The organism is Ciceribacter sp. L1K23 (assembly GCF_018122705.1).
Classification (GTDB): Bacteria; Pseudomonadota; Alphaproteobacteria; order Rhizobiales; family Rhizobiaceae; genus Allorhizobium.
This window is the reverse complement of the sequence record NZ_JAGRRC010000001.1, coordinates 57,672-173,014: the sequence shown is the minus strand read 5'-3', so window position 1 is coordinate 173,014 and position 115,343 is coordinate 57,672. Positions and strand designations below refer to the sequence as shown.

The 115,343-nt window shown below is 57.6% G+C and carries 104 protein-coding genes (2 of these 104 cut by a window edge); 36 read left to right on the top strand and 68 right to left on the bottom strand.

What is annotated here, in order from left to right; all coding sequences use genetic code 11:
- From J5J10_RS00740 to J5J10_RS00695, 10 genes are all read right to left on the bottom strand, one after another.
- Nucleotides 1–1,857, bottom strand: the 5' portion of a protein-coding gene (locus J5J10_RS00740) for a cache domain-containing protein (RefSeq protein ID WP_211928408.1). Its footprint begins 162 nt before the window's first position; 1,857 of the gene's 2,019 nt are visible here — the first part of the coding sequence; it begins with the start codon at nt 1,855–1,857; the stop codon falls past the left edge of the window.
- Nucleotides 1,850–3,238 (bottom strand): sigma-54 dependent transcriptional regulator, encoded by a 1,389-nt coding sequence (locus J5J10_RS00735; protein WP_349252027.1) that lies wholly within the window; start codon nt 3,236–3,238, stop codon nt 1,850–1,852. Before J5J10_RS00735 ends, J5J10_RS00740 begins: the two co-directional genes overlap by 8 nt.
- 80 nt (nt 3,239–3,318) lie before the next feature.
- The gene (locus tag J5J10_RS00730; protein WP_208554361.1) at nt 3,319–3,552 is read right to left on the bottom strand and encodes a formate dehydrogenase subunit delta; all 234 of its coding nucleotides are present in this window, start codon (nt 3,550–3,552) and stop codon (nt 3,319–3,321) included.
- Complete coding sequence (gene fdhD, locus J5J10_RS00725) at nt 3,542–4,369, bottom strand: formate dehydrogenase accessory sulfurtransferase FdhD (RefSeq protein ID WP_211931098.1); 828 nt, start codon at nt 4,367–4,369, stop codon at nt 3,542–3,544. Before fdhD ends, J5J10_RS00730 begins: the two co-directional genes overlap by 11 nt.
- A 73-nt stretch (nt 4,370–4,442) precedes the next feature.
- A complete protein-coding gene (gene fdhF, locus J5J10_RS00720) occupies nt 4,443–7,325 on the bottom strand; it encodes a formate dehydrogenase subunit alpha (protein WP_211928406.1) in 2,883 nt (960 codons plus the stop codon).
- 4 nt (nt 7,326–7,329) lie between these two features.
- On the bottom strand, nt 7,330–8,886 hold the full coding sequence (locus J5J10_RS00715; protein ID WP_211928405.1) for an NADH-quinone oxidoreductase subunit NuoF: 1,557 nt from the start codon (nt 8,884–8,886) through the stop codon (nt 7,330–7,332).
- Complete coding sequence (locus tag J5J10_RS00710) at nt 8,883–9,362, bottom strand: formate dehydrogenase subunit gamma (protein ID WP_211928404.1); 480 nt, start codon at nt 9,360–9,362, stop codon at nt 8,883–8,885. The genes J5J10_RS00715 and J5J10_RS00710 overlap by 4 nt, the downstream gene beginning before the upstream one ends.
- A gap of 104 nt (nt 9,363–9,466) precedes the next feature.
- Nucleotides 9,467–10,360: a LysR family transcriptional regulator gene (locus J5J10_RS00705; protein ID WP_211928403.1), complete on the bottom strand. Its 894-nt coding sequence runs from the start codon at nt 10,358–10,360 to the stop codon at nt 9,467–9,469.
- Between the two features lie 77 nt (nt 10,361–10,437).
- Nucleotides 10,438–10,791, bottom strand: a complete 354-nt coding sequence (locus J5J10_RS00700; RefSeq protein WP_208554366.1) for a metalloregulator ArsR/SmtB family transcription factor — start codon at nt 10,789–10,791, stop codon at nt 10,438–10,440.
- Nucleotides 10,792–10,910: 119 nt separating this feature from the next.
- Nucleotides 10,911–11,870 (bottom strand): L-lactate dehydrogenase, encoded by a 960-nt coding sequence (locus tag J5J10_RS00695; protein WP_349252084.1) that lies wholly within the window; start codon nt 11,868–11,870, stop codon nt 10,911–10,913.
- Nucleotides 11,871–12,043: 173 nt separating this feature from the next.
- On the opposite strand from J5J10_RS00695, the gene J5J10_RS00690 reads away from it, so the two are divergent.
- From J5J10_RS00690 to J5J10_RS00680, 3 genes are all read left to right on the top strand, one after another.
- Nucleotides 12,044–12,943: a LysR substrate-binding domain-containing protein gene (locus tag J5J10_RS00690; protein WP_211928402.1), complete on the top strand. Its 900-nt coding sequence runs from the start codon at nt 12,044–12,046 to the stop codon at nt 12,941–12,943.
- A gap of 128 nt (nt 12,944–13,071) precedes the next feature.
- A complete protein-coding gene (locus J5J10_RS00685) occupies nt 13,072–14,289 on the top strand; it encodes a mandelate racemase/muconate lactonizing enzyme family protein (protein ID WP_211928401.1) in 1,218 nt (405 codons plus the stop codon).
- Between the two features lie 12 nt (nt 14,290–14,301).
- Entirely contained in the window at nt 14,302–15,915 is a 1,614-nt protein-coding gene (locus J5J10_RS00680) for a GMC family oxidoreductase N-terminal domain-containing protein (protein ID WP_211928400.1), read from the top strand.
- A 55-nt stretch (nt 15,916–15,970) separates the two neighbouring features.
- On the opposite strand, the gene J5J10_RS00675 is transcribed toward J5J10_RS00680, so the two are convergent.
- The 8 genes from J5J10_RS00675 to J5J10_RS00640 form a co-directional block, all read right to left on the bottom strand.
- The gene (locus tag J5J10_RS00675) at nt 15,971–16,378 is read right to left on the bottom strand and encodes a F0F1 ATP synthase subunit epsilon (RefSeq protein WP_211928399.1); all 408 of its coding nucleotides are present in this window, start codon (nt 16,376–16,378) and stop codon (nt 15,971–15,973) included.
- Nucleotides 16,379–16,440: 62 nt separating this feature from the next.
- Entirely contained in the window at nt 16,441–17,904 is a 1,464-nt protein-coding gene (gene atpD / locus J5J10_RS00670; protein ID WP_211928398.1) for a F0F1 ATP synthase subunit beta, read from the bottom strand.
- 25 nt (nt 17,905–17,929) lie between these two features.
- The gene (locus J5J10_RS00665; RefSeq protein WP_208554373.1) at nt 17,930–18,814 is read right to left on the bottom strand and encodes a F0F1 ATP synthase subunit gamma; all 885 of its coding nucleotides are present in this window, start codon (nt 18,812–18,814) and stop codon (nt 17,930–17,932) included.
- Between the two features lie 29 nt (nt 18,815–18,843).
- Nucleotides 18,844–20,373, bottom strand: coding sequence for a F0F1 ATP synthase subunit alpha (gene atpA, locus J5J10_RS00660; RefSeq protein ID WP_208554374.1), 1,530 nt, complete (start codon nt 20,371–20,373; stop codon nt 18,844–18,846).
- Nucleotides 20,373–20,939 carry a F0F1 ATP synthase subunit delta gene (locus tag J5J10_RS00655; protein ID WP_211928397.1) on the bottom strand — a complete coding sequence of 189 codons (567 nt, stop codon included), beginning with the start codon at nt 20,937–20,939 and terminating at the stop codon, nt 20,373–20,375. The genes atpA and J5J10_RS00655 overlap by 1 nt, the downstream gene beginning before the upstream one ends.
- 261 nt (nt 20,940–21,200) lie before the next feature.
- Complete coding sequence (locus J5J10_RS00650) at nt 21,201–21,584, bottom strand: DUF4345 family protein (RefSeq protein ID WP_211928396.1); 384 nt, start codon at nt 21,582–21,584, stop codon at nt 21,201–21,203.
- A 98-nt stretch (nt 21,585–21,682) separates the two neighbouring features.
- Nucleotides 21,683–23,887, bottom strand: a complete 2,205-nt coding sequence (locus J5J10_RS00645; RefSeq protein ID WP_211928395.1) for a primosomal protein N' — start codon at nt 23,885–23,887, stop codon at nt 21,683–21,685.
- Between the two features lie 72 nt (nt 23,888–23,959).
- Complete coding sequence (locus J5J10_RS00640) at nt 23,960–24,871, bottom strand: 1-acyl-sn-glycerol-3-phosphate acyltransferase (protein ID WP_211928394.1); 912 nt, start codon at nt 24,869–24,871, stop codon at nt 23,960–23,962.
- Nucleotides 24,872–25,012: 141 nt separating this feature from the next.
- On the opposite strand from J5J10_RS00640, the gene J5J10_RS00635 reads away from it, so the two are divergent.
- Both J5J10_RS00635 and J5J10_RS00630 read left to right on the top strand, forming a co-directional pair.
- Nucleotides 25,013–25,948, top strand: a complete 936-nt coding sequence (locus tag J5J10_RS00635; RefSeq protein ID WP_211928393.1) for a tyrosine recombinase XerC — start codon at nt 25,013–25,015, stop codon at nt 25,946–25,948.
- 75 nt (nt 25,949–26,023) lie between these two features.
- Nucleotides 26,024–27,106: a TraB/GumN family protein gene (locus J5J10_RS00630; protein WP_211928392.1), complete on the top strand. Its 1,083-nt coding sequence runs from the start codon at nt 26,024–26,026 to the stop codon at nt 27,104–27,106.
- Between the two features lie 18 nt (nt 27,107–27,124).
- On the opposite strand, the gene J5J10_RS00625 is transcribed toward J5J10_RS00630, so the two are convergent.
- The 13 genes from J5J10_RS00625 to J5J10_RS00565 form a co-directional block, all read right to left on the bottom strand.
- A complete protein-coding gene (locus tag J5J10_RS00625) occupies nt 27,125–27,625 on the bottom strand; it encodes a cytochrome b/b6 domain-containing protein (RefSeq protein ID WP_211928391.1) in 501 nt (166 codons plus the stop codon).
- Nucleotides 27,626–27,734: 109 nt separating this feature from the next.
- The gene (gene lpdA / locus J5J10_RS00620) at nt 27,735–29,141 is read right to left on the bottom strand and encodes a dihydrolipoyl dehydrogenase (protein ID WP_211928390.1); all 1,407 of its coding nucleotides are present in this window, start codon (nt 29,139–29,141) and stop codon (nt 27,735–27,737) included.
- 38 nt (nt 29,142–29,179) lie between these two features.
- A complete protein-coding gene (locus J5J10_RS00615) occupies nt 29,180–29,674 on the bottom strand; it encodes a hypothetical protein (protein WP_208554382.1) in 495 nt (164 codons plus the stop codon).
- An 8-nt stretch (nt 29,675–29,682) separates the two neighbouring features.
- Nucleotides 29,683–30,096, bottom strand: coding sequence for an MAPEG family protein (locus J5J10_RS00610; RefSeq protein ID WP_208554383.1), 414 nt, complete (start codon nt 30,094–30,096; stop codon nt 29,683–29,685).
- Between the two features lie 13 nt (nt 30,097–30,109).
- Nucleotides 30,110–31,330, bottom strand: coding sequence for a 2-oxoglutarate dehydrogenase complex dihydrolipoyllysine-residue succinyltransferase (gene odhB / locus J5J10_RS00605; RefSeq protein WP_211928389.1), 1,221 nt, complete (start codon nt 31,328–31,330; stop codon nt 30,110–30,112).
- A gap of 55 nt (nt 31,331–31,385) precedes the next feature.
- Complete coding sequence (locus J5J10_RS00600; RefSeq protein ID WP_211928388.1) at nt 31,386–34,370, bottom strand: 2-oxoglutarate dehydrogenase E1 component; 2,985 nt, start codon at nt 34,368–34,370, stop codon at nt 31,386–31,388.
- A 158-nt stretch (nt 34,371–34,528) separates the two neighbouring features.
- Nucleotides 34,529–35,431, bottom strand: coding sequence for a succinate--CoA ligase subunit alpha (gene sucD / locus J5J10_RS00595; RefSeq protein WP_113461512.1), 903 nt, complete (start codon nt 35,429–35,431; stop codon nt 34,529–34,531).
- 18 nt (nt 35,432–35,449) lie between these two features.
- Entirely contained in the window at nt 35,450–36,643 is a 1,194-nt protein-coding gene (sucC, locus tag J5J10_RS00590) for an ADP-forming succinate--CoA ligase subunit beta (protein WP_211928387.1), read from the bottom strand.
- A 30-nt stretch (nt 36,644–36,673) separates the two neighbouring features.
- Complete coding sequence (mdh, locus tag J5J10_RS00585) at nt 36,674–37,636, bottom strand: malate dehydrogenase (protein ID WP_211928386.1); 963 nt, start codon at nt 37,634–37,636, stop codon at nt 36,674–36,676.
- Nucleotides 37,637–37,807: 171 nt separating this feature from the next.
- Entirely contained in the window at nt 37,808–38,965 is a 1,158-nt protein-coding gene (gene zapE / locus J5J10_RS00580; RefSeq protein ID WP_211928385.1) for a cell division protein ZapE, read from the bottom strand.
- Between the two features lie 38 nt (nt 38,966–39,003).
- Complete coding sequence (locus J5J10_RS00575; protein WP_211928384.1) at nt 39,004–39,525, bottom strand: protease inhibitor Inh/omp19 family protein; 522 nt, start codon at nt 39,523–39,525, stop codon at nt 39,004–39,006.
- Between the two features lie 177 nt (nt 39,526–39,702).
- Nucleotides 39,703–40,482 carry a succinate dehydrogenase iron-sulfur subunit gene (locus J5J10_RS00570; RefSeq protein ID WP_211928383.1) on the bottom strand — a complete coding sequence of 260 codons (780 nt, stop codon included), beginning with the start codon at nt 40,480–40,482 and terminating at the stop codon, nt 39,703–39,705.
- Nucleotides 40,483–40,565: 83 nt separating this feature from the next.
- A complete protein-coding gene (locus tag J5J10_RS00565; RefSeq protein WP_211928382.1) occupies nt 40,566–41,735 on the bottom strand; it encodes a polysaccharide pyruvyl transferase family protein in 1,170 nt (389 codons plus the stop codon).
- 53 nt (nt 41,736–41,788) lie between these two features.
- Between J5J10_RS00565 and J5J10_RS00560 the strand changes: the two genes are divergently transcribed.
- Complete coding sequence (locus J5J10_RS00560) at nt 41,789–42,874, top strand: ELM1/GtrOC1 family putative glycosyltransferase (RefSeq protein WP_211928381.1); 1,086 nt, start codon at nt 41,789–41,791, stop codon at nt 42,872–42,874.
- A 66-nt stretch (nt 42,875–42,940) separates the two neighbouring features.
- On the opposite strand, the gene sdhA is transcribed toward J5J10_RS00560, so the two are convergent.
- From sdhA to tsaD, 8 genes are all read right to left on the bottom strand, one after another.
- On the bottom strand, nt 42,941–44,782 hold the full coding sequence (sdhA, locus tag J5J10_RS00555) for a succinate dehydrogenase flavoprotein subunit (protein WP_211928380.1): 1,842 nt from the start codon (nt 44,780–44,782) through the stop codon (nt 42,941–42,943).
- 6 nt (nt 44,783–44,788) lie between these two features.
- On the bottom strand, nt 44,789–45,169 hold the full coding sequence (gene sdhD, locus J5J10_RS00550) for a succinate dehydrogenase, hydrophobic membrane anchor protein (protein ID WP_208554395.1): 381 nt from the start codon (nt 45,167–45,169) through the stop codon (nt 44,789–44,791).
- Nucleotides 45,170–45,184: 15 nt separating this feature from the next.
- The gene (sdhC, locus tag J5J10_RS00545; protein ID WP_208554396.1) at nt 45,185–45,577 is read right to left on the bottom strand and encodes a succinate dehydrogenase, cytochrome b556 subunit; all 393 of its coding nucleotides are present in this window, start codon (nt 45,575–45,577) and stop codon (nt 45,185–45,187) included.
- A 650-nt stretch (nt 45,578–46,227) separates the two neighbouring features.
- Complete coding sequence (locus J5J10_RS00540; protein ID WP_211928379.1) at nt 46,228–46,872, bottom strand: methyltransferase; 645 nt, start codon at nt 46,870–46,872, stop codon at nt 46,228–46,230.
- A 7-nt stretch (nt 46,873–46,879) separates the two neighbouring features.
- On the bottom strand, nt 46,880–47,311 hold the full coding sequence (locus J5J10_RS00535) for an EVE domain-containing protein (RefSeq protein ID WP_211928378.1): 432 nt from the start codon (nt 47,309–47,311) through the stop codon (nt 46,880–46,882).
- 3 nt (nt 47,312–47,314) lie between these two features.
- Nucleotides 47,315–47,608, bottom strand: a complete 294-nt coding sequence (locus J5J10_RS00530) for a YciI-like protein (RefSeq protein ID WP_211928377.1) — start codon at nt 47,606–47,608, stop codon at nt 47,315–47,317.
- A gap of 20 nt (nt 47,609–47,628) precedes the next feature.
- A complete protein-coding gene (locus tag J5J10_RS00525) occupies nt 47,629–48,618 on the bottom strand; it encodes an NAD(P)H-dependent glycerol-3-phosphate dehydrogenase (RefSeq protein WP_211928376.1) in 990 nt (329 codons plus the stop codon).
- Entirely contained in the window at nt 48,615–49,712 is a 1,098-nt protein-coding gene (gene tsaD, locus J5J10_RS00520) for a tRNA (adenosine(37)-N6)-threonylcarbamoyltransferase complex transferase subunit TsaD (protein WP_211928375.1), read from the bottom strand. The genes J5J10_RS00525 and tsaD overlap by 4 nt, the downstream gene beginning before the upstream one ends.
- A gap of 73 nt (nt 49,713–49,785) precedes the next feature.
- On the opposite strand from tsaD, the gene hemC reads away from it, so the two are divergent.
- The 6 genes from hemC (at nt 49,786) to J5J10_RS00490 (ending at nt 55,598) form a co-directional block, all read left to right on the top strand.
- The gene (hemC, locus tag J5J10_RS00515; RefSeq protein WP_211928374.1) at nt 49,786–50,715 is read left to right on the top strand and encodes a hydroxymethylbilane synthase; all 930 of its coding nucleotides are present in this window, start codon (nt 49,786–49,788) and stop codon (nt 50,713–50,715) included.
- Nucleotides 50,706–51,482 (top strand): uroporphyrinogen-III synthase, encoded by a 777-nt coding sequence (locus J5J10_RS00510; RefSeq protein WP_349252026.1) that lies wholly within the window; start codon nt 50,706–50,708, stop codon nt 51,480–51,482. Before hemC ends, J5J10_RS00510 begins: the two co-directional genes overlap by 10 nt.
- 391 nt (nt 51,483–51,873) lie before the next feature.
- The gene (locus J5J10_RS00505; RefSeq protein WP_249116638.1) at nt 51,874–52,767 is read left to right on the top strand and encodes a mitofilin family membrane protein; all 894 of its coding nucleotides are present in this window, start codon (nt 51,874–51,876) and stop codon (nt 52,765–52,767) included.
- Nucleotides 52,768–52,779: 12 nt separating this feature from the next.
- Nucleotides 52,780–54,348 carry a heme biosynthesis protein HemY gene (locus tag J5J10_RS00500; protein WP_211928371.1) on the top strand — a complete coding sequence of 523 codons (1,569 nt, stop codon included), beginning with the start codon at nt 52,780–52,782 and terminating at the stop codon, nt 54,346–54,348.
- Between the two features lie 10 nt (nt 54,349–54,358).
- Nucleotides 54,359–54,838: a TerB family tellurite resistance protein gene (locus J5J10_RS00495; RefSeq protein ID WP_211928370.1), complete on the top strand. Its 480-nt coding sequence runs from the start codon at nt 54,359–54,361 to the stop codon at nt 54,836–54,838.
- A complete protein-coding gene (locus J5J10_RS00490) occupies nt 54,828–55,598 on the top strand; it encodes a glutamine amidotransferase (RefSeq protein ID WP_211928369.1) in 771 nt (256 codons plus the stop codon). Before J5J10_RS00495 ends, J5J10_RS00490 begins: the two co-directional genes overlap by 11 nt.
- Here the strand turns inward: J5J10_RS00490 and J5J10_RS00485 are convergent.
- Nucleotides 55,556–56,791, bottom strand: a complete 1,236-nt coding sequence (locus tag J5J10_RS00485) for an MFS transporter (protein WP_211928368.1) — start codon at nt 56,789–56,791, stop codon at nt 55,556–55,558. The two genes, J5J10_RS00490 and J5J10_RS00485, sit on opposite strands and share 43 nt — an antisense overlap.
- A 141-nt stretch (nt 56,792–56,932) precedes the next feature.
- Between J5J10_RS00485 and J5J10_RS00480 the strand changes: the two genes are divergently transcribed.
- A complete protein-coding gene (locus tag J5J10_RS00480; RefSeq protein WP_208554408.1) occupies nt 56,933–57,223 on the top strand; it encodes a YggT family protein in 291 nt (96 codons plus the stop codon).
- A gap of 11 nt (nt 57,224–57,234) precedes the next feature.
- A complete protein-coding gene (locus tag J5J10_RS00475; protein ID WP_208554409.1) occupies nt 57,235–57,543 on the top strand; it encodes a DUF167 domain-containing protein in 309 nt (102 codons plus the stop codon).
- Nucleotides 57,544–57,546: 3 nt separating this feature from the next.
- Here the strand turns inward: J5J10_RS00475 and ppa are convergent, their stop codons facing one another.
- Nucleotides 57,547–58,080, bottom strand: coding sequence for an inorganic diphosphatase (gene ppa / locus J5J10_RS00470; protein ID WP_208554410.1), 534 nt, complete (start codon nt 58,078–58,080; stop codon nt 57,547–57,549).
- 119 nt (nt 58,081–58,199) lie between these two features.
- On the opposite strand from ppa, the gene J5J10_RS00465 reads away from it, so the two are divergent.
- Nucleotides 58,200–58,835, top strand: coding sequence for a hypothetical protein (locus J5J10_RS00465; protein WP_249116637.1), 636 nt, complete (start codon nt 58,200–58,202; stop codon nt 58,833–58,835).
- 17 nt (nt 58,836–58,852) lie between these two features.
- Here the strand turns inward: J5J10_RS00465 and J5J10_RS00460 are convergent, their stop codons facing one another.
- The 3 genes from J5J10_RS00460 to J5J10_RS00450 form a co-directional block, all read right to left on the bottom strand.
- Nucleotides 58,853–59,359: a GNAT family N-acetyltransferase gene (locus J5J10_RS00460; protein WP_211928367.1), complete on the bottom strand. Its 507-nt coding sequence runs from the start codon at nt 59,357–59,359 to the stop codon at nt 58,853–58,855.
- A 197-nt stretch (nt 59,360–59,556) separates the two neighbouring features.
- Nucleotides 59,557–61,386: a translational GTPase TypA gene (typA, locus tag J5J10_RS00455; protein WP_208554412.1), complete on the bottom strand. Its 1,830-nt coding sequence runs from the start codon at nt 61,384–61,386 to the stop codon at nt 59,557–59,559.
- Nucleotides 61,387–61,542: 156 nt separating this feature from the next.
- Nucleotides 61,543–63,600 (bottom strand): M3 family metallopeptidase, encoded by a 2,058-nt coding sequence (locus tag J5J10_RS00450; protein WP_211928366.1) that lies wholly within the window; start codon nt 63,598–63,600, stop codon nt 61,543–61,545.
- A 198-nt stretch (nt 63,601–63,798) separates the two neighbouring features.
- Between J5J10_RS00450 and J5J10_RS00445 the strand changes: the two genes are divergently transcribed.
- Together J5J10_RS00445 and J5J10_RS00440 are read left to right on the top strand one after the other, a co-directional pair.
- A complete protein-coding gene (locus tag J5J10_RS00445; protein WP_211928365.1) occupies nt 63,799–64,221 on the top strand; it encodes a hypothetical protein in 423 nt (140 codons plus the stop codon).
- Between the two features lie 113 nt (nt 64,222–64,334).
- Entirely contained in the window at nt 64,335–65,507 is a 1,173-nt protein-coding gene (locus J5J10_RS00440) for a multidrug effflux MFS transporter (protein ID WP_211928364.1), read from the top strand.
- A gap of 55 nt (nt 65,508–65,562) precedes the next feature.
- On the opposite strand, the gene J5J10_RS00435 is transcribed toward J5J10_RS00440, so the two are convergent.
- Nucleotides 65,563–66,783: an argininosuccinate synthase gene (locus J5J10_RS00435; protein ID WP_208554416.1), complete on the bottom strand. Its 1,221-nt coding sequence runs from the start codon at nt 66,781–66,783 to the stop codon at nt 65,563–65,565.
- Between the two features lie 196 nt (nt 66,784–66,979).
- Here J5J10_RS00435 and J5J10_RS00430 point away from each other — a divergent pair, with 196 nt between their 5' ends.
- Nucleotides 66,980–67,840, top strand: a complete 861-nt coding sequence (locus tag J5J10_RS00430) for an SDR family NAD(P)-dependent oxidoreductase (RefSeq protein ID WP_211928363.1) — start codon at nt 66,980–66,982, stop codon at nt 67,838–67,840.
- A 60-nt stretch (nt 67,841–67,900) separates the two neighbouring features.
- Complete coding sequence (locus J5J10_RS00425; RefSeq protein WP_211928362.1) at nt 67,901–68,542, top strand: LysE family translocator; 642 nt, start codon at nt 67,901–67,903, stop codon at nt 68,540–68,542.
- A 12-nt stretch (nt 68,543–68,554) separates the two neighbouring features.
- Here the strand turns inward: J5J10_RS00425 and rlmN are convergent, their stop codons facing one another.
- The 6 genes from rlmN to J5J10_RS00395 form a co-directional block, all read right to left on the bottom strand.
- On the bottom strand, nt 68,555–69,760 hold the full coding sequence (gene rlmN / locus J5J10_RS00420; RefSeq protein ID WP_249116782.1) for a 23S rRNA (adenine(2503)-C(2))-methyltransferase RlmN: 1,206 nt from the start codon (nt 69,758–69,760) through the stop codon (nt 68,555–68,557).
- A 256-nt stretch (nt 69,761–70,016) separates the two neighbouring features.
- Entirely contained in the window at nt 70,017–70,520 is a 504-nt protein-coding gene (locus J5J10_RS00415) for an invasion associated locus B family protein (protein ID WP_208554419.1), read from the bottom strand.
- 255 nt (nt 70,521–70,775) lie between these two features.
- The gene (locus tag J5J10_RS00410) at nt 70,776–71,156 is read right to left on the bottom strand and encodes a YkvA family protein (protein WP_211928361.1); all 381 of its coding nucleotides are present in this window, start codon (nt 71,154–71,156) and stop codon (nt 70,776–70,778) included.
- A 50-nt stretch (nt 71,157–71,206) separates the two neighbouring features.
- Nucleotides 71,207–71,509 (bottom strand): 4a-hydroxytetrahydrobiopterin dehydratase, encoded by a 303-nt coding sequence (locus J5J10_RS00405; protein ID WP_211928360.1) that lies wholly within the window; start codon nt 71,507–71,509, stop codon nt 71,207–71,209.
- Between the two features lie 52 nt (nt 71,510–71,561).
- Nucleotides 71,562–72,155: an RNA 2',3'-cyclic phosphodiesterase gene (gene thpR / locus J5J10_RS00400; protein ID WP_211928359.1), complete on the bottom strand. Its 594-nt coding sequence runs from the start codon at nt 72,153–72,155 to the stop codon at nt 71,562–71,564.
- Between the two features lie 68 nt (nt 72,156–72,223).
- Nucleotides 72,224–72,877 (bottom strand): arylesterase, encoded by a 654-nt coding sequence (locus J5J10_RS00395; protein WP_208554482.1) that lies wholly within the window; start codon nt 72,875–72,877, stop codon nt 72,224–72,226.
- A gap of 74 nt (nt 72,878–72,951) precedes the next feature.
- Here J5J10_RS00395 and J5J10_RS00390 point away from each other — a divergent pair, with 74 nt between their 5' ends.
- From J5J10_RS00390 to J5J10_RS00380, 3 genes are all read left to right on the top strand, one after another.
- Complete coding sequence (locus J5J10_RS00390; RefSeq protein ID WP_211928358.1) at nt 72,952–73,665, top strand: ABC transporter ATP-binding protein; 714 nt, start codon at nt 72,952–72,954, stop codon at nt 73,663–73,665.
- The gene (locus tag J5J10_RS00385) at nt 73,662–76,211 is read left to right on the top strand and encodes an ABC transporter permease (RefSeq protein WP_211928357.1); all 2,550 of its coding nucleotides are present in this window, start codon (nt 73,662–73,664) and stop codon (nt 76,209–76,211) included. The genes J5J10_RS00390 and J5J10_RS00385 overlap by 4 nt, the downstream gene beginning before the upstream one ends.
- A gap of 153 nt (nt 76,212–76,364) precedes the next feature.
- Nucleotides 76,365–77,105 (top strand): Bax inhibitor-1/YccA family protein, encoded by a 741-nt coding sequence (locus tag J5J10_RS00380; protein WP_211931094.1) that lies wholly within the window; start codon nt 76,365–76,367, stop codon nt 77,103–77,105.
- Between the two features lie 118 nt (nt 77,106–77,223).
- Here the strand turns inward: J5J10_RS00380 and J5J10_RS00375 are convergent, their stop codons facing one another.
- Nucleotides 77,224–78,411 carry a polysaccharide biosynthesis/export family protein gene (locus tag J5J10_RS00375; protein ID WP_208554426.1) on the bottom strand — a complete coding sequence of 396 codons (1,188 nt, stop codon included), beginning with the start codon at nt 78,409–78,411 and terminating at the stop codon, nt 77,224–77,226.
- 115 nt (nt 78,412–78,526) lie between these two features.
- Nucleotides 78,527–79,816, bottom strand: coding sequence for a capsular biosynthesis protein (locus tag J5J10_RS00370; protein WP_349252025.1), 1,290 nt, complete (start codon nt 79,814–79,816; stop codon nt 78,527–78,529).
- A 129-nt stretch (nt 79,817–79,945) separates the two neighbouring features.
- Between J5J10_RS00370 and J5J10_RS00365 the strand changes: the two genes are divergently transcribed.
- On the top strand, nt 79,946–81,223 hold the full coding sequence (locus tag J5J10_RS00365; RefSeq protein WP_211928355.1) for a capsular biosynthesis protein: 1,278 nt from the start codon (nt 79,946–79,948) through the stop codon (nt 81,221–81,223).
- Between the two features lie 11 nt (nt 81,224–81,234).
- Here the strand turns inward: J5J10_RS00365 and J5J10_RS00360 are convergent, their stop codons facing one another.
- Genes J5J10_RS00360 through J5J10_RS00350 form a run of 3 tightly spaced genes read right to left on the bottom strand, consistent with a single transcriptional unit; the run spans nt 81,235 to nt 90,966 of the window.
- The gene (locus J5J10_RS00360) at nt 81,235–82,029 is read right to left on the bottom strand and encodes an SDR family oxidoreductase (protein ID WP_211928354.1); all 795 of its coding nucleotides are present in this window, start codon (nt 82,027–82,029) and stop codon (nt 81,235–81,237) included.
- Between the two features lie 59 nt (nt 82,030–82,088).
- Nucleotides 82,089–83,471: an aminotransferase class I/II-fold pyridoxal phosphate-dependent enzyme gene (locus J5J10_RS00355; RefSeq protein WP_211928353.1), complete on the bottom strand. Its 1,383-nt coding sequence runs from the start codon at nt 83,469–83,471 to the stop codon at nt 82,089–82,091.
- A gap of 43 nt (nt 83,472–83,514) precedes the next feature.
- Nucleotides 83,515–90,966: a type I polyketide synthase gene (locus J5J10_RS00350; protein ID WP_211931093.1), complete on the bottom strand. Its 7,452-nt coding sequence runs from the start codon at nt 90,964–90,966 to the stop codon at nt 83,515–83,517.
- A gap of 271 nt (nt 90,967–91,237) precedes the next feature.
- Here J5J10_RS00350 and J5J10_RS00345 point away from each other — a divergent pair, with 271 nt between their 5' ends.
- Genes J5J10_RS00345 through J5J10_RS00335 form a run of 3 tightly spaced genes read left to right on the top strand, consistent with a single transcriptional unit; the run spans nt 91,238 to nt 93,917 of the window.
- Nucleotides 91,238–92,005, top strand: coding sequence for an ABC transporter permease (locus J5J10_RS00345; RefSeq protein ID WP_211928352.1), 768 nt, complete (start codon nt 91,238–91,240; stop codon nt 92,003–92,005).
- Nucleotides 92,002–92,661 carry an ABC transporter ATP-binding protein gene (locus tag J5J10_RS00340; protein WP_211928351.1) on the top strand — a complete coding sequence of 220 codons (660 nt, stop codon included), beginning with the start codon at nt 92,002–92,004 and terminating at the stop codon, nt 92,659–92,661. Before J5J10_RS00345 ends, J5J10_RS00340 begins: the two co-directional genes overlap by 4 nt.
- Nucleotides 92,661–93,917: an RkpR, polysaccharide export protein gene (locus J5J10_RS00335; protein ID WP_211928350.1), complete on the top strand. Its 1,257-nt coding sequence runs from the start codon at nt 92,661–92,663 to the stop codon at nt 93,915–93,917. Before J5J10_RS00340 ends, J5J10_RS00335 begins: the two co-directional genes overlap by 1 nt.
- A gap of 59 nt (nt 93,918–93,976) precedes the next feature.
- On the opposite strand, the gene J5J10_RS00330 is transcribed toward J5J10_RS00335, so the two are convergent.
- From J5J10_RS00330 to J5J10_RS00315, 4 genes are all read right to left on the bottom strand, one after another.
- On the bottom strand, nt 93,977–94,546 hold the full coding sequence (locus J5J10_RS00330) for a CarD family transcriptional regulator (RefSeq protein ID WP_208552198.1): 570 nt from the start codon (nt 94,544–94,546) through the stop codon (nt 93,977–93,979).
- A 336-nt stretch (nt 94,547–94,882) separates the two neighbouring features.
- On the bottom strand, nt 94,883–95,221 hold the full coding sequence (gene fdxA, locus J5J10_RS00325) for a ferredoxin FdxA (RefSeq protein ID WP_208552199.1): 339 nt from the start codon (nt 95,219–95,221) through the stop codon (nt 94,883–94,885).
- A gap of 164 nt (nt 95,222–95,385) precedes the next feature.
- On the bottom strand, nt 95,386–95,790 hold the full coding sequence (locus J5J10_RS00320; protein WP_211928349.1) for an RNA-binding S4 domain-containing protein: 405 nt from the start codon (nt 95,788–95,790) through the stop codon (nt 95,386–95,388).
- A gap of 6 nt (nt 95,791–95,796) precedes the next feature.
- Nucleotides 95,797–98,760, bottom strand: coding sequence for a helicase-related protein (locus J5J10_RS00315; protein WP_211931092.1), 2,964 nt, complete (start codon nt 98,758–98,760; stop codon nt 95,797–95,799).
- A 265-nt stretch (nt 98,761–99,025) separates the two neighbouring features.
- Between J5J10_RS00315 and J5J10_RS00310 the strand changes: the two genes are divergently transcribed.
- The 3 genes from J5J10_RS00310 to J5J10_RS00300 are packed head-to-tail and all read left to right on the top strand — an operon-like array spanning nt 99,026 to nt 100,473.
- Nucleotides 99,026–100,006: an alpha/beta hydrolase gene (locus J5J10_RS00310; RefSeq protein ID WP_211928348.1), complete on the top strand. Its 981-nt coding sequence runs from the start codon at nt 99,026–99,028 to the stop codon at nt 100,004–100,006.
- 36 nt (nt 100,007–100,042) lie between these two features.
- A complete protein-coding gene (locus J5J10_RS00305; protein ID WP_208552204.1) occupies nt 100,043–100,198 on the top strand; it encodes a DUF3309 family protein in 156 nt (51 codons plus the stop codon).
- A gap of 20 nt (nt 100,199–100,218) precedes the next feature.
- The gene (locus J5J10_RS00300; RefSeq protein ID WP_208552206.1) at nt 100,219–100,473 is read left to right on the top strand and encodes a glycine zipper domain-containing protein; all 255 of its coding nucleotides are present in this window, start codon (nt 100,219–100,221) and stop codon (nt 100,471–100,473) included.
- 62 nt (nt 100,474–100,535) lie between these two features.
- Here the strand turns inward: J5J10_RS00300 and J5J10_RS00295 are convergent, their stop codons facing one another.
- Both J5J10_RS00295 and J5J10_RS00290 read right to left on the bottom strand, forming a co-directional pair.
- Nucleotides 100,536–101,261, bottom strand: coding sequence for a beta-ketoacyl-ACP reductase (locus tag J5J10_RS00295; protein WP_211928347.1), 726 nt, complete (start codon nt 101,259–101,261; stop codon nt 100,536–100,538).
- An 88-nt stretch (nt 101,262–101,349) separates the two neighbouring features.
- A complete protein-coding gene (locus J5J10_RS00290) occupies nt 101,350–102,531 on the bottom strand; it encodes an acetyl-CoA C-acetyltransferase (RefSeq protein WP_211928346.1) in 1,182 nt (393 codons plus the stop codon).
- 237 nt (nt 102,532–102,768) lie between these two features.
- On the opposite strand from J5J10_RS00290, the gene phaR reads away from it, so the two are divergent.
- The gene (gene phaR / locus J5J10_RS00285) at nt 102,769–103,344 is read left to right on the top strand and encodes a polyhydroxyalkanoate synthesis repressor PhaR (RefSeq protein ID WP_208552212.1); all 576 of its coding nucleotides are present in this window, start codon (nt 102,769–102,771) and stop codon (nt 103,342–103,344) included.
- A gap of 219 nt (nt 103,345–103,563) precedes the next feature.
- Here phaR and rpmF read toward each other — a convergent pair whose 3' ends face one another.
- From rpmF to mtgA, 3 genes are all read right to left on the bottom strand, one after another.
- Nucleotides 103,564–103,749, bottom strand: coding sequence for a 50S ribosomal protein L32 (gene rpmF, locus J5J10_RS00280; RefSeq protein WP_208552213.1), 186 nt, complete (start codon nt 103,747–103,749; stop codon nt 103,564–103,566).
- A 151-nt stretch (nt 103,750–103,900) separates the two neighbouring features.
- On the bottom strand, nt 103,901–104,548 hold the full coding sequence (locus J5J10_RS00275) for a glutathione S-transferase family protein (RefSeq protein WP_211928345.1): 648 nt from the start codon (nt 104,546–104,548) through the stop codon (nt 103,901–103,903).
- Between the two features lie 71 nt (nt 104,549–104,619).
- On the bottom strand, nt 104,620–105,318 hold the full coding sequence (mtgA, locus tag J5J10_RS00270) for a monofunctional biosynthetic peptidoglycan transglycosylase (RefSeq protein ID WP_211928344.1): 699 nt from the start codon (nt 105,316–105,318) through the stop codon (nt 104,620–104,622).
- Nucleotides 105,319–105,485: 167 nt separating this feature from the next.
- Here mtgA and J5J10_RS00265 point away from each other — a divergent pair, with 167 nt between their 5' ends.
- Nucleotides 105,486–106,400 (top strand): polyprenyl synthetase family protein, encoded by a 915-nt coding sequence (locus tag J5J10_RS00265; protein ID WP_211928343.1) that lies wholly within the window; start codon nt 105,486–105,488, stop codon nt 106,398–106,400.
- 58 nt (nt 106,401–106,458) lie between these two features.
- Nucleotides 106,459–107,091: a LysE family translocator gene (locus tag J5J10_RS00260; protein WP_211928342.1), complete on the top strand. Its 633-nt coding sequence runs from the start codon at nt 106,459–106,461 to the stop codon at nt 107,089–107,091.
- A 55-nt stretch (nt 107,092–107,146) separates the two neighbouring features.
- On the opposite strand, the gene J5J10_RS00255 is transcribed toward J5J10_RS00260, so the two are convergent.
- The 3 genes from J5J10_RS00255 to J5J10_RS00245 form a co-directional block, all read right to left on the bottom strand.
- A complete protein-coding gene (locus tag J5J10_RS00255; protein ID WP_211928341.1) occupies nt 107,147–107,809 on the bottom strand; it encodes an OmpA family protein in 663 nt (220 codons plus the stop codon).
- 73 nt (nt 107,810–107,882) lie between these two features.
- Entirely contained in the window at nt 107,883–109,133 is a 1,251-nt protein-coding gene (ispG, locus tag J5J10_RS00250) for a flavodoxin-dependent (E)-4-hydroxy-3-methylbut-2-enyl-diphosphate synthase (protein ID WP_211928340.1), read from the bottom strand.
- Between the two features lie 73 nt (nt 109,134–109,206).
- On the bottom strand, nt 109,207–110,403 hold the full coding sequence (locus tag J5J10_RS00245) for an MFS transporter (protein WP_211928339.1): 1,197 nt from the start codon (nt 110,401–110,403) through the stop codon (nt 109,207–109,209).
- 161 nt (nt 110,404–110,564) lie between these two features.
- Here J5J10_RS00245 and J5J10_RS00240 point away from each other — a divergent pair, with 161 nt between their 5' ends.
- The 4 genes from J5J10_RS00240 to J5J10_RS00225 form a co-directional block, all read left to right on the top strand.
- Nucleotides 110,565–111,464 carry a DMT family transporter gene (locus tag J5J10_RS00240; protein WP_249116636.1) on the top strand — a complete coding sequence of 300 codons (900 nt, stop codon included), beginning with the start codon at nt 110,565–110,567 and terminating at the stop codon, nt 111,462–111,464.
- Between the two features lie 95 nt (nt 111,465–111,559).
- Entirely contained in the window at nt 111,560–111,760 is a 201-nt protein-coding gene (locus J5J10_RS00235) for a DUF2892 domain-containing protein (protein WP_211928337.1), read from the top strand.
- A gap of 19 nt (nt 111,761–111,779) precedes the next feature.
- Entirely contained in the window at nt 111,780–112,772 is a 993-nt protein-coding gene (locus tag J5J10_RS00230; RefSeq protein ID WP_211928336.1) for an efflux RND transporter periplasmic adaptor subunit, read from the top strand.
- On the top strand, nt 112,772–115,343 hold the 5' portion of the coding sequence (locus J5J10_RS00225; protein WP_211931091.1) for an efflux RND transporter permease subunit. It continues 626 nt past the right edge of the window; the window shows 2,572 of its 3,198 coding nt (coding positions 1–2,572); the start codon lies at nt 112,772–112,774; its stop codon lies beyond the right edge, outside the window. The genes J5J10_RS00230 and J5J10_RS00225 overlap by 1 nt, the downstream gene beginning before the upstream one ends.

Here is a 115,343-nt window from a genome sequence, read left to right as displayed (position 1 = left end):
CCCGATCACATCGTGCGGAATGCCGACACCGTCATCGACGACATCAATCGCTATTCCCCACCGTCCGGCACGTTCCTCATCTCGACTAACAAGGCGAAGCGTGCCGCCATTCGGCATCGCATGCAGGGCATTCACGATAAGATTGACCAAAACCTGCTGCAGTTCCGTTCTGTTCATCAGAATGAGTCGCGTGGCCTGATCATCACGGACGATGGCTATCTCCGCACGATTGAGGAGGTGGTGAACGAGCGGCAGGCAATCTGTAATAACCTCGGCAACCGTATGCCTTTCGACATAGCCAGCGTACTCCTCCGGTTTTGCGAATTGCAGGAGCTTCATGACGATCTGGCTGACACGATGGATCTGCTCGTCAATCAGGCGCAGTTCCGTCGCAACATCATTCGCCGCTTCGCCGATAACGCTGCGCACCACTTCCAGGTTGCCCTGCATCACCGCGATCGGATTGTTGATTTCGTGGGCGACACCCGCCGTGATCTCGCCGATGGCGGCAAGCTTTTCGGACATAATCAGTTGTTTGGTTGTCGCCTCAAGCTGCCGGTTAGCAAGCTCGAGATCCCTTGTCCGCTCCGAAACCCGGTTGTTGAGTTCGTCATTCCAGGCCCTGAGTTCCGCATCGCGCTGCTGGAGTTGATCGAGCAGGTGGTCAAGATGGGCGGCGACGATACCTATTTCATCCCGTGCCCTTCCAAGACCGGTCCTGGCGCCAAGATCGCCAGCCTCCACTTTTTCGATCGTGGCCGTCATACGTTCGAGTGGCTTAAAGATCGCTCGTGCCCAGCGCAGGAAGATGGGAACCGTCACAATGGTCACCACAAGAAACGCAACGAAGATGCCGAGAAGCGTCTCGGTCTTTGCCCTGGTGAACGGCGCCTCTAGGAAACCGACATACAGCATGCCGACGCGCCGCCCATGGCTGTCGCTGATTGGCTCGTAAGCGGAGACATACCAGTCGTTCACGACAAATGCGCTGTCGAGCCAGGTTTGGCCCTTGCCGAGAACGGCGTTGCGCACCACCTCCGACACACGGGTACCGAGAGCGCGCGTGTCTTCAAACAATCTCACATTGGTGCTGACCCGCACGTCATCGAGAAACAGGGTCGCAGTGCCGCGACTGTCTTCGGGAAGGCTGGCTTCGCGATAGACAAGATCATTGATGGTATCGATGAAAACGAGATTCCGGTTGAGCAGGATGCCACCGACGACAATGCTTTCGCCCATATCGGGGAGATACACCGGACTGGCGGAATGCACGATCATTCCCCGGTTTTCGACAGTTCTATCGGTAGGGGATGCGTTTGGTGTTGGGACAAGAGAAACCTGGGCGCGGTCCGCAAGGTCCGCGGAAATCGCCTCCAACTCGTTAGGGCCCATGACATCGATGGCTGTGCTGGCCTTGCCCGAGAACGCCGAAATTCTGACGGGCCAGTCGGTACTGACGGTCGGCCTGCCGGTCGTCAACGAAGTGCCGATCACGCGACCCTGTCTATCGATGACAAGCAGGAAATCCAGGCCCAATCGCTGCTGACTGTCGGCGAGGAAACGGGCGAGCGTGCCATTGTCAGAATTAGCTGCTTCGAGAAACGCGACCGATCCGGCCAATGACTGGAGATGCTCTCCGGTGTTTTCCAGAATTCGGGAGAGATACTGGTGGGCGATTGTCAGGTCGCCATTGACCTTTGATGTGAGCAGTGCATCAAACTTGTCTTCCCAGCGCGCGATGGTCACTAGCAAGAGGATTGGCAGGACCACGAACATCGGCAGCAGGGCGATCGCGAGCAGCCGGACACGAATTGACCCGGGACCAGACCCGCCCGTTTTCGCTTCGATCTCAGCCATTCCAAGCCGTGAGCTTTCGGTCTATGGTCTTGCGAGAAATCCCCAAAGCCTGCGCGGCGGCTTCCCGATTTCCGGCATGGCTCCGCAGGACCGAAAGAATATGCTGGCGCTCTATGTCATCGAGTGTTCCCATTGTGCGAGGCACAGGGATCGTGTCGCGTCCGAAATCATCGGGGAAGCGCCCGAGGATGAGCGACCGTTCAATCAGGTTGCGGAGCTCTCTCACATTTCCCGGCCACGAATATGCCGCAAGACCGGCTTCCACCTCCGCCGTGATGGGCACGACCGGCATTCCGAGCTGCCGTGAAAGCTTTGCCATGAACAGTTGAGCAAGCTCGATCACGTCGTTGCCCCGCTCACGCAGCGGTGGCAGCGGCAACTGCATCACGTTGATGCGATAGAAGAGGTCTGCTCTGAATCTGCCCTCCTGAACCAATTGCTCAAGCTTGGCATTGGTCGCAAAGACAAAACGCAGATCGACAGGGACCTCGCGCTCCGCGCCAACCGGCCGAACGCGGCGATCCTCGATGACACGCAGCAGCTTCGACTGCGTTGCCAACGGCATTTCACCGATCTCGTCAAGAAACAACGTCCCTCCTTGCGCATGGAGGAACAGTCCGTCGCGGCGGGCCTCCGCACCGGTGAAGGCGCCGCGCACATGACCGAACAGCTCTGACTCGATGACATCAGGCGGAATGGCAGCGCAATTGACGGGTACGAAAGGCTTGGATGCTCGGTCTGACAGCGCGTGGAGAGATCGAGCAGCGACCTCTTTTCCGGTACCGGACTCACCCGTGATGAGTACAGTGGTCGGCAAGGGAGCGACCCGGGCGATCGTCTGCCGCACGTCCTGAATGCTCGCCGACCCGCCAATCAGCTTGTCGCGCAACAGGATATGATCGGCCGCAGCCCTGAGCTCATAGCGAAGAACAAAATTTTCTCGTTGCAGCCGGACCCTGTCCAGGCAACGCGCAACCGCGTTGAGCATTTGGTTCGACCTGAACGGCTTGAGCACGAAATCCACTGCACCCGCCCTCAAGGCCTGGATGGCTGTTTCCAGGTCCGCATAAGCGGTCATCAGGATTGCGTCGGCAAAGAAGCCGATGGAACGCTGCTCGTTCAACCAATCGACGCCGTTCTTGCCAGGCATGATATTGTCGAGGATGACGACGTCGAAATGCCGCTGGTCTAGCTTGCGGGTCGCCTCCTCGGTATCTGCGGCCTCGTCGAGATGCTTGCAGCGGGGGCCGAGAGTGCGCAAGAGGAAGTTGCGCATGCCAGGTTCGTCGTCAACCACCAGAATGCTAGCCTGGGCGAGCCATGGCCCGAATTCCGGATCATGATCTGCATTCAGCTCGGCTCTTGAGGTTTCCGCCCTCACCTCGACATCCGCTCCTCGATATCTATTTTTGTTATCAATAGCAGAGACGGCGGCGAAAGCCACCATCAGCGGTTCCGCTCTCAGGCGTCGATGGGACGCTTGATCAGCCTGGCTGCATCGAGCACGAGCGGTCTCAGGCCTTCGCCACCCGCATCGATATGTTCGAAGAGATGGCGCCGCATCCGTGGTTCCCAGAACTTATTGATATGTGTCGCAACTCCATCGGCCCGTACCGCCTCCGGTTGGGACTCGAAGAAGGTGGCGATCTGGTTCGCCATACGGATCAGTTTCTCATGTGTCTGGTCATGCGACATGAGCGGATGCTCCCTCGGAAATGCGGTCGGCTCTGGTGAAAATCTCGAACTCTTCGCCCCGCACTATGCCAACCAGGGTTATGCCGGCGGTTTCCGCCGTTTCGATTGCAAGCGCGGTCGGCGCGGAGATGGCGAGCAGGATGGGCGAACCAAGTGCGGCGGTTTTCTGGACCATCTCGACCGAAAGCCGACTGGTAACAACGACGGCGCCATCGTGCCCGGCACGTCCCTGCCTGAGCACCGCACCGCTAAGCTTGTCGAGTGCGTTGTGCCGTCCGACGTCTTCCCGAACCGCGACGAACCCTTCACCCGGAATATAGAATGCGGCCCCGTGAACCGCGCGGGTCTGGCGGTTCAGCACTTGCAGATCACTGAGCATTTGCGCGGCTTCGGCAACTTGGCGAGGTGAAAGGATCAACGATGGCGAGCCGATGAGCTCAACTGAACGGGTCGCCTGCTCAATCGATTCGATGCCGCAGAGCCCACAACCCACTGGACCCGCCATCCGGCGACGGCGCGCAGTCAAAGCGTCCGCGTTGGCATCACGTAGCTCGACCTGAACATCAATACCGCCGCCCGCTTCGAGCGGTTCGACCGCCAGGATATCGCCCGCTTCCCGTATAATCCCTTCGGCAAGCGAGAACCCATATGCAAAGTCCTCGATATCAGCGGGGCTCGCCATCATCACTGCATGTGTCGTTCCGCCATAGGAAAATGCAATCGGCACCTCTTCCGGCACCATCCGACTGGCCGAACCGAAGAAGCCCGTCCGTTTCTGTACTGTCTGAACAGAGCGGCTGGTGCGCTGGTCGCTGATCACGTCTCGAACCCTAGCCTCTTCGTTTTATTCTATCACCCTGCACAAAGAGGGAGAGCTTCCCAATGCAGCACTATTCCGCAGCCTCCAGCTTTCCGACAATCCGACGCGACCGGCGTGCGAGATCGTCATAATCCTGCTGCCATTCAGTCGGACCATTGGACGGCGACACCTGGACTGCGGTCACCTTGTATTCCGGACAGTTGGTGGCCCAGTCGGAATAATCCGTCGTGATTACGTTGGCCTGCGTATCGGGATGATGGAACGTCGTATAAACGACTCCCGTTGCCACCCGGTCCGTGATGAGTGCCCTCAATGTCGTCTCGCCCGAACGACTCGCCAACTTGATCCAGTCACCGTCCTTGATGCCACGTTGTTCGGCATCATGCGGGTGGATTTCCAGTCGGTCCTCGGAGTGCCAGACAACGTTCTCGGTCCGTCGGGTCTGGGCGCCGACATTGTACTGAGACAGGATGCGGCCGGTCGTCAGCAGAAGCGGGAAACGCGGCCCCGTACGCTCGTCGGTCGCCACATATTCCGTGCGGATGAACTTGCCCTTGCCGCGCACGAAACCGTTGACGTGCATGATCGGGGAACCTTCTGGGAACTTCTCATTGCACGGCCACTGAACGGACCCCATTTTCTCAAGATAGTCATAGGATACACTGGCGAAGCTCGGCGTCGTCGCGGCGATTTCATCCATGATCTGCGACGGATGGGTATATGCCCAGTCAAGTCCCAGCGCCTGTGCCAGCTTCTGGGTCACCTCCCAGTCGGCATAGCCGTTTTTCGGGCTCATCACCTTGCGGACCCGGTTTATGCGACGTTCCGCGTTTGTGAAGGTGCCGTCCTTCTCCAAGAAGGTCGACCCTGGAAGGAAGACGTGCGCATAGTTCGCGGTTTCGTTCAGGAAGAGATCGTGAACCACGACGCATTCCATCGCAGCAAGACCGGCGGACACGTGTTTCGTATCTGGATCGGACTGAAGGATATCCTCGCCCTGAATGTAAATGCCCTTAAACGTGCCTTCGACGGCGGCATCCAGCATGTTCGGAATGCGCAGTCCCGGCTCGTTGTTGAGCTTAACGCCCCACAGCTTCTCGAAGATGTCGCGCGTCGCATCATCAGAGATATGGCGGTAGCCGGGCAATTCGTGCGGGAACGAACCCATGTCACAAGAACCCTGCACATTGTTCTGGCCGCGCAACGGATTTACGCCGACACCGGGGCGGCCGATATTGCCAGTCGCCATCGCCAGGTTCGCGATTGCCATGACAGTCGTCGAGCCCTGGCTGTGCTCGGTAACGCCGAGCCCATAGTAGATCGCGCCGTTGCCCCCAGTCGCGTAGAGACGCGCGGCACCACGAACGAGATCTGCCGGAACACCCGTGAAGCTCTCCGTAGTTTCCGGGCTATGCTGCGGATCGGCCACGAAGGCTGCCCAGTCCTCGAACTCCGACCAGTCGCAACGCTCCCGAATAAAGGCTTCGGCAAAGAGACCCTCGGTCACGATGACATGCGCCAGTGCCGTCATGACCGCAACGTTAGTACCAGGCTTCAGAGGTAAGTGATACGCGGCTTCGATATGCGGACTGCGGACAATGTCCGTGCGGCGCGGATCGATGACGATCAGCTTCGCACCCTGGCGCAACCGTTTCTTGAGGCGCGAGCCAAAGACGGGATGGCCGTCGGTAGGATTGGCGCCGATGACGACAACCACGTCCGCGTGTTCGACGGAATCGAAATCCTGCGTGCCTGCCGACGTGCCGAAAGCCTGTCCGAGACCATAACCGGTCGGGGAGTGACAGACGCGGGCGCAGGTGTCCACGTTGTTGTTGCCGAAGCCCGCACGGATCAATTTTTGGACGAGGAAAGTTTCCTCATTGGTGCAGCGTGATGAGGTAATACCGCCAACAGACTCGCGGCCATACTGGTACTGGATGCGCTTGAACTCCGACGCTACGTGCGCAAACGCTTCGTCCCAAGTCACCTCACGCCACGGATCGGATATCTTCTCGCGGATCATCGGATTGAGAATCCGCTCCTTGTGGCTTGCATAGCCATAGGCGAACCGCCCCTTGACGCAGGAGTGCCCACGATTGGCCTTGCCATCCTTGTAGGGCACCATGCGGACGAGTTCCTCGCCACGCATTTCCGCCTTGAACGAACAGCCGACACCGCAATAGGCGCATGTGGTAACGACCGAGTGCTCCGGCTGCCCGATCTGGATCACCGACTTTTCCGTAAGGGTCGCGGTGGGGCAGGCCTGAACGCAGGCACCGCAGGACACGCACTCCGATTCGAGGAAATGCTCGTGCATGCCTGGCGACACGCGGCTGTCGAAACCTCGACCCTCGATCGTCAGCGCGAACGTGCCCTGCACCTCTTCGCAGGCACGTACGCACCGGGAGCACACGATGCATTTGGAAGGGTCATAGGTGAAATACGGGTTCGACTCGTCCTTTGGCATCCAGCGAGCGTTGATCTCGCCGACACCGTCCCGCGCTTTCACATGATTGTCGCCCTCGTAGCCATAGCGCACGTCGCGCAAGCCGACCGCTCCTGCCATGTCCTGAAGTTCGCAGTCGCCATTGGCGGCACAGGTCAGACAGTCAAGCGGGTGATCGGATATATAGAGTTCCATCACGCCCTTGCGGATCTGCTTCAGCCGTTCCGTTTGAGTGTGGACAACCAGGCCGTTCGCGACCGGTGTGGTACAGGAGGCCGGAGTGCCGTTGCGTCCCTCGACCTCCACCAGACAGAGACGGCATGACCCGAAAGCATCCACCATGTCGGTGGCACAGAGCTTGGGCACCTGGATGCCGGCTTCCATTGAAGCGCGCATGATCGAGGTGCCTGCGGGCACGGAAACCTGCCGGCCGTCGATGGTCAGTGTTACAGTCTCTGAAGACTTCGAGGCAGGGGTGCCGTAATCAATTTCAGGAACGAGAGCCATTGTCTTACTCCGCCGCTTCAATGAGGGGGGTTGGGGCAAAATCTTCCGGAAAATGCGTCATCGCGCTCATCACCGGATAGGGCGTAAAGCCGCCCAACGCGCAAAGCGATCCAAACTTCATCGTATTGCAGAGATCGGCAAGCAGCGCCCTGTTTCGCTCCGGCTCGATACCCGCTGCGATCCGCTCGACGGTCTCGACGCCACGCGTCGAGCCGATACGACAGGGCGTGCACTTGCCACAACTTTCGACGGCGCAGAACTCCATGGCAAAACGCGCCTGTTTCAGCATATCCGCGGTGTCGTCGAAAACAACGACGCCCGCGTGACCAATCAGGCCATCCTTCGCGGCGAAGGCCTCATAGTCGAACACGGTGTCGAAAAGGGACGGGGGAAAATAGGCGCCGAGCGGTCCGCCGACCTGAACGGCTTTGACCGGGCGGCCCGACAGGGTCCCGCCACCAATATCGTAAATGAGTTCGCGCAGAGTCACACCAAACGCCGTTTCGTAGAGACCACCATGCTTGATGTTGCCAGCGAGCTGGATCGGTATAGTTCCGTGCGAACGGCCCACGCCGTAATCGCGATAGAACTGCGCCCCCCGGTCCATGATCACCGGAACGGAGGCAAGCGAGATGACGTTGTTGACCACGGTCGGGCGACCGAAGAGACCCTGAAGCGCGGGCAGCGGCGGTTTGGCCCGGACTATCCCGCGCTTGCCCTCAAGGCTGTTCAGCAACGAGGTCTCCTCGCCGCAGACATAGGCGCCCGCACCCATGCGCACCTCGATATCGAACGAGTAGGCCGAACCGAGGACCGATGGCCCGAGGATATGCTCGCGGCGGGCGATCTCGATTGCCGCCTGCATGGTTCGTACGGCGTGCGGATATTCCGAACGGGTGTAGATGTAGCCTTTGGTCGCCCCGGTCGCGATGCCGGCGATCGCCATTCCCTCGATCAGAACAAAGGGATCGCCTTCCATGATCATCCGGTCGGAGAACGTACCGCTGTCGCCCTCATCCGCATTGCAGACGATGTATTTCTGCGGTCCAGCAGCATCGGCGACCGTCTTCCACTTGATGCCGGTTGGAAAGCCAGCACCACCGCGTCCGCGCAGACCACTATCGGTCACTTGCTTGACGATATCGGCAGGCGTCATCGCCACAGCCTTCTCCAAGCCCTTGAGGCCCTGATAATGGCGATAGTCCGAAAGCGAGAGCGGATCTGTCACTCCACAACGGGAGAAGGTCAAACGGGTCTGTCGCGCCAGGAAAGGAATATCCTTAGTCTGGCCGCAGGACAGTACATGCTCGGCACCATCGAGGAACCCCGCTTCGAAAAGACCGGCCACGTCGGACACTTTGACAGGACCATAGGCAAGCCGCTGATGATCGGTTCTAACTTCCACCAACGGCTCAAGCCATAACATGCCACGCGAACCGTTGCGCACGATGGTGACGTCGAGACCGCGAGCCACTGCCTCTTGCTCGATCGCTTTCGCGACCTTGTCGGCGCCGACGGCGATTGCTGCAGCATCACCCGGAACAAAAACGACCACGCTCATCGGCGTACCTCGCCGGCTATGTCGGTAAGACAGTCTTCGTCAAGCCGCGCGATCGGCTGACCGTCGAGCATGCAGGCCGGCGCCATGGCGCACAAGCCGAGACAGTAGACTGGTTCTACCGTCAAGGCATTGTCGGGGGTTGTTCCATGCCAGTCGACACCAAGTCTAGCCAGAAGTGTTGCGGCAAGTTGTTCGCCACCCATCGACTGACACGCCTCGGCCCGACAGAGCTTGAGCACATGTCTACCGGTCGGCTGAGCGCGAAAGTCGTGATAGAAACTGATCACACCGTGCACTTCGGCTCGCGAAAGGTTCAACTCGCCCGCAATAATAGGCTTCGCTTCTTCGGGAATATACCCAAATGCGTCCTGAATGGCATGAAGGATTGGCAGAAGCGGGCCTTCGAGGTGACGAAGATCATCGATGATCGCACGGATCTGCGAGGAAACACTTCCCGCCGTCGTCCTGATATTCATGTCCAGCCCTCCCAAACCGACATGCGACAAGCATGGTTTTAAGAAGATATCGCAGGAGGTCGCTGGTCAATAATGCTATATCGTCAATTGATAGAAAAAATCTATCAAAAGACTTCCCGCTCCGCCACTCTGCGCGCCTCATGCAACAACGCGGAAACGAGGGGGGTATACGGCTCCCGATGTGTCGCAACCACACCAACCGTATGTTCAGCGTCGGGTTCGACAATCGGAATCATCTGTATTTGAGATGGAAAACCAAAGGCTTCCGCTACATTCCGTGGCATTATCGATGCCCATCGACCCGTCCTTATGTGCGAGAACAGAACGATCATGGAGTTCGATTCGAGTGTGGGCTTGGGTATCACCCCGGCTTCCGCCATATGCTGGTTGATAATGCGACGGTTCTGCATATCGGCGGTCAATAGACAAAGCCGAAGGTCGGACACCTCCCGCCATGTCACCGATTGTCGATCAGCCAATGGTGCGCCGGCGGCGGTTATGAGGTGATAACGTTCAGAGTAAAGGGGTACCGACGTCACGCGGCCGAGGGGTTCATTGTCTAGGTAGGTGATACCGGCATCTATCTCGAGATTTTCCAGAAGACTCAGCACCTGAAGTGACGTGCGCGAAACGACTGAAAAGGTCACCTCGGGATGCTTATCCTGAAAGGGCTCCGTCAGTCGTGGCACCATGGCAAGCGCGGTGGGAATAACCGCGAGACGAATATGCCCGGCGAGACCGGTTCGCGCCGCCCGCATTTCCTCCCGCATCGTACGGGCGTCGCCGACAATTCGTCGCGCCCATTCCAGCACCCGCTGACCTTCGGGCGTAAGTCCCTGGAACCGCGACCCGCGTTGCACCAGAATCACGCCTAGCTGGTCTTCGAGTTGGCGGATCGCGGCCGACAGCGTGGGCTGCGTGATCCCGCAGTCCTCGGCCGCACGCCCGAAATGCTTTTCCCTGGCAAGGGCGATGAAAAACTCAAGCTTGTCGATCATCCGCCTGCCCCGTTACTAAACGAATCGGCCGCAAGCGCACTCGGCAGACCTTTGCCGATCAAGGGGCAGGCTGGACGTCATTGGCCGTCATCACCCGCATCGGGGGCACAGTAAATCCGGTAAAGGACGGAAACTACCTCCGTCACATTGGGATTTGCGATGGAATAGTAGATCGAACGGCCATCTCGTCGCGTTTTGACGAGTTGCTCAAGGCGAAGACGGGCAAGCTGCTGCGAAACGACAGCCTGCTGCAAGCCGAGAATCGATTCAATCTCGCTTACGGTCTTCTCTCCCTGACTGAGGATGCAGAGAATGAGGAGCCGTGTCTCGTGTGATAGCGCTTTCAGCAATTCGCTGGCGACACGCGCTTTTGACATGAAGCCGTCTATCTGTTCAGGCATCTGCGCCAAGTCGGGCTTTGCTGGGCTCATGAGATATCCGCGTTATACATAACTATTTCCCTATGTTTACCGGATTTCTGCACTCTTGTCCAATACCGCCAGTACCGGCAAGTCGATCCCGAGACAAGACGATTGACGAGAAGTGATCGCTAAAGAGGTACGGCGTCGGCACGCTCTTTCAACAACTCCGCACTTCGCCGCAGCGCCTGCCGTTCGTCGGCGTTCATGTCCGGGACCAGATCCGACAGGACGCCCTGCGCTCCAATAATGCGCGGGATCGACAGGGCAACATCTCGCACGCCTGCAACCTCCCGCGTTACCATGGAAACGGATAACACATCGCGTTGATCCTGCGCGATTGCTTTGACGATCCGCGCGAGGCCGGAGCCGATACCGTAGTAGGTCGATCCTTTGCCGCTTATTATCTTGTAGGCGGCGTTTCGCACACCATCGTCAATCTGATTGCGGATATCGTCGGTCAGAGGCCGGCCAACCTGCGACGCGAAAGACAGCAGCGAAACCGATCCGGCGCGTGCGCTTGACCAGCCCAACACCTCGCTATCTCCATGCTCCCCGAGGACATAGGCATGAACCGATTGGGGTGAAATGCCGAGATGGCGGCCGACGAGGCTTCGAAATCTGGCCGTGTCCAATATCGTACCCGAGCCGATGACGCGGCTGGCGTCGATACCCGAAAGACGAGTAGCAACCTGTGTCATGACGTCGACCGGATTGGTAGCAATAAGCAGGATGCAGCCGGGCGCAACATCAAGAACCCTGCCAACCACCTGCCGAAACACCGCCGCATTGCGGCCCAGCAATTCAAGCCGGGTCTCACCGGGTTTCTGGCTGACGCCGGCAGCCAGGATCACCACGCCCGCACCGTCGAGGTCTGCATATTGCCCCGCCCGAACCACCGTCGCCGAGAGAAAAGGCACAGCGTGTGAAATATCCTCGGCTTGCGCTATCGCCAAGGCATCATTCATATCGACCAGAACGATCTCATGCACAATGCCCAGCATAGCAAGGGCATATCCGGCAGCGCTGCCGACCATACCAGCACCTACGATTCCGACTTTCATCATTCGCTCCTTCGAGAAGAATTCCACCAAAACGGGCGTCGGCCGGATCCTACGGCTTGAATGTGTAAGTGTGTTCATCCCACAAGGCTACCTTGGAAACCAAGTGGCGGTTAGTGGAGTGCTCTGTTTTAATAACGCACAAGAGACTTCGGGCGAGGCAATCTGAAATGACAACGAGGAGACTTCCGGCACTTTCCGCCATGAAAGTGTTCGAGGTGGTAGGGCAGACCAGAAGCTTCACCAAGGCTGCGGAGCGTTTGAACCTGACACAGAGCGCCGTCAGCCGTCAGGTACGCAACCTGGAGGATCAACTCGGCGAACTCCTGGTGATAAGGCGACACCATCACCTAGAACTAACGCCTTCCGGCCTGGAACTTCTCGCCGCGCTTCGGCAGGCTTTCCACGATGTCGAAAGGACGGTTCGAAACATCACAGAGAAAAGTAACCGCAACAGACTGCGCATCAACGTCCCCCCCACATTTGCAAAGCGATGGTTAATGCCGAGGCTCGGCAAACTGCGCGCCTTCTTGCCGGATCTAGAAATCAGCATAACGACCGACCTGCAGGACAGCCTAACTGACCGCAGCGTCCTCGACTGCGCCATCCGCTTCGGCGACGGGGAATGGCCAACCCTCAATTCAGAACTTCTGATAACCGAGCGACACATTGCTGTCTGCGCTCCCTCTCTACTTGTCGGTCTCCCCGCGGAGACATTGCCAGACTTTTCGAGGCTCACGTTCCTTCATGTTCTGGCGGCAGCGGATCAGCGTTACCTAACGTGGCAGCGCTGGCTGGACGCCGCGGGTATGGCGAACACGGACACGGCAGGCGGCTTCGAGTTTGACCTGCTCGACATGGCGATCGAGGCTGCCTGCAATGGGCTCGGGGTCACCGTCGCTGACTGCCATATGGTAGCACCTCTGATGAATGAGGGTCGACTGGTACGCGTGATGGATGTCGAGATTGAAGGACACGAGTCCTATTGGCTCGTAACTCGCGCGGGTCAACGGGATCCGCAGAATGTCGCCGCTTTCCGGAAGTGGCTTGCTTCGGAGATAAAAAGCGAACCAACGGCGGTCAAACCCTTGGCCGCACCCTGAAGCATTCGCTTTTTGAATGATCACCCTGAGAATATCTCACTTGCGCTCAAGGCAGGCCTTGTTCCCATAATCGTGCAGTCGATGCCGCGAGAGGGCGCATCGGGATCATGCAATGCCGGGAGATACCGATGAAGATCGATTCGCTTGAAACGCACATTGTCGCCGTGCCACCACCCTACATCGGCGGAATGTACTGGATATTCGTCGAACTGGAGACGGCATGCGGCATCAGGGGTGTCGGCGAGATCTATTCGACCGCCTTCCATCCGACGGGACTGGTCCCGCTGATCGAAGACGTCTTCACGCGTTATCTGGAGGGGCATGATCCCCACCGCATCGAGCGGTTCTGGCGAGCAGCCTATTCGAGCGGTTTTACCCAGCGGCCGGACCCAACCATGATGGGGATCGTATCCGGGCTGGAAATCGCATGCTGGGACATCATCGGCAAGTCAGCCGGGCGCCCGGTGGCGGATCTTCTGGGTGGCGTCGTTCACGAGAAGCTGCGAGCATACACTTATCTCTATCCGAAAAACTCCGCAGGGGACTACGACTACAACGACCCGGACCTCGCCGCCGAAGAGGCCGTGCGTATGGTCGAGATGGGTTTCACGGCACTGAAGTTCGACCCCGCAGGCCCATACACCAACTATTCGGGACACCAGCTTTCCCTCGGCGTGATGGACCGATGCGAGGAATTCTGCCGCAAAATTCGTGCGGCGATCGGAAATCGCGCGGATATCCTCTTTGGCACCCACGGACAGATGGTCCCCTCGTCTGCAATCCGGCTCGCCAAGCGGCTTGAGAAATACGACCCGCTCTGGTTCGAGGAGCCGGTTCCCCCGGGCCAGGAGGCGGCGATGGCGGAGGTCGCCCGCGCGACATCCATACCCGTGTCCACCGGCGAGCGGCTGACGACGAAGTACGAGTTTCACCGCGTTCTGCAGGAGGGCGCGGCTTCAATCCTTCAAATGAACGTCGCCCGCGTCGGCGGACTTCTGGAGGCCAAGAAGATTGCGGGCATGGCGGAGGCCTTCTACGCGCAAGTCGCGCCGCATCTCTACAACGGCCCGATCGGGGCGGCGGCCAGCATCCAACTGTCGGCGGCGACACCCAATTTCCTGATCCATGAAGCGATCAAGGACTTCGGCGATTTTCATGGAAAGGTGCTGAAGACGAAATTGCAGTTCGAGGACGGTTACCTCATCCCATCAAGGGAGCCCGGCCTAGGCGTGGAACTCGACCACGAGCTCTTACGACAGCATACGCCCTATAGAGGAGAACGGCTGCACCTGCAGATGGCCGCAGAGCCGGCGGACGTCAAAACCTTCGTCCCGGCGAAAGGCTGAGCGGCGGCGGAAATGATCTACGACTTCATCATAGTCGGGGCCGGCTCCGCAGGCTGTATCCTGGCAAACCGCCTTTCGGAGAACGGCAGATACAGTGTTGTCCTGCTCGAGGCTGGCGGGAGAGACAATTCTTTTTGGTTCAAAATCCCGGTCGGCTACGCCAAGAGTTATTACAATCCATCGGTCAACTGGATGTATTGGACCGAGCCGGAGCCGGAGCTGGCTAATCGGCGTATCTACGTCCCGCGCGGCAAGGTACAGGGCGGTTCGGGATCAATAAACGCCATGGTTTTCGTCCGCGGTGCGGCAACGGATTTCAACGATTGGGCCGCAGCGGGAAATCCGGGCTGGGACTACGACAGTATCCTGCCGTACTTCAAAAGATTGGAGACGCATGCCGAAGGTGGTTCCGAATGGCACGGTGCAGACGGACCTATTCATGTAACGCCGATGCGCGGCAGCACGCACGCCGTTAGTGATGCCTTTCTTGCAGGCTGTAAGGAACTCGGGCTGCCGCTCAACGAAGATTTCAACGGGGCGACCATCGAGGGCGCAGGTGTTTACGACATCAACACGCGTCGAGGGCAAAGATCACACTCCAGCGCCGAATATCTTCGCCCGGCGCTGAGGCGCTCCAACCTCACCCTCGAGCATCATGCACACGCCCGCAGACTGCTCGTCGACAATCAGGGAAAAGTGGAGGGCGTTGAGGTGTCGCAGCGGGGCGAAGCACGCACCTTCAAGGCCCGGCGCGAGGTTATTCTCGCCACTGGTGCAGTCGGCACCCCGCAGCTTCTGCAGCTTTCAGGCTTCGGTGATGGAGCCCTTCTGTCGCGCCACGGTATCGAGGTGCGTCGAGAACTGCCCGCCGTCGGCCGAAACCTCCAGGATCATCTCTGTGCCAGCTTCTATTACCGCGCCAACTGCCCGACCCTGAATGGAAGTTTCGCAAGTCTCTTCGGCCAAGCCAGATTCGCTCTGCAATATCTGCTGACCGGACGGGGCCCCTTCGCAATGAGCGTAAACCAGGCCGGAGGTTTCTTTCGCGGTACGGCAACAGCGGCATGGCCGAACATCCAGCTCTATTTCAATCCGCTGTCATATCGCATCCCGAACAATCCGAAGGCGGGGCTTAAGCCTGAGCCCTATCCCGGCTTTCTCATTGCCTTCAATTCGTGCCGCCCCACAAGCCGCGGTGAGATCTACATCACATCGCCGGATGCGACGGTGGCGCCGGCAATAAGACCGGACTATCTTTCGACGGATCACGATATCGACGAGGTGCTGCAAGGCAGCCATCTGGTACGAAAGATCGCAGGGACCACGGCCCTGGGTACCGTAACAGAGGAAGAGGTCTCTCCGTCACCGGCAGTCGATACCGACGAAAAACTTGTCGACTACTTCAGAGCCAACAGTGGTTCGATCTATCACCTGTGCGGAACCTGCGCGATGGGTCCTGATCCGCAAGGATCGGTCGTGGATTCAAGACTGCGTGTTCACGGCGTGCCAGGTCTTCGGATCATCGATGCCTCCATCTTCCCCAATGTCACGGCGGGCAACATAAATGCGCCGACAATGATGGTCGCCGAAAAGGGCGCCGAAATGATCCTTCAGGATTGGCGCTGACAAAGAAAAAGCCGGACCAACGGCCCGGCTCATATTCACCAGCGACACGCCTGAATCAAGCGGGAATGATGACACCGTTGAGGTGCGTCAGCTCCGCCAGATATTGCTCAAGGCGGGTCTTATGCTCGTGATTGTCCGCCTTGTCGATCTCGGCCCTGGCGGCCTCGATCCGCTTCATCAACGTCTCGCGATTGATCTCGCTGAGCGGAACGGCAGATTCCGCAAGAAGGGTACAACCGGTCGGCAGGATGTCCGCAAAGCCGCCAAAAACGACATACTTTTGGACTTGGCCGGATGCAAGCTTCACCGATACAACGCCCGGCTTGATGGTCGTCATGGTTGGGGCATGATTGGCCATGACGGTCATTTCGCCTTCCGTAGCCGGAATGACGACTTCGCTCACCTTTTCGGAAAGCAGCAAGCGCTCGGGCGAAACGAGTTCAAAATTGAAATTGTCGGCCATGACTCTTCACTTTTTTAAAGGAGAAGGAGAGGCGCGCGTACAACGCGCGCCAAGCCTGTATATTAGGCGGCTTCTGCTGCCAGCTTCTTGGCCTTCTCGATAGCCTCGTCGATAGAGCCCACCATGTAGAAGGCCGCTTCCGGCAGATGGTCGTACTCGCCGTTAACAAGTCCCTTGAAGCCCTTGATCGTGTCTTCAAGTGCAACCAGCTTGCCCGGAGAACCGGTAAAGACTTCGGCGACGAAGAACGGCTGCGACAGGAAGCGCTCGATCTTGCGGGCACGGGCAACGGTCATCTTGTCCTCTTCGGACAGTTCGTCCATGCCGAGGATGGCGATGATGTCCTGGAGCGACTTGTAGCGCTGCAGCGTCGTCTGAACCTTACGGGCCACTTCGTAGTGCTCTTCGCCGACAACCATCGGGTCGAGCATGCGCGAGGTGGAGTCGAGCGGGTCCACGGCCGGGTAGATACCTTTTTCTGCGATCGAGCGCGACAGAACGGTCGTAGCGTCCAGGTGCGCGAACGACGTCGCAGGAGCCGGGTCGGTCAAGTCGTCGGCGGGAACGTAAATGGCCTGAACCGAGGTGATCGAGCCCTTGGTCGTGGTTGTGATGCGTTCCTGCATCTGACCCATGTCGGTGGCGAGCGTCGGCTGATAACCGACGGCCGAAGGAATACGGCCGAGCAGAGCGGACACTTCCGAGCCTGCCTGGGTGAAGCGGAAGATGTTGTCGACGAAGAACAGAACGTCCTGGCCCTGGTCGCGGAAGTCTTCAGCGATCGTCAGACCTGTCAGAGCCACGCGAGCACGAGCACCCGGCGGTTCGTTCATCTGGCCGTAAACGAGAGCGGCCTTGGAGCCTTCGCCACCGCCGTGCTTGTTGACGCCCGACTCGATCATTTCGTGGTACAGGTCGTTGCCTTCGCGGGTACGTTCACCCACGCCGGCGAAGACCGAGTAACCACCGTGCGCCTTGGCGACGTTGTTGATCAGTTCCATGATCAGAACCGTCTTGCCGACGCCGGCGCCGCCGAACAGGCCGATCTTGCCGCCCTTGGCATACGGAGCCAGCAGGTCGACGACCTTGATGCCGGTAACCAGGATCTGCGCTTCTGTGGACTGCTCGACGTAAGCCGGAGCTTCCTGGTGAATCGCGCGCTTGCCGGCCGTTTCAATCGGACCGGCTTCATCGACGGGCTCACCGATGACGTTCATGATTCGGCCGAGAGTTTCCTTGCCGACCGGAACGGAGATCGGGGCGCCGGTGTCGGCCACTTCCTGACCACGCACCAGACCCTCGGTCGAGTCCATAGCAATGGTGCGAACCTGGTTTTCGCCAAGGTGCTGTGCCACTTCCAGAACCAGACGGTTGCCCTGGTTGTCGGTTTCCAGTGCGTTCAGGATCGGGGGCAGTTCGCCTTCGAACGCCACGTCCACGACAGCGCCGATGACCTGTGTCACCTTGCCGAGAGCACCGGTTGCGGTCTTTGCCGCTTTTGATTTCGGGGTAGCTGCCTTAGCCATGTATCTTACCCTCTTTTCCTTAACCTCAGAGCGCTTCCGCGCCCGAAATGATTTCGATCAGTTCCTTGGTGATCTGCGCCTGACGCTGGCGGTTGTAGTTCAGCGTCAGCTTGTGGATCATCTCACCGGCGTTGCGCGTGGCGTTGTCCATCGCACTCATCTTAGCGCCCATTTCGCCAGCGACATTCTCGAGCAAAGCCCGGAAAATCTGCACGGAAATGTTTCGCGGAATGAGGTCCTCGAGAATTGCACCGGCGTCCGGTTCGTATTCGTAGATGGCCGCAGCGGATCCCTGAGCTTCGGCAGCAACTGGCCCGGCCGTCGCTGGGATCAACTGCTGTGCCGTCGGGATTTGGCTGATGACCGACTTGAACTCCGAATAGAAGAGCGTGCAGACGTCGAACTCGCCCTTCTCGAACATGGCGATGACCTTGCGAGCGATCGCGTCGGCGTTTTCAAAGCCGACCTTCTTCACATCACGCAACTCAACCCGTTCGATAATAAGCGGTCCGAATTCGCGGCGAAGGACATCGTAACCCTTCTTGCCAACGCAGAAGATCTTCACCGTCTTGCCGGCAGCCAGAAGCTTGCGGGCATGATCGCGCGCAAACCGAGAAATCGACGAGTTGAAACCGCCGCAGAGACCGCGCTCGGCGGTGCAAACAACGAGCAGATGCACGTCGTCCTTCCCGGTACCGGTCATCAGCTTCGGAGCACTGTCATCGCCGCCCACCGCCTGAGCGATGTTGGCGAGCACGGCACCCATCCGCTGCGAGTAAGGCCTGGCGGCCTCGGCCGCCTCCTGCGCACGACGCAGTTTCGCCGCGGCAACCATCTTCATCGCCTTGGTGATCTTCTGCGTCGCCTTGACGGAGGCGATCCGGTTTTTCAGATCCTTAAGTGAAGGCATCCGTTATCCGTCCCTGGCTTGAGCCTCGTTTACGAGAACGACTTGGAGAAAGCGTCGAGAGCCGCCTTCAGCTTGCCCTTCGTGTCGTCGCTTATCGCCTTGTCGGTTCGGATTGCGTCCAGAACTGCCTTGCCTTCCGAACGAAGGTACGTCAGCAGACCCTGTTCGAACTTACCGACATCGCTGACAGGCAGCTTGTCGAGATAGCCGTTCACACCGGCGAAGATAACCGCAACCTGCTCTTCAGTCTTGAGCGGAGAGAACTGCGGCTGCTTCAGGAGTTCCGTCAAGCGGGCACCACGGTTCAGCAAACGCTGGGTCGAGGCATCAAGGTCAGAGCCGAACTGGGCGAAGGCAGCCATTTCGCGATACTGAGCCAGTTCGCCCTTGATCGAACCTGCAACCTGCTTCATCGCCTTGATCTGGGCGGACGAGCCGACGCGCGAAACGGACAGACCGACGTTAACCGCCGGGCGGATACCCTGGTAGAACAGATCGGTTTCGAGGAAGATCTGACCGTCGGTGATTGAGATAACGTTGGTCGGAATGAACGCCGACACGTCGTTACCCTGGGTCTCAATGACCGGCAGAGCCGTCAGCGAACCGGCGCCACGCTCGTCGGAGAGCTTCGCGGCGCGCTCCAGCAGACGCGAGTGCAGGTAGAAAACGTCGCCCGGATAGGCTTCGCGGCCCGGCGGGCGGCGCAGCAGCAGCGACATCTGGCGGTAGGCCACGGCCTGCTTGGAAAGGTCGTCGTAACCGATCAGCGCGTGCTGGCCGTTGTCGCGGAAGTACTCGCCCATTGCGCAACCCGCGAACGGAGCAAGATACTGCATCGGAGCTGGATCGGAAGCGGTCGCCGCAACAACGATGGAATACTTCAGGGCGCCGCGCTCTTCGAGAACCTTCACGAACTGTGCAACAGTCGAACGCTTCTGACCGATCGCCACGTACACGCAAAACAGCTTGTCCTGGTCGGGACCGTTGTCGTGGATCGGCTTCTGGTTCAGGAACGTGTCGAGGATGATCGCGGTCTTGCCGGTTTGGCGGTCGCCGATGACGAGCTCGCGCTGACCACGACCGACCGGGATGAGCGCGTCGATGGCCTTGAGGCCGGTCGACATCGGCTCATGGACCGACTTGCGCGGAATGATGCCCGGAGCCTTAACGTCGACGCGTGCGCGCTGCTTGGCATTGATCGGGCCCTTGCCGTCGATCGGATTACCGAGCGCGTCGACAACGCGGCCAAGCAGTTCCGGACCGACCGGAACGTCCACGATGGCGCCGGTCCGCTTGACGGTGTCACCTTCCTTGATGTCGCGGTCAGAACCGAAGATAACGACGCCGACATTGTCGGTTTCGAGGTTGAGCGCCATGCCGCGGATACCGCCCGGAAACTCAACCATTTCGCCAGCCTGAACATTGTCCAGACCGTAGACGCGGGCAATACCGTCACCGACGGAAAGCACCTGGCCGACTTCGGACACTTCGGCTTCCTTGCCGAAGTTTTTGATTTGATCTTTCAGAATTGCGGAAATTTCCGCGGCGCGGATATCCATCAGCCAACCTCTTTCAGTGCAAGCTTAAGGGTGGAAAGTTTCGTGCGAAGAGACGTGTCGATCTGGCGCGAACCGACCTTTACGATCAGCCCACCCAGGATCGATGGATCGACTGTGACAGACACTGCCACGTCCTTGCCGGTCACGCCCTTCAGCGCGTCCTTCAATTCTTTTTCCTGCTCCGCAGTGAGCGCATGAGCAGACGTTACTTCAGCGGCGACCTCGCCCCGGTGACGCGCAGCAATCTGCCGATAGGCGGAGATCATACCAGAAACGGCAAACAAGCGGCGATTACCAGCGACCACCTTCAGGAAGTTGGCAACCATCGCGCCAAGACCAGCCTTTTCCGCCAAGGCGGAAATCGCGTTCAGTTGATCCTCGGCGGAAAACACGGGACTCAAAACGAGACGCTTCAGATCGTCGCTGGACTGGATCATAGCCTCAAAGCGACCGAGATCGGCGCCGACAGCATCGACGGCATTGGCTTCAAGCGCGAGCTCGAAAAGCGACGAAGCGTAGCGCTCGGCAACACCGGAAATGAGCTGGGATGTGTCTGCCACGGGCAAAATTTCCCTGTTTATGATCCAAGATTTCAAGTCGCCCCGCATGGACGACTTATGAACTTGAAATCGTTTGTTTTTCCCCCAGAAGCGCAGAGGTCTCCCTCTTGCGTTTTCCGAATTTCGCGGTCCGTCTAGCATAGGAAGTCTGGACTCGCAACACGCGTAACACCGGAATAAGCCTTTAGGAGAAGGCTTATGACGCAAAATGCGGCGGTGCGACATCTGATCGCGTCAGCACTGCTGAAAAGGGTCGGCGAGGCTCAGTCAAAACAGCTGGAAAACATAACTCAACGGCAGGAAAGCCAAGGCGATTTGCACAACCAGAAGAAGGTAGTTTCGCATCTCGTTTGCTCCGTCCGACATCAGCGACAGAATGCGCGCAAAAGCGGAAAATGCAAAGGCAGCTCCCAGCGTTAGATAGATCCAGTCCTGCGCCAGCAGGATAGCGGACAGACCGCAGCCGACGTAAAAGCCACCGGTCGATCGGACTTCGCTGAATCCCTGATTTCGCGGTTCGCGCGGCTGCAGGCCGAGGAACGACATCGCCAAGCCAGGTGCGAGCATGATGAGTAGGCCAAAGACGACAGTCCCGGCCGCGCCAATAAAAGCAAGCCGTTCCCCCAGTTCCGTTGGAAAATAGAATTCCACTTCAATCCCCGACAATTTAAATGTTCTGGCGAGCAGGCAGCCATGGACTCGCACGCAACTTCGCATCGCCATTAGGGACTTGCGCTCCGTCCTGTCAACTAAAGGAAGCTCTGGGGGTCTATGTCCAGTTGAACGTGGATGGATCGCCTTTCTTTCGGCCCTCGTTCCAGCATCGCGCGAAGAAATGACTGGATGTCACTGTTGCGGCGCCCGTGGACAAGCAATCTGAAACGGTACCGCCCTCTGATAAGTGCAAGGGGTGCTTCGGCCGGCCCGAGAACGGAAATGCCGGCCTCGACAGGAGCCGCCTGGCGCAACTGTCGGGCATGCGTTTCAGCATCGGCACGATTGTCCGCCGACACAATGATAGACGCCAGCCGGCCGAACGGCGGCAACGCGGCGCGCTCGCGTTCCTGAACCTCCCGGTCATAAAAAGCTTCGGCGTCTCCCTCGACCAGGGCCTGCATCACGGGATGCTGCGGCTGGTAGGTTTGCAGAAGACCATGGCTTTTCCGCCCTGTGCGTCCGGCCCGCCCGGTCACCTGGGAGAGAAGCTGGTATGTCCTTTCCGCCGCACGGGGATCACCATTGGCAAGACCGATATCGGCATCGACGATCCCCACAAGCGTCATGAGCGGAAAATTGTGGCCTTTCGCAACCAGCTGGGTTCCGATGACGATATCGGCCTCGCCTTTCGCTACCGCTTCGAACTCCAGTCGCATCCGTTTCACACCGCCGATATCGGAGGAGAGCACAAGGGTGCGTGCATCGGGGAAATGTTTCTCGACCTCCTCGGCGATGCGCTCGACCCCAGGGCCACAGGCTACGAGGTGGTCGAGTGTGCCGCATTCAGGGCACGCGTTCGGCGTCGGTTCCGCATACCCGCACTGATGACACTGAATCTGACCGCGAAACCTGTGTTCCACCAGCCAGCTGGAGCACTGAGGACATTGGAACCGGTGACCGCAAACCCGACAGAGCGTGAGCGGTGCATAACCTCGACGATTGAGAAAGAGGAGCGATTGTTCCTTCTTCTCCAACGTCCGGCCGACGGCGCGTAGCAGGATCGGCGAGAGAAAGCCGCCGCGTTCCGGCGGATGACGCCGCATGTCTATGAGGTGGAGATCTGGCAGTGCCGCCCCAGCGTAACGGGTCGGCAGGTGAATACGGGTATAACGTCCCTGCAGGCAATTGACCTGGCTCTCGACAGATGGCGTCGCCGAAACGAGCAGGATCGGAAAACCGCCGATCCGGGCACGAACGACCGCCATGTCGCGCGCATTATAGAAGACACGGTCTTCCTGTTTGAATGCGGGATCATGCTCCTCGTCGACGACGATAAGCCCTAGATCATGAAAGGGAAGAAACAGCGCGGAGCGGGCTCCGGCTACCACTCGGACATCGCCTGTCGCGGTCTGGCGCCAGACCTTTTCGCGCGTTCGCGCCGCAAGCTCCGAATGCCACTCCGCGGGCTTTGAGCCGAACCTGTCCTGGAACCGTTCCAGGAAATCCGCCGTAAGCGCGATCTCAGGCAGAAGAATCAGGACCTGCTTCCCACGCCTCAATGTCTCGGCGATAGCCTCGAAATAGACCTCGGTCTTGCCGGATCCCGTTACCCCATCAATCAGAGTGACAGAAAAGCCATCGGCTATGGCGTCCTCGAGTATGGTATCCGCGGCGTCCTTCTGCTCTCCATCGAGACGCGATGCCGCGTAGTCCGGATCGGGTTCAGCGACAATCGGCGGAGGCGGCAGAAAGACCGTCTCGAAAACCCCCTGTCCCACGAGCCCATCGATAACGCTCAGAGAAACACCGGCCGCATGCGCGAGCCCGCTCCGCGTCCAACTCAGGCCATCGCCCGCCAGTTCCAGTACCTTTTTACGCGCCGGTGTTATCTTCTCCGGCTCGACGCCGGAGAAGCGCAGCCCCTCAAGCATTGGCTCGGGATCGAACGCGTTGGGGACGCGCAATGCCATGCGCGCAACAAGACCGGGGGGCGAGAGGGTGTAAGCCGAAACCCAATCGAGAAACGCACGCATTTTCTCATCAAGCGGCGGGCAATGGAACAAACGCTCGATCGGTTTCAGTTTCTTTTCATCGACGGGTTTCCCGCCATGGTCGTCCCAGACGACGCCAATGACCTGCCGAGCGCCCAACGGCACCTGCACGATAGTCCCGGGGCGAACCGTTGCACCGTCCGGGACACGATAGCTGTAAGGCACCGGCGCAGGCATGGGTACAAGCACCGGCACGGACAGCGGTGTTTTATCGGCGGGGAATAGCTCGGGAGAATCGTCCTTCATCAGGCGAGCAACTTGCCTTCACCCTTCGAGAAAGGAAATGAAAATCGTCACCTCGAAGCATGGTGGCGAAAGTCAGCTTCCGTTGAGGGGCCGGAAAACGCTATCACCATCGTGCGCCAAGGCATGAACCGTATGGCTCTCCAGCGCCTTAGTAACGTCGGCAAGGTCGCCTTCCAGCGCCGTCGGTTCGATCATCTGGCCGACTGTGAACTCGAAAAGGTCACCCTTCTTGTTTAGCAGTTCGTAGAAAACCGTCATATCCCGCAATTCGGTCGACCACTTCGCGAACCAGTAGAAGAGCCCGGAATTGCGAGCCTTCATATGGACGGGCAGAATCGGCAATCCATACTTGCGAGCCATACCGACGGCGGATGTTTTCCAAGGTCTTTCGTTGAGCCTGCCATCGGCCCAATACGCAATACGGCCCGAGGGGAAAAGGATTGTGGCCTTCTGCTCCTCGATCGCGCGGTTGGTGACTTGCAAGGTCTCACGCGCTTTCAGCTTGCTCTTCAGTTCCTCTCGCCACTCGACAGGAATGACGATTTCGACGAGCCTCGGATTGACGCGGATGGCATCCCGGTTGGCAAAGAACATCATGTCGGGCCGACGCTCCTTGAGCAGGTCGAAGACCGCCACTCCGTCGGCAATGCCGGTCGGGTGGTTGCTGACCATGATGAAGCCGCCCGAAGCCGGAATGCGGTTTACATTGCGAACCTGGATGTCGAGCCGCAAAACATCGCTCAAGTACTCGAATACCTGAAATCCCGACTTGTTGGAGACAGCGTCCGCGAACTCGATCGCCTTGCCGTAGCGCAGCAGACTGTAAAGGAAGGGACGCATCACCGGCCATAGCGGATGCCGGACGATCTTCTGGCCACGCTCGGCGATCAGCTCATCGACGATATGGCCTGGCTGCCCTTGAGAGACGAGGGAAATTGTTTCGGCAAACTGCCCGAACATTGTCGTCGTGTCGCGACGAGCCATGGAAAACCCCGATGGTGTGTGTTCAGACTCTATCTCAAGTCAATATGATCCGACGATGACGACGCCGGCGGATATTAGCATTTATCTAACGGTCGTGGCGCACAGTGGCCCAGCCCTAAGTCGATGTAAAGAGAGGAAGACTTGGACGAATTGGTGACCATTGCGAGTGACGATCTGCGCCTTGAGAGGCAGCAGTGGCTTCAGAGCCTTGCGGGCGAGAGGCGACTGGCGCGATTGACGCTAGATGCGTACGAGCGCGACACCCGGCAGTTTCTTCAGTTTCTGGGGCTGCATCTGGGAGGCCCTCCGGCGCTGGAGGATATTCGTCAACTGCGCCCCGCGGATCTGCGAGCATTTCTGGCGTCGCGCCGGAAAGGTGGTGCTGGTGCCCGTTCTCTGGCGCGTCACATGGCGGGTATACGATCACTGCTGCGGCACCTGGAAAAGAAGGGTCTTGTCAACGCGGCCGGGGCAAGTGCGATCCGGTCGCCGCGACAGCCAAAATCACTCCCCAAGCCTCTAACCGACGCGCAAGCCATCGCCGTCGTGGACAGTCATGTGCAACCTCACGAGGAGCCCTGGATCGCGGCCCGCGACGCTGCCGTTCTGACGCTTCTCTATGCTTGCGGACTGCGCATATCCGAGGCACTCGGCCTGAGACCCTCGGATATTCCTGACGGAACAAGCACTCTTAGAATCGTGGGAAAAGGCGGCAAGACGCGCGTCGTGCCGGTGCTTCCCATCGTCAACACCGCTATCGCCGAGTATCGGAGACTGTGTCCTTATCACTTGCCGGATGACACGCATCTATTTCGCGGCGCTAAGGGCGGTCCACTGCATGCGGCGATCGTCCAGAAGGGGATGCAGGTCCTTCGCGGCGCTCTTGGCCTGCCGGACAACGCCACGCCTCATGCTTTGCGTCACTCTTTCGCCACGCATCTCTTGGCGGGCGGCGGCGACCTTCGAACGATCCAGGAATTGCTCGGACACGCAAGCCTCTCGACAACCCAGGTCTACACGGGCGTCGATTCGAACAGGCTGCTCGAGGTCTATCGCCTCGCGCATCCGCGTGCATAGAGGAGTTAACCAATCCCGTTAAGACAACATGAGCGCCGTGGGGTGTAGTTTGCTACATCACAAAGGGATTACGGCATGATCGTCAGCACAATCGAGCAAGCGTTGAACCAAGGGACGCGTAGGGTAGCCGACGTCATTTTATGGTTCATGGCTGCGCTCCACGTCGCAATGGTCGCTAGCCTGCTGGTCGTCCTCACCTTCGCCGGTTCTGCGCGCGCCGACGACCAGACCTGTCGCGGCAGGAATCTTCTTCGGCAGCTGGAAACTGAAAACAAGGCGGCCTTTGACTCCCTGGTTGATGAAGCTGCGGAAGTCCCGAACGGGAAAGGTCTTTTCTGGCAAGTAGAGAAGCCCGGCACGCCGCCTTCCTGGCTCTTCGGGACAATGCATGTAACAGATCCACGAGTTCTCGCCATGCCCAACGCCGCGCGTGATGCCCTTATGAAGGCTTCAACAGTGGCGATAGAGTCAGACGAGATTCTCGACGAGAAAAAGGCCATGGCGGCCATGCTTATGAAGCCCGAACTGTCGATGTTCACCGACGGATCGACAATCGTCGATCATCTCGACGACACCGATGCGAAGATACTTGAGGAAGGTTTGCGAGACCGGGGCCTGTCTCTTGCGGCAGTCTCGCGGATGAAGCCTTGGATTCTGGCGGGCTTCGTTGCCCTTCCCGCTTGCGAACTCGCCCGCAAGGCGTCGGGTGCCTCGTTCCTGGACAAGAAGATCGCCGAGGATGCGGTCGCGGCAGGAAAGACGGTCAAGGGATTGGAAACCCTTGAGGAACAACTGGCGGCCATGGGCGAACTTCCACTTTCCTTCCATATCGAAGCATTGCTGGAGACACTCGCGCTCGGCGACCGTATGCAGGATGTCATGTCGACAATGACGGATCTATACGTCAGCGGAGACATCGGCATGACCATGCCGATGTTAAAAGCGGTGACGGATTCGCACTCCGGTTCCGACGGTTCCTACGCTGCGTTTGAACAGCGCATCGTGACCGACCGCAACCATGTTATGGCGAACCGGAGCATGCCGATCCTGAAGGAAGGAAATGCGTTCATCGCAGTCGGAGCACTGCATCTGCCTGGCGAAGAAGGCCTGGTCGAACTCCTACGAAAGCAGGGATTCACCGTCAGTCTGGTAAACTGAAGCGAGCTTCTCTGTGCTTTAGCCCTTGGTCATCCTCTGGGCAACCGGCGTTTTCCAAACGAACTGATGAACGAGCACCGCGCCGATGTGAGCGATGATCAGCAACCACATCAGTAGCTTAATTGGACCGCCATGCAGCCCTCCCGCTGTTTCAATCCCACCATAGTAAGCCAGCGCACCGCTGATCGGCATGACGAAGAAAAGCGCATAGAAGGTGCCGTGAGCGACCTTGGCGGCAAGTTTGCCGAGGGGCGGCTCCTCGGCAGGCGCATCGGGAGCACCGTGCGTGAACCGCAGGAGAAGACGCACCACCGCGAGGCACAGCACCGCGATGCCGACATAGGCGTGAATATTCGCCGATGCCATCACGTCTGGCGATGGGGACTGTCCCTCCTCAAGCATCTCCATCAACTCCTCCATCGCGTCGGCGAACAGAAGATTGAAGATGATGAGGGCAGCCATCAACCAGTGGATCAAACGCTGGGGAACGGAATAAGACGTTACGAGAGAGGACGCCATTTTCTTGCCTTTTATCAGCTATCTGGGGCAACTACGTCCACATAATAAAAGCCGCAGCTTATGAAGCAAGCTGCGGCTTTTATTCTAGAAGAAATAGACTTCAGAAGGTTTACATATGAATCGGCTTAAAGAAGGTCGCAAGAGCGGCCTCCTTCACAGCCTCAGACATCGTCGGATGTGCGTGGCACGTACGCCCAAGGTCCTCGGACGAGCCGCCGAATTCCATCAGCACGGCGATCTCGTGAATCATCTCGCCAGCGCCAAGACCGACAATGTGCCCACCAAGAACCCGATCGGTATCCTTGTCCGCAAGAATCTTGACGAAGCCATCGGTTGCGAGCATGGCGCGAGCGCGGCCGTTGGCGGTGAACGGGAACTTTCCGACCTTGTAGGAGATGCCCGCAGCCTTGAGTTCTTCCTCGGTTTTGCCGACGGAGGCGACTTCAGGCTGCGTGTAGACGACACCCGGAATGACGTCGTAGTTTACATGACCGTGCTGGCCGGCGAGGATTTCAGCGAGCGCAACGCCTTCGTCCTCGGCCTTATGCGCGAGCATGGGGCCTTTCACGACATCACCGATCGCGTAAATACCAGCGACGTTGGTCTTGAAGTGACCGTCGATTTCGACACGGCCGCGGTTGTCGAGCGCAACGCCAACAGCCTCGAGGCCCAGACCCTCGGTATAGGGCTTGCGACCCGTGGCAATCAGAACCACATCGGCGTCGAGCACCGTCGCATCTCCACCCTTTACAGGCTCGAACGTTACTTTCGCTCCGGACCCGGCCTTCGCAACCGCCGTGACCTTGGCACCCAGATGGAATTCCATCCCCTGCTTTGCAAGCATGCGCTGGAACTGCTTCGACACCTCCCCGTCCATGCCGCCCAGGATGTTGTCCAGGTATTCAACGACCGTCACCTTCGCGCCCAGTCGCTGCCAGACGGAACCAAGCTCAAGGCCTATCACGCCACCGCCTACGACGACCATCTTGCCGGGAACCTTGTCGAGGGAAATTCCGCCGGTAGAGGAAACGATAATCTTTTCGTCGATGTCTACCTTGACGCCCGGGATACCGGCCACATCCGAACCGGTGGCGATGACGATGTTCTTCGCTTCCAGTTCCTGAACCTTGCCATCGTCGCCGGTTATGGACACCTTGCCGGCGGCAGCGATTTTGCCCTTGCCGATAAACCCGTCGATCTTGTTCTTCTTGAACAGGAAGGCAACACCTTCGACGTTCGATTTGATCGTCGCCTCCTTGTGCGCCATCATCTTTTCGAGGTTCAGTTTCGGCGCCGCGACTTCGACGCCCAGCGCTTCCATCCCATGCGCAGCCTGATGGAACATCTCCGATGCATGAAGCAGGGCCTTTGACGGAATGCACCCGACATTGAGGCAGGTTCCGCCGTAGGTAGCCCGCTTCTCCACGACAGCGACTTTCAAGCCAAGCTGAGCGGCCTTGACCGCACAGACATAACCGCCGGGGCCGGAGCCAATTACCACTACGTCATAAGCCATGGTTCGTTCCTTTACGTGTTCTTGCATCCGCCGCGAGGCTACGATGCACAGCGTTTGAATTCGAAGACATCCCAAGGGGCAGTGTCGCGACCGGCCTCTACACGGGAGGCCATCACAGCCGGTCCGAAACCTGGCAGCAGGATCGCATCAGGCGCGTCAGCGCCCTCCGGCGGAATGAGATCGACGCGGCCAGTCGCTTGGTCGATTCCGTAGGGAATACCCTTCCAGACAGTACAAGCGTCAAGGTCCGCTCCGGTGACATCTCCTTCGGGACAGTTGTTCATCAACATACCGACCTGACGCTCTATCTCGGGATCGAACATCACATGCCCCTCAAGCTTCGCGTCACCAACGGTGCTGTTGAAGCCGTGCGTGACGGGGGTATTCTCACCGCTTGCCGCGAAGAACGTCAGCTCGATGCCGGTCTCCGCTTCGCCATAGATCGCCCTTTCAATCTTGCAATCGGCCGACTGGGCGGCAACAGGAAAGGCGAGAGCGCAGATAACAACCGACACAGCCGACGAACCCGCCATCACCCACCTCAGGATACGAGTTCCAGGAACATCAATCCCAACCCCGCCATTGAAGCGAGCCAGACGATCGAGCGGATATAGGGTACGCCCGCTAGATAAAGCGGATAATACCCAAGGCGGGCCACAAACCAGACCACAGCGCCAGTCAATCCCAGACCGTCGACCTGATCAGTGAACAGCAGTCCGGCCGCGAGGGCCACGAAAGCCGGATACGTTTCCTGAAAGTTCGCCGACGCCCGAGAGGCTCGCCCCGCGAGCTTTCCGGAGGGCTGTCTCTCGTCATCGCGGGGGCCGGCGTTCCATGCCGTTCCAAGCTCCTTGGTCGCCAGAACGCCCTGGAGCAGAATGTGCGCCAACAGAAGGACGACGCTCCACGCGAGCAGCAGAACGAGAGGTGAATCGGCAACGGAAGCCGGCTCCATCGGGGTGTCTCCCTCAGAGATCCAGAACCAGACGCTCCGGATCCTCAAGGCTTTCCTTCACGCGCACCAGGAATGTCACCGCTTCCTTGCCGTCGACGATACGGTGATCGTAGGAGAGCGCGAGATACATCATCGGACGGATGACGATCTGGCCGCCGACGACGACCGGACGCTCCTGGATCTTGTGCATGCCGAGGATACCCGACTGCGGTGCGTTCAGAATCGGCGAAGACATCAGCGAACCGTAAACACCACCGTTGGAGATGGTGAAGGTGCCACCCTGCATGTCGGCCATGGAGAGCTGACCGTCACGGGCAGCCTTGCCAAGGCGACCGATTTCCTTCTCGATCTCGGCGATCGACATCTGGTCGGCATCGCGGACGACCGGTACGACGAGTCCCTTGTCCGTGCCGACAGCAACGCCGACATGGCAGTAGTTCTTATAGATGATGTCGGTGCCGTCGATTTCGGCGTTGACGGCCGGCAGTTCCTTCAGCGCATGCGTGACGGCCTTGGTGAAGAAGCCCATGAAGCCGAGCTTCACGCCATGCTTCTTCTCGAAGATGTCCTTGTAGCGATTGCGCAGTTCCATGACGGCCTTCATGTCCACCTCGTTGTAGGTGGTGAGCATGGCAGCCGTGTTCTGGGCGTCCTTGAGGCGCTTGGCGATCGTCTGGCGCAGGCGGGTCATCTTCACGCGCTCTTCGCGCGAGGCGTCGTCGGCCGAAGAGGCAGGGCGCGGTGCGGAAGCGACCGGTGCCGGCGCGGACGATCCCTTTGCGATCGCCGCGAGGACGTCGCCCTTAAGAACCTGGCCACGCTTTCCGGAGCCATCGATGTCCGCGGTCGAAATATTATTGTCTGCAGCGACCTTGGCCGCGGCTGGAGCAGCCGGCATAGCGGACGCGACGGGCGCGGGGGCCGCCGCGGCCGGTGCAGCAGCCGGAGCCGGAGCCGCTGGAGTGGCGGCAGACGGAGCGGCAGCCGAAGCGCCGGCCCCTTCGGCGATCTGGCCGAGAAGCGCGCCAAGACCGACGGTCTCGCCATTCTGTGCAACAATCTCGGTAAGGACGCCCGAAGCAGGTGCGGGCACCTCGACGGTTACCTTGTCGGTTTCGAGCTCGACAATGGGTTCATCTGCCTTGATGGTATCGCCAACCTTCTTGAACCAGGTACCGACGGTCGCTTCGCTTACGGATTCGCCCAGGGTTGGGACGCGGATTTCAGTGGCCATTTGTCAATTCCATTGATCAGGTCAGTTGTCGATAATGATCGTGTCAGGAGGCTCCTCAGCCTCCCAGCGCGTCCTCGAGGAAAGCTTCCAGCTGGGCGATATGCTTGGACATGAGGCCCGTTGCCGGAGATGCGGCAGCCGGGCGGCCGGTATAACGGACCCGCTGATACTTCGCGTCGATGTGTGCAAGCACCCATTCCAGGTACGGATCGATAAATGACCAGGCGCCCATGTTCTTCGGCTCCTCCTGGCACCAGACCATTTCCGCATTGCGGAAACGGCTGAGCTCGTTGATCAACGCCTTGGCCGGGAACGGATAGAGCTGTTCGATGCGAAGCAGGTAGACGTCATCGATACCGCGCTTTTCGCGCTCTTCGAGAAGATCGTAGTACACCTTGCCGGAGCACATGACCACGCGCCGAATCTTCGAATCCTTCTGCAGCTTGATCGGGCCATCCTTGATGACCTCGGCGTCATCCCACAGCAGACGGTGGAAGGAGCTTTCGCCGGCAAGCTCCGAGAGGCTTGACGTCGCACGCTTATGACGCAGAAGCGACTTCGGCGTCATCAAGATGAGCGGCTTGCGGAAGTCGCGCTTCATCTGGCGGCGCAGGATGTGGAAGTAGTTGGACGGCGTGGTGCAATACGCCACCTGCATATTGTCTTCAGCGCACATCTGGAGCCAGCGCTCAAGGCGTGCCGACGAGTGTTCGGGGCCCTGACCTTCGTAGCCATGCGGAAGCAGGCAGACGAGACCCGACATGCGGAGCCACTTGCGTTCACCGGATGAAATAAACTGGTCGAAGACCACCTGCGCACCGTTCGCGAAGTCGCCAAACTGGGCTTCCCAAAGTGTCAGTGCATTAGGACGCGCGAGCGAATAGCCGTATTCGAAGCCGAGCACGGCCTCTTCCGAAAGCATCGAGTTGATGACTTCGTAACGGGCCTGATTCGGCGCGAGATTGGCGAGCGGGATGTAGCGCTCTTCGGTTTCCTGATCGTAGAGAACGGAATGACGTTGGGAGAACGTACCACGTTCGCAATCCTGACCGGAGAGGCGGATTTTGTGACCGTCTACGGCAAGCGATCCGAAAGCGAGTGCTTCGGCCATCGCCCAGTCCAGACCTTCACCGGTCTCGATCATTTGGGCACGGTTTTCCATGAAACGTTGAATGGTACGGTGCGCCTTGAAACCATCGGGAATGGTCGCGAGCTTGCGGCCGATCTCCTTCAACTGCTTCATGGGAACAGCGGTCTTGCCGCGGCGCTGCTCGTCGGCGTTGTCAGCGGTGCGCAGGCCCGACCAAACGCCGTCCAGCCAGTCGGCCTTGTTCGGCTTGTAGCTCTGTCCCGCCTCGAACTCCTGTTCGAGATGCGCGCGCCAATCAGCTTTCATCTTCTCGAATTCGCCGTCGGTGATCAGACCTTCGGCAATCAGTCGTTCGGCGTAGAGCTGGACGACTGTCTTGTGTTGGCGAATAGCCTTGTACATCTTCGGCTGAGTGAACGCGGGCTCATCGCCTTCGTTGTGACCGAAGCGACGGTAGCAGAACATATCCACGACAACCGGCTTGTGGAACTTCATCCGGTATTCGGTGGCAACCTTGGCCGCATAGACGACGGCTTCCGGATCATCACCGTTCACGTGGAAGATCGGAGCCTCGATCATCTTGGCGACATCGGACGGATAGGGCGACGAACGCGAGAACGCTGGATTTGTCGTAAAGCCGATCTGGTTGTTGATGATAAAGTGCATCGTACCGGCGACGCGATGACCGCGCAGTCCGGAGAGACCCAGAATTTCAGCCACGACGCCCTGTCCGGCAAAGGCTGCGTCACCGTGTAGCAGCAGCGGCAGAACCTTTGCGCGCTCCTTGAGCGGTATGATGTCGCCGTCCCAGACCTTTGCAAGCTGGTCCTGCTTGGCACGCGCCTTGCCCATGACGACAGGATTGACGATCTCAAGATGCGAAGGGTTCGCCGTCAGAGAAAGGTGAACCTTGTTTCCGTCGAATTCGCGGTCGGACGAAGCACCAAGATGGTACTTCACGTCCCCCGAGCCCTCCACTTCGTCCGGTTTGAAAGAACCACCCTTGAACTCGTGGAAGACGGCGCGGTGTGGCTTACCCATCACGTTCGTCAGAACGTTAAGACGGCCACGGTGCGCCATACCGAGAACAATTTCTTCCAGCCCGTCCTGACCGCCGCGCTTGATGATCTGCTCGAGCGCGGGGATGAGTGACTCGCCACCATCAAGACCGAAACGCTTGGTGCCCTTGTATTTGACATCGATGAACTGCTCGAAGCCCTCGGCTTCGATGAGCTTCGCAAGGATCGCCTTCTTGCCGTTAGGCGTGAAATCGACACCCTTGTCAGGTCCTTCAATGCGCTCCTGGATCCAATGCTTCTCATCCGGATTGGAGATGTGCATGAACTCGACCCCGATGGTCGAGCAATAGGTACGCTTCAAGATGTCAAGCATCTCCGGGATGGTCGCGTATTCCAGCCCGAGGACGTTATCGATGAAGATTTTTCGCGCGTAGTCAGCCTCGGTGAAGCCATAGGCGGCCGGCGAAAGTTCGTTGTAGTCGTCCACCGGCGCTGCGAGACCAAGAGGATCGAGGTTCGCGTGCAAATGGCCGCGCATACGATAAGCGCGGATCATCATGATTGCCCGGACGGAATCGCGAGTCGCCTGGAGAACCTCGGCTTCCGATACCGGCGCGCCGGCTGCCTCGGCCTTGGCTTTCACCTTCTTTTCGACGACCTTTTCGACTTCCGCCCAATTTCCATCGAGCGCCGAAACCAGTTCTCCCTGCGCAGGGATCGGCCAGTTCTTACGTTGCCAAGAGGGACCACTCGCGGATTTCTTGACGTCGACGGGGCTGTCGGCGAGGGCACGGAAGAAGGTCTGCCATTCCGGGGAAACCGACGAAGGATCCTCCTCGTAGCGCGCATAGAGCTGCTCGATGTAAGCCGCGTTCGATCCGTCGAGGAACGACGTGATCAGGAACTGCTCGTTGGCTTCTTGCCTACCCATGATTTTTCGCGAACCTTCGTTCGCCTCCCGACTTGAGATGAAGGCCGCTCTTCGGCCTGCCGCCTATCCCGCCACTCGCGGGGCATCATATTCAGTGCCAAAATCAGGCAAGGCGATTGTGAACCAACCTCCCTTGCCTGACGCTTTCCTTATATAGGTCAGCCCTTGAGGACTTCGACCAAGGTCTTACCCAGGCGTGCCGGCGAAGGCGAAACCTTGATGCCGGCGGCTTCCATGGCGGCGATCTTCGATTCCGCATCGCCCTTGCCACCGGAAACGACAGCACCGGCATGGCCCATGGTGCGGCCCTTCGGCGCCGTACGGCCCGCGATGAAGCCAGCCATTGGCTTCTTGCGGCCCTTCTTGGCTTCGTCGATGAGGAACTGCGCCGCATCTTCTTCAGCCGAACCGCCGATTTCGCCGATCATGATGATCGAGGTGGTTTCCGGGTCAGCCAGGAACATCTCGAGCACGTCGATGAATTCGGTACCCTTGACCGGGTCGCCACCGATACCGACGGCGGTCGTCTGGCCGAGGCCTTCGTTCGAAGTCTGGAACACCGCTTCATAGGTCAGAGTTCCCGAACGCGAGACGATACCGACCGAACCCTTGCGGAAGATCGAGCCCGGCATGATGCCGATCTTGCATTCTTCCGGCGTCAGGATGCCCGGGCAGTTGGGGCCGAGCAGCCGCGACTTGGACTTGTCGAGCTTGGCCTTGACCCGCACCATGTCCATGACCGGGATACCCTCGGTGATGCAGGTGATGAACGGAATCTCGGCGTCGATCGCCTCGATGATCGCGTCAGCAGCCCCTGCCGGCGGAACGTAGATCACGGATGCGTCCGCACCGGTCTTTTCCTTGGCTTCGGCAACGGTCGCGAAGATCGGCAGGGTTTCACCCTTGGAGCCGGTCCAGTTTTCGCCACCCTTCTTCGGATGGATACCGCCAACCATCTGCGTGCCGTAATAGGCGAGCGCCTGTTCGGTGTGGAAGGTACCGGTCTTGCCGGTCAGGCCCTGCACGAGGACCTTGGTGTTCTTGTTTACAAGAATAGACATCAGTTAGGTCCCTTGAGATTAGCCGTTGATCGCCGCGACGATCTTCTTGGCGGCGTCGTCCAGATCGTCGGCTGCGGTGATCGCCAGACCGGATTCGTTCAGGATTTTCTTGCCAAGTTCGACATTGGTGCCTTCGAGGCGCACGACGAGCGGAACCTTCAGGCCAACTTCCTGCACGGCAGCGACAACGCCTTCGGCGATGACATCGCACTTCATGATGCCGCCGAAGATGTTGACGAGGATGCCCTCGACCTTCGGGTCGGCAGTGATGATCTTGAAGGCAGCCGCGACCTTCTCCTTGCCGGCGCCACCACCGACGTCGCAGAAGTTTGCCGGCTCCTTGCCGTAAAGCTTGATGATGTCCATGGTCGCCATGGCGAGACCGGCACCATTGACCATGCAGCCGATATTGCCGTCGAGGGCAACATAAGCGAGGTCCCACTTCGAGGCTTCGATTTCCTTGGAGTCTTCTTCCGTCTCATCACGCAGGGCCCGCACGTCGTCGTGGCGGAAGAGCGCATTGCCGTCGAAGGACACCTTGGCGTCAAGAACGCGCAGGTGCCCGTCCTTCATGACGATCAGCGGGTTGATCTCGAGCAGGGCCATGTCCTTTTCGGAGAAGGCCTTGTAGAGGATCGGGAAGAGCGACTTTGCATCTTCCGCAGCAGAACCCGAGAGTTCGAGAGCCTTGACGATCTTTGCAACGTCGTCGGGCGTGACGCCCTTTTCCGGATCGATGGCGATCGTATGGATCTTTTCGGGAGTGTCGTGAGCGACGGCTTCGATGTCCATGCCGCCTTCGGTCGAGACGACGAACGCTACTTGGCCAACCGAACGGTCGACCAGGAGCGAGCAGTAGAGTTCGCGCGCGATGTCAGCACCGTCTTCGATGTAGAGGCGGTTGACCTGCTTCCCGGCCTCGCCGGTCTGGGCCGTCACGAGCGTGTTGCCGAGCATGTCCTTGGCGTGCGCCACGACTTCCTCGATCGACTTTGCCAGACGAACGCCGCCCTTGGCGTCAGGGCCGAGTTCCTTGAACTTGCCCTTGCCACGGCCGCCAGCATGGATCTGGCTCTTCACCACGTAAAGTGGACCGGGAAGCTGCTTGGCCGCAGCTTCGGCTTCCTCGACCTTGAGGATTGCTACACCTTTTGCGACCGGCGCACCGAAGTCCTTCAGGAGGGCCTTGGCTTGGTATTCATGAATATTCATCGTCGTGTCCCTATCCTGGGCCTATGGCACTTACTTGAGAGCCGGGGCGATATTGATGCACGCTTCACAGAGGCCGGCGACCGCGCCGACAGACTTCTGGAACGCTTCTTCCTCAGCCTTGTTGAGGTCGATTTCGATGATGCGCTCTACGCCACCGGCGCCGATCACGACCGGAACGCCTACATACATGTCCTTGACGCCATACTGTCCTGAGAGGAAGGCCGCGCAGGGCAGAACGCGCTTCTTGTCCTTTAGGTAAGATTCGGCCATCTCGATCGCAGACGCAGCAGGTGCGTAATAGGCCGAGCCGGTCTTGAGCAGACCAACAATCTCGGCACCGCCGTCACGAGTCCGTTGAATGATTTCCTCAAGCCGCTCCTTGGTGCACCAACCCATCTTCACAAGATCCGTCAGCGGGATGCCGGCGATAGTCGAATAACGGGCGAGCGGAACCATGGTATCGCCGTGTCCGCCGAGGACGAATGCGGTAACGTCCTGGACCGAGACGTTGAACTCCTCCGAGAGGAACAGGCGGAACCGCGCCGAATCGAGAACGCCGGCCATGCCGACGACTTTGTTTGCGGGCAGACCGGAAAACTTTTGCAACGCCCAGACCATCGCGTCGAGTGGATTGGTAATGCAGATTACGAATGCATTCGGGGCATACTTCTTGATGCCCGCTCCGACCTGCTCCATGACCTTGAGGTTGATGCCGAGAAGATCATCACGGCTCATGCCCGGCTTTCGGGCAACACCTGCGGTGACGATGCACACATCCGCACCTTCGATGGCAGCATAGTCACTCGCGCCAGTAAGCTTGGCATTGAAGCCTTCAACTGGCGACGACTGGGCGATATCAAGTCCCTTGCCCTGCGGGATACCGTCGGCGATGTCGAACAGGACGATATCGCCCAGCTCCTTCAGACCGGCCAGATGCGCCAGCGTGCCACCAATCATTCCCGAACCGATAAGTGCGATCTTTTTGCGCGCCATTGAAGTGCTTCCTCTTGGATCAAAACTCAGGCTGACAGGAGATTTGTGCCGACCTTTGTGGCAATTCGCTTACCGCTAAAGCAAGAAAATGGCAACCGATAATTTGAAAAGCTTATTTTTCAATCGGTTAGAATAAAAAATTCTTACGTAAACGTAAATTATTACGCTGGCTTATGCGACTTTGGCGGGATGCTTTGAAAGATAGTCAGCACTTCTCATCTCAAAAAGGCGCGAGATCGTCCGGTCGAATTCGAACCCCTCGACCCCCTTCCTTTGTGGAAGAAGCTGCTCTGGCATAGCCTCCGCAGAAGCGTAAAGACGCACGCCCTTGTCATAGAGTGAGTCGATTAAGATAATAAAACGCTTCGTCTGATTTCTCTTCTCAGGTCCGAGGACCGGAATCCCCTCCAGGAATATCGTGTCGTAGCGATCGGAGATCTGAAGGAAGTCAGGTGCCCCAAGAGGCCTGTCGCAAAGTTCGTCAAACGAAAACCACGCCATGCGTCCCACGACACGACGGACCGGGATCGCCCTGCCCTTGATCGGAATTTGCTCCGACCTCTCAGCCTCGCCCTCAGAGAGGGCAATCCAAGCTTCATTCATCGATGCGCGCGTGCTCTCGTCGAGAGGCGTCATGTAGACGGGCTGCCGATCCAACTTCTCCAAACGGTAATCCGTCGGCGAATCGAGCGAGACGACATCGACGTAGTTCTGCAACAAAGCAATGAAGGGCAGGAAAAGTCCGCGATTAAGGCCGTCGCTATACAGGTTGTCTGGTTTCACGTTAGAGGTGGCCACCAGAGTGCACCCGCGCGCAAACAATTCCGTGAAGAGCCGCCCGAGGATCATCGCATCGGCGATGTCCGTGACCGTGAACTCGTCGAAGCAGAGCAGGGTCGATTCAGAGAGGATAGAGGCAGCGACCGGCGGAACGGGATCAGCTTCACGCGTCTCTCCGTTCTTCAGTTTCTGCCGATGAGCATGAATTCTGCCATGCACGTCAGCCATGAATTCATGAAAATGCGCCCGACGTTTCTTCTCGGTCGGAGCCATCCTGAAGAACATGTCCATGAGCATGGTCTTGCCTCGACCAACGCTACCGTGGATGTAAAGTCCCCTGATCGGGGCGTCTGGCTTGCGGCGCTTAGCAAACATCCAGCCGAGAGCACTGGACTTCGTCGCGGGACGTCTCTCCTTGAGGGCGAGCAGGACCTTGTCCAATCGGCGGGCGACATCCATCTGTGCCGCATCCGCCCGCAACGTTCCATCCTGATTAAGACCGTTCAACTGCTCTCCGACGCTCGTCGCATAGTCGGGAACTGGCTGCATTCGACACTCCGGATCGTCGTTGCTGAAGATACCGCTGGCTATCGGCTCAGGCTGACCGGTTGCCCATCATTCGTTGTACCGTCAAATCGAGCATCCGCTGTCTTGTACAGACGACCGATGACATTGCCGCCTCGGTCCTTAAGAACCACTTGTTTGCTGGCGACCTCCCAAGACCCCATGGAAGTTAGTACGCCAGCACAGCCACGTGTGCCGCCACGTGAACCCGAACCAAGGTTGGTCAACGTCAGGAACATGTCGCATGAAGCGCCGGCATTGGTCACACGCCAGTTCCCAACCATTTGCTCCTTAGTCACGTCCAGTGCCGTAGCCGGCGCGACGTCTGTAGCACCGGGAGTTGCCGACGCCGGTGCAGCCGGGAACTGGCTTGGATCGGCAGGCGCGCCTGGGGGCGGCAATTGCCCCGACTGTACGCTCGGCACTGGTTGCGCCTGGAGTGGGGGAAGTGAATCCGATGGACTGAGACCACTATAAGAGGTGCGCTGGCATCCAGCAAGGACAACCATAATTACCACACCTGTTGCCACATAGCTGAACTTCATCGTTACACTCCCGCTTTTCCGCATCGCCAACCCCTCTCGGACAAACACGGCGAAATTTCGCCATGCTCAGCAAATCGGTAGGGTTCAAGGATAATGGGCCAGCCGTCAGCTTCAAGCCCAAGATCAAGAAATAACGCCGCCCGCCTCTGCAGGTTGCATAAGTTCTTTCGAGGTGGATCAGACGCGCCGCTCGACCATCAGCTTCTTGATCTCAGCAATCGCCTTGGCGGGGTTGAGCCCTTTCGGGCAGGTCTGAGCACAGTTCATGATCGTGTGGCAACGATAGAGGCGGAAAGGATCTTCTAGATTGTCGAGTCTCTCTCCTGTGGCTTCATCGCGGCTATCGATCAGCCAGCGATACGCCTGCAGCAAAACCGCCGGACCCAGATAGCGGTCTCCGTTCCACCAATAGCTCGGACAGGATGTCGAGCAGCAGGCACAGAGGATGCACTCGTAGAGTCCATCCAACTTGAGCCGGTCATCATGGCTTTGCCGCCATTCTTTCGCAGGCGTCGGCGAAACAGTTTTGAGCCAGGGCTCGATCGAGCGGTGCTGGGCGTAGAAGTTGGTGAGATCAGGTACTAGGTCCTTGACCACCGGCATGTGGGGTAGCGGGTATACCTTTACGGTCCCGTTTATGTCGTCCATGCCCTTGGTGCAGGCGAGAGTGTTTGTTCCGTCGATGTTCATCGCGCAGGAACCGCAAATGCCTTCGCGACAGGAACGCCGCAGTGTCAGCGTCGGGTCGATCTTGTTCTTGATGTAGAGGAGCCCGTCGAGGACCATCGGTCCGCAGTCGTCGACGTCAATATAGTAGGTGTCGATCCGCGGATTGGCGCCATCGTCGGGGTTCCAGCGATAGATGCGGTACTCCCGGACATTCTTCGCACCCTCCGGCTTGGGCCATACCTTGCCCTCGGTCATCTGTGAGTTCTTGGGAAGTGCAAGTTCAACCATGTTAGTCTTTCCTCGCGTATGAGTCGAATTCAGATGTCAGCCGGTCGGTCCGGCGGTGAATATCCGCGTGCTTCGCCACCAGTTCATGAGATTTGAACATGAACCTCTCCATTTTCAGCGTCGCGGAGTGGGCTACAAGGCAAGCTTCTCCGCCCTTCTAGGTAGGCAGAGGTAAGACGAAGGGTATCCTGGCGAGCGATTAAAGCGTCAGCGATCTGCGTCTCTCCAAAAGCGCTCAGGCTGACGGCATAGTGCTTAATTCGAGCATCCTTGACAAACGATGCGACCTTGTTTCTGTCCGTGACCGGATAGAGCAGACTTCCCGACAGGACCGACAATATGACACCGTGCAGCCGATTGGTGACCACCAGCTGGGAAGCCTTAACCTCAGAAACAAAGCCCTGCCATGTGGACGGAGCCCAATAGCCGACACCGTGTTCCAGTTGCAGTCGTTCCAGATTTTCTTTGTCCTCTATCTCGCAAGTCGTGATTGCCTCAACCCGGTAGCCGGTTGATTTCAGCGTCGAAGCAGCAGCTGCGATATTCGCATAGTTTCCCGTAACAGCGAGAAGAACACGGTTTGCATCACGTCCTTCCGCAGGCGGGATTTTGGAGACTTCTGATTCCAGCGCAAATACGCTGTCGGCACCGACCTCAGCCGCCACACCAAATTTCGCCAGGAAATCGGCGGACGTAACATCACGGACGACAAGCGGCTCGCTCAGCAAGGAGAAGAACTCCTTGATCTGCTGTGACGAATAAAGCTTCGAAAGTTTCGGCTTTATGGAAAACGGAAAACAATATACGGGAACGCCCAGTCCACGCAGAGCCCTGAGCGAGGCAAACATCAGGGCCCCGAGTCCGCGGCCGTTCCATTGCTCACCACCGGCCACATAGACGGCGCTGTATTGTGAGAAGCTACAGAAATCCTTCTTCCACTTTTCCGCCGATGTGCGAATGACGGCTGCCAGCCCACCGGGAAGCAAGCCCAGTTTCAAAGCCATCATAGTAAGCTTTCCTGGCTTCGAACCGTAAGACGGACCACAGTATTCGTACATCGGCGCGGCGAGACGAAAAGCCTCCATGCGCTTGGTGTCGTCATGTCTCATGGGATGGGAGTAGACGTGAATGGCGGTGCCAGGGTTCTTCTTCCCCAAACCAAGAAGCATGGCGTGGAGAATCGCGAAGTCGCCAAGGTTGCCCTTCATGTTTGCAAAGATAACGGCAATGGGCTGCTTGGATGTTTCGTCCATTTCCGTCATATCCGTTTATTCACCAAAGACGTTCGAACAGCGCAGGTCAGTTGATGCGTATCTGGATTGTTGAAACGGGCCTTCAAGGCGTTACTAACCAATGCATGGGTATCGCGCGGGCTATCGCGACCCGCATTCCCTCCGAGATCGTCATCGTTCGAAAGACGATAAGGAGCAAGCGTATCCGCCCGTTGATCAACTGGGCACTGAACCACGGCTTCATCGGCTCGTCTCGGAACGATCTTCTGTCCCGCATTCTTGAATATCTGCTTTACAGAGGAACAACACTCAGGCTCGAAAAGCCGGATGTCGTCATAACTGCCCTTGCGCGTTCCGAATATACGGCTGCGCTCTTCGGCGGACACCAAGGTGCCTTTACGATCCACATTGGCTGGCCGCTCAATCTCCCGCCATCCCGTTTTGACTTTCTCGCGCTGATCGCCGAAGAGAACGTCGATACAGGCTGCACGCCGCACGTCAAACTGCCCATCTACCCGACACCGGTCTTGCGTCGCGACATCGACAGCATGTCCACTAAGAACCTTGCCGACCAAAAGCGACGATGGGCGGTATTGATCGGTGGAGATGGAGCAGGATACCGATATACCAAGACGGACTGGGACCAAATAGCGAGCGGTCTGACGCAATTGGCAACGCGCCTTGACGCACGCCTTCTCGTCACGACGTCGCGTCGAACGGGCAACGACACTGAAAGGCGATTGTCCTCGGCTTTTCCGGCGTCGGTTGTCGAACAAGCTGTTTGGTATGGCAGCAACCCTGAAGCGGTTATTTCCACCTATCTTGCAAAATGCGAACTTGTCTTTTGCACGGCTGACAGCCGTTCCATGGTCGCTGACGCCATCGCCGCGGGCCGCCCCGTCTACGCGATCGATCATCCCGACGCAGCAAAGGACGCGATCCACCAAAAGTTCCTTGCCATCCATGAACAAACTCAACGCCTTCGCGCCATAGATGTTGGTCGCCTGGGGCAGATTGACGTTGATGCAGACCTTCTTCACCACTTCAAACCCCTGCCAAGCTGCTGGTCGGAAGAGTTTCTCGACGCTCTCTTCAAAACCGACTTCCCTCGACGATTCCTCACAGACAGCATGTCCTATCGCGTCGACCAGCGGCATTGAGACGAGACGGCGCAAATGTTTGGCAGCCAGTCTGCATTTGCTTCCAGACTTTGCGCAGCAACTCCATCAGTACACACGAGCCTTGGGCTCAATCTTCTTCGGATCGATGCCATCAGCGATCAAGTCGGTGTGAACCGGTCGATAATCTAGCTTGACGTCGCCCGCTTCCGAAACCCACGCCAGCGTATGCTTGCGCCAGTTGACGTCGTCGCGGCCACCCAACGGACCGGTCGCGTAATCCTCACGGGCGTGCGAGCCGCGGCTTTCCTTGCGGGCTTCAGCGCCATAGACCGTGGTAATGGCGTTCGCCATAAGGTTATGCAGTTCCAGCGTTTCGACGAGATCCGAGTTCCAGATCATCGAACGGTCGGTCACCTTTACGTCCGGCAGCTCCTTCCAAATCGCCGAAAGGCGCTTGCAACCCGATTCCAGCGACTCTTGCGTGCGGAAGACCGCGGCATCCTCCTGCATGGCCCGCTGCATCTTGTCCCGCAGCACGGCGGTAGGGGTAGAACCGCTGGCGTGCCGCAGACCGTCGAAACGCTCCATGATTTTGTCGCACGCTGTGGTGTTGAGAGCGGGAATCGGCTCCGACTTGTCAATGATCTGACCGGCGCGAATTGCAGCTGCGCGGCCGAACACGACCAAGTCGATGAGCGAGTTGGAGCCCAGTCGGTTTGCACCATGAACGGATGCACAGCCCGCCTCACCGACAGCCATCAGACCGGGAGCAATACGCTCGGGATTGGCGCTGTCGGCGTTCAACACCTCGCCCCAATAGTTCGTCGGGATGCCGCCCATGTTGTAGTGAACCGTCGGCAGGACCGGGATCGGCTCGCTCGTCACGTCGACACCCGCAAAAATTTTGGCCGATTCGGAAATTCCGGGCAGGCGCTCGTGCAAAACGGCCGGATCCAGGTGGTCGAGATGCAGGAAGATGTGGTCCTTGTTCTTGCCGACGCCGCGGCCTTCACGGATTTCCATCGTCATGCAACGCGAAACCACGTCACGCGAGGCGAGGTCTTTCGCGGAGGGCGCATAGCGCTCCATAAAGCGCTCGCCTTCGGAATTGACGAGGTAACCGCCTTCGCCGCGCGCACCCTCGGTAATCAGACAGCCAGCGCCATAGATGCCCGTCGGATGGAACTGGACGAATTCCATGTCTTGAAGCGGAAGGCCGGCGCGCGCGATCATGCCGCCGCCGTCGCCGGTGCAGGTGTGAGCCGAAGTCGCGGAGAAATAGGCGCGGCCATAGCCACCGGTCGCCAGCACCACCATCTTGGCCGCGAAACGATGGATCGTACCATCGTCAAGGTTCCAGGCGACGACGCCTGTGCAGCGACCGTCATCCGACATGATCAGATCGAGTGCGAAATACTCGATGAAGAATTCGGCATTGTTGCGCAGCGATTGGCCATAAAGCGTGTGCAGGATGGCGTGGCCAGTACGGTCGGCAGCGGCGCAGGTACGCTGTACCGGAGGGCCGTCGCCATAGTTCTGCATGTGGCCGCCGAACGGGCGCTGATAGATCTTGCCTTCCTCATTACGGGAGAAAGGAACGCCGTAATGCTCCAACTCATAGACAGCCTTCGGCGCTTCCATGGCCAAATACTGCATGGCGTCAACGTCACCAAGCCAGTCGGAACCCTTGACAGTGTCGTACAGGTGCCACTGCCAGCAATCCGGCGTCATATTGTTGAGCGATGCTGCGATGCCGCCCTGCGCCGCGACGGTATGGGAGCGGGTCGGGAAGACCTTGGTGATGCAAGCCGTCTTGAAGCCCTGTTCGGCCATGCCGAGCGTCGCGCGGAGTCCTGCGCCACCGGCACCCACCACAATAACGTCATAGGAATGATCAACGTAGGTGTACGCCTTGCCGTTGACAGCGGGAGAAGATGAGCTTGCCATGATGAATTATCCTACGAACGCGATCTTCAGGATGGCGAAAAGACAGAGGCCGCCAACCAGAAGCGCGAAGAAAGTGTTCAGCATCAAAAGCAGAACCTTGATGCCTTCAGCGTGGATATAGTCCTCGATGATAACCTGCATACCGAGCTTCATATGAATTAGACCGGAAATCAGCACGAAGGCCATGAGAACGGCCACGATCGGATTAGCGAGAGAAGCGACGACATCCTGGTAGGGTGCGCCGACATGCACGAGCAGGAAGAGGACGAAGAAGATAATGAGCGGGACATTGGCAACCGCTGTCAGTCTCTGTCGCCAGAAATGTTCCGTTCCGTCCTTTGCGGAACCGAGCCCGCGGACTTTTGAAAGGGGAGTACGCATTTCCATGAAGAACGGCCCTTTTTAGCGGATGAGATAGCCAATGACCCAGATCAGGATCGTCAGAACGACAGAACCGGCGAGTGTTGCCTTGGCAAGCCGGGTTGAGAATTCCTTTTCGAATCCGTAGCCCAGATCCCACATAAAGTGGCGAATACCGCCCAGCATGTGATGGACAAGCGCCCAAGTATACCCGAACAACACCAATCGGCCGAGGATCGTACCAAACGCCCAGTTGACCCATTCGAAATAGCTTGCTCCCGTGGAGGCAGCGATAAGCCACCAGGCAACCAGAATGGTACCAAAATACAGCGCCCCGCCTGTGATACGATGCATTATGGACATCACCATCGTGGGGATAGGCTTGTAAATTTGAAGATGCGGCGACAGGGGCCGGTTTTTTGTCACATTCGCCATCTAAACCTCGCGGCGTCTCGATGCGGTCCGAGATTTCGGACATTTCGGTAGCAAGTCACCAAGCTTTTGGTGCATCGCATCAGGGGGACGTTTAATCCCCGATCCCCTCGACGACAAGCACATTCGCTTGACGATTTCAATTTAATCGATTCGAGTGAATAGAACTTTAGCCTCACACTCCACCGACCTAATCTTTACGAAAAAACCGAGCAAGTGGATGACTTTAGCAACCATATCCTGCATGGTGGCTTAACATTTTGTTAACCCTCAGTTAGAGGTCAAATCCATGCGCCTATCTTACTTTGCCGTTCTGTCGCTGGCCGTCATGTGTTTCTTGACAGCACCAATGACCGCAATGGCTACTGAGCGGCATGGACATCTTCACCGCGACGTGGCGGGCGGCAACGGTCTGCCGTCCGTCATCAAAGGTCTCGGCACATTCTCAGGTGCTATTTCTGCGACACGGATTAAGGGCAACGGTATCTATTTCTCTGTCCAGGCCTCGCCGCCGGCGATACCGCCCGCATACCGCGCTCCAAAGGCACGAATTATCGAGGTGTCCGCAGAGGAAGGCGAAGCGGCCTGTTCATTCGAAGCCGGCGTATGCGTCATTCGTCCGGCAAACTGAACGCTCAAGACGTATTAGCAGCCTAACTGAAGCGCCATACTGTTGTCTTCTTAACCTCACTATCCTCAAGCACGCGACTGACCGGTACCTCGTATACCGCAACGGCGGCGAGTCTGGTCTTCGGTAGATAGGTACGTCCCGGATCGCCCACCAGAATCTCGACACCTTTCGCTGCGAGGTATTCGAACCATGAGACTATCCGGCCTGCCAGCGCAGCGTCGTAGAAAACATCACCGGCTAGAACAACGTCGAAATCAACATCTTTTCCCAGCAAGTCATCGCTCGAAAAGGTAACGGAAACATCGTTCAGAGAACAGTTCAGTTTTGTCGCCGATCGCGACCAAGGATCAATATCCGACGCCGTTACGTCGGAGGCGCCCGCAACTGCTGCCGCAATGGCCACAAGACCGGACCCGCTTGCAAAATCGAGTACTTTCTTTCCTCGAACCTTCTCCGGATGATCAAGAAGGTAGCGGGCCAAACCCTGGCCGCCTGCCCAGGCAAAGGCCCAGAAGGGTGGCGGAAGACCGATCGCCTCAAGGTCCTCTTCCGTTTTCTGCCAGAGATCGTGAACCTCACTGGCCAGATGAAGCTGAATTTCCGGTACATGCGAGGGCGACAGCACGCTAGTGTTACCCAGAATGAACCGCTCCGGCTCTGTTCTCATAGACAGGTCACCGCGGCGGGTTGTCGAGACCGCCCATGCGGCAAACCTCGATATACTCATCGTCCGTAACGGGTTGCACGGAAAGCCGCATGGACGTGACGAGCGACATTTTCGCAAGCTTTGGATTGGCCTTGATGTCTTTGAGGCTAACTGGCTTCGGCATGTCGCACACTGCGCGGATGTCGACACAATCCCAACGCGCGTCTCCATCGGCGGTCGAGTCGGGATGGGAAAGAGCGCACACCTCAACGATACCGACGATTTCTAGGCCCTCGTTTGAGTGGTAGAAAAAGCCTTTGTCTCCAAGCTTCATGGCCCGCATGTTGTTGCGCGCAAGATAGTTTCGCACGCCAGTCCATTCCTCGCCGGCCTCACCTTTGGCCTTCTGCATCTCCCATGACCATTTGAAGGGCTCGGATTTGTAGAGCCAGAAAGCCATCTCTTACGCCTCCGGATTGTTGAACACCCAGTTGTAGGGTTTGATCTCGACCTTGTCGAACAATCCGGCCTTGGCATAGGGATCTGCCTCCGAGATGGTCCGCGCCGCCTCAATGTTTTCAGCCGAAACGATCATGAGGCTACCACATGGTTTTCCATCCGGATCGAGGAACGGGCCGGCGATCTTTAGCGCACCAGCAGTATTCAGCGCGTTCAGCCATTCGACATGGGCCGGACGTGTGTCCATCCTGACGTTGAGATGCCCAGGTTTATCCGTGCAGAGAAAAGCAAACAGCATTCTATCTTCCTTCAACTGTATCATTCGGTCGTGATCGGTCGAGTCATCAATTGTTCAATTGCAGACGGTATATCCAATCGACCGTCGATGACGGCAGCCACGGCATCCGTAATTGGCATCGCGACTGACAGCCCGTCCGCAAGGCGCGCTGCGACCGTGGCGGTAAAAGCACCTTCGACGAGAATTCCGCTCGAGAAATCGATGGCGTCACCATGCCCGAGAGAAATGCCGAAGCGAAGATTGCGGGACTGATGGCTTGTCGCCGTCAACACAAGATCGCCCAGTCCAGACAACCCCGCGACCGTCTCCGGCCTGCCACCCTTGGCGGCGACAAATCGAGACATCTCCGCCAGCCCCCTGGCGATCAGGGCGGCACGCGCGGACTCTCCTAGACCCCTCCCCTCCACAATTCCACAGGCGATGGCGAGGACATTCTTGAGCGCTCCGCCAAGCTGCGCGCCGACGCGATCCAGTGATGCGTACAGTCGGAAGGTTCGACTTGAAAGCATCCGTGCCAGATATTCGGCTTTGCCGACGTCCGTTGCGGCGAGAACCATGGCTGTTGGAAGACCTTTGGCGATATCGGTGGCAAACCCAGGGCCGGATAACACCGCGATGTCGTGGTTGGGGACTGCCTGCTCAAGGACCTCGGTCAACAGGCGCGTCGAGGTCCGGTCGATGCCTTTGGCGCACGTGACAATGCTCGCCTTAGGCGAAAAATAGGGACCGTATTGCAATGCTGCATCCGCGTGTGCCTGGGATGGGACAGCCATCAGCACGATGTCGGCCTGTTGTAGCACGTCTGGTTCGCTGGAATACTTGAGCGAATCAGGAAGGAGGATGCCGGGCAGCGCGGCATCGTGAACGCCTTCCATTCCGAGATCCGCCATCAGCGCAGCATCGCGTCCCAAAAGCGTAACGTCTGCTTTGCCTTCCAGCGCGACAACCGTTGCAAGTGCGGTACCGAATGCTCCGGCACCGATAATAACAATTTTCGGACGTGTGCTCATGCCTTGGCTCCACGCTTGCCATGGCCAAGGACCGATGGCGTTTCCATGTCCAGCGGCCATCGCGAACGCGGCTGGGTGTCGAGTCCATCTGAGCCGATCCCGAGAGCCATGCGCTCCAGCGCAGCCCAGGCGATCATCGCCGCATTGTCCGTACAGAGACGATGCGGCGGCGCAAGGAAGCGGAAACGGTACCGATCGCAAAGGGCCTGCAAGCCGGCTCGAAGTGACTGGTTTGCCGCGACCCCCCCGGCGACAACAAGCGCTGGCGTGTTATGCATTTCAGGAAATTCCGACCTGAATCGTTCGAGGCCCCGACCAACTCTGTCGTCGAGAGTTCGTCCGATGGCCCGCTGGAAAGAAGCGCAAATGTCCGACACGTCGCTGTCGGTGATGGGCGCCAGGCTTTCGGCGGCCTGACGCACAGCTGTCTTCAAACCGGAAAAGGAAAAATCCAGGCGCTTTTCGCCAACGAGTGGGCGAGGAAGGTCGAAACGAAGTGCATTGCCGCTTGCCGCCGCCTTCTCTACTGCCGGTCCACCCGGGTACGGAAGACCGAGCAACTTGGCTGTCTTGTCGAACGCCTCTCCAAGCGCATCATCAATGGTCGTGCCCCACCGCTCATAGTCGCCAACACCTCGCACGAGCACCAGTTGGGTGTGTCCGCCCGACACCAGAAGCATGAGGAATGGGAAATGCAACTTGTCCGTCAGGCGCGCTGTCAGCGCATGTCCTTCAAGATGATTTATCGCGTAAAGAGGTTTACCGGACGCGCGCGCGATCGCCTTCCCGGTCATCAAGCCGACAATGAGTCCACCGATGAGGCCAGGCCCCGCCGTCGCAGCAACTGCGTCGATATCGCGCAATGTTGTCCCGGCCCGCTGCAGCGCTTCGTGAACAAGCGTATCGATCGCCTCAACATGAGCACGGGCGGCGATTTCCGGCACCACGCCGCCATAGGCTGAATGCTCGTCAAGCTGGCTCAGCACAACGTCGGACACGATCTCTCCACGACCGTCGGGATGACGCACCACAATGGATGCAGCCGTCTCGTCACAGCTGGTTTCGATACCCAGAACACGCAGGAAGGATGCCATTTACGCCGGTCGTCGATTGCGATGAAATTGAAAGACGTTTACGAGGACAGTCGGTAACAACGGATGAAAGCGGATGCAAACAAAACCTTTTCGCATCGGCACACGCGGCAGCCCGCTAGCGCTCGCCCAGACATACGAGACGCGGGACAGGCTGATGGCTACCCACGGGCTGCCCGCCGACTCTTTCGAAATCGTGGTTCTTTCCACTGCCGGCGACCGAATTACCGATCGCGCACTATCCGAAATAGGCGGCAAGGGATTGTTCACCCAGGAACTGGAGGAACAATTGCTGTCGGGCGAGCTAGATCTCGCGGTACACTCGTCCAAGGATATGCCGACCAAACTTCCGGATGGGCTTCACCTTTGCGCGTTCCTGCCAAGGGAAGATCCCCGCGACGCTTTTGTCGGACGCACGGCCAAAACCTTGATGGAGCTCCCGCAAGGCGCAACGATCGGATCATCCTCGCTTCGACGCCAGGCTCTTATCCGCAGGCTTCGTCCCGACATCAATGTCATCACATTTCGGGGGCTGGTCGATACTCGGCTGCGCAAGCTGGAGGAGGGTCAGGTCGATGCGACGCTTCTCGCCTATGCGGGACTGCGTAGGCTCGGCAAGCATGATGTTCCGACAGAACTGCTGGACCCGGTCGAATTTCCGCCGGCACCGGCACAAGGGGCCATATGCATCGAGAGCCGCGTCGGCGACCCCAGGGTCGAAACCCTCCTCGCGGCCATCAATCATCGAGAAACCTATGATGCGGTGAGCTGCGAGCGTGGGTTCCTGGCGAGCCTCGACGGATCTTGTCGGACGCCCATAGCCGGATTTGCAACGTGCGACGGCGAGGATATTCGATTTTCCGGGATGGTTCTGACGCCGGACGGATCGAGCCATCACAGCGTTACAGTCGAGGGACGACGCTCGTCGGCGACAGAACTTGGAGTGGAAGCGGGTCGCCAGATTCGCGAAGTGGCAGGGCCAAGCTTCTTCGCGGCGTGGGGCTGAGCTTGCGCGTGCTTGTGACCCGTCCCAAACCGGCAGCGGCCCGCACCGCAGCACGGTTGCGGGAACTGGGACACGACGCGGTGACGATGCCCCTCTCTGCCGCTAGGCATTTTCCGGAAAGCATCTCACAGGTGCTGTCGAAGCCCGCCTCCGGTCTGGTCGTAACCAGCGCTGAAGCGCTTCGTGCCATCGGTCAAACCGGAGATCTCGTCAGCATCTGGAAGAAGCTCCCCATTTTCGCCGTTGGCGCTGCTACTGCTCAGGAAGCACAAGCCCTCCAGTTTGAGAATGTCATTGCCGGGAACGGAGACGGAGCTTTACTGGCGGAAATTATATCCTCCCACGCCGCCGGCGAAGCGCTTGGTGCACCGCTTCTCTACCTCGCTGGGACCCCGCGCGCTCAGTCTCTCGAACAGGCGCTTCGGGAAGCTGCAATCCCGTTCGAAGTGTGTGAATGCTACCGGATGGACGCGGTGCAGCCATCGCTCGACGAACAGTTACGACTTCTCCGCGGCCGCCGTCCTGACGCAGTTCTTCACTACTCATCCGAAAGCCTTCGGCGCTTTATGGAGTTGCAGGCGATCGTGGAAGCACCGCAGCTGGCCCTGGACATCGTACCGTATTGCCTGAGCAGGGTCATCGCCGAGAAACTTCCGGGCGAGCTGTACGTTCGTGCCAAAATAGCGCCGAACCCGTCGGAGGAAAGCTTGCTCTCGCTTTTGTCGCCCGCTGGTTCCCGACCTCGGTCGGGCATCTCGCCGGCTTAAAATTGCGCCGAGGCCTTTTCTTCACGTTCGTCCCTGACTAGGTTCATTGCACTGCACGGAATGAGAGGTTGTTATGGCTACGGGAAAACCACCGCGCCGTCCCAAGGCGCAAAGTGAGCCGGTCACCATCGATCTGCAAGCGGAAAGCTCCGATGCAGCCGGTCCCGACCAAGGCCTGAAGCCGGAAGACTTGCATGCAGACGAAGCGACGGCGGCTGCACCAGAAGGCCCGCCCGTCGATAATCCCGATGACGCCAGCTCGTCCGATCCGCTATCAGACACCGGCGGGGAGGCTCCAGCCGAGGGCGAAACGCGTCATACTGAAGCGCAGCCTCGCGGACCTTCCACGTCAAGTCTTCTGGCGGCCGGTATCGCGGGAGGTCTCGTTTCGTTGGCCTTGGCCGCGAGCATGTTCTACGCAGGGTTCTTGCCGCTGACATCTACGACAACAGACGGCGCAATGCCGGCGGAACTATCCGACAGGTTGTCGGCGATCGAAGCTCGAGTATCGTCCCTCACCACAACGGACGCGTCATCCGAGGCAACGGACCTTCAGCCTCGCATCGCTGCGCTTGAAAAAGCGATCGACGCGGTTCGACAGGAGGCTTCCTCAGAATCAAGTGAAGCGGCTATCTCGAGCTTGCGTGGCGAATTGACTGCTCTGGCCGAGACTCTTGGTCAGCTGAAGACTGTGGTGGAGTCCAACCGACAATCTGCTAAGGCCACCGCTTCAAGGCTTGCTGAAGCGGAAAGGAAGATCGACGAGCCGCGAACAGACGTGGAAATGGCACGCGCCATCTCCGCGACCGCATTGAAAGCGGCGGTGGACCGCGGTGGCCCTTTCCTGGCGGAACTTGATACGCTCGCCGGTGTCGCTCCGGAAGATCCGGCGATAAAAGAGCTGAGACCCTACGCAGCCACCGGCGTTGCCTCACGTGCGGAGTTGGTTCGCCGCTTTCCCGATGTCGCTAATGCGATCCTGGCGGCGATCCATCAGCCTGAGGAGTCAGACGGTATCGGCGCACGCCTTCTTTCAAGCGCATTTTCCGTGATCAAGGTTAGACCAGTTGGCAATGTCGACGGCGACACCCCGGAGGCGATCGTCGCACGCATGGAAGACAAATTGCGCAACGGCGACATCAAAGGCGCTGCTTTGGAATGGGAAGCTCTGCCGGAAGCCGGCAAAACTGCGTCTAACGATTATGCCGAGCTGCTTAAGAACCGGGTGACTGTCGAAACGCTGGCCGGCTCCGCAATGAGCAACGCCGTTAACACCAATGGCTGAGGAGAAGCGGCAGTGATCAGACTTTTAACGTTTCTGCTTCTCGTTCTGGCACTGGGCTTTGGCTTCGCGTGGCTAGCCGACCGCCCAGGTCAGCTTTCGATATTATGGGACGGCCAACTTGTAGAAATGAGCCTGACAGTGGCCGCGAGCTTCGCAGTGGCATTGGTTGCCGCCGTGATGATGACATGGTGGTTGGTCAGGACTATCTGGACGTCGCCCCACTCCGTTCGTCGCTACTTCAGGGCACGCACGCGGGACCGGGGATATCAGGCGCTATCCACCGGGCTGATCGCCGCAGGCGCCGGCAACGCTATCTTGGCTCGAAAGATGAGCGCTCGCGCTCGCGGCTTGCTGCGTGCCGATCAGGAACCGCTCATCCTCATGCTGGATGCTCAAGCCGCCCTCATCGAAGGCAAACAGGATGAGGCACGACGTCTCTTTCAGCAAATGTCAGAGGACCCGGAAACCAGAGAACTCGGTCTGCGGGGCCTTTACGTCGAGGCGTCACGGCTGGGCGCGAACGAAGCCGCAAGGCAATACGCTGAGACAGCGACCGAACAAGCGCCGTATTTGCCTTGGGCTGCAAAGGCCACTCTCGAATACCGCTGCCAGAACGGTCATTGGGATGATGCAATCCGACTTCTCGACCAACAGCGAATTGCGCATGTCCTAAACCGCGCGGAAGCTGACCGTGTCAAAGCGGTGCTTCTCACCGCAAAGGCTGCAGATCAACTCGATGCGGAGCCAACAGCGGCTCGCGACAATGCCGTTGGCGCACTCAAGCTCATCAAGGATTTCGTGCCTGCCGCCCTCATCGCCGCCAAAGCTTATATGCGGGAGGAGAACCTCCGGAAGGCGAGTTCGGTTCTGGAGCAGGTTTGGAAGTTACAGCCCCACCCCGAAATCGCCGCCGCCTATGTCCGGTTGCGGAGCGGTGACAGTGCCGTTGACCGTCTCAAGCGAGCAGAGAAGCTTGAAGCTCTGAAGCCGAACAATCCCGAATCGCTGCTGGCAGTTTCCGAGGCCGCCTTGGCCGCCACGGAGTTTGGCAAGGCGCGTTCAAAAGCAGAAGCGGTTCTTCGCATGGAGCCGAGCGAGAGAGTGTTTCTCTTGCTTGCGGATATCGAGGAGGCGGAGACTGGAGATCAGGGACGAATACGGCACTGGATGGTGAGCGCGCTTAAGGCCCCGAAAGATGCGGCCTGGGTGGCTGATGGCCATGTCTCGGAGAAATGGTTGCCGGTATCGCCGGTCACCGGCCGCCTTGATGCCTTCGAGTGGAAGGTCCCTTTCGATCAAGTTGGCGACGTGTCCGACAATCACGAAAAGGCCAAGGACGCAATCGCGTCCTTGCCACCCGTCACGGTGACCGAGGAAGCCGAACCGCAAGTGACCGTCGCTCCCCGTGCGCTGTCTCCGATCGACACCGAGAGCGAAATGCACGTGGCGACCACCGCCTCCCCCGCGCCGGAAGAGACAACGGAAATAGCCCCCCCCTTCTTTGGACGGCCGCCGGATGACCCCGGTGTGCGCGATCCGGATCGTCCCGCGTCGACCAAAACACGATTGCCGTTGTTTTAGAGGAAACTCGATGTTCGAACGCCTCCAAACCTTTTTCCAGAACCTGACGACGGACGACGACAAACTCATGTTCACGCCGGATGATCCGCGAGTTGCGGTCGCGGCTCTCTGCATGCAGGTGATGGAAGCGGACGGCGTGGTGAGACAGGCGGAAAAGGACAAGCTTCGAAGTCTGTTGAAGGATAGATACAACCTCGCTGAAGCCGAACTTGACGCCCTCGTGCGGGCTGGGAAAAGAGCCGAGAATGAGGCGATTGACTACTACCGGTTCACAGCCGATCTGAAGCGTCATCTTGACGATAGCCAACGCCTGCAATTGGTGCGTGCGCTCTGGGACTTGGTTTATTCCGACGGCGAACGCAGCGAGATCGAAGATCATGTCGTATGGCGGATTGCGGATCTATTGGGCGTTTCTGATCATGATCGCGTGCGGGAGAGACTGAGCGCTGCTGCCAGAGCGGAGGGGAGCGGAGACGAAAATGCTCGATGATCCGTCCAGGCGGCCGGGCAAGGCACCCATCCTGATTGTCCTGCACCAGGAACGCTCGAGCCCGGGACGGGTCGGGCAATTGCTGGAGGAAAAAGGATATCGCCTCGATATCAGACGGCCGGTTCTTGGCGATGCCTTGCCAGATACGTTGGCTTCTCACGGCGGTGCGGTGATCTTCGGTGGGCCGATGAGTGCGAACGACCCGGACGAGTTTGTTCGTCGCGAGATAGAATGGCTGGAGGTTCCGCTCAAGGAAAACAAGCCGTATATCGGGATTTGCCTTGGAGCCCAGATGCTGGTGCGTCATCTCGGCGGCAAGGTTACGGCAAACCCGGATCAGTCTGTTGAAATAGGATGGTACCCTATAAGGCCCACCGAAAAGGGGCGGCTCATTATGCACTGGCCAAAGATGGTATACCACTTCCATCGCGAAGGCTTCGACCTGCCACGCGGCTGCCAACTGCTGGCTCAGGGGGATACCTATCCGAACCAGGCCTTCAGGTTCGGTGAGAACGCATGGGGTATCCAGTTTCACGCGGAACTCACGCGGGCGATGATGCAGCGCTGGGTGGTTCACGGAGCACATCGGTTCACGTTGCCGAACGCTCAAATGGGACGCGAGCACCTCGAGGGAAGGATGTTGTTCGATAGCCCCCTGCGGTCTTGGCTGTCTCTCTTCCTTGACCTTGTATTCGAGGGCCGCGACGTTAAGGGGAACTACCTGGAAGGCGCGTCCAATGCGTCGATATTCCGCAATTGAGGAAAACGCGCGGCCCAGATGGCTGCGACCGCGAGGGTGCCGAGACCCCCGAAGACGACCGCTGCAATCGGACCGATGACCGAAGCCATTGTACCTGCGCGAAATTCGCCGAGTTCGTTTGACGCCCCGACGAACACCATGTTGACCGCATTCACCCGGCCTCTGACGTCGTCCGGGGTCCAAAGAGCGATAAGCGTTTCACGGACATAGACAGACGCCATATCCGCTGCCCCCATCAGCATCAGCGATAGGATCGACAACCATGCGGTTTGCGACAGGCCGAAGATCACTGTGCCCGCCCCGAACAAGGCAACGCCGATGAACATGAAGGCACCGGCATGGTGTCGCAACGGAAAGGCGGCAAGCCAAATGGCGACAACTATGGCACCGACACCTGGCGCCGCCCTCAGCAGTCCCAATCCCCAAGGCCCCAGAACAAGGATGTCCCTTGCAAAAACGGGCATCAACGCAACGGCGCCACCCAATAACACCGCGAAAAGATCCAGTGAAATGGCGCCGAGAACGACCTTCTCAGAGCCTATGAAACGAAAGCCGGCCAAGATCGACCCCCAGGTCATTCCCCTTGAAATGCTCCGTTGGGCAGGCTTGGGAACCATAAAAACAAGCGTTGCCGCCGCGATGAAGAAGGCCAACGCAACGGAATAGGCAACGATTGGGCTCGCGCCATAGAGCAGACCGCCGGCGACCGGGCCAACAATCGACGCCGTTTGCCAAGACGAGGAATTCCAGGCGACAGCGTTAGGAAGATCAGGGGCTGGCACCAGATTGGGGGCCAGTGACTGAACAGCAGGCGCCATGAAAGCGCGCTCTATGCCAAACACAACCAGAACGGCAAAAACAGCAGCTGGCGCGAAGGTGCCGGTCGCGGTCAAGCCGAGCAGGGCTGCCCCACAAAGCGCGCTGACGACCAAACAGATCGCAACGATCGCGCGTCGGCTATAGCGATCCACAACCGATCCAGTGACAAGTATCAATACAAGCGATGGCAGGAACTGAGCCAGGCCGATCAAGCCAAGATAAAGCGTATTGCCCGTTACATCGTACATCTGCCAGCCGACAGAGACACTGACAATCTGCGTCGCAAACGTGGCCAGAAAGCGCGCCACAAAAAAGCGGCGGTAGGCGACATGACGAAAGGCAGCAAAACGATCGACTGGGGAAACAGGTGACATCACTGACTTTCCGAACTGCCCCCGTCATCTTTCGTGACGGTTCGTCCGCGTTAAACATGATTTGCGAACCATTGCCCGGCGCCACTTGCCCGTTCAGTCGCCAATGTCTACATCACTGTCAACAAAGAAATGGAGAAGACAATGCTCGCGCTGTTTCAGACGATCGACCTCGCCTTGACCATCTTCACCTGGATCCTCATCGCAAGCGCCATTTTCTCCTGGCTCTATGCGTTCAATGTGATCAACTCGAACAACAGTTTCGTCAACTCGCTCGGCACATTCTTTTACAACGTCACTGAACCGGTCCTTCGCCCGATCAGGCGCTTTCTGCCAAACCTCGGTGGAATAGACATCTCGCCGATCATCGTGTTGCTGATCATTTTCTTCCTGCGCTCCTTGATGTGGAACACGATCTATCCGGCCGTTGCCTGACAGGCTCTGACATGCCCTACACCAAGGCGTCGGATCACATTCGCTTGAGAGTCCGATTGACGCCTAATGGAGGGCGGGACGATCTTGACGGTCTGGAGCGCAACTCCGCCGGAGAGGCCTACATTAAGGCTCGTGTTTCAGCGGCTCCAGAAAAGGGACGGGCAAACAAGTCCCTTGTCGAACTCTTAGCAAAGCGCCTCGGCGTTCCGAAGTCGCGTATCACGATGATATCGGGCGATACATCCAGACAAAAAATCCTCCGTGTCGAGGGCGACACGGAGGAAATTTCAAGAACTCTGAACGAACTTCTTCAGGCCTGAGGCCTATTTCGTCTTGTTGTAGCGGTCGATCGCCTCAACGATGAGCTGCTTGGCAACGGTGACGTCCTGCCAGCCGCCGATCTTCACCCACTTGCCTGGCTCCAGATCCTTGTAATGCTCGAAGAAGTGCTCGATCTGCTTGAGCGTGATTTCGGGCATGTCGGTGTAGTTCTGAACCTTGTCATAGCGCTGCGTGAGCTTGTGCGATGGCACAGCGATGATCTTTTCATCCTTGCCGGAATTGTCTTCCATGACCATCACGCCGATCGGGCGCACATTGATCACGCAACCCGGAATTAGCGGCCGGGTATTGCAGATGAGGACGTCGATCGGATCACCATCTTCGGAAAGGGTGTGCGGCACGAAACCGTAGTTCCCCGGATATGTCATCGGCGTGTAAAGGAAGCGGTCGACGATCAGTGCCCCGGCGTCTTTGTCCATCTCGTACTTGATAGGATGACCGCCGACAGGAACTTCGACAATAACGTTGACATCTTCCGGCGGATTCTTGCCAATGGCGATAGCATCGATGCGCATTTTTGACCCCGTGGGCGTGTTGAATTCCCCGGTTACGTAAAGCGAAAGATGACGCAATGCAACACGGCTTTCCGTCTACGGCGACTTTGCTCTACGACGGCCGTAAACGAGAGGGGCGAATGATGGAAAAAGCGGCACGACGCATCACTCAATTCACAATCTTGGTTTTGGCAATGCTCGCAACGCCGCTGCCGGCCTCAGCGAACGATAGCACCTATACGGACCTCGATCTTGATCGGTGCGAGACGCTTGCAGCGGACGACATGGGAGCTTCCCTCAAGTGTCGGGGCTTCAAAAGCTATCCCGTCTACTTCAAGGAGGGCGACCTGCGCCAGAGCGTCTTTTACGGTTACGCTGACCAGCAATTGATCGACGGCGGCTTTGAATCGTTCGCCCCCTTCAACCGGGTGCACACGAAAATCGAGTGGCGGCTTGATGCGACCGGAAAACCTTTCGCGGCGATTCACCGCTGGTTTTTGGAAAACCCTGGACCGGATGGTTCGCCGACGGACGAAAGTACGGGTCAGGTTCTCGTTGTTTCCCGGGTAGCAAGCAAAGGAGACGGAGCCGCCTGCTTCGTGGCCTTGGTTGACGCTCTTGCCAACCCCGACGCTAACGCGTTGGCGCGCGAAGCCGCCGATGAACTTGCTCCCTCCTTTGCATGCGGAATGGAAGAGCCTATGTGGATAGGGAAACGCGGCGACAAGGCGTCTGACCGAACATTTTCTTGGCCTGAAGGATATGTCGTCGAGTAATCTGCCAGCACGTGCAGCTATTGCCAGATAAACCCAAGCTTTTTCAGCCTGACTTCATCAAAGTCCTCGTTCCCTTCAAGAGCATCAATTCCTCCGTTCGAGCGGAAGAAGCGGACAGCGTTGTCGCTATCTTCAAGGCACCAGACAACCACCCCACGGCACTCAAGGAACTTAAGGAGCCGCTTGGCCTCCGTGAAGAGTGTGTGCCCCAATCCTATCCCCTGATACTCGGGACGCATATAGAGCTCGTAGATTTCGCCCTCTTGAGGCAGGGCACGGGCCCTATTGAGGCCGACCGTCGCATAGCCAGCTATCGTTCCCGCCACGTCGGCGACAAGGACGGTCGCAGGACCGCGCACGGCTTTCCTCCACCAGGTTTCACCACGACGTTCAATCATGCGGGTAAGGGCACGATGCGGGATAATGCCCGCATATGCGTGCTGCCAGGCGAGCCGATGCGCTTCTGAAATGTTCCGAGCATCCTGCGGCTCGGCAGGACGCACATCAATGGACAACGTCGTCATAACGTCACTCTGGTCCCGCGGTGGAAAAAGAGCCATTCCGCCAACTCACGGAATCCTCTCTACCCACAGACTTCTCATTCGGGCGAAGGCAAGAAGCTTAACGCTTTTTTAAAGACTGCCGCAAGGCCGTACCAGGCGCACAAACAAAAAGGCGGCCGAAACTGCGGCCGCCTTACATTAAAAATTGGATGGATTTATCAGCCGGTGGCGGAAGCCTTGGCCTTTTCCATGCGCTTGCGGTCGTTAGCATCCAGGAACATCTTGCGCAGGCGGATCGACTTCGGCGTCACTTCGACCAGTTCGTCGTCCTGGATCCAGGAAAGCGCGCGCTCGAGCGTGAACTTGATCGGCGGGGTGAGCTTGACGGCTTCATCCTTGCCGGCGGCTCGGATGTTGGTGAGCTTCTTGCCCTTCAGGACGTTCACTTCCAGGTCGTTGTCGCGCGAGTGGATGCCGATGATCATGCCCATATAGACCTTCTCGCCGGCGTCGATGATCATCGGGCCGCGGTCTTCCAGGTTGAACAGGGCATAGGCCACGGCTTCGCCGGCTTCATTGGCGAGCAGAACGCCGTTCACGCGGCCACCGATCTCACCCTTGTAGGGCTGGTAGTCGTGAAACAGACGGTTCATCACGGCCGTGCCGCGCGTATCGGTCAAGAGTTCCGACTGATAGCCGATCAGGCCGCGGGTCGGAGCGAAGAACACCAGACGAACGCGATTGCCGCCAGACGGACGCAGCTCGACCATCTCGGCCTTGCGCTCGGACATCTTCTGGACGACGACGCCGGAATGCTCTTCGTCGACGTCGATGACGACTTCTTCGATCGGCTCCATCATCTGGCCGGTCGCTTCGTCCTTGTGCATGACGACGCGCGGACGCGACACGGCAAGCTCGAAGCCTTCGCGGCGCATGTTTTCGATGAGAACGGCGAGCTGAAGTTCACCACGACCGGAGACGAAAAACGAGTCCTTGTCAGCCGACTCTTCGATCTTCAGTGCGACGTTACCTTCGGCTTCCTTGAACAGGCGGTCGCGGATCACGCGGCTCGTGACCTTGTCGCCTTCGGTGCCAGCCAGCGGGCTATCGTTGACGATGAAGGACATCGTGACGGTCGGCGGGTCGATGGGCTGGGCCTTCATCGCTTCGGAAACAGCCGGATCGCAGAAGGTGTCGGCAACGGTGCCCTTGGAGAGGCCTGCAATGGCAACGATGTCACCGGCATGGGCTTCCTCAATCGCCGTGCGCTCGATACCGCGGAAGGCGAGAATCTTGGAGATGCGGCCCTGCTCGATGAGCTTGCCGTCCTGGCCAAGAACCTTGACCGCCTGGTTCGGCTTGATCGAACCGGCAGCGATGCGACCGGTGATGATGCGGCCGAGGAAGTTGTTGGCTTCGAGGATCGTGCCGATCATCTTGAACGGGCCTTCTTCGACCGTCGGCGCCGGAACATGCCTGACCACCAGGTCGAGCAGCGGCTTCAGGCCTTCTTCCTGCGAACCGTTTGGATCGGTGTTCATCCAGCCGGAGCGGCCCGAACCGTAGAGGATCGGGAAGTCGAGCTGTTCGTCGGTCGCGTCGAGCGCGGCGAAGAGGTCGAAGACTTCGTTGACGACTTCGTCGATACGGGCGTCCGGACGGTCGACCTTGTTGATCGCAACGATCGGGCGAAGACCGACCTTCAGCGCCTTGCCGACGACGAACTTGGTCTGCGGCATCGGGCCTTCGGCAGCATCGACGAGAACGATTGCGCCATCCACCATCGAGAGAATGCGCTCGACTTCACCGCCAAAGTCGGCGTGGCCGGGGGTGTCGACGATGTTGATACGGGTGTCCTTCCACTCGATCGACGTCGCCTTGGCGAGAATGGTAATCCCGCGCTCCTTTTCAATGTCGTTCGAGTCCATGACGCGTTCCATCACGCGCTGGTTCTCGCGGAACGAGCCGGACTGCTTGAGGAGCTCGTCGACGAGGGTCGTCTTCCCATGGTCAACGTGCGCAATGATCGCGATATTGCGGAGGTTCATATCCAAGATCTCTGATGGCTGGGGCGCAATACGGGAGAGAGGCGCCGATTTACTTTGGCGCGCTCATACCCTGTTTTTTGCGTTTGCGAAAGGGGTAAACACCCGAAACGCCGGCGATGGTTACCGCTGACGGCACATTTCAGGCGCCTGCGAACCTTAAGCCGCAAGGCCTTTCTTCTTCAGCATCGCCTCAGGGCTCGGCATTTTTCCGCGGAAGGCCTTGTAGGCATCTTCGGGATCCACCGAACCGCCGGAAGCGTAGATATGCGTTTTGAGCTTGTGGGAAGTTTCCGGGTCGAACGGATTACCGCTCTCTTCGAAAGCGGAGAAAGCGTCCGCATCCAGCACTTCCGACCACATGTAAGAGTAGTAGCCGGCCGAATAGCCATCACCTGCAAAGACGTGCTGGAAGTGCGGTGTCGCATGACGCATGGCGATGGAGGCGGGCATGCCGATCTTTTCCAAAACCTCCGCCTGCACCGCCATCGGATCTTCGACAGTTCCGCGCGTGTGAAAAGCCATGTCAACAAGCGCGGAGGAAGTAAACTCCACCGTATTGAAACCTGCATTGAACGTGCGTGCAGCGAGCAGCTTGTCAAGAAGGGCCTGCGGCATAGGCTGCCCCGTCTTGTAATGAACAGCGTAGGTCTTCAAGATTTCCGGCACAGTCAGCCAGTGCTCGTAAAGCTGCGACGGCAGTTCGACGAAATCGCGCGACACACCGGTTCCGGACACCGAGGGATAAGTGACGCTGGAGAGTATACCGTGCGCTGCGTGCCCGAATTCGTGAAACAGTGTGCGGGCATCGTCGAGCGACAGGAGCGCGGGCTTTCCGGACTCAGGTTTGGCGAAGTTGCAGACATTATAGATGATGGGTAATTCGCCCTTCAAACCGTTCTTCAAAGACAGCCGGTGCTGGGACTGGAAGCTGCTCATCCAGGCCCCCGATCGCTTCGAGGGGCGAGCGAAGTAGTCCCCCATGAAGAGGGCGACTAGGTTGTCATCGCCATCGCGGATTTCGAAGACGCGAACATCGGGATGATATGCCGCGACATTATCAAGGCGCACGGCACGTATTCCGAAAATACGCCGCGCAACATCGAAACAAGCCTCAATCACCTTTTCAAGCTGAAGGTATGGCTTCAACTCTGCTTCCGAAAAGTCATACTTCCGGGTCCGCAGCTTTTCAGCATAGTGCCGCCAGTCCCAAGGTGCGACGGCGTGGTTCCGCCCCTCGTCGGCGATCAATTGCGCCAGTTCCCGCTCCTCCTCTCTTGCCCGGGCAACCGCTTTCTCCCAGACCTGCATCAGTAGGCCGTTTACCGCCTCCGGCGTCTTGGCCATCGTGTCGTCAAGCTTGTAAGCGGCGTAACTGCTGTAACCGAGCAGCGTCGCCTTCTCCGCTCTGAGGCTCAGCGTTTCCCTGACAATTGCGCGATTGTCCGTCTGTCCGCCGTTTGCTCCACGCGAAACCCATGCGCGAAACGCCTGTTCACGAAGATCGCGCCTTTCGGAAAACGTCAAGAACGGCTCGATCACCGATCGGGAGAGGGTAACTGCATAAGGGGTATCGGCACCACGAGCCTTTGCAACGGCAGCCATCGACTCACGAAGAAAATCGGGTAAACCAACCAGATCAATCTCGTGAAGCGGCAGGATCCAGTTCGCCTCGTCAGCCAGAACATTTTGTCCAAAACGCGCACCCAGACCCGCCAATGTCTCGTTGATCGTGGCAAAACGCTCCTGCTGGACAAGTGGCAATTTTGCTCCTGAGCGTACAAAGCCTTTCCAATGCCGCTGCAGGACCCGCTCCTGCTCCACCGATAAGGATAAGGATTTACGGGCGTTCCAAAGTGCATCGATGCGCGCAAAGAGGACCGCGTTCATCCCTATCCGGGAGTAGTGCCGTGACAGCTTGGGGGCGATATCGCGTTCCAGAGCCTGGATCACGTCGTTGGTATCGGCCCCAGCCCTGTTCCAGAAGAGCGCAGATACCCTCGACAGCCCGTCCCCGGCAACTTCCAATGCCTCGATCGTGTTCTCGAATGACGGCTCGCTGGGGTTGCCTGCAATCGCATCGATCTCGGCCTGATGCTCGCGCATCGTGACCTCAAATGCGGGAGCAAAATCGGCGTCTTTCACAAGCTCGAAACGGGGAAGTCGGTGCAAGCCATCCCAGTTTGTGATGGCTGGATTCTGAATTTGTGGCGACATAAAATTTCCTCGCGGCCTGTTTCTGGCATCGCTTTCAGTATCGAAGATAGTAACCTGTAGGGTCGAGCGCAATCGTCGGCCTTCTCGGAAAGCGGTGGATAACAATAAAGAACAAGAACGGGCACTTGGCGTGGAATTGCAGCAAGACAGCGAGCATATTAGACTGTCGATGGTCATGACGACTGACGAGATAAATCCATGGAAATATACCCCCTCCGCTATACTGGCCTCCCGCTGCAACGACAGTCAGAGAAGAATGCGAAAGAGGAACTATTTTCCTACACCGAGCGAGCTGAACTGCAGGGCCTGCGGTTCACCGAACACCTCGAACAGGTCAAGATTCAATCCAATGTTCTTACCCACCGCGAATTGAAGCAGATTGCGCAATCAGGCTTTGAGAGTGGGTTGATTGAACTCGATACTTATCGGCAGTTGGCAGCCCAATTGCCATTGGAGGCAGTGGACGCTCGCGGTCAGATTGTCGATCTTTCGACAGTAACCGATGATACACCGTTCGACTTTGCTGAGTACTACAGAAATCAGATGGCAATCGCTCGAACATTGGGCGACGAGGAGTCGTACGGCGTGCTGAAAGCGGCACTCACGTTCCTTGAAGGCTAGGACGCAGACCGGGAAATAGATTGAAGGACTGCGCGACTGCACCTAAGACGAATGCGTCTTCACGCAACCCGCTCCTCCTTTTAAAAGTTGTCTTGGTCATGTCAAAATCCGCTATGAGCGAACGTCGCACGTCACTGATCGGCGCGCTTCTGACCATGATCGGCCCCATCTCCATGTCGATTTATACGCCTGCCATGCCGCAACTGGCCGACGCATTTGACACGAGTGATTCGGCCATAAAGCTAAGCCTGTCGCTTTACTTCGCAGGCTTCGCATTGGCACAATTGTTGTCCGGCCCCTGCTCCGATGCGTTTGGCCGAAAAAAAGCGACACTCGCATTTCTCGCCGTGTATCTTTCCGGGAGCCTGGTTGCCGCGTTCGCTCCTTCGGTCGAACTGCTGCTGGCCGGACGGCTTGTGCAGGGCATAGGAGCATCGGTTGGTGTGACCGTCTCACGCGCAATTGTCCGAGATCAGTTCGCAGGCTCGGAAGCCTCAAGAATTCTGAACACGATCGGCATCATGTTGGCTATCGGTCCCGCCGTGGGCCCGACACTCGGTGGCCTTGCGCTTACGGCATTCGGCTGGCAGGCCGTCTTTCTCCTGATGATTGGCTTCGGGTTGTCGAGCATAGTCGTGGTCCACTTCGCAATGCGCGAAACGGCAGTCGCGGACCCCCGGATGATCTCTCCCAGCCGACTCTTTGGCGGATACGTGACGCTCCTCTCCGATGTCCGTGTGGTTTGCCCCGCCCTGATCCTAGGTGGTTGCGTCGGTGCTCTTTACGCACAGGCAACGATGTTGCCATTCGTGCTCATAGACGAGGTAGGGCTAACTCCGGCCCAATTTGGTCTTGCGATGCTCATGCAGACCGGCGGCTATTTCGCGGGATCAGTAACATTACGCTTTGTTGCCAGTAAACTCCGGCCGGGAAATGCGCTCAGATTGGGGCTTGTCCTTGCTGGCCTTGGTGGGCTGATGATCTTTCTCTCAGCACGCCTGATTGAACCGAGCTTCCTGTCAATCATGGGACCGGTAGCAATATGCTCATTCGGGATGGCCTTCGTGATTCCCGATATAACGACCGCCGGCCTTTCTCCTCATCCTGCCATCGCAGGCTTCGCCGCGGCATTGCTGGGTTTCGTCCAGATGAGTTGCGGCTTCCTTGGAGGCCTCGCAGCGGCATGGCTTGCCGAACCACTACAAGCCTTTGGGACGATTATTCCGATCATGGAAGTGATGGCGATCCTTGCCTATCTGTTTATGGTTCGCGCGGCATCCGCTTAAGAAAAAGCCCGCCTCGGAGCAGAGGCGGGCTTTTCGTCGGCAGCAGATGCCGTTATCAGCTCATGTTGCGTTTGGCCAGCGTACGGAGGCGGAGCGCGTTGAGCTTGATAAAACCAGCGGCGTCCTTCTGGTCGTATGCCCCCTGGTCGTCCTCGAAAGTAACCAGCTTGTCGGAGTAGAGCGACTTTGGCGACTCGCGACCGATAACCATCACATTGCCCTTGTAGAGCTTGAGGGTGACCTCACCTTCGACATGCTCCTGGCTTTTGTCGATCAAGGCCTGCAACATTTCGCGCTCGGGCGAGAACCAGAAGCCATAGTAGATGAGCTCCGCGTACCGCGGCATCAGTTCGTCCTTGAGGTGCGCTGCGCCGCGGTCCAGAGTGATGGATTCGATCGCGCGGTGGGCCGAAAGCAGGATTGTACCGCCGGGAGTCTCGTAGACACCACGCGACTTCATGCCAACAAAACGGTTTTCGACAAGATCGAGACGACCTATGCCGTTGTCGCGACCATAGTCGTTGAGCGACGCCAGAAGCGCGGCAGGGCTCATACGAACGCCGTTGATGGAGACGGCATCGCCCTTTTCGAAGCCGATCTTTATGATGGTCGCTTTGTCGGGAGCGGATTCAGGCGAGATCGTGCGCATGTGCACGTACTCGGGGGCCTCCTGGGCGGGGTCCTCCAATACCTTGCCCTCGGAAGAAGAGTGAAGGAGATTGGCGTCAACGGAGAACGGCGCCTCGCCCTTCTTGTCCTTGGCGACAGGAATTTGGTTCTTTTCCGCAAACTCCAGCAAATCTGTCCGGCTCTTGAATGACCAGTCGCGCCAGGGAGCGATGATCTTGATGTCGGGGTTCAGCGCATAAGCCGACAATTCGAAACGGACCTGGTCATTGCCCTTCCCGGTCGCGCCATGTGCGATGGCGTCAGCGCCGGTCTTCTTGGCGATCTCAATCAGGTGCTTGGAGATGAGCGGGCGGGCAATGGAGGTGCCAAGCAGGTACACGCCCTCGTAGACTGCGTTCGCCCGGAACATAGGGAAGACGAAATCGCGAACAAACTCCTCGCGAACATCCTCGATAAAGATCTCCTTGATACCGAGCATCTCGGCCTTTTTCCGCGCCGGTTCGAGCTCCTCTCCCTGACCGAGATCGGCCGTAAACGTCACGACCTCCGCGCCAAGCTCGGTCTGCAACCACTTGAGGATGATTGAGGTGTCGAGACCGCCGGAATAGGCGAGGACGACTTTTTTCACGTCTTTGATGGGAGCCATGATACTGTCCGTTCAAGTCTTGGAAGCGACAAACGCCGCAAGAGAATGGGGCGCACTTTTAGCGAGATTATCGCGCCTTGCAAGGCCGTCCCCCGAAAGGTCGCCGTGCTTGGCGTCTGGGGAAGCCGACAAGCGTTTGACGGAGGAATGGTGCCCTCCTATCTCTTTCCACCAAGGCTACGTGAGGGAGATCGGGATGAGCCGGCGCGATGAAGTGTTCAAACAAGGGAAAGTGGCCGTAATCACCGGTGGAGCATCCGGGATCGGCTTTGCCGCGGCAGAAACATGCGTGGCGCATGGGATGCATGTGGTCCTTGCCGATCTTGGCGGGGAAAAGCTCACGACCGCGAGCGTCCTTCTCGCAGCCCACTCCAAACCGGGTACACGGGTCACGCCAATCGCGACGGATGTCGGACTTCCAGCCTCGATTGAGGCCCTGAAGCAGCGCGTTGGAAGTGAATTCGGTCCAGTACACTTTCTGATGAACAACGCCGGCATACAACCCGGAAGCGGGATTTTCGGCCCGACTGCGAACTGGGACAAGGTTCTTGCCGTCAACCTGCTCGGCGTAATCAACGGTTCGAGGCTCTTTGGACCCGACATGATCGCTCATGGCGAGCCCGCGATTATCGTCAACACCGGCTCGAAGCAGGGTATTACGATGCCACCGGGGGATCCCGCGTATAACGTCGCCAAGGCGGGCGTTAAAGCGTTTACTGAGGCGCTGGAACATGAACTGCGCAATCATCCGGAAGGAAAAGTGTCAGCACACCTGCTAATACCTGGCTTCGTCTTCACACCGTTAACTGCAGGCGATCGCACAGAGAAGCCCACGTCGGCATGGACGCCGCGTCAAACGGTGGATTTCATGATGGAGGGTCTCGGTCGCGGGGACTTTTATATTCTCTGTCCAGACAATGAGGTAGACCGGAGGACGGATGAATTGCGAATGAAATGGGCCGTCGGTGACATTGTCGAGAACCGGCCGCCCCTTTCGCGCTGGCATCCGGAATATCAGGAAAAGTTCGCTGCATATCTCCGGAGCGGCAAATCCTGATTGGCACGGCGGATTGCGCAGTATAAGCCACCGCGACAGCACAGACTCCGGACCTTGGCCATGGATTTCATACCCAACCTGACGACGATTGCCTCGTTCAGTGTCGCGATCCTTCTTCTTGCGATCACGCCTGGCCCTGACATGACACTCTGGATCAGCAGATCGCTGAGGGATGGAAAAGGCGTCGGCCTTATGACGCTTGCCGGAACCAGTTTCGGCATCTCCATCCACACGATGCTGGTGGCGTTTGGCATTTCCGCATTGATCGTCGCATCCCCGACCGCATTTGCGATTCTGAAAACCGGGGGCGCGGCCTATCTGTTATGGCTGGCTATACAAGCAATCAGGCACGGCTCCACGTTCGTCGTCAGCACCGACAAGCAAAAAGAAAGCAGCCTGACAGGGGCGTTCCTCAATGGCCTGGGAATCAACCTTTTGAATCCGAAGGTCATCATCTTCTTCATGACGTTTCTGCCGCAGTTCGTCACGTCCAGTGATCCTCACGTAACGGGGAAGCTGTTGTTTCTGGGGCTGTGGTCGATCGTTCTATCGCTGCCGCTCGGCATAGCGATCGTACTGGGAGCAAACTCCCTATCGACTTGGCTGCAACAGAATAGACAGTTCCTACGTGCCTTGGACTACACGTTCGCGGGCGCGTTTTCGATCTTCGCTATGAAGATTTTGACGACGCAGGCGCGATAAACAGAAGGGTGCTCAATCGTCCTCGCCATGATTTGCGATCATCATGGCCTCGAACGCAAGGCGCTCGGTCTTTCGCATCCGTTCGGATTCAGACTTCAACTGTCCGCAGGCGGCGAGAATGTCCCTACCGCGTGGCGTTCGGATGGGGGAAGCGTAGCCAGCCGCGTTGATGAAATCGGCGAACTTTTCGATCTGCGCCCAATCGGAACACTGGTAGTTGGTCCCGGGCCACGGATTGAACGGGATCAGGTTGATCTTCGCGGGCACGCCTTTAAGCAATTGGACAAGGCCTTTTGCATCTTCGAGACTATCATTGACGTCCTTCAGCATCACGTATTCGAACGTGATCCGACGCGCATTCGACAGGCCGGGATAGTTGCGGCAGGCTTCTATGAGCTCCTTCAGCGGATACTTCTTGTTGATCGGCACCAGAAGGTCGCGGAGGTCATCCCTCACCGCATGAAGGGAAATGGCAAGCATCACGCCAATCTCTTCGCCCGTGCGGTAAATCTCCGGCACGACTCCCGAGGTCGACAGTGTGATGCGGCGTTTGGAAAGCGACAAACCATCCCCGTCGGAAGCGATGAGGAGCGCTTTTTTAACCTCCTCGAAGTTGTAGAGGGGTTCGCCCATTCCCATCATGACAATATTTGTCACCTTGCGATCGCTCGAAGGGATCATGGCACCCTGCGGCACATCGCGGTCCGGAAAATCACCAAGGCGATCGCGCGCGAGGAGGAGTTGGGAGAGTATCTCTTCGGCCGTAAGGTTACGAACCAGGCGTTGTGTCCCGGTATGACAGAACGAACACGTCAAGGTGCAGCCGACCTGGCTCGAAATGCACAGCGTTCCCCGTCCTTCTTCCGGAATATAGACGCTTTCCACCTCGACCGGACGTCCAGCGCCTCGCGGAGGAAAACGTAAAAGCCATTTGCGCGTGCCGTCGTTGGAAATCTGCTCTTCCACAATCTCGGGACGCGCAATCGTGAAATGCCGTTTCAGAACATCTCTCAAATCCCGAGATACGTTTGCCATCGCATCGAAGTCGGATATTCCGCGAACATACAGCCAGTTCCATATCTGGCTTACACGCATCTTGATTTGGCGCTCCGGCACGCCGCACCCCCGCAGCGCTTCGCCCAACTGCTCGCGATCAAGACCGATCAATGATGGTAGCTCCGACAACGCAGAGCCGAGCGGCTGAGCTACTGGAGCCATCCTCGCAGCAAAGACCGTGTCTGTGGCCATCACATTTTCCTTTTTTGGATCAAATCGAATTCTTATTCTTCGGCGCAAGGCCGGAATGACAGCAGGGTACGCAACGCAGCGGACAGTTCCGTCACTTTCAGACGTATCTTGTTAGCTAACGTGGTTCCATTAGCAGCTATTGTTGGTTGGGTCACGTGGTAAGCCAAGACGAAAAAAGCAGCCATGGACCTAGCCCATGGCTGCTCTTCGTTATTGTTTTCAGCGCTTACTTGCAGCTTTCGATTTTCTGCAATGCAGCCGAGATACCCGATAGCGAGTACGTATACGAAGTGGCGGTACCGCGCGCAGACGTTGCTTTCACACTCATCGAACGCCCCGACTTCATCGCCGAGACGAGAGCCGGCTCCTCAGCCGCGTTCTCGACCCAGGCAGCCGTGTCCTTGGTGAACATAACGAAATTCTTGCCGTCGATGCTGACGTTGACTTTCGACGCTTCTTTAAGCGGATAGCCCATCATCGCCTGCGGTTCATACGAAATGTTCTGGCCAGGTCTTTGCGACACGATAAAGAAGATATCGCCATGGTTCACCGATGCCGGCTCCTTTGCTGTCGGCACAGCCAGGACGTAGCAAACGGTTCCGCCATTAGCCTTGTAGGAATAGGCGCCCCAAGCCTTGAACTGCTCTATCCGTGTCGGCGACTGGGCAATAGCCACGCCGAAGCTTGCCAGAACGATTGCGAGTGCGGTGGTGGTACGTCTTACAAACATGATTCCCTGCCGGTTGCTCTTCCGTCTGTCCGGTTTCGAATTCTCGGACCTCTCTTCGTCAAAACCGTCTTCAGCTTAGCTTAAGTTTGGTTAGCAAACTGTGAACGAGCCGAGGAAGACGATCACAGCGTCCCGTTTTGAGGTCGATGAAGTGCGAAAACGCTGGCAACTCGACTCCCTTCGAGCGACCAATCAATGACACAGGCGATGGAAACAGAAGGAATAGGGCAAGAGTTTGACCTCAACCGCCCTCAGTTAGCTCGAAAGGCTTTCCTCTGCGAGCGCACGGTCAGCGGCAGTGTAATGCTGAGCCGTCATATGACCGCGAATAAGGGCGATCGCGGTGGTAAGCACGGCGATGTCGTCGGTAAATCCAACAAGAGCAAAGACATCAGGCACCACATCAAGCGGCAACACAAAATACCCGAGAGCGGCGAGCAATATACCCCTCACGCGAAGCGGTGTCTGCGGATCGGTTGCGCAGAAGAACGCAGCAACTAGATCTCGGCCAAAGGGGATTTGCCGGAAAGCGCGTTTCAAAGTCGGCCAGAATTTCGCGCGAACATCGCGCTCGCGGCGGGTCTGGGTATCCTCATCACCCGGCAGGAGAATTTCTCCGATCTTGACATCGTCCATCAGCTAACTCCCGGTAAGAGCCTTGGATATGGTGCGAGCCCTCGAGACTTTCAATCCGCTCGCCGAGCGGCATCCGTCATCGCGGAAGCAAGCTTGATGTCGAGTTCCGTCAATCCCTTCACGACATGTGTGGTCAAACGAACGCTGACGCGTGAATACACGTTGAACCATTCCGGGTGATGGTCCAACCGTTCGGCAACAAGAGCACATCTCGTCATGAATGCGAACGCTTCGGCGAAACTGCCGAACCGGAATTCCCGAACGAGAGCATCTCCACTATCGGCCAATTGCCAACCGTGCAGTTGTGACAATGACTCCCGCAAGGCTTCAGGCGTCAAAATTGCATAAGCCATTTAAGCCTCATGACCGTTGGTCCTTGAACGTGGCAGGCGTACCACGGACGGACTATACCATACTCTTCAGAGGCTCCTCAGCTCTGCTGGAGAGGCCGAAGGTGGGAGCGGTCTCATGCAGGGGAAATACCTCCTCAGTCAGGTAAGGGCCACCGCCGACGGAATCTCGAGAGGAGAGAAGGACGAACCGTGGTACGATGAAGGGTCCGGTATGGAAATTACCGCGACCGCTGAGATACTGTACGACATCATCAAGGCGAGTATTCTTCATCCGGGCCAGCGTGACATGCGGAGAGAACTTTCGCGGATCTGGCGGCAAGCCAATACGCTGGCAGATGCGCTCTATCTCGCCCTGCAGGGCAAACATCTCAGGCGCAGGAGAAACACCAGCCCATATCGAATGAGGTTTTTTTGATCCAAACGAGCCAATCCCGGTAAGTTCCAACCTGAACTCCGGTCGCTCGATGCGATCCAACCGGTCCACAATCTCGTCAGCGGTTCGTCCGTCCACATCACCGATGAAACGAAGAGTAATGTGATAGTTTTCGACGTCGATCCATCGTGCTCCGGGAAGACCGCCCCGCAAGAGTGAAAGGCTGAGCGCCGCGTGACGCGGGATTTCGAGGGCGGTGAATAGTCTCGGCATGCGAGATCTCCCCGAATCTTATTGCAGACGCTAACAGCGAATCACGCAACGCAAATTGCCGCAAGCACTTATTTGGCCTTTTCCAAAATCTCTCCCACGAAGGTCTCCACCAGTGGCATCATCCGCTGCGTCATGACGGCGACCCCGTCGGCGTTGGGATGCATGCCGTCCTCCAGTTGAAGCTCCGGTTTGGTGACGACGCCGTCAAGGACAAAGGGATACAGAGGAAGGCCAAAAGTGCTTGCGAGTTCCGGATAGATTGCGTTGAAAGCTTCGCCGTATTGCGAACCCATGTTCGGCGGCGCTAGCATTCCGACCAGGAAAACGGACATCCCGCGTTCCTGCAGCCGTTCTATGATTGCGGTTAGATTTGCCTTCGTTTCGGCAGGTGATAGCCCACGCAAGGCGTCGTTTGCACCGAGTTCCAGGATAACACCATCCGTGCCGTCCGGTACAGACCAATCGACACGCGAGAGACCGCCTGAGGTCGTATCGCCGGATACGGCCGCGTTCGCGATTTCCACGTTTAAGCCTTTTTCCCGCAGGGACTTCTGAAGCTGTGCTGTGAGGGACTCATCCGGCGAAAGCTGGTATCCTGCCATTAGGCTGTCCCCTAGCCCAACAAGCTTGACGACACGATCTTGCGACTTCGCGGGCAGCAGCCCCGACAGCAGGCAGAACGCTATGACGCCGATTTGAAGAGCCGAAGCTTTAAAAGCCATATCCGCTTCCCTAAATTCCTTGAGCAGCAAAACGCCGCGTTTCAGGTTCAGCACGCTATATAGGACGCCCAGGTTTGAGAAAAACGATCATCGAGCTGAAAAAAGCGGATCTCACCCTCGGTACCACGGCATCTCGCGTGCACGTACTCAAGCAAATCGATTTGACGGTAGAAGAGGGGGAAGCTGTCGGAATTGTCGGTCCTTCAGGATCCGGAAAATCGACACTCCTTATGGTTTTGGCCGGCCTCGAGCGGTTGGATAGCGGGGAGATCAACATAAATGACGCACCGCTACATACATTTGGCGAGGACGAACTGGCGAACTTTAGGGGGAAGAATATCGGTATCGTTTTCCAGTCATTTCACCTCATAGCCAATATGACAGCGTTGGAGAATGTGGCTTTGCCTCTGGAGTTGGCAAACACGCGCAATGCATTCGATATTGCGCGGAAAGAGTTGGAGGCAGTGGGACTAGGACAGAGGCTGACCCACTATCCAGGGCAATTATCGGGCGGTGAGCAGCAACGCGTGGCGATCGCCCGTGCCCTCGCCCCGTCCCCGGCCGTGCTGATCGCGGATGAGCCAACCGGCAACCTTGACGGCGAGACCGGGCGACATATCGCTGATCTTTTATTCGCAAAACAGGCTGAGCGTGGCACGACGCTTGTCCTAGTCACCCATGACCCGGTCCTAGCAAACCGGTGCACGCGCCAGATCAAGGTAAGGTCGGGTAGCCTCGAAGATTCAGGAGGACGAGAGGAAGCCGTGCGGGAAATTCATCGAGCATGAGGAAATCACTCGCTCTCGTGCCCGTGTCATTTCGCATTGCGCTACGCGAAATGCGTGGTGGACTCAGCGGATTTTACATATTCTTGGCGTGTATCGCTCTGGGAACGGCGGCGATCGCCGCGGTCAACTCGGTATCCTCGGCAATTACGGCCTCAATCGCGTCCGAAGGACGAACCCTTCTTGCCGGCGACATCCGGTTTGAATTGAACAACAGAGAAGCGAGCCAATCTGAGCTGGCCTTCCTGCAGAAGTTCGGGGCTGTTTCGCAGTCCGTCGGACTTAGATCGATGGCGAGACTAGCGGATGGAACAGACCAATCACTCGTGGAGCTAAAGGCTGTCGATGAGTCATATCCACTCTATGGCGAATTGACGACCGAGCCAGCCGGTTTGGCCGCAAGCCTCTTTGCGCCGCCGGAAGAGAGCACCTACACAGCTTTGGTCGCGCCACTGCTGCTCGACAGAATGGGCCTTTCGGCAGGCGATCACCTGCTTATCGGAGATGCGCGGTTCAGGATCGCGGCAGCCGTGGTTACGGAGCCAGACGCGCTTTCAGAAGGTTTCGGTTTCGCGCCACGTCTTATGACGAGCCTTGCCGGTTTGCGGGCGACGGGCCTGCTCCAGACCGGTAGCCTGGTTGAGTACACCTATAAGATAAGGCTTTCACCCAGCGCGCCCTCGATAGAGGACATACGGGAAGCATCACAGAGGGACTTTCCGAATGCGGGTTGGTCAATCCGCAGCAGTAACCGGGCAGCACCGTCGCTAACGGAAAATGTGCAACGCTTCTCGCAGTTTCTTACTCTTGTCGGCCTCACGGCGTTGGTGGTTGGAGGCGTGGGCGTGGCCAACGCCGTACGCGCTTTTCTAGACTCAAAACGGACGGTGATAGCGACTCTAAAATGCGTTGGTGCACCCGCCGGGGCCGTGGTCATGGTCTACTTCTTCCAGATCGCGCTCATAGCGCTAGTCGGGATCGTGATTGGTTTGGTGGTTGGAGCAGCGGCGCCCATGTTGGCAATGCCTTACCTTGCTCGTTTCCTGCCAATATCCGCGGGGCCCGAACTTCATGGTCAGGCCCTAGTCTTGGCGGCTCTCTTCGGCATACTAACCACCCTTGCGTTTGCCATCATCCCCTTGGGTCACGCACGGAAGGTCCCGGCTACCGCACTGTTTAGGGAACACGGGACCCAGTCGAAAGGGCTTCCCTCTTGGTCCTACCTAACGGCAACCGCAGTTACATTGCTAGCGTTGGCCACGCTCGCGATCTGGTCAGCAGAAGACCGTTTCCTTGCGCTTCTTTTTGTTGGCTCCATGGCGGTTGTCTTTGCAGTTCTTCGCTTTGTCGCCTGGATTGTGACGGAAATCGCCAGACGCGCACCGACGACGTCCTCGGCCGCGCTACGTCTCGCTATTGGTAACATCCATCGCCCGGGAGCGCTCACCGCATCGGTCGTGCTCTCGCTTGGATTGGGCCTTTCTCTCTTGGTCACCCTTGCATTGATCGACGGGAACCTTCGTAGGGAACTGACGGGCAATCTTTCGGAGCGCGCTCCGAACTTCTTCTTTGTTGATTTGCAGCGAGACCAGCTCGATCAGTTCCGTGCTCTGATCTCGGAAAAATCGCCAACGGGCGTTCTGGCGGAAGTCCCGATGCTACGCGGCCGCATTCTCGAACTCAACGGCATGGATGTTACCAAGATCGACGTACCACCGGAGGGGCGCTGGGTTTTGCGCGGGGATCGCGGGATAACATATTCGGAGAAGCTGCCGGAAAACGCATCCCTGACGCAAGGCTCGTGGTGGCCGGAAAACTATCAGGGAGAACCTCTGGTTTCGTTTTCCGAGGAGGAGGCGACAGAGCTCGGGTTGAAGCTTGGCGATACGGTGACGGTTAACGTTCTTGGCCGAAGCTTGACGGTCAAGATTGCGAACTTTCGCAAGGTGGAGTGGGAATCGTTGTCCATCAACTTTGTGATGGTCTTTTCGCCAAACACCTTCGCAGGCGCTCCCCATGCTTGGTTGGCCACCCTCACTGATCCCACTGCGACGGCCGAACAGGAGGCAGATATCTTGCGCAGCGTTACAAACACGCTTCCAACCGTCACCACTGTCCGCGTGAAGGACGCCCTCGACACCGTCAATCGCCTCGTCGCTCAGTTGGCAATCGCGATCCGCGCGGCCGCTTCCGTCGCCCTTGTCGCATCGATTTTGGTCCTTTCAGGCGCGCTTGCTGCCGGTAACAAGGCTCGGGGGCGTGATGCCGTGATTCTGAAAACCTTGGGTGCCACCCGAGTGATGCTCATCAGGGCATTCAGCTATGAGTACCTCTTGCTGGGGGCAGCAACAGCGGCATTCGCCTTGCTCGCGGGCGGCGTTGCTGCCTGGTTTATAGTGAGCAAGATCATGAATCTTCCGGCCACGTTCCTCCCCAGTGTCGCCATCGGCACATTGCTGGTGGCAATGATCACCACGATCGTTGTCGGACTGATAGGCACGTGGCGCATATTGGGACAGAAGGCGGCCCCGGTGCTCCGTGAGCTTTGAGACGGCTTTGCAACTCGCGGAATTTTGACCGGATCGACCTTGTTTGGGAGGGGAACTGGCATCATATTGTCAGCAGGCATGCTGGAGCTTCGCAGCGGCGCCTGGGCGTTTGCCCGACACCGTAACCAAATCGAAGCTTATAAAGAGGAAAATATGTCTGATTACCGCAATTATCCCAACCGGATGGCAGGCAGCGCCGCCTCGTCGACGATGGTCGATGAAGGACTGCGCGCCTATATGCTGAAGGTTTACAACCTGATGGCTCTCGGCCTCGCGATCACGGGTGTCGCGGCTTACCTTGCCTTTCAGTTCGCATTCGCCGATGGCCAACTGACAGCTTTCGGCCAGGCGATCTATATAAGCCCGCTGAAGTGGGTGGTAATGCTGGCACCGCTGGCACTCGTATTCTTCATGAGCTTCCGCATTAATTCCATGAGCGTATCTGCCGCTCAGACAACGTTCTGGGTTTATGCAGCGTTGATGGGTCTGTCGCTGTCGTCGATCTTCCTGATCTACACCGGACAGAGCATCGTGCAGACGTTCTTCGTGACGGCAGCCGCCTTCGGTTCGCTGTCGCTTTACGGCTACACCACGCGCCGCGACCTCTCTGCAATGGGCTCCTTCCTGGTTATGGGTCTGTTCGGACTGATCATCGCTTCATTGGTAAATATCTTCCTAGCGTCGTCAGCCTTGGATTTTGCGATCTCGGTGATCGGTGTTCTCGTGTTCGCGGGTCTGACCGCATGGGACACACAGCGGATCAAGGAATCCTACTATGAAGCCGACGGCGTGGATGTTGCCGGTCGCAAAGCCATCATGGGTGCGCTTCAGCTCTACCTCGACTTCGTCAACCTGTTTTTGTTCCTCCTACGCTTCCTCGGAAATCGCGAGTAACAAAGCATATAGGTCACACGACGCAAAAGCCCCGGTCGCTCGACCGGGGCTTTTGTTTTGGAGATGATCGCGTGGCGACAAAGGTCGCTCGCCGGCGCTACAACAACTATGCGTGACGTTATTCTTGAAGAAGCTGTATCCCTCTAGCGATGCCAACTGCATCGTCCGCGATACCAACCGGCTGACGGATCATCGTCATGAACTTCACAAAGTCCACGGAAGGATGTCTGGACGCATAAATCACATCGCGGTTCTTGATAGGGAAGGTCTGGCCGATAATCAGGCTATCGGCAACCGACATGTCAAAGCGATAGACGATCGGATACTTGCCGTCTTTGTTCGGCTTCATGCCCTTAGCGACGAGATCGTGGAACCGCTCGGCGGAAAGCAGATCGGAAACAATCTCCGGTTCCTCGTAGCGAAATACGAAATAGCCCCTGGCGTCGGCACGCGCATCCGCCCCGCCACCAGCCAGCGCAATAGCTTCGAGAAGATTGACCTCGTTCGCGCCGAAGGGGATGCGACCATTCTTCCAGACCTCGCCCAGAACGGTAAACGTCCTCGGATCCCTTGATACGAAAATCTGGTCCTTTGGCTCGACGTAGATATTTTCAGACGGGTTGTCGAGCAGCGTTTGCAGCAGCACCGAGCCAGTTCTTTGTCCGCGCACGAGAGTGACATACGATTCGTAAGGCTCAGCTTCCGGACCGCCTGCTCTTGCAATTACTTCGCTGATCTTTTCCGCCGTTAGGCCGAGCGGCACGACGGAAGGGTGTCCCACGGCGCCAGCAACAGCCACCGTCCGCGAAGACGATTCCAGGGCATTGACGATAACGTCGGGTTCTACCGCCTTGTTGGCCAAAGAGCCGAGAACAGCCTGACGTGCTTCTTCCAGCGTCCGTCCAGCAAAAGTCACCATCCCGACGTAAGGAATGGCCGCCTTGCCATCAGGCTGAACGACGACCTCTATGTTGGTCTGCTTGGAGTCCGAAGTCGAGAAAAGACCATCAGCACCAGCCTCGAAGATCGTGATACGGAGTCGGTCACCAACGCCAATAACAGGCCTCGTCGCGGCACCACCCAATCCGAAGCGTCGCTTCAACATGCCCGTCGAAAACTCGGCAACCGTACGAGCAGCGGTGCTGTCTACGTCCACCACGTCGAATACTACGCCGTGGGCACGCTGGGTTTCCGTCAGCGACTTACCTGCTTGAGCATTGATGTCGGACGCCAGAGGGCCTGCACCGGGAACAGCCTCACAGCCTGCCAAGCCGGCACAAACAATCACAACTGCAATGCGCTTCAAAACCCGTCTCCCGACCTTCGTCCGCCAACCCTGTAACACGGGCACGCACGAAAACTCCACAACCCAATTACACTAAGGGCACTCAAACTAATAATTTAAGAACGGCACCGTCACCCTATTGCATCGCCTCAGGTCGAGCCTGGATGCCCTTTTGCCAAGTGAGTCTCGGCGGCGTATCAAGAAATCCACCGGGGAGATTGACCTCTCGTGCGACAATTCGCCGAACCATCTCGGCAATCGCGACGACTTTCCCCTCCCTATGATAAAAATTGCCTTTCACCTGTATGGTCGCCGCAAGCGCCTGCACGAGATCATCGACCAAAGCCGGATCGACCGGCGAAGGGTTTCGCCAGAAACTGTCGATGCCGTCCTGATGCGTAAGCCCCTCCACGTCGTAGACGGCGCAACCAAGCGCGATGGTAGGCTTGAGCGTTCTGATACTATGGATTCCAACGGTGGAATTGACGACAACGACCCCGGTCGCAGACTTGAGGATTGCGTTCAGATTTCCCTGTTCAAAAAAACGAACCCGCTCTTCCACCCCATGGCGCCGTGAGATTGAGGTGACCCTGCTACCCCATCGCTCGATGCCGTTGTCAAGGGGATGCTGCTTGATCAGGAGAGATGCATTCCTGTCGGCATATCTTGCAAACGAACCGATAACTTCGTCCAGCATGTCGGCCAAATGGACGAAACGCGAATTCGCGCGTATCTGATAATCGCTTTGCAGCTGCAGCGCCACGAGAAAATAGGGCGTGAGACCGTTCTGAAGCTCCTCGGATGCCAGATGCCGGGTCGGAAAGAATGCTCGCACGACCCACGGTAGGTAGTCCTTGAGAGCGGAGTAGTATTTGTCGTCTGAGAAGAAGGGGAAGAACGGACGTCCGAAATACGCAACCAGATTGTAGAGTACCTCGTTGAATGCCTCCTGACCGAAGGTATGCGGATAGCGCACCGTAAGGTCCGGCGCGGCCACAGATCGGGCAATTGCCGATATTTGGGCTGGGTCCACCGGGAAATGAGAAAATCGCCCCATCCCGCCACGTTCAAGAGTCAGCCAGTCAGGGCGAAGATAGCCGTGTTCGACGGCGTGACATCGTACCCCCAGCGTCTCCGCGACCTCCCAAGCCGTCCGATGATACGGAAGTTGGTCTGCATAGTAGAGGATGTCCGTCACCCCCTCCCTTTTGATCAAGGCTTCGACAAAACCCCGCCAGTGCTTTAGAGGTTTACGGAAGTTGATGGCACCTCGCTTTCGCCAGAATAATTGATCTCCCAGCGAGAAATTGACTCGCAAGGTTTTGACACCGGCCAGTTCGAAGGCATCAGCAAGCTCCCGCCAGAACACAGACGGTGGCCCCTGAAGGAACAGGATGACAGGCTTGGTTTCACGCGGCTGCTTCACAACGGACATCGTGCTTGAGATACTCTGCAATGGATTCGCAACCGGTCACCGATTCAGGATGCTTTCATGTGGAAAGAGCCGCGACTATAAGTGCCGTGTTGCCCCTGAACAAGTTGCTATGTGAGTCGAATGCGGCGTTTGTCACTACTCCTTCTGCAGGGACCTGCATCGCCCTTTCTGAAGCAGGTAGCCCACTGCGTTGAACAGCGCGGCGGCGTCGTTCACAAGATCAACTTTTGTCTCGGGGATGCCCTCTTCTGGTGGCCTCGATCAGGGGATTGGTTTCGGGGAGCGGATGGGCAATGGGCTGACTTCCTGAAGAATTACATCGCTGTGCACGGCGTAACCGACATTCTGATGCTCGGGGATGGACGTCCGAAACATGCTGAAGCACTGGATGTCGCCAGACAAATAGGGATTCGCGCCTATGTTTTTGAACACGGATATCTCCGGCCGGACTGGCTGACGCTGGAGCCGTTCGGCATGTCTAGCCAATCCTTGTTTCCAGCGGAAATCGAAGCTTTGAGAGCATTGGCGTCCATGCCTGTTCCGCAGCAGAGCCACTCGTTTAGATCGAGCTTTTTGACCTACGCTCTTTACGATCTCGCCTTTCACATTCCAAACGTTCTCTTCGGCTGGATTGCCCATCCGAACTACCGCACGCACGGCCCCGTCCACCCTTTAGTCGAGTATGCGGGATGGGTTGGAAAGGCTTTTACGCGACGCCGGCGTTCCGGCCAGGCTGCGAAGTTGGAGGCCCACTACCTTGGGGCTAGTCATCCATCGTTTTTTCTCTTTCCGCTTCAATTGCCCGGCGACTACCAGATAAGAAAGCATGCACCGATCGGCGACCATTATCGCTTGGTCAGTGCGACGATGCACTCCTTTGCCAAGAACAGCGCCCCGACGGAGCGGCTGCTTTTCAAAGTTCACCCGATCGACAACGGGCTGTCAGGTTGGCGGCGCAAGATCTTAAGCTGGGCTGCGAATTTGGGGATCGGGGACCGCGTTGACGTCATCGACGGCGGAAATCTGGAAAAGCTGATTGCTGCGAGCGTCGGCATCGTGACGATAAACTCCACTGTTGGCCTGACAGCCGTCCTAGCCCGAAAGCCGGTTATCTCGCTTGGTGCATCCATTTACGATTTGCCGGGGCTGACGTGGCAAAGGAGCCTACGTGAATTCTGGCAGGAAGCCATGCCGCCCGACAGCGAAGCGGTCGAAATTTTCGAAAAGGCATTGATGGCGACCATCCAGGTCCGCGGCGGTTTCATCGGCAAGGAAGCAATAGCCACGGGCGCTTCCAATCTAGTGGACAGACTCCTTTCGAATCCCGACTGGTTGGATCCCGAGGCCCAGCGCCGCAGAAAGTTTTTTCGCTACGAACGCGAGCTGCTCCAGACATGACAATCCGCAACCTAGACAATATGCCTGGTGCGCCTCCTGAACCACCAATACAGCATAGGCTTCACCAGGGGACCAAAACGGGCGAGCAGCGTCAGTCCAGGGCCAAAATGAATGACGTCCGCACCTCGCGACAACAGTTGCTCGATGCGTTCTGCAACCCTGCCGGCTGTCCACGGCCGAACGGTTCCCATGACCGCAATCGCCTGGGGACTACGAAGCGGCAATTCATTGGCAAACTGCGGCGTTTCCGTATCAGGCGGATAACATATGGAAACCTTTACTCCGTAAGGAGCGGACTCGACACGCAGTGCCTCCGAGAAGCCGACGAGAGCGGACTTCGACGCGCAATACGCGGTGTAGCCGTGGATGCCAATAAGAGCCGCCCCGGAGGAGATCATCAAGATACGCCCCTTTCCACGCTCCTTCATCCCGGCGTAAACGCACCGGATGGCGTTTGCCGTCCCGATCAGGTTCGTCTCTACCTGCGCTGAAAAGCGGCTGCCATCCAAGACATCAAACGCAGCCGGCTCGACGAGCCCAGCGGACGTTATCAGGATATCGCAGGGGCCCAAGGCAGCTTCCGCCTTTGCCGTTGCATCGCGAAGGGCGGGTTCGTTGTTTACGTCCGCCTCCACCGCCATCAACCGTGGCCCAAAGCCCTCATTCAGAGCCAGTAGCTCCTGTTGAGCCGCCTCAAGTCTGCTTTTGGAACGCCCTACCACTGTGACCGCCGTATCGCGCTCAAGATACCGGCGCGCCAAGGCGAGTCCGATGCCACTTGAACCGCCGGTAATGATCACATGCATGCCGAAGAACGCACCCTGTCGAGTTGGCTGAGCAAGGTTCGGTATCCCCGCTTAACGGTTCAGGCTTGGGCCAGCCGCGCCAACACCTGCATCACTTTGGCGGAACCTATGCCGAAATTTCGCTCTTTCAGTTTCGCAAGAATATCAGCAGTCAGATCGACTGCGCGCCGGATCTGTTCTTCCGAATGGGAACTGGTAATGAAAAACCGCAAGCGGGCGAGCCCCTCGGGGACGGCCGGATGTATGATCGGTAACACGTTCACCCCGGCGTCAAAGAGCTCATTCGACAGTTGCACAGCTCGCAAAGAGTCCGCCACAATAACCGGGACGACTGAATATCCCTGGCTCAGCCCGGTATCAAGCCCGCGCTCCTTTGCATACTCTAGGAACGTTTGGCTGTTCCGCCGAAGTGCGTGGACACGCGCAGGCTCGTCCTTCAGCACCGACAGGCTGGCCATCGCAGAAGCCGCAAGCACCGGCGCCAATCCCACGCTGTAAACAAAGCCGCCTGCCTGCGCCTTTAGCAACATGATAAGCGCCTCGCTGCCGGCGATATAGCCGCCGCAGCTGCAGGTCGTTTTCGATAGCGTACCCATCCAGATGTCAACTTCGGATGGCGAGACGCCAAAATGCTCGAAAATACCCCTTCCGGTATCCCCAAGAACGCCCAGCGAATGAGCCTCGTCCATCATGAGCCAGAAATTGAATTCTTGCTTCAGCCTGACGAGGCCAGGTAAGTCGGCGATATCGCCGTCCATTGAGTATATGCCTTCAGCAACAACCAGAATGCGCTCGTAGTCACTGCCAAGCGTTCGGAGCAGCCGCTCAAGATCGGCCATGTCGTTGTGCTTAAAGAAACGTCGGTTGGCGCCAGAGAGTTTTATTCCTGACAAAGCGCTGTTGTGGATGAACTCGTCGTGCAGCACGAGATCTCGCGGCCCCATGATACATCCTATTGCGGCAACGTTGGTCAGGTAACCGCTGACAAAACAGACGGCCGCTTCCGACTCGTAGTTCTGTGCGAGTGCCTGTTCGAGGGCGACATGGATGGTGCGCTCGCCCGCCACAAGACGGCTTGCGGATGCGGACACGCCGAACTGTGCAAGCGCTTCCTCTGCCCCAGCGAGCACAGCAGGATGTTTGTTGAGACCGAGATAGTCATAAGATGCGAAGTTGTCGTAGGACTTCCCGCCAATAACGGCATAGGCACCACTTGCCGCCTCGTGAGCCCGATAAAACGGATTAGCCATACCGAGTTGCTCACCAGCCATCTTCTGCACGACGACCTGCTTGTACTCGGCCAACTGGTCGAAGCTCGGCTGCTTACGCACCGCAGCCCGAACCACGGACGCCTCACCCGTACGGGATTGCCGACCTTGCTCGATCGTCTTATGAACGTTTTTCATACGATCCAAGAGATCCTGACGCTTATTTCCGGTCATTCCCATGCCTCTCCAGTCTTTCGTCGACCGGGCGCCCGGTTTATCAGGCTGACCCGGTATGTCGACGGCTCAGTTCATCAACGATCTTGGCGTCCGTAGACGTCTCTCCATCGTTGTCCCCGCCACCGCTGCGAGCACTGACCTTCTCATAAAGCCGGCGAGTGACATCACCCACAGTTGCATTATCCGACAGGCTGCTTAGCGGCATGTCGAAACCAGTATTCTGTTCGAAGTTCATTCCAAGTTCAACGGCCATAAGACTGTCGAGCCCGATCTCTTTCAAAACGCTATCTTTATTCACGCTTTCAGGCGCCACGCGAAGGATGCTGGCGATCTCATTTGCGATGACCTTGAAAAGCGCATCTTGCGCTTCCGCCGGCGATTTGCCTTCGATCATCGCGACAAGATCGATTTCTCCACCCTCCGAGCCTCCCGCATTTTGGGAGGCTTTCCGTGTCACAATCTCGAACAGAGCTTCCTTTACGACCGGAAGATTGTGGGCCATCGCCCAGTCAAACTCCGAGATCATCACCACCGATGCGTCTACGCTGTCGGGCGCGATTTCGATATACTGTTCAACCAGATGAAGGGCATCGCGTGCAGGCAGGGCGGTTTTCCCGAGCCGTCGGTCCAGGATTTGTCCCACATCGGTATTGCGGGCGAGATAACCAGCGTCCGCAATGGCTCCAAAACCCACCGCCAGCGCCGGGAGGCCCTCCTCACGGCGAGCACGGACCAGTCCTTCCATGAAGCCGTTGGCGGCAACGTAGTTGGACTGTCCAGGATTGCCAACCATTGTGGTAACCGAGGAAAACGCTATGAAATGATCCAGGTTGTCGTCCCGTGTCAGCTGGTCCATGAGCGCAAGCCCCTTGGCCTTTACGTCGATTACTGGACGATTACGTTCTTCGGTCAGATTGCCAACCAGAGCATCATCAAGAATCATCGCCGCGTGGACAACGGTCTTGAGCGGAGCGACCGTCCTCAGCTTTTCCAAGAGTTGCTGCACGGCGATTTCGCTCGTCACGTCACAAGCGTGAACGACGGCAACGACGCCATCGCGCGACCAACGCTGCATAGCCGCCTGCGTTTCCGCGTCGGGGATTCCTTTGCGGGAACACAATGCGATGTAGCGGGCGCCCTTTTCGACAAGCCAATCTGCGGCCGCAAGGCCAAACCCGCCGATGCCGCCCACCACGAGATGCATTCCGTTTGGATCAAGCTCAAGCTGGCGACGTGCCCGAACCGCAACCGGGTCCTTGCCGGGTACCGGCGGAAGCACGACAATCTTGCCTATATGACCTGAGTTTTGCATCAGCCGGAAGGCGTCACCAATCTCATCGTAGTGGAACGCACGATACGGAAGCGGCGAAAAGACGCCCTCCTCGAACAGACGACCGATCTCCGCCAAAAGACGACGCGAAAGGTCGGGCTGAAGCACAAGCAACTGATCGGCATCGATACCGAAATAGCTGATGTTTCGACGGAACGGACGCAAGCCGATTTTGCTATCGGCGTAATAGTCGCGTTTGCCGAGTTCCAGGAATCGACCAAATGGCTTTACCAATGAAAGGCTCTGCTCCATCGCCTGACCGAACAGGGAGTTGAGAACGAGATCGACACCCTCATCACCGGTAATAGCCCGCACATCGGCAACGAACCCGAGCGATCGCGAGTCGAACACATGGTGAGCACCCAGCATCTCGAGGAACCGTCGCTTTTCAGGCGTTCCGGCTGTCGCAATGACAGTGGCACCTACGTGTTTTGCGACTTGAAGTGCGGCCAGGCCAACACCGCCTGCAGCACCATGGATAAGTACCGTATCGCCTGGCCGCATACGACCCAGTTCTATCAAGGCGTAGTAAGCCGTCAGAAATACAACCGGAATTGAAGCAGCGGCAACAACATCGACGCCCTCCGGAAGCCTCGCAACGCCATCACGCTTCACCACGACGTGGGTAGAAAACGCCGAGGCAGCGATCGCCATAACCGGGTCGCCAACCGCAAGATCGGTAACATCGCTACCCACCTGGACGATTTCGCCGGAGAATTCCATACCGATGGAAGCCCCTGCAAATCCGTCTTCCAAGGCCTCCTCAGGCAGCAAGCCCATGGCCCACATGACATCACGGAAATTCAGACCGGTCGCGGCTACACGCACGACCACTTCGTCCGGACCAGCGGCCGGAGTATCGGCGCTCTCCCACCGGATAGTTGAAACCTGAGACGGCACCTGCTGACGAATGGTTGCGGCGGCGAACTGCGCTGTCGTTCGCGCAACCGTCGTTAGTGCACCAGGGACGGCTCGGACCTCTCGTAGTGCCCCGTCCGCAAAGTACCACTCGCGTACATTTCCCACATCGCCCAGTACCCGGTTCATCAGATCGGCCAACGCACCGCTCCCGCGGGTTGTTGGGTCGGCATCAAGAACGCGAATGTCGGCGTAGTCGAACTCGTTGCGAATAACCCGCAGGTAGGTCCACAGACCAGTGTTGACAGGGCTCGAAGCGGCATTGTCTTCGGTCTTGGCGAAAGGTGCGCCATTGGGAGCAAGAACCAGTAGCGGCATTCCCTTTTTCACGATCACCGTATCTCGGCAATCGGCAAACGCCATCGCAAAGGCATTGATGCCCATGACGCGTTGCAAGAGGACCTCGGAGGAATCGGAGCTGTTGTCTTCCGACACATAGACCACCGCCCGTAGATCATCGCCGTGTTCCTGCAACGCCGCGAGTATGAGTTCTCTGTCCTTAACGAGGTCCTTTCCAACGGACAAACTGGCGATCGGTACGAAGCGATCGCCAAGCCACTGCTTAACATCGGACGCTGCGATACTTCTGTCCGACAGCAGCAGAACCTTGTCAGCAGCCGGGGGTACGGTCGCTTGACCATCCAAGACGGTTTCGCGAGGCTTCACCGCCTGGACAGTGACGATGCTGCCACCCGACAACTCGCGTGCCGCGGTTCTGACCTGATCGAAACCCATTTCTTCGAAGATTTTGCCCCAGGCATCGGCAGTCTGGAACACGTTGATCTCGTCGACGAGACCGAACACAAAATCGGTAAAGACACTTGGCGAAGTGAAGGCTCCAAGAAAAGCCTGCGTACCACGCAACCATGCCGCAATACTCGCATCCGCGCGCAGTAGCGCCGAAAGAGTATCGGATGCGCTGACCACCAGATCCGCATCCCCCGCCAATGCGAACTGATCCGGCGACATCACCTTCACATGCGGATCATTCTCGAACTGCACCTCAAGATTACGCCTAGCACCGCCGTCCGCCTCACATACGACGAGCGAACCGCCTGCAGCCAGCACAGCATCGGCAATTCTCCGGCTAACATGGGCCGACACCGTTGCGACCTCGACGACTTTGACGCCTGCCGTTGCGTTTCCGATATCGCCCAAAACGCGCCGAAGCGCAACGATCAGCGTATCGGCTCGTTCCTTTGCAGTGACTGAGTGAACGGCATCGTGCGAAAGCGTTGCTTCGCTGACAAAAGCTTCGGTCCCGCGTTCAGGCACGTCGCCAACGCTGTCGCCCTTGATCAAAGCAAGCGCTTCCCGATGGCAATCGTTCAGCAATACAACGTCTACGCCACGATCAGGTGACGTCGCATAAATATCCCGGAGAAGCTCAGCCGCCAGTGGTAGCGATACGTCTTTTTCCAGCGTCCATGCACCGTCGTCGGCTTTCGCAAACCCGGCGTCGACCAACAACTGCAGACAGTTACTGAGGTATCGACGCGGCCCCAGTTCAACTGGTAGATCCGACACAGTGACCACATTGCCGCTCTTTGCGAGCTTTCCACATACCTCGTAGATCGCGCTGAACACGGCCGCTTGGAGCAGCAGGCTGTCGTTCCCAAGGCCGACTTCTTCGACATCGGAGAAGGCATCATCCACGGCGAGAACGGGACCGTGTTCCTTACGTCCATCGACTTCCGCGAGAACCGACTCGTAATGGAAGGAAAGTGCGTCAAGCGTCTTATGCTGCTTGAGGAACGTGCGCCGGAACCGGGCGTCGGCGAGAACAGCGATGCGCTTGCCGTCTGCACCAAAGATGTGGAAGTTGGCCTTTATCGACGTGTCACTAAGCCGCTCGATTTCGATAATAGCGCTGGAAACGGGCTCTCCAAGGCGTTCGATGCTGATCCGACCGAAGCGAACAGGGATGTAAGGCGCGCCGCCGCGCTCTCCGCTGAAGCGGTCGAAAAGTGCGACGAGTCCGTGGAAAATGGCATCAACGGACAGTGGGTTGAGATTGAAGCTCAGGAGCGGATGCGCGATCGGTGCGGCTTCGTTGAGCTCCACGGCAACAATACGATCGCCATAGCTTGTCGCCCTCTTCAGAAGCTGGAAACGCGGTCCGTAGTCCAAACCGAAATTGGCTGCCGTGCGATAGGCCTTGTCCGCGCCGACAGACACTGTCTCACCGACGAGCGCGGGAATAGGCGATGATCCCACTTCGACGGTCGCAAGTTTACGCATTCGTCCCACGACATGGACCGACCAGTCATCGTCGGAAAGGCGCTCTCTGGACCGTATCTGGAAATCACCGGTCTCCGGGGAGATGAGCGTCGACAGCTCGAGCATGCGATTCTGGCTGAGCTCGAGTGGACGAACGATTTCGAGGTTCGTGATCTCGATCCGTTCGCTGTCAAAAAACTGCCGACCAGCACCGATGGCGATTTCGATAAATCCGCTTCCCGGCAGGATTGAACGGTTGTCGACGACATGCTCGGCCAAATCTGGAAAGAGATGAGCATCAACATGGTTCTTCCAGGCAGTGCCATTCGGGTCCGTGCGCCAGCCGACGAGTGAATAAGGGTAACGGCCGTTGCGACCATAAATGTCGACGCGATCGGTTGTGGCTTCGGGATGGAGTTCTGTTTTGTCAAACGGCAACACTGGTAGCGCTACCGCTGCATTACGCGCGCCGAAAACCTTGGAACGATCAACCGCAGCGCCAAATGCGATGGCACGCGACATTGCTCGATCAACGGGGTCGGAAACGGCTGGAACGGTTTCTCGCGAGAGAGTCGACACAACCGTGACTGCGGCAGACCGCTGCTCGGCTACATCATTGATATAACTCGTCAGAATTGGTCGCGGGGAAACCTCGATAAAGATATTGCAACCAAGCGCGATGGCTTCTTCGACTGCATGCATGAACTTCACGGGCTGCCGGACATTCCGCCACCAATAATCGGGATTCAACGAATCCCCCGTTAGCACCTTACCCGTGACGGTCGAGATGAAGGCCTTCCCGCCGGACTTTGGATGGATCGGCGGCATATCGCCAAAAAATGCCTCTCGCGCCTGATCGATCAGGGGGTGATGGAAGGGATAGTTTATGTCCAGTGGCTGAACTGCCACCTTTCGCTTCCTTGCCTTCTCACGAAGGCTCTTGATCTGGTCCACAGCACCGGAGATTGTCACAGAATTGGGCGCGTTTATCGCCGCAACCTGCAATTCGCGCAGGTCCAGCGATCGCAACAACTCCTCTGCTGCCTGTTCACCCAGTTTGACAGCGGCCATCGTACCCTGGCCAGCAAGCACATCTTGATGGAGTGATCGCTTTGCGATGACAGTGACGGCATCCTCAAGGGTGAGGGCGCCGGCAGCATAGGCAGCTGCGACTTCGCCGACAGAGTGGCCAAATGTTGCGGCAACCTCGACGCCCATGGCGATCATTGCGTCGCTGAGGGCAACCTGAACCGCGAACAGCACAGGTTGCGCTAGTTTGGTGTCGGCGAGGCGCGTTTCGAGATCGGGATCCGCAAGAACCGACACAAGGTCGATATCGGAATACTTGGAAAAGAGTCGAGCAACTTCGTGATAACGCTCCCGGAACACGGCATTATGCTCAAGAGCGTCAACGCCCATACCTGCCCACTGCGCACCATTGCCTGAGAATACAAGGGCGACTTTGGGATCGCGCGAGATCGCCTCTCCCATTTCCGCTGCACCGGTGTCGCCTGAGGCAAGGAACCGATCAAGTGACGTCAGTATGGAGGCATCATCGCCCTTCAGGACGTACCTGTGGCGTAAAGCTGCTCGGTTCATACCGGATGCTGCGATGATCGCCGCACGGCCGGCATCATCAGCCAAGGCCAAACGATCGCGATACTGCTCCAGCAACCCTCGAAGGCTATCCGCTGTATGTGCACTGACCATAAAGAATGGCTGGATCGCTGGAGCTTCTGCGACGACCGCCGGACGTGGGTCGGCAATCACCACGTGCGCGTTAGCACCGCCGAAACCGAACGAATTGACACCTGCCAATCGCGCCTTCTCGCGTCGCTCCAACGTCATTCCGTCGCTGGCAACACGAACGTTGAGACCCTCAAAATCGATCGAATCGTTCGGAGTATCGAAATGGAGCGAAGCCGGAAGATAATCGTTCTCCAGTGCCAGCATAGCCTTCATAAGGCCAAGAAGGCCGGATGCAGGCTCCGCATGCCCGATATTGGTCTTGATAGATCCGATAACGATCGGCTGCTTGCGGCGGCGACCAATAACCTGACCCAACGACCACACTTCCGCCGGATCCCCAACTTTCGTGCCCGTACCATGCCCTTCGATGAAAGCGACGGTATTGGGGTCTATACCCCCGTCGATGTAGATCGACTTCAGAAGCGCAGCCTGGGCTTCGCGAGAAGGCAAAGAAATGCCGTTGGTCCGGCCTGCCGCGTTGGTGCCTGATGCAATAATGGTGGCATGACTGCGGTCACCTTCGGACGAGGCGCGATCACTGCGCCTTAGGACGAGAACGACACCGCCCTCGGCTCTCACGTATCCAATACCGTTATCGTCATACGCGCGGCAAAGACCGTCCTTCGACAACATGCGCGCCTGGGCAAAACCAACGAAAGGTAGAGGATGAACAAGGACATTCACTCCGCCGACGATAGCAGTGTCCACTTCGCCGGAGTTCAGCGCCTTGATGGCATGATCAAGCGCGACCAACGACGATGAACATGCCGTGTCCACTGTTAGACTCGGCCCATTCAAGCCAAATACGTGGGATATTCGGTTTGACACAATCGACAGCGTATTGCCCGTCATGAAGTGCGGCCCGGGAGCGGCAGGATCCTCGACGGATAGGTTGCCATGGTCGAGACTGGATGCGCCGACGTAAACCGCTACGTTCTGACCTTGCAGGCTCGCGGCGGGAATATTGGCGTCCTCAAGCGCACGCCACGTCAGCTCCAACAGCACCCGCTGCTGCGGATCCATATAGAGGGCCTCGCGCTTGGACATGCCGAATAGCGCCGGATCAAAACGATCCAGTTCGTCGAGCACACCGGCCGCGTACGTATAGTACTTTCCTGGAACTCCCATCTCGGGGTGCCAGTAGCGGGCCAATTCCCAACGGTCATGCGGAATCTCTGAGATCATGCACTTTCGCGCAAGCATGATCTCGAACAGTTCCTCGGGAGAGTTCGCTCCTGGTGCGGCGCATGCACGCCCGATGATCTCTACGCTCATATACCCGTTCGCAAATTTGAAATCGTCGGGCATGAAACGGCAGTAAACATAACCCGACATTAGAAGTTTCTTTCCACAAGTCACTTAGACAAGCAACTGCGGACCGTCAATTCCGTTGGCCGCGCGAAAAAGAGAAGGTTGCCTCAATGTGACGCGGCAACCGCAGGCCGCGATTGGCAAAAGATTGAGCCCCCCGCAATTCTGCCATTTTGCACCGCGAGGTGTAGAGTGATAGAGCAAGGCCTCGTAATAGTTACGCACGGACTAAAGAATGCACTGGATTACACATATCCGCATCGTGGCGGCACTTTTGATAAGGGAAATGTCGACTCGCTTTGGCAGTCGCCCCGGCGGATACATCTGGGCTCTGGTGGACCCGGCGGCTCATATTGCGCTCTTGACCATGCTTTTCCGAGTTATCGCCAAGGTTCCCGCATTGGGAACGAGTTTCCCCCTTTTCTTTGCGACCGGCTATATCGCATTTCAATTCTATCAGGCTTCAGCCACCTATGTCAGCAGCGCGCTTTCCGCAAACCGAGCTCTTTTGAATTATCCTAGTGTGGCGCCTGTCGACACACTTATAGCCCGTCTCGTCCTCCAAATCGCAACAACCGCTTTTGTCGGGGTGCTGGTGATAGGAGCCATATCCCACGGGCTTAAGACACCTTTGACGTTGAACTGGGCGGCGATATTCGAGGCGATTTTCGCCGCCGCGTTTCTGGCTCTTGGTGGAGCTCTAGCAAACACCGTTCTCTTTTTAAAATGGCCGTTCTACGAAAGTATTTATGGTATTATAATGCGCCCTCTTATGCTGCTATCCGGTGTATTTTTCCTTCCCGATTCAATACCACATCCCTATCAGGACGTACTGCTTTTGAACCCTGTTGTTCATATTGTAATCCTGTTTCGCAAAGGGTTTTATCCGGAGTATCGGGGTGAAGCGCTGAGTTTGGAGTACCTCTACGGCTTCTCGGGCATTCTGCTTCTTTTAGGAACGGCGTTGTTCACGGCGTCATCTCGCTTGTTGAGGAATGAATGATAAGGCTTGAGCACGCAACGAAGCACATGCGACACAAGGGCCATCGGAAAACCATACTCGATGGCGTTTCGCTGGTTTTGAAAAGAGGAAGCGGCATCGGCGTGCTGGGACGAAACGGCGCGGGAAAGTCTACGCTGCTCCGCTTGATTGCCGGCACGATACAACTTGATTCGGGACGCATAATTCGACGTGGCCGGATATCTTGGCCGTTGGGTTTCAATGGCAGTTTCGTCGGCAACCTCACAGGGGAGCAGAATGTCCGCTTCGTAGCCCGGATCTATGGGGTCGACACCGACGAGCTCCTAGCTTACGTAGAAGAGTTCGCCGAACTTGGCCCGTTCTTCCGGGCACCTGTCAAGACTTACTCCTCGGGAATGAAGGCACGACTGGCTTTCGGCGTAAGCATGGGTGTGAAGTTCGATTATTATCTCGTCGACGAGACGACAGCCGTCGGCGATGTCAATTTCCGAAAGAAATGCAGAGCTGTATTCACCACCAAACTGGCCGACTCGGATGTTATAATGGTCTCCCACAGCACGAGCACCATAAGAGAATATTGCAAATGCGGTATCGTCCTCGAGAAGGGTAAGGTCACCTATTTCGACGACATCGAAGAGGCGATCCACCAACACGATAAGAACATGGGACAACAATAATGGCAAACCCATCAAACCCCGTTGGAGAAAAGACCGCAAGGCCGCGGCCGGTGGCACACCCGAACGTCCGGGTGCTGGAGGGTCTCCTGCAACCCAAAAAGAAGAAAAAAACGGGCCTTCTTAAGATTCGTCATTGGGTCATGATAAGCGGCTTTTTTCTTCTCGTGCTAGTTCCTACCGCGCTATCTAGCCTTTACATGAGCGTCATTGCTGCAGATCAGTATCATAGCTCTACATCGTTCGCAGTGAGAAGTATCGACAGCGCGGCGATGACATCCGATATCCTCGGCATGTTCAGCCAATCTGCTTCCAGTAGTACTGTAGCTGACTCCTACATTCTTCAAGACTATATCCTTAGCGAAAAGATGGTATCCGAGCTTGATGCGGAGTTCGACCTGGAAACAATTTACGCCCCCCGCGGCCTCGACTTTTTCTTTGGACTGGCAAGTGATAGTCCCATTGAGGATCAGGCCAGCTACTGGAATCACATGGTTCAGGTAAACTTTGATCACGCTTCCGGAATCATACAGTTGACGGTTAAAGCGTTCGACCCTGAAACAGCTCGTAAAATTGCAGATTTTATCGTTAAGCGCTGTGAAAACCTGATCAATCAACTGTCAAATGATGCCAGGAGCGAGACCGTGAGGCTGGCGAACGAGGAAGTTCAGTTAGCCGAAAAACGGCTCGCGGGAGCGAGGCTGGAACTCCGTCGGTTCCGCGACGTATCCCAGGAGGCAGATCCTGTCGAAGGAGCAAAACTGGCGACGCAACTGGTGGCTTCGATGGAGCAGGAACTGGCGCGGCTTAATGCCGACCTCGCAACGGCACGTCAGCAGATGGCGGAAGACACTCCGCGCATACGTGTCATCAAAGCCCAGATCAACAGCCTTGAGACACAAATCCAACAGGAACGCCAGAGGCTCGGCGCTGGTGAAGTTACCGCGGGTGCATCCGGAGAAACGGGAAGACCTGGCGTTGATTCCGCGGTCTCTGAGCGGCTTCAGGTATTTGAAGAACTTGAAACGCAGCGCGAATTCGCTCAGCAGAGTTACGTCGCGGCTTTAGCAAGCCTAGAAAAAGCCCGTATAGAGGCCATCAGCAAGCAACGTTATCTTGCGACGTTTATCCAGCCCACACTGTCTGAACAGGCTCAGTATCCCAACCGCTTCTTGAACGTGTTGCTGGTGTTGCTCGGAGGCCTTTTCTTTTGGGGCGTGGGCACACTAAGCTATTATAACATCCGCGACCGTGCATAACGGTGGAACAAAAAAAGGCGTCCTGAACAGACGCCTTTTTTGTAACTCCTTGCCGGCTTTTATGCCGCCTCTTCCTGCGCGTCGTCCTCTTCGACAACCTTTCCGCGCTTCGGACCCTTGTTGAGATTGGCTTCGATAAGGCGCACCGCTTCAGTTTCCGACATTTTATTCACCGCGGCAATTTCACGAGCCATTCTGTCTAAAGCGGCCTCGTAGAGCTGCCGCTCGGAATAGGACTGCTCAGGCTGGTTTTCGGCCCTGTAGAGATCCCGGACAACCTCGGCGATCGATATCAAATCACCCGAATTGATCTTTGCATCATACTCCTGCGCGCGGCGGGACCACATGGTACGCTTTACCCGTGCCTTGCCTTGTACGACCTTGAGTGCGCGATCAACAAAATCGGTTTCCGACAGCTTGCGCATGCCAATGCTCACAGCCTTAGCGACCGGAACCTTGAGACGCATCTTGTCTTTCTCGAAATCAATGACAAAAAGCTCAAGCTTCATGCCCGCAACTTCTTGCTCCTCGATGGCCGTGATGGTACCCACCCCGTGAGCAGGATAGACGATCGATTCGCCGGTCTTGAAGCCTTGACGGATCGGGGATTTCTTCTGCTGGTTCGTCATTCGAATTACAAACTCCCTGTTATGCTTCCAGCCCAAGGCCGGCGCCGGGTCGATTCAGGCCCGGATGAGACGGGGGAAACCGTCAGGTCACACGTTGCTGATCCTATAAACAAAAGCCGACATGCCCTCGGCCCTAATCTTGACGCGACTTATGTCTGCGCAGTCGCCAAGACCTAGCCCGAAGCATGCTTGTTTTGTGAAAATTAGGGCATACCCATGCCTAAAGTGGAACAGTTTTTGTGTTGTAGCACAAAAACATGCGGAAATCAATATTTTGCTGCTTGGCTACGCTGCGCCTTGCCTGCCACTTCTTTGGACCGGGTGAGAACCGAACAGTCAGTCACCCTGACCGGGGTTTGGGGAGAAAAATTTCTCGAGCTTCCCTTCTAGGCCGTCCATCTCTTTGGCTTCCGGCAGAGCATCGCGCTTCGTGGTGATGTTAGGCCACACTTTTGCATATTCCATATTAAGCTTTAACCAAGAGTCGAGACCCGGTTCTGTGTCAGGCTTGATGGCTTCAGCCGGACACTCCGGTTCGCAAACCCCGCAATCGATGCACTCATCGGGATGTATGACGAGGAAATTTTCGCCCTCGTAAAAACAGTCGACCGGACAGACCTCCACGCAGTCGGTGTACTTGCAGCGTATGCAATTGTCTGTAACGACGTACGTCATGCGGGACTCCAAGCCTTCTAATATTTTTTCGCCGACAGTCTGACAGCAGCCAAAACCCGTCCGTTGGCCGCTCCAATTTCTGTCGGAGCCAATGAGCTATTGGCTCGGCTGCGCTATAGCAAGGATAAACCATCCTGAAAATAGCTGAAAAGGAACAGAGTTTTCTAATGGCTGTCGTCTGCGACGCTGGGACGCAAGGCTGCTATAGATCGGCGTTCACGTTTCGTGGGTCGCCCGCTTCCGGGCTTGCGGAGGGCCTGCTGTAGATGTGTAAGGCGCTGCTCGCCAGTCTTTGACGGCGTCACATCTTCATAAAGAAGCCGAGCCTCGGAATACGGACCCCGCCTGTCGGCGATTCCCTTCACAATGAGCACGCTATCCGCATGCTCGAAGGAAAGCTCTAAGCGGTCTTCAAGTGTAACCAGGCGGCTTGCATGATGAACCGCGTTGCCATTGATCTTGATATGGCCTCCGCCGATATACGCTTGCGCAAGAGACCGCGATTTCACGATGCGGGCGAAATAGAGCCACTTGTCGATACGTTGACGATGTTCCGCAGCGCGATCCATGACGCCCTATTTTTTCATCTGCTCCTTGAGCGCCGCCAGCTTCGCGAAGGGAGAGTCTGGGTCGAGGGGTCGCTCCTTGCGGGGCGGATTTGCCTCAAAACGAGCTTGCTGGGGCTTTTGCCGACGATCATCGCGCGACGATTTCGAATGCCGACCTTTGCCATCGGGAGCCGCGGCCCCGTCTTTCTTAGAGCCATGCTCCTCGCGGTTCCCGCCAGTCCTTTGCGGGCCCTTTCGGTTTTCGCCATGACGACCTTGAGAAGCTTCATCACGTCGCGGCCGCCCATCCCGCGTGGGAGCGCGCTCGCTACGTTGCTGATCATTCCGCCCGCCCGGCCGCCAAAGCAGAACTGGTTTCGGTTCAGATGAAGCCGCCTCTTCATCAACACCAACCGCCTCCTCTTCAGTAACTGCCTGGGACGTCTCGGAAGTCTCCTCCGTCACCTCAGAAGCAATGGGAGGAACCGGGGACCCAGGCACCATGTCGGCCGCGTCGGAAGTGACGGGGTTTTGCTTCTGCAAGAACTCCGCTGCTTCGGCTGCCGAGACAACATCGGCGCGATACCCAAGTCCCTTGAGGATTTCTTCTATATCATCTGGCGTCGCCCCTAGAATCGACAACATCGCAGTGGTTGCGGTGAACCGACGGCCATCATAAGCGCCCTCAGGGCGTGGGCCCTGTCCCGGCTTCCACTGCAAAAGCGGACGAATGAGGTCCGCGAGCCGCTCAAGTATGTCGATACGAACTGCGCGTTTTCCGAGAAAGCGGAAACCGGCCAGTTTGTAGAAGGTTCGCTCGAAGCCAATATCCGTGGCGACCGAGGTCCGACCTGCCGCAAGCACCGGTATCAATTCGCCATAGCCGGCCTTATCGAGACCATCATTCTTCAGGGCCCACAACAAAGTTATCAATTCGGCCGGGGCTGGCTTCAGCAACGCAGGCATGAAAACGTGATAGGCACCAAAACGTACGCCGTGACGCCGCATGGACGCACGAGCGTCCTGATCGAGAGACTTAACGTCATCGGCCACATCTCGACGGAACAGAACCCCTAGATTTTCCACCAACTGAAAAGCGAGACCTTTTGCAAGACCCTGCAAATCCTCGGCTCTCGAGAGATCATCGAGCGGCTTCAGAACGGTCGCGATATGGTGATTCACAAAGCGCTCGATACGGGCAACCACATGTTCCCTGGCGTTACCCGAAAGCTGCTCGTCCGCAAGCAGGATCACCCGAGGATGAAGGATGTGATCACTTCCCGTGAGACGACCCACCGGGTCGCCGAGCCAACGGACCAAACCGTCGGAGCTAAGCGCGAGGTCGCTGTTGCCGCAGGCATGCAGTCGAGCGGCGCGCGCTTCAAACTCGAGATGCAGCGCCTTTTGGGCAGCAGACTGGACAGCCTTCGCATCGGGGCCGTCCGTGCCGGCGACGGTCGTAAAACGAAATCCCGCCAATTGCCCCATCAGATGACCTTCCACGAAGACGTCACCATTAACACTGATTTCTGCTTCCAGCATCGCATTCTCTCTTAAGCGCTTCATGAGCACAGATGTCCTGCGATCAACAAAGCGTTTCGTCAACCGTTCATGTAACGCATCGGACAACCGATCCTCGATTTCCCGCGTCTTTTCTTGCCAGTGTGTCGGATCGGCAAGCCAATCCGGCCGATTGGAGACATAGGTCCATGTTCGGATCTGCGCAATCCTGGCGGACAGCGTGTCTATTTCACCATCTATTCGATCGGCCCTTTTGACCTGTTCCGCCATGAAGTTCTCGTTGACCGTGCCGTGACGTACGAGATCGAAAAACAGCGTGGAGATCAGATCCGCATGCTGCGCAGGTGTGATCCGGCGATAGTCAGGCAAAGCGCAGGCTTCCCAGAGCTTTTCCACTTTTTCTGCATCAGTGGCAGCATCTCTGATCTCCGGGTACCGCGCCAGATATTCAAGCGCCTGCTGATCGACGGCCGGCAAAGCCCTCGCAAGACCACCAATCTGCGGCGCCGCGTCAAGACTCCGGCGCAGTGCATCTATGGATGAATAGTCGAGACGCGCCGTGCGCCATTGCAGGACCTTGACGGGATCGAATGCATGTACCTCCAACCGTTCAACCAGTTCATCATCGAAAGGCGCCACCCGGCCCGTGACGCCGAAGGTCCCATCCCGCACATGACGTCCAGCACGACCTGCTATCTGCCCAAGCTCACCGGGATTTAGGTTCCGAAACTGATAGCCGTCAAACTTGCGATCCTGTGCAAAAGCAACATGATCGACGTCAAGATTGAGCCCCATACCGATGGCATCTGTCGCGACCAGGTACTCGACATCGCCGGATTGGTAGAGCGCCACCTGTGCATTGCGTGTGCGTGGGCTCAAGGCGCCAAGAACGACGGCTGCACCGCCACGCTGTCGCCGTATGAGTTCAGCGATGGCATAAACCTCATCGGCGGAAAAGGCCACAATAGCCGTACGCTGGGGAAGACGCGTGGTCTTTTTTTGTCCTGCATAGAGAAGCTGCGAGAGACGGGGGCGCTCGACGATTGTTATACCGGGCAGCAGCTGAAGAAGGATGGACTTCATCGTTGCCGAGCCAAGCAACAAAGTCTCGTCTCGTCCACGCAGGTGCAGTAGCCTGTCCGTAAAAATATGTCCGCGCTCGAGATCGCCAGCCAACTGTATCTCGTCGATGGCCACGAAAGACGCTTTCGTATCCCGTGGCATTGCTTCGACCGTACAGACGGAAAACCGGGCCCCTACAGGTGTTATACGCTCCTCTCCGGTGATTAAGGCGACCTGCGCAGCACCAACCTTTTCGACGAGACGGCCGTAGACTTCTCGGGCGAGCAGCCGAAGAGGCAATCCTATGATACCCGAGCCATGAGCGATCATCCTTTCGATCGCGAAATGCGTTTTCCCGGTATTGGTCGGCCCCAACACGGCAGTTACACCGCGACCGGTCAGGATCATGGGATGCGATGTCAACCTTAAACTCCACGACTAGACGCCACGTTGGCGACGTCGACAATCAAATGGCTATGAATTTTCAGAAAGGCAAGCGACGGAACTCACCGCGGCCGAAAAATGCCGATGACGGAATGAGGTCCGGGCGGTAACGCCAGGAATTGGGAAGTGCCTGCAGTGAGAAGAAGGCGCAACGGCCTGGAGCTTCCAGCACCCGACCTCGATGGGAACATTTTCGTGCCCTTTTCGTTGAAGCGCCGAGGTCAACAACATGTCCCTTCCACTTCCACCCCCCGAACAACTTTCGGCTTTCCCTGGCCACAACTTCGCGCTGATCCACGGGTTGGGAATGGCGCCAGTCTTCTGGCGGCTTTACGCACCCCAATTCATGCTTGAGCACAAGACGATTGCCTATCCCCTCCCCGGCCATGACGGATGGCCGCTTCCTGTCGCGGGTCAGCCGCTCTACACCCAGCAAATAGTTTCGGCATATGCGAATGCGATCGAACGAGATTTCCGAGGCCAGCCTGTTACGTTGGTCGGCCATTCCACCGGTGGCTTCGTGTCCCTTGCGATCGCGGCAGCCAGACCCGATCTTGTTCGTGCGATCGTGCTGATCGGGGGATTCGCCTGCGGCCGATTTGAGGGGCGTGAGCGCCTTGCTGCGCGCCTGCTGCGGATACCACACATCGGCCCAGCCCTTTTTCAGACTTTGTTCAAGAGATGGATTTCCACGCGGGAGACCTTCCGCTCAGGCTCCATTGATTGTGTCTACGATAAGTCCTGCCCTTGGGAGAGTGACGAGACACAGCAGATGATGGAAGACGTGCGGGTACGTCTTCAGTGTTGTCGTCCGGAAGACGTGGGTTCAGTCGTCCGTTGGTTCCAGCACAGCACTCTGCTCGATCATCTCGAAAAGATCACCACACCGGTTCTCAATCTTGTTGGCGCAAACGACGAGATTGTCCCCGCGCATCATCAGCTCAGATTGGCACGAAGCATGCCTAACGCGATGACGGTACTGTTTGGCCAGACAGGACACCTTCTGATGGTCGAAAGGCAGAGCGAGCTAAACAGGATTTTGTCCCGCTTTAGCGCTGCCCCCTGGATCGTGATGTCGCCGGGAAAGCCGGCACGGATAGCCAAGCCTCGGATTACCTCCGCGCAGGCGGAGGGGTGGGTAGCGACACGGGGATCTCTGATCGCCCGTTTCAAGACGGTATGGGGAACAAAAACTGCGCAGATTCATTAAGGGACAGATCGCAAAGCATCCAAAGGAGAGGTTTACATGCTCGGTACGATTTTGCTGGTGGTTCTAATCTTGTTGCTGATCGGTGCCTTGCCGAACTGGGGCTATAGTCGGTCATGGGGTTATGGCCCGTCCGGCGGACTGGGGCTGGTTCTTGTGATTGTTCTCATCCTGCTCCTCATGGGCAGAATTTAAATCAACCGTCGGAGTACCTCATGAAAAAGATTCTTCTCTCTATCGCCCTTATCGGCACGTTAGCATCTTGCACGGCGACCGAAAAAGGCGCGGCTACCGGCGCGGCCGTTGGCGGCGTCGTCGGTGGCGTCGCGACCAATTCTTGGGGTGGCGCAGCGGTCGGAGCCGCAGTTGGCGGTGTTGCTGGCGCATTAATCGGCCAAGCTCAGGACCGTCCTGGTTATTGCGTATATCGCGACCGGTACGGGCGCACTTACGAAGCACGTTGCCGCTAAAGCGCGTTTCGGCTCGAAATGAAGGGGTCGCAGTGACGCGGCCCCTTTTCTCATGGGTTCTCTTAAACGAAGAACTGCCCGCCGTTAGCCGAAATTGTCGACCCGGTTATGAAGCCCGCATCATCGGAAGCAAGAAAAGTTACGCACCGGGCAATTTCTTCCGGTTCCCCTAGCCGACCGACCGGTATCTGGGGGATGATGCGTTCGTTGAGCACTTTTTCAGGGATGGCCCGAACCATTTCGGTGCCAATATAACCCGGGCAGACGGCATTGACAGTAATGCCCTTCGCTGCTCCTTCCTGGGCAAGCGCCTTGGTGAAACCTAGATCGCCCGCTTTGGCCGCCGAATAGTTCGCTTGTCCCATCTGACCCTTCTGGCCGTTGATCGACGAGATATTGATGATGCGACCGAAGTTCCGGTCCCGCATCCCGGTCCACACAAGATGGGTCATGTTGAACAGGCCTGTGAGGTTCGTCCCGATCACCTCGTTCCATTGCTCGGGGGTCATTTTGTGGAACATGGCGTCCCGAGTGATGCCAGCATTGTTGACGAGCACTTCGACCGGGCCGATTGCCGCTTCAACATTGGCGACGCCCGCGGCACAAGCCTGATAGTCGGAAACATCCCACTTGAAGACGGCAATACCTGTTTCCGCTTCAAACGCCTTGGCCTTCTCGTCATTACCGGCGTAATTGGCGGCCACACGATACCCTTGCTGCTTGAAAGCAATGGAAATGGCCGCTCCTATGCCGCGCGTGCCGCCTGTAACCAACGCTACCCTGCCCATGTATGTCCTCCCTCATTGGACGCCACGATTGTTTTTGGATGAGCTCCTCTACGGGAGCCTTAATCGTCACCAAGGAGATTGCGTGTCGTCACAGTGCTTCAAGGCACATCGCCACACCCATTCCTCCACCGATGCATAATGTCGCTAGCCCTTTCTTTGCGCCCCTCCGTTTCATCTCAAACAGCAGGGTGTTGAGAATACGGGCCCCGGAAGCGCCCACTGGATGGCCAATGGCGATGGCGCCGCCATTGACATTCACGATTGATGTGTCCCAGCCGAGATCCTTGTTAACGGCACAGGCCTGTGCGGCAAACGCTTCGTTTGCCTCCACCAGTTCGATATCGCTGACTTTCCAGCCGGCCTTCTCCAGCGCCTTTCGAGACGCCGGGATCGGCCCGGTGCCCATGATCTTCGGGTCAACGCCAGCCGTCGCCCATGATGCGATACGAGCCATCGGAGAAATGCCGCGGCGAGCAGCTTCGGCTTCGGTCATCAGGAGGGCAGCCGCTGCACCGTCGTTGATTCCGGATGCGTTGCCAGCTGTGACGCTGCCTTCCTTGTCAAAGGCGGGTTTCAGCTTCGTCAAGCTATCTAAAGTCGCTCCGTGACGGATGTATTCATCGGCATCGACGGTGATGTCTCCCTTACGGCTTGAAACGACCACCGGAACAATTTCATCCTTGAACTTGCCCGCTTTTTGCGCCGCTTCGGCCTTGTTCTGTGACGAAAGAGCGAATGCGTCCTGCTCGTCGCGGGACAACTGCCACTGCCGGGCGACATTCTCAGCGGTTATTCCCATGTGATAACCATAAAACGCGTCGGTGAGACCGTCCTTGATCATCGTGTCGACCATCCGCATGTCGCCCATCTTGGTCCCCGCCCGCAGATGCGCGCAATGTGGTGCCATGGACATCGATTCCTGACCACCGGCGACGATAATCTTCGCATCTCCAGTCGCGATCTGCTGCATCCCAAGAGCAACCGCGCGAAGTCCCGAGCCGCAAAGCTGGTTGATACCCCAAGCCGTCGCTTCCTGCGGAATGCCGGCTTTCATCGCCGCCTGACGAGCAGGGTTTTGCCCCTCCCCAGCGGTGAGTATTTGTCCGAGAATGACTTCATCGACTTCCTCGCCGGCAACGCCGGCACGCTCCAGCACGCTACTGATCACCGTGGCGCCAAGCTCATGGGCTGGAACCGATGCGAATGCACCGTTGAACGAACCGACGGGAGTACGTGCCGCGCTTGCGACAACGATTGACGTGATGCTCATGGTGTCTCCTCGGACGTGTTTTTGCTGTGCAACGAAACTGGCAAAGCTTTATGTGAGAGTCAAATGAAACAGGGCAGCATCGCTATCGTCTTTTGGTTGTATGAACACCTGGTCATGAAGCAGGAAACAGACACAAATCCCGCATCGCACAAAGAGATTGTCAGGACGCTCCGTTTGCGATTACAGTTGTCTTGGGAGAAGGCAATAATAATCAAATCTACGGGTTAGGAGACCGACATGGCGAAGGCCGAGGGCGAGATCGTTATCAAAAAATATGCCAACCGACGGCTCTATAATACCGGCACCAGCACTTATGTGACGCTCGACGACCTGGCCAAGATGGTAAAGAAGGGGGAGGACTTCACGGTCCAGGATGCCAAGACGGGCGAGGACATTACCCATTCGGTCCTCACACAGATCATCTTTGAGCAAGAGTCCAAAACCGGCAATACATTGCTCCCGATTTCGTTCCTGCGGCAGCTTATAAGCTACTATGGGGATCAGATGCAGATGGTTGTTCCGAGCTTTCTGGAACATTCCATGAAAGCGTTTGCGGATCAGCAAAGTCAGATGCGCGATCAGATGGCGAAAGCTTTTGGCGAGATGCCTTTGTCAAAAAATCTTCACATGCCAATGCAACTGGTCGAAGAGCAGGTAAAGCGCAATACCGAACTTTTCCAGCAGGCGATGCAGATGTTTTCACCGTTCCTCGGCCCACAGACACCCAAGGAAACCAAGAAGCCTGAGGCGAAGGATATTGACGAATTGAAAGAGCAGTTGCGGTCGCTGCAGAACAAGCTCGACAGCCTTTAACAGATGCCCGGTTCTTTCAGTCGGAAACGTCAATCAACAAGGCCGGCAGGTCGGTCAACAAAACTGGTTGCGGTGCCGAAGAAGCGGTTCTGCCAAGAAGATTTTTGATTAGCGATATTGGCCGCACACCGGGTCATCTGTTTGAGATGAGGCCCCAATAGCGCCCGCAAAACAAAAGGCCGGACAAGCCGGCCTTTACGCGTTATCATGAAGAAATGATTATGCATTTTCCTTCGGCGTCAGAACCTGACGACCGCGGTACATACCGGTCTTGAGGTCGACGTGATGGGGACGGCGCAGTTCGCCGGAATTCTTGTCTTCAACGTAGGTTGGAGCCTTCAGACCATCAGCCGAGCGGCGCATACCGCGCTTGGACGGGCTTGTTTTTCTCTTCGGTACAGCCATTTCAACTACTCCACATGACGGGTAAAACATACTCGCCAGCCTTACAAAAGGGCCGGACCTCGCATGTCTCGATCTCGGAATTTGGCGGGCTTATACATGTCCCCCGCGCCTTTGACCAGTCCCTAGCGTGATTTTTTGCTATACCCCTGACCTACACCTCGTCTTCAGGGACAACCCATGACTCCTGAAGCGCAGCGTCCCGCCATTTAATCCAGGACGGATGCGCCTGCATCGTCTGCATGTACCTCAGGCTGTCGCTGTCATCGACCAGTTCGTAGATGCTGAAACGGTTCACCACAGGAGCGAACATCGCATCTGCGGCGCTAAAGTCGCCGAACAGGAACGGTCCTCCTGACTTCGCCAATAAACCGTGCCAGAGTGCCCGAATTCGCGCGACATCGTCCATGACGCCGTCAGGGAGATCTATTCGTCCCGGGCGTCGCCGGATATTCATGGGGCAGGCGTTGCGCAGCGCCCGGAAGCCCGATGCCATCTCCATGGAGATCGATCGGGCGATAGCACGGTCAGTCACATTGCAAGGCCACATCCCGGCCTCAGGATGGATCTCTGCCAAATACTGGATAATCGAAAGCGATTCCCAGATCTTCAGCGCTCCGTGCTGGAGAAGCGGCACACGACCCGTCGGAGACACCTCTTTGAGCTTTGGGTTTCCCGCGGGGAAATCGAACGGAATCAAATGCTCTTGAAACGGGATGCCACGTGCATCCATGGCAAGCCATGAACGAAAAGACCAGGACGAATAGTTCTTGTTGCCGATGTAGAGAACGAGGTCAGCCATGCCGCACTCCTGTTAAGTTGGAGCCGACTAAACAGATTTCACCTAGGATTGACCAACAAAAGTTCGTTGCATCAATCATAAAGACAAGTGATGTAGTCTCCCGATTGACGAGCCCGTCGCTCAATGACGGCTGCCAACCTGTTCATGGAGCGGCTGGGCTTGCTCGCGACACGCTCTATAGGGTTAGGCAAGGAAACGGCAAGCAGTGCGGACTGCCTCTGGCTGAGCTTCGCGGCAGAAGTGTTGAAATGATGCCGCGCAGCGGCTTCGATACCGTAGATGCCGGGCCCCCACTCCGCAATGTTCAGGTAGATCTCCATCATCCGTCGTTTCGACCACGTCAGATCCGAGACGAGAGCGAGGGGGAGTTCCAGCGCCTTCCGGATGAAAGACCGGCCGTTCCAGAGAAACAGGTTCTTCGCAGTCTGCATTGGTATAGTGCTAGCGCCACGAGTAGCCTCACCAGATAACGTATCCTCAACGACGGACCTCATCTGGGTCCAATCAACACCATAGTGTGAGCAGAATTGTCCATCCTCGGACATCATCACCGACCTGACAAGATTTGGTGAAATGTCATCAAATGCCACCCATTGGCGATCATAGCCGCTAAAAGTCGCGAGTTCCGCGATCATCAACGTGGAAACCGGCCGCACAAACGGCAACGCGTAGAGGAAGATCAACAAGTAGGGCAGGACGATTAGAAAGAGCGCGCCGCGCACGACACGGCCCAGTAAGGCACGGGGACGGGCTCTCACTTCCGCTGTCATGCGAACATCACCTGTACGATTGCCAACGACCATTCCTCTGCTTGTACTCTGACCCTGCAATCTCTTTAACGAGACCGCGGCGGCATGGCCAGTACTGTAGATGAGAGGTGCTGCATCGGCGTGCGATTCCCGTTGCCTGAGCTCGGCTGTCATGTCACATAGCGCATATGATCGACAGCGACGATGCCTTCCAAACCAGCCTTTCAGCCTATGCCGAGACGGTCGAAGCCCGCCTAGCGCTCCTTCTTGATGGCGCCACGCGCGCTGGAGAGTTGGCCCGTCCACGGCAACTGATCGAGGCTATGCATTACGGGGCATTGAACGGTGGCAAGCGCCTGCGACCGTATCTCGTCATGGAGTCGACGCGCCTGTTTGGTGGCGACGAAGAAGCCGCTTTGCAGATAGGCTGCGCGCTGGAATGCCTTCACAGCTATTCGCTCGTTCACGACGATCTGCCGGCCATGGACGATGATGACACGCGCCGTGGCAAACCGACGGTGCATGTGAAATACGACGAGGCGACCGCTATTCTTGCTGGCGACGGCCTGCTCACATATGCTTTCGACATCATAGCATCTCCGGAAACGCCAGTGCCGGATACTGCCAAGGTGGCTCTGGTCCTCGAACTCGCCCGCGCCGCAGGCATCGGCGGAATGGCTGGCGGCCAGATGCTCGATCTTGCGGCGGAGAATGCGCGGCCGGACGAGGCCGACATCATCAAGCTCCAGGCCATGAAGACCGGTGCACTTCTGCGTTTTGCGTGTGAAGCCGGCGCAATCATTGCCGAGCGTACGGTGGAGGACCGGAACCGTCTTAGGCGCTTCGGCGAGATCATCGGTCGCGCCTTTCAGCTTGCGGATGATCTTTTGGATGTCATTTCCGATCCCATCACCATGGGAAAGGCAACAGGGAAAGATGCCGCCAAGGGAAAGGCGACCCTCGTAGGTCTTCGGGGAGTAGATTGGGCGCGCAAAGAATTGGCAAGCCTCGTGAAGGATGCGAACGGTGTGCTGAACCCGTTCGGTGAGGCTGCAATCCCGTTGAAAGAAGCAGCCCGTTTCATCGCATATCGTACGAAATGAAACGCCTGCTGCGCCTGGTAACCCAGGGGCTTCATAGGGAGCTCGGAAGAAGCAAACGATGACGGAAGTCCTTCAGCACTGGCCTCAGGTGATGGGTGCATATGTCGTATATCTGGTCGCAGTGCTCAGCCCCGGACCGGCGACCCTTGCGATTGTCTCGACATCCCTGAGCCAGGGGCGACAACGCGGGATGACGATTGCCGCTGGAATTTTCTGCGGATCGATGACTTGGGCGATCCTGGCCTCGCTGGGGCTTGCAGCCATACTGCCTCATTACGCACAGGCACTGGTCTTGATGCGCATTCTGGGCGGCCTCTACTTGCTATACCTCGCTTGGCGAGCCTTCCGCTCGGCCACGAGCAGGACCGACAGGAGGAGCGTCGAGAACGTGAAGGCAAGCCTGAAGCGAGTGTTTCTAAAGGGATATGCCATACATATCACCAATCCGAAGGCCATCTTCGCGTGGCTGGCGATCATCTCTCTCGGCCTGCCTGCTGAGGCAACGCCAACCGCTGTGGGAATCGTCGTCGGGGGCTGCCTGCTCACAGGTTTCGCCGTCTTCATGAGCTATGCGATGCTTTTCTCAACACCTCGTGCGTCGCGCATCTACGATGCAGCACGCCGCTATATTGATGGAACGCTTGCCGCGCTCTTCACCCTTGCCTGCTTGAAGCTGTTGACGTCCCGATGATGGGAGAGTGCGCCGCGCGTTGCGCGACGCCCATCCTTCGACCAGCACCTTGGCTTCAGGCCTTGATTGGGGCGATCTGGATTTCTACGCGACGGTTCTGCGCCCGGCCTTCCGCGGTGGAATTGGATGCAACCGGCTGGGTCGGACCGAAACCCATGGCCGAAACGCGACGGGAGTCCACGCCCTGGCCGAACAGGTAGTTGGCAACAGACTGGGCGCGGTTCTGCGACAGTTGCTCATTGTGCTGCAGACTACCGGTCGAGTCGGTATGTCCGTTGACATCGATGAGCGTCTTGTCGAACTTCCGAAGAACGATCGCAACGGAATTGAGAGTCGGATAGAACTGCGGCATGACCGCGTATTGATCAGTCGCAAACGTGATGTTTGACGGCATGTTGAGTATAATGCGGTCGCCGTTGCGAGTAACAGAAATCCCGGTCCCCTGAAGTTGCGCGCGCAGCTCCGACTCTTGCCGATCCATGTAGTTGCCGATCATGCCGCCGGCCAAACCGCCGATGGCGGCACCAACCAGAGCGGAATCGCGCCGCCCGGTAGCCGAACCTCCGACAGCAAGGCCGCCGAGCGCGCCGGCCGCCGCACCGAGCATCGCACCGCCTGCGGTGTTCGACATCTTCTGCTCACCGGTGTAGGGATCGGTGGTGGTGCAGGCACTGAGATAAACGGCCGCAAGAGCCAGAATGGGCAGCTTCTTCAACATCGGTCATGATTCTCCATCGCGATTTGATCAGCGAGCAACATAACAATTACGGCGATATGAAGATAGCGGCCGCTCACTCAGCGGCGGATCTCTGGCCGTAGCGTTTCTCGATGTAGTCGATCACCAGGGCCTCGAAATCAGCGGCGATGTTGGGACCGCGCAGTGTCATCGCTTTTTGCCCATCGATGAACACGGGAGCGGCGGGGCTTTCTCCTGTGCCTGGAAGCGAAATACCGATATCGGCATGTTTGCTTTCGCCGGGTCCATTGACGATACAGCCCATCACGGCGACATTCAGCCCCTCAACCCCGGGATATTTCTCCCGCCAGACCGGCATATTCTTGCGAATGTCGTCCTGAATCCGCTGCGCCAGTTCCTGGAAGACCGTTGATGTCGTACGGCCGCAGCCGGGACATGCCGCAACAACCGGTATAAACTGCCTAAATCCCATGACCTGCAGGAGTTCCTGCGCCACCTGAACCTCACGGGTGCGGTCTCCATTCGGTTCGGGGGTAAGCGAAATGCGGATCGTATCGCCGATACCGTGTTGCAGGAGGTACCCCATGGACGCAGAAGAGGCGACAATCCCCTTCGACCCCATGCCCGCCTCTGTCAGTCCAAGATGGAGTGCGTGGTTCGACCGGGCCGCAAGCGTCGAATACACGGCTATCAGATCCTGAACCTGGCTCACTTTGGCCGAAAGGATGATCTTGTCCCGCGAAAGACCTATCTCCTCAGCGAGTTCTGCAGACAAAAGGGCAGACTGGACGATGGCTTCCCGTGTCACCTGTCGAGCCGACAACGGAGAGCCGGCTTCCTGATTCTTGTCCATCAGGCTGGTCAACAACTCCTGGTCAAGCGAGCCCCAGTTCACACCGATACGAACGGGCTTGTTGTAGCGGATCGCCATCTCCACGATCTCGGCGAATTGCTTGTCTTTCTTGTCCTTGAAGCCGACATTTCCGGGGTTGATGCGGTATTTCGCGAGTGCCTCGGCACAGGCCGGGTGATCCGCAAGGAGCTTGTGGCCGATGTAATGAAAGTCGCCTACCAAAGGGACGTCCAGCCCGAGCCGCAGCAACCGCTCGCGTATTTTCGGCACCGCGGCCGCACTCTCGTCACGATCGACTGTAATGCGCACGATTTCCGATCCAGCCCTGTGGAGGGCAGCGACCTGCGCGACCGTCGCGTCAACGTCGGCGGTGTCGGTATTGGTCATCGACTGGACAACGACCGGCGCCCCTCCCCCTACGCCCACGCCGCCAACATCCACAGCGACAGAAGGGCGACGGGGTTTGGGATCGAAATCGGCTATATCAGACATGGGTCCGCGTCTCCTGGAGACAGTTCTTTGCCTTTCAGGTGGCTTAAGCAATGCCCCTTGTCAACAGCCTCGGCTAGCGAACATGATCCACTGGTCGATCGGCATGTCGCGCCAGGTTAGACAATCCCAGCACCACGATATTGAGCATGGAGACACCAGTAAAGACGATCGAAAGCGAAGTGTGTTCGGCAACGAAGCCGATAAGCGATGGTGCGAAGAGAATGCCGGAATAACCAAGCGTGGTCACCACCGACAGCCCGACACCGGCCGCCATGCCGGGCGCATTGCCAGCCGCGGAAAATGCGATCGGCACCATGTTGGATATGCCTACGCCCGCAAGACCGAAACCCAGTAGCGCAACGAAGACATTCGGCGCCACACCGGCAACGACCAATCCAGAGAAGGAAAGCACCGAGCAGATGCGTAGCGTCCTCACGGCCCCAAGCCTGTCGCGCACCCAATCCCCCATAAACCGCATGATCGCCATCGTCAGCGAAAAAGCAGCGAAGGCCAGACCTGAAAGGCCGATATCGGCGGAAAGTTCGTCTCGAAGATAGATTGCCCCCCAATCGAGAATCGTACCTTCGGGTATCATGGAGAAGAGAGCGATAATTCCTATAAGCCAAGGCAAAGGAGAGATCGGCAGCCTGGCTCGCGTTGACACCTCTTCCAAGTGGGGCGCGTCTTTCAGGATCATTGGGCGAGCGATCAGGAACAAAGCAAGCGATGTCGACGACACCATCACGGCATGGAGGGAAACTCCGACGGCAGCAATAAGATAGCCGCCGATTGAGGAGCCCAAAAGTCCACCCAGACTCCAGAAAGCATGACAAGAGGACATGATGGAGCGGCCCATTCGACGCTCCACCTCCACCGCATTGGCATTCATCGACACGTCCATCGCGCCGGTAAGGCCGCCGAAGAGAAAGATTGCCATCGCACCGGTCCAAATCGAGGGTGCGAAGGTGACGCCTAGAATGGTTGGAATGAACAGAAGTGTTGCAACCTGGACCACCCGGTTTGAGCCGAGGCGGGCAATCTGAGCACCGGCCAGCGGCATCAGAAGGACCGACCCGACACCGAAAGCCAGCAACATCAATCCTAGATCTGCTTCCGACAACGCCAGTCGACCGGCGAATTCCGGTATCTTGGGCGCCCATGATCCCATCACGAAGCCGTTTAGAAGAAATAGCGTGGCCACGGCGACTCGGGGACGTGGAAAAAGACGAGCCCGGTCTTGCAGGGCTCGATCGAATGTTTGGTCGGACATTAAAGGCTCCTCAGGACCGGCGCACGCTATTTAAATCGATTGTATTCTCAAGCCACTTTCCTGCACCAAGTCGTCACGTTTTATTTCAATCGTAAACTCTGGTCGTGTTTGACAACCGGCTGAGAACGGAGAAAAAAGTTACATGACGCATGGAGTGGTCTATGCGTTTATCACTCAAGATTGAGACAGGTGCGCCGGTGGCAGGTGGTGTTGGCTTGGGCATTCTGCTGACGAGCCTTTCGTACTTCCTGTTCACCCTTCACGACGGCGTCATCAAGCTTTTGGTCGAAACGACTGCGGTTTGGCAGATTCTCTTCTTCCGCAGCGCCACCATATTAGCGGGATGCTTTCTTGCCGGAGGCGCATCCCTCGCGAAAGAGGCCGCACAATCTTCTATCATCAAGCCAATGTTGATCCGCAGTGTGCTGCTTCTCGCTGCATGGCTTTCCTATTATAACGCTGCCAGATTCATGCACTTGGCAGAACTCACCACGCTCTACTATGCGGCTCCGGTGGTTGCGACCTTGCTCGCTGTTCCAATCCTTCGCGAACAGGTGACTGTCGCGCGATGGGTCGCGGTGGCTATCGGCTTCGCCGGCGTTGTCATCGCGAGTAATCCCGTCGACCTCAAGATCAGCTGGCAGGTCTATCTGGCCCTGCAGGCCGCGTGCCTATGGGCGCTCTCGACGGTTCTACTGCGCAAGACGGCAATGGGCGCAAGATCGCTGGTCCAGATGTGCATCACCAATCTTTTCTTTCTGTTCATGACCGGGGCGATGCTGCTTCATGTCTGGCACACACCAACGGTCACCGAGGCGGCCTTGCTGGTATCTACAGGCATCATAGGCGGCCTGGCGCAGTTGGCGTTCTTCGAGGGCATGCGACGCGCGCCCGTCTCGGTCCTGGCGCCGTTCGAGTACACCTCGCTGATTTGGGCATTTCTGTTGGGTTACGTCATCTGGGCAGACGTCCCGACCGCAAATGTGTTCATCGGCGCCGCACTCATTTGTGGCGCGGGGTTCGTCATCGTCTTCAGCGAAAGGCTCAAGCTGAGGCGGTGACGGGAGTCACTGCCCCGGAAATATCACAACTACGCCATTGTAATTCCGCAGCCTTCAATATATATGTTATTTCATATGTATCTTTGGAGGTCCTCATGTCCCTTGATCGCGTCATCCTTGCCTTCGCCGGCGTGATGGTATTGCTGTCCGTCGCGCTGACAGCCTTCGTCCATCCCTACTTCGTGTGGCTGACAGTTTTTGTAGGCGTCAACCTGCTGCAATCAGCCTTCACGGGCTTCTGTCCTGCCGCAATAATTTTCCGCAAGCTTGGCATCCGTCCCGGCTCCGCCTTCTGATGGATGAAGGAGCAGTAAAATGACGAAGCACCGTCTTCCGACATTGATAGCCTGTTCTATGCTCTTGCTGTCGGCGTCTCTGAGCACGGCGGCACTCGCGGAAACCCTTCGCCTGGAAGCCACGACGATTCCCGACTGGAAGGCGGTGTATGGTCGCGTAGAGGCCCGCGACAGTGTCCCGGCACGGGCTCGCATTGGCGGCACTGTGATGGAGCTCAACGTTACGGAAGGTGACAACGTTGGCGCCGGTGATATCATTGCGACCGTCCGCGACGACAAAATCGGTTTCCAGATTGCAGCTCTCGACGCCCAGTTGAAGGGTCTGAATGCCTCGCTTGAAAACGCTTCCGCGGAACTGGCGCGGGGCGAGGAACTGATCAAACGAGGCGTGACCACCGCACAACGGCTAGACGCTCTGCGGACGCAAGTCGACGTCGTCCGCAATCAGATTGCCTCGGCAGAAGCACAACGCTCTGTCATCATTGAGCAAAGCAAGGAAGGTGCCGTCCTGGCACCGACCTCGGGCAAGGTCCTGAGCGTTCCAGTCACGCGTAATACAGTCGTCATGGCCGGCGAATCCGTCGCCGTTATAGGTGGTGGCGGCTTCTTCCTCCGCGTTGCCATCCCGGAACGGCACGCCGCCCTCCTTACCGAAAACAGTATCATTGAGATCGAGAAGGGTAATGGCAGCTCCACGTCGGGCCGACTTGCCAAGATTTACCCCGAGATCGACAGCGGCAGGGTAATAGCCGACGTCGAAGTGGATGATCTGCCCACCGAGTTCGTCAACAGGCGTCTACTCGTGCGCATCCCGGTCGGAAAACGATCGGCTTTGGTCCTACCTCAGACATCCATCGTGAGTCGCTTCGGCATCGACTACGTGACTGTCCGGACAGGGGATGGCACGGCGGAGCGTACGGTGGTCACATCACGTCCGTTCACCTTCGGCGGCGTTGAGGTGGTCGAGATACTGACCGGGCTGCAAAGCGGCGAGGAAGTGGACCTGAAATGATGAAACCCGGTCTCGGAATTGCAGGCTCGCTTACCAGGGCATTCATAACCTCGCCATTGGTCCCACTCTTCCTGCTTGCCGCCTTTGCATTGGGCCTGGTCGCCTTGACGACATTGCCGCGCGAGGAAGAGCCCCAAATCTCGGTTCCCATGGTGGACATCATCGTCCGCGCGAACGGTTTGAAGGCGGAAGACGCCGTCAAACTCGTGACGGAGCCTCTGGAAACGATCATCAAGGGCATCAACGACGTCGAGCATGTCTATTCTCAGACCGCGGACGATCAGGTCATGGTGACCGCACGTTTTGTGGTCGGCACCTCCGGAGACACGGCGGTCCTTCGTGTCCACGACAAGATTCGAGCCAATCTAGCCTCCATTCCAGTCGGTATCCCCGAGCCTCAGGTCATCGGAAGAACGATCGATGACGTCGCGATTGTGACGCTGACGCTAACACCGTCGAGAGATAAAGGAGCCGGCGTTACCGCCAACGATCTCACAAGGATCGCTCGCGAGTTAAGAGCCGAAATGTCCAAGATCGACAACGTCGGTCTGAGCTATCTCATCGGCGAAACCGGAGAGGCGATCCGAATTGAGCCGGATCCAGAAAAGCTTGCTCTCTACGGGATAACTCTAAGACAACTGTCGGACAAAGTCGCCGGCGCGAACAAGGCATTTCCGACAGGTCTGCTTCGCCAGTCAGGCCAGCAGATCGAGATGATCGCTGGTGAAACGCTGACCACGTCAACCGAAATAGCCAATCTGTTGCTGACGACCCGAGACAATCGGCCTGTTTATGTCCGCGATGTCGCAGACGTATCCTTTGTCACCGATACCGCCGAATCGAGAGTCTCGACGGTAACACTTCGGGAAGATGGTTCCCTGGATCGCGTACCGTCGGTAACTCTGGCCATAGCTAAGCGGGCGGGTTCGAACGCCGTCATTGTCTCGGAAGAAATCCGAGACCGGGTCGAGATGCTGAAGGGCACGTTGATTCCGGATTCCATGGACGTCGAACTGACGAGGGACTACGGCGAGACGGCAAGTGAAAAGGCCAACGAACTGCTATTCCACTTGGCGCTTGCCACGCTCTCGATCATTGCTTTGGTCTGGATTTCCATTGGCCGTCGCGAAGCATTTGTTGTCGCAATCGTCATTCCGGTGACGATCCTGCTGACGTTGTTCGCGGCGAACATCATGGGGTACACACTTAACCGCGTATCCCTCTTCGCCCTGATCTTCTCGATCGGCATTCTCGTCGATGACGCGATAGTTGTTATCGAGAATATTGTCCGTCACTGGGGAATGGCCGACGGAAGAGGGCGACGCGAAGCGGCAGTCGACGCTGTGGCGGAAGTCGGCAATCCGACCATCGTTGCCACGCTCACAGTCGTCGTGGCCCTGCTTCCGATGATGTTCGTCTCCGGGATGATGGGTCCCTACATGAGCCCCATCCCGGCGAACGCATCGGCGGCGATGATCTTCTCGTTCTTCGTTGCGGTCCTCGTCACACCTTGGCTGATGCTGAAGATCGCTGGCAAGGGAGTAGTTCACCAAGACGACGCGCACGCCACCGGCGGAGCACTGGGGCGTGGATATGCCGCCGTTGCTCGCCCGATCCTCGCGAGCAAGTCGCGAAGCTGGATATTCCTCGCTGTGGTGGGCGTCGCGACAATAGGCTCGCTCGCGCTGTTCTACACCCAAGAGGTGACAGTTAAGCTTCTGCCCTTCGACAACAAGTCGGAACTTCAGGTCGTGGTGGACCTGCCCGAAGGATCGTCGGTCGAGGCGACCGACGCGATTGTTCAGGCAGTGGCAAGTATTGCCTTGACCACACCCGAAGTCCGATCCGCACAGACACATGCAGGCAGTGCATCGCCTTTCGATTTCAATGGCCTTGTCAGGCATTCCTATCTCCGAGCCGCACCTCAAATGGGGGACGTCCAGATCAATCTCAGCCCAAAAAGCGAACGGTCACGGACCAGCCACGACATAGCCCTCGATCTGCGGAGACGCCTTCAGTCGGAGTTGCAATTGCCGCCGGGAGCGTCACTCAAAGTGGTGGAGCCGCCTCCGGGGCCGCCGGTCATGGCGACCCTCCTGGCTGAAATCTACGGTCCAGACGCGGAAACGCGCCGCGCTGTGGCAGAGAAGGTCAAGCAGGCATTTTTGTCCGTGCCGTTCGTGGTCGACGTCGACGATAGCTACGGCTTGCCGGCGCCGCGCTTGCGGGCCACACTTTCGACGGACGACCTGGATTTCTACGGCGTCTCCGAGGCCGATGTCTTCGACACTCTCTCGATCCTGAACGGGTCCACGGTGATCGGCTACTCGCATCGCGGCGGAAGCCGTCCGCCGATACCGATCGAGGTGGCTCGTCCGAAAGGCGAACGAGTGCTGGATGAAGCATTTCTGGCCACGCCCATTCCGGCCAACCTGCTACCAGGATCGCGGGCGGTGGTCGAACTTGGAGATGTTCTGAAGATCCGCAAAGAACAGGCCTCTTTCCCGATCTTCCGACACAACGGGCGTTACGCGGAAATGGTAACGGCGGAACTGGCGGGCGAGTTTGAAG

Excerpts from the sequence above, each read along its gene's own strand:
- J5J10_RS00730 (WP_208554361.1), bottom strand. The coding sequence starts at position 3,552 with ATGTCGCATGACCAGACACATGAGAAACTGATCCGTATGGCGAACCAG.
- fdhF (WP_211928406.1), bottom strand. The coding sequence starts at position 7,325 with ATGGCTCTCGTTCCTGAAATTGATTACGGCACCCCTGCCTCGAAGTCT.
- J5J10_RS00715 (WP_211928405.1), bottom strand. The coding sequence starts at position 8,886 with ATGAGCGTGGTCGTTTTTGTTCCGGGTGATGCTGCAGCAATCGCCGTC.
- J5J10_RS00710 (WP_211928404.1), bottom strand. The coding sequence starts at position 9,362 with ATGAATATCAGGACGACGGCGGGAAGTGTTTCCTCGCAGATCCGTGCG.
- J5J10_RS00705 (WP_211928403.1), bottom strand. The coding sequence starts at position 10,360 with ATGATCGACAAGCTTGAGTTTTTCATCGCCCTTGCCAGGGAAAAGCAT.
- J5J10_RS00700 (WP_208554366.1), bottom strand. The coding sequence starts at position 10,791 with ATGAGCCCAGCAAAGCCCGACTTGGCGCAGATGCCTGAACAGATAGAC.
- J5J10_RS00690 (WP_211928402.1), top strand. The coding sequence starts at position 12,044 with ATGAAAGTGTTCGAGGTGGTAGGGCAGACCAGAAGCTTCACCAAGGCT.
- J5J10_RS00685 (WP_211928401.1), top strand. The coding sequence starts at position 13,072 with ATGAAGATCGATTCGCTTGAAACGCACATTGTCGCCGTGCCACCACCC.
- J5J10_RS00680 (WP_211928400.1), top strand. The coding sequence starts at position 14,302 with ATGATCTACGACTTCATCATAGTCGGGGCCGGCTCCGCAGGCTGTATC.
- J5J10_RS00675 (WP_211928399.1), bottom strand. The coding sequence starts at position 16,378 with ATGGCCGACAATTTCAATTTTGAACTCGTTTCGCCCGAGCGCTTGCTG.
- atpD (WP_211928398.1), bottom strand. The coding sequence starts at position 17,904 with ATGGCTAAGGCAGCTACCCCGAAATCAAAAGCGGCAAAGACCGCAACC.
- J5J10_RS00665 (WP_208554373.1), bottom strand. The coding sequence starts at position 18,814 with ATGCCTTCACTTAAGGATCTGAAAAACCGGATCGCCTCCGTCAAGGCG.
- atpA (WP_208554374.1), bottom strand. The coding sequence starts at position 20,373 with ATGGATATCCGCGCCGCGGAAATTTCCGCAATTCTGAAAGATCAAATC.
- J5J10_RS00645 (WP_211928395.1), bottom strand. The coding sequence starts at position 23,887 with ATGAAGGACGATTCTCCCGAGCTATTCCCCGCCGATAAAACACCGCTG.
- J5J10_RS00640 (WP_211928394.1), bottom strand. The coding sequence starts at position 24,871 with ATGGCTCGTCGCGACACGACGACAATGTTCGGGCAGTTTGCCGAAACA.
- J5J10_RS00630 (WP_211928392.1), top strand. The coding sequence starts at position 26,024 with ATGATCGTCAGCACAATCGAGCAAGCGTTGAACCAAGGGACGCGTAGG.
- J5J10_RS00625 (WP_211928391.1), bottom strand. The coding sequence starts at position 27,625 with ATGGCGTCCTCTCTCGTAACGTCTTATTCCGTTCCCCAGCGTTTGATC.
- lpdA (WP_211928390.1), bottom strand. The coding sequence starts at position 29,141 with ATGGCTTATGACGTAGTGGTAATTGGCTCCGGCCCCGGCGGTTATGTC.
- J5J10_RS00615 (WP_208554382.1), bottom strand. The coding sequence starts at position 29,674 with ATGGCGGGTTCGTCGGCTGTGTCGGTTGTTATCTGCGCTCTCGCCTTT.
- J5J10_RS00610 (WP_208554383.1), bottom strand. The coding sequence starts at position 30,096 with ATGGAGCCGGCTTCCGTTGCCGATTCACCTCTCGTTCTGCTGCTCGCG.
- odhB (WP_211928389.1), bottom strand. The coding sequence starts at position 31,330 with ATGGCCACTGAAATCCGCGTCCCAACCCTGGGCGAATCCGTAAGCGAA.
- J5J10_RS00600 (WP_211928388.1), bottom strand. The coding sequence starts at position 34,370 with ATGGGTAGGCAAGAAGCCAACGAGCAGTTCCTGATCACGTCGTTCCTC.
- sucD (WP_113461512.1), bottom strand. The coding sequence starts at position 35,431 with ATGTCTATTCTTGTAAACAAGAACACCAAGGTCCTCGTGCAGGGCCTG.
- sucC (WP_211928387.1), bottom strand. The coding sequence starts at position 36,643 with ATGAATATTCATGAATACCAAGCCAAGGCCCTCCTGAAGGACTTCGGT.
- mdh (WP_211928386.1), bottom strand. The coding sequence starts at position 37,636 with ATGGCGCGCAAAAAGATCGCACTTATCGGTTCGGGAATGATTGGTGGC.
- zapE (WP_211928385.1), bottom strand. The coding sequence starts at position 38,965 with ATGCAGCCAGTTCCCGACTATGCGACGAGCGTCGGAGAGCAGTTGAAC.
- J5J10_RS00575 (WP_211928384.1), bottom strand. The coding sequence starts at position 39,525 with ATGAAGTTCAGCTATGTGGCAACAGGTGTGGTAATTATGGTTGTCCTT.
- J5J10_RS00570 (WP_211928383.1), bottom strand. The coding sequence starts at position 40,482 with ATGGTTGAACTTGCACTTCCCAAGAACTCACAGATGACCGAGGGCAAG.
- J5J10_RS00565 (WP_211928382.1), bottom strand. The coding sequence starts at position 41,735 with ATGGACGAAACATCCAAGCAGCCCATTGCCGTTATCTTTGCAAACATG.
- J5J10_RS00560 (WP_211928381.1), top strand. The coding sequence starts at position 41,789 with ATGCGTATCTGGATTGTTGAAACGGGCCTTCAAGGCGTTACTAACCAA.
- sdhA (WP_211928380.1), bottom strand. The coding sequence starts at position 44,782 with ATGGCAAGCTCATCTTCTCCCGCTGTCAACGGCAAGGCGTACACCTAC.
- sdhD (WP_208554395.1), bottom strand. The coding sequence starts at position 45,169 with ATGGAAATGCGTACTCCCCTTTCAAAAGTCCGCGGGCTCGGTTCCGCA.
- sdhC (WP_208554396.1), bottom strand. The coding sequence starts at position 45,577 with ATGGCGAATGTGACAAAAAACCGGCCCCTGTCGCCGCATCTTCAAATT.
- J5J10_RS00540 (WP_211928379.1), bottom strand. The coding sequence starts at position 46,872 with ATGAGAACAGAGCCGGAGCGGTTCATTCTGGGTAACACTAGCGTGCTG.
- J5J10_RS00535 (WP_211928378.1), bottom strand. The coding sequence starts at position 47,311 with ATGGCTTTCTGGCTCTACAAATCCGAGCCCTTCAAATGGTCATGGGAG.
- J5J10_RS00530 (WP_211928377.1), bottom strand. The coding sequence starts at position 47,608 with ATGCTGTTTGCTTTTCTCTGCACGGATAAACCTGGGCATCTCAACGTC.
- J5J10_RS00525 (WP_211928376.1), bottom strand. The coding sequence starts at position 48,618 with ATGAGCACACGTCCGAAAATTGTTATTATCGGTGCCGGAGCATTCGGT.
- tsaD (WP_211928375.1), bottom strand. The coding sequence starts at position 49,712 with ATGGCATCCTTCCTGCGTGTTCTGGGTATCGAAACCAGCTGTGACGAG.
- hemC (WP_211928374.1), top strand. The coding sequence starts at position 49,786 with ATGCAAACAAAACCTTTTCGCATCGGCACACGCGGCAGCCCGCTAGCG.
- J5J10_RS00495 (WP_211928370.1), top strand. The coding sequence starts at position 54,359 with ATGTTCGAACGCCTCCAAACCTTTTTCCAGAACCTGACGACGGACGAC.
- J5J10_RS00490 (WP_211928369.1), top strand. The coding sequence starts at position 54,828 with ATGCTCGATGATCCGTCCAGGCGGCCGGGCAAGGCACCCATCCTGATT.
- J5J10_RS00485 (WP_211928368.1), bottom strand. The coding sequence starts at position 56,791 with ATGTCACCTGTTTCCCCAGTCGATCGTTTTGCTGCCTTTCGTCATGTC.
- J5J10_RS00480 (WP_208554408.1), top strand. The coding sequence starts at position 56,933 with ATGCTCGCGCTGTTTCAGACGATCGACCTCGCCTTGACCATCTTCACC.
- J5J10_RS00475 (WP_208554409.1), top strand. The coding sequence starts at position 57,235 with ATGCCCTACACCAAGGCGTCGGATCACATTCGCTTGAGAGTCCGATTG.
- ppa (WP_208554410.1), bottom strand. The coding sequence starts at position 58,080 with ATGCGCATCGATGCTATCGCCATTGGCAAGAATCCGCCGGAAGATGTC.
- J5J10_RS00465 (WP_249116637.1), top strand. The coding sequence starts at position 58,200 with ATGATGGAAAAAGCGGCACGACGCATCACTCAATTCACAATCTTGGTT.
- J5J10_RS00460 (WP_211928367.1), bottom strand. The coding sequence starts at position 59,359 with ATGACGACGTTGTCCATTGATGTGCGTCCTGCCGAGCCGCAGGATGCT.
- typA (WP_208554412.1), bottom strand. The coding sequence starts at position 61,386 with ATGAACCTCCGCAATATCGCGATCATTGCGCACGTTGACCATGGGAAG.
- J5J10_RS00450 (WP_211928366.1), bottom strand. The coding sequence starts at position 63,600 with ATGTCGCCACAAATTCAGAATCCAGCCATCACAAACTGGGATGGCTTG.
- J5J10_RS00445 (WP_211928365.1), top strand. The coding sequence starts at position 63,799 with ATGGAAATATACCCCCTCCGCTATACTGGCCTCCCGCTGCAACGACAG.
- J5J10_RS00440 (WP_211928364.1), top strand. The coding sequence starts at position 64,335 with ATGAGCGAACGTCGCACGTCACTGATCGGCGCGCTTCTGACCATGATC.
- J5J10_RS00435 (WP_208554416.1), bottom strand. The coding sequence starts at position 66,783 with ATGGCTCCCATCAAAGACGTGAAAAAAGTCGTCCTCGCCTATTCCGGC.
- J5J10_RS00430 (WP_211928363.1), top strand. The coding sequence starts at position 66,980 with ATGAGCCGGCGCGATGAAGTGTTCAAACAAGGGAAAGTGGCCGTAATC.
- J5J10_RS00425 (WP_211928362.1), top strand. The coding sequence starts at position 67,901 with ATGGATTTCATACCCAACCTGACGACGATTGCCTCGTTCAGTGTCGCG.
- rlmN (WP_249116782.1), bottom strand. The coding sequence starts at position 69,760 with ATGGCTCCAGTAGCTCAGCCGCTCGGCTCTGCGTTGTCGGAGCTACCA.
- J5J10_RS00415 (WP_208554419.1), bottom strand. The coding sequence starts at position 70,520 with ATGTTTGTAAGACGTACCACCACCGCACTCGCAATCGTTCTGGCAAGC.
- J5J10_RS00410 (WP_211928361.1), bottom strand. The coding sequence starts at position 71,156 with ATGGACGATGTCAAGATCGGAGAAATTCTCCTGCCGGGTGATGAGGAT.
- J5J10_RS00405 (WP_211928360.1), bottom strand. The coding sequence starts at position 71,509 with ATGGCTTATGCAATTTTGACGCCTGAAGCCTTGCGGGAGTCATTGTCA.
- thpR (WP_211928359.1), bottom strand. The coding sequence starts at position 72,155 with ATGCCGAGACTATTCACCGCCCTCGAAATCCCGCGTCACGCGGCGCTC.
- J5J10_RS00395 (WP_208554482.1), bottom strand. The coding sequence starts at position 72,877 with ATGGCTTTTAAAGCTTCGGCTCTTCAAATCGGCGTCATAGCGTTCTGC.
- J5J10_RS00385 (WP_211928357.1), top strand. The coding sequence starts at position 73,662 with ATGAGGAAATCACTCGCTCTCGTGCCCGTGTCATTTCGCATTGCGCTA.
- J5J10_RS00380 (WP_211931094.1), top strand. The coding sequence starts at position 76,365 with ATGTCTGATTACCGCAATTATCCCAACCGGATGGCAGGCAGCGCCGCC.
- J5J10_RS00365 (WP_211928355.1), top strand. The coding sequence starts at position 79,946 with ATGCGGCGTTTGTCACTACTCCTTCTGCAGGGACCTGCATCGCCCTTT.
- J5J10_RS00360 (WP_211928354.1), bottom strand. The coding sequence starts at position 82,029 with ATGCATGTGATCATTACCGGCGGTTCAAGTGGCATCGGACTCGCCTTG.
- J5J10_RS00355 (WP_211928353.1), bottom strand. The coding sequence starts at position 83,471 with ATGACCGGAAATAAGCGTCAGGATCTCTTGGATCGTATGAAAAACGTT.
- J5J10_RS00350 (WP_211931093.1), bottom strand. The coding sequence starts at position 90,966 with ATGAGCGTAGAGATCATCGGGCGTGCATGCGCCGCACCAGGAGCGAAC.
- J5J10_RS00345 (WP_211928352.1), top strand. The coding sequence starts at position 91,238 with ATGCACTGGATTACACATATCCGCATCGTGGCGGCACTTTTGATAAGG.
- J5J10_RS00340 (WP_211928351.1), top strand. The coding sequence starts at position 92,002 with ATGATAAGGCTTGAGCACGCAACGAAGCACATGCGACACAAGGGCCAT.
- J5J10_RS00335 (WP_211928350.1), top strand. The coding sequence starts at position 92,661 with ATGGCAAACCCATCAAACCCCGTTGGAGAAAAGACCGCAAGGCCGCGG.
- J5J10_RS00330 (WP_208552198.1), bottom strand. The coding sequence starts at position 94,546 with ATGACGAACCAGCAGAAGAAATCCCCGATCCGTCAAGGCTTCAAGACC.
- fdxA (WP_208552199.1), bottom strand. The coding sequence starts at position 95,221 with ATGACGTACGTCGTTACAGACAATTGCATACGCTGCAAGTACACCGAC.
- J5J10_RS00320 (WP_211928349.1), bottom strand. The coding sequence starts at position 95,790 with ATGGATCGCGCTGCGGAACATCGTCAACGTATCGACAAGTGGCTCTAT.
- J5J10_RS00315 (WP_211931092.1), bottom strand. The coding sequence starts at position 98,760 with ATGATCCTGACCGGTCGCGGTGTAACTGCCGTGTTGGGGCCGACCAAT.
- J5J10_RS00310 (WP_211928348.1), top strand. The coding sequence starts at position 99,026 with ATGTCCCTTCCACTTCCACCCCCCGAACAACTTTCGGCTTTCCCTGGC.
- J5J10_RS00305 (WP_208552204.1), top strand. The coding sequence starts at position 100,043 with ATGCTCGGTACGATTTTGCTGGTGGTTCTAATCTTGTTGCTGATCGGT.
- J5J10_RS00300 (WP_208552206.1), top strand. The coding sequence starts at position 100,219 with ATGAAAAAGATTCTTCTCTCTATCGCCCTTATCGGCACGTTAGCATCT.
- J5J10_RS00295 (WP_211928347.1), bottom strand. The coding sequence starts at position 101,261 with ATGGGCAGGGTAGCGTTGGTTACAGGCGGCACGCGCGGCATAGGAGCG.
- J5J10_RS00290 (WP_211928346.1), bottom strand. The coding sequence starts at position 102,531 with ATGAGCATCACGTCAATCGTTGTCGCAAGCGCGGCACGTACTCCCGTC.
- phaR (WP_208552212.1), top strand. The coding sequence starts at position 102,769 with ATGGCGAAGGCCGAGGGCGAGATCGTTATCAAAAAATATGCCAACCGA.
- rpmF (WP_208552213.1), bottom strand. The coding sequence starts at position 103,749 with ATGGCTGTACCGAAGAGAAAAACAAGCCCGTCCAAGCGCGGTATGCGC.
- J5J10_RS00275 (WP_211928345.1), bottom strand. The coding sequence starts at position 104,548 with ATGGCTGACCTCGTTCTCTACATCGGCAACAAGAACTATTCGTCCTGG.
- mtgA (WP_211928344.1), bottom strand. The coding sequence starts at position 105,318 with ATGACAGCGGAAGTGAGAGCCCGTCCCCGTGCCTTACTGGGCCGTGTC.
- J5J10_RS00265 (WP_211928343.1), top strand. The coding sequence starts at position 105,486 with ATGATCGACAGCGACGATGCCTTCCAAACCAGCCTTTCAGCCTATGCC.
- J5J10_RS00260 (WP_211928342.1), top strand. The coding sequence starts at position 106,459 with ATGACGGAAGTCCTTCAGCACTGGCCTCAGGTGATGGGTGCATATGTC.
- J5J10_RS00255 (WP_211928341.1), bottom strand. The coding sequence starts at position 107,809 with ATGTTGAAGAAGCTGCCCATTCTGGCTCTTGCGGCCGTTTATCTCAGT.
- ispG (WP_211928340.1), bottom strand. The coding sequence starts at position 109,133 with ATGTCTGATATAGCCGATTTCGATCCCAAACCCCGTCGCCCTTCTGTC.
- J5J10_RS00245 (WP_211928339.1), bottom strand. The coding sequence starts at position 110,403 with ATGTCCGACCAAACATTCGATCGAGCCCTGCAAGACCGGGCTCGTCTT.
- J5J10_RS00240 (WP_249116636.1), top strand. The coding sequence starts at position 110,565 with ATGCGTTTATCACTCAAGATTGAGACAGGTGCGCCGGTGGCAGGTGGT.
- J5J10_RS00235 (WP_211928337.1), top strand. The coding sequence starts at position 111,560 with ATGTCCCTTGATCGCGTCATCCTTGCCTTCGCCGGCGTGATGGTATTG.
- J5J10_RS00230 (WP_211928336.1), top strand. The coding sequence starts at position 111,780 with ATGACGAAGCACCGTCTTCCGACATTGATAGCCTGTTCTATGCTCTTG.